107 protein-coding genes, 2 tRNA genes and 2 riboswitches (1 of these 111 only partly in view) are annotated in these 111690 nt (G+C 72.2%); of the genes, 60 read left to right on the top strand and 49 right to left on the bottom strand.

The genetic code is table 11. The features are described 5' to 3' along the window. Positions 1–414, top strand: the 3' end of a protein-coding gene (locus B0I33_RS03810) for a serine/threonine-protein kinase (protein WP_106177129.1). It extends 1332 nt beyond the left edge of the window; the window shows 414 of its 1746 coding nt (coding positions 1333–1746); its start codon lies off the left edge, out of view; the stop codon is at positions 412–414. Between the two features lie 68 nt (positions 415–482). Here B0I33_RS03810 and B0I33_RS03805 read toward each other — a convergent pair whose 3' ends face one another. Continuing rightward, complete coding sequence (locus B0I33_RS03805; protein ID WP_106177128.1) at positions 483–2057, bottom strand: dolichyl-phosphate-mannose--protein mannosyltransferase; 1575 nt, start codon at positions 2055–2057, stop codon at positions 483–485. Between the two features lie 62 nt (positions 2058–2119). On the opposite strand from B0I33_RS03805, the gene rsmI reads away from it, so the two are divergent. Both rsmI and B0I33_RS03795 read left to right on the top strand, forming a co-directional pair. Continuing rightward, the gene (rsmI, locus tag B0I33_RS03800; protein ID WP_106177127.1) at positions 2120–2959 is read left to right on the top strand and encodes a 16S rRNA (cytidine(1402)-2'-O)-methyltransferase; all 840 of its coding nucleotides are present in this window, start codon (positions 2120–2122) and stop codon (positions 2957–2959) included. 123 nt (positions 2960–3082) lie between these two features. Then, the gene (locus B0I33_RS03795; protein WP_106177126.1) at positions 3083–3601 is read left to right on the top strand and encodes a hypothetical protein; all 519 of its coding nucleotides are present in this window, start codon (positions 3083–3085) and stop codon (positions 3599–3601) included. Between the two features lie 4 nt (positions 3602–3605). On the opposite strand, the gene B0I33_RS03790 is transcribed toward B0I33_RS03795, so the two are convergent. After that, a complete protein-coding gene (locus B0I33_RS03790; RefSeq protein ID WP_342750048.1) occupies positions 3606–4154 on the bottom strand; it encodes a QsdR family transcriptional regulator in 549 nt (182 codons plus the stop codon). Positions 4155–4206: 52 nt separating this feature from the next. Between B0I33_RS03790 and B0I33_RS03785 the strand changes: the two genes are divergently transcribed. After that, positions 4207–5163 (top strand): quinone oxidoreductase family protein, encoded by a 957-nt coding sequence (locus B0I33_RS03785; protein ID WP_106177125.1) that lies wholly within the window; start codon positions 4207–4209, stop codon positions 5161–5163. Between the two features lie 4 nt (positions 5164–5167). Here the strand turns inward: B0I33_RS03785 and B0I33_RS03780 are convergent, their stop codons facing one another. Continuing rightward, positions 5168–6460, bottom strand: a complete 1293-nt coding sequence (locus B0I33_RS03780; protein WP_106177642.1) for an aminodeoxychorismate synthase component I — start codon at positions 6458–6460, stop codon at positions 5168–5170. 114 nt (positions 6461–6574) lie between these two features. On the opposite strand from B0I33_RS03780, the gene B0I33_RS03775 reads away from it, so the two are divergent. Then, positions 6575–7561 (top strand): glycoside hydrolase family 183 protein, encoded by a 987-nt coding sequence (locus tag B0I33_RS03775; protein WP_106177124.1) that lies wholly within the window; start codon positions 6575–6577, stop codon positions 7559–7561. Position 7562: 1 nt separating this feature from the next. Here the strand turns inward: B0I33_RS03775 and B0I33_RS03770 are convergent, their stop codons facing one another. The 4 genes from B0I33_RS03770 to B0I33_RS03755 all read right to left on the bottom strand — a co-directional run bounded on the left by B0I33_RS03770 (position 7563) and on the right by B0I33_RS03755 (position 10673). Further along, a complete protein-coding gene (locus tag B0I33_RS03770; RefSeq protein ID WP_106177123.1) occupies positions 7563–8153 on the bottom strand; it encodes a GH25 family lysozyme in 591 nt (196 codons plus the stop codon). 89 nt (positions 8154–8242) lie between these two features. Next, positions 8243–9010, bottom strand: a complete 768-nt coding sequence (locus tag B0I33_RS03765; RefSeq protein ID WP_106177122.1) for an ABC transporter permease — start codon at positions 9008–9010, stop codon at positions 8243–8245. Beyond that, complete coding sequence (locus B0I33_RS03760; RefSeq protein WP_106177121.1) at positions 9000–9980, bottom strand: ATP-binding cassette domain-containing protein; 981 nt, start codon at positions 9978–9980, stop codon at positions 9000–9002. The genes B0I33_RS03765 and B0I33_RS03760 overlap by 11 nt, the downstream gene beginning before the upstream one ends. Before the next feature lie 78 nt (positions 9981–10058). Then, positions 10059–10673 (bottom strand): PadR family transcriptional regulator, encoded by a 615-nt coding sequence (locus B0I33_RS03755; RefSeq protein WP_106177120.1) that lies wholly within the window; start codon positions 10671–10673, stop codon positions 10059–10061. A 60-nt stretch (positions 10674–10733) separates the two neighbouring features. Here B0I33_RS03755 and metG point away from each other — a divergent pair, with 60 nt between their 5' ends. The 5 genes from metG (at position 10734) to B0I33_RS03730 (ending at position 17462) form a co-directional block, all read left to right on the top strand. Then, complete coding sequence (metG, locus tag B0I33_RS03750) at positions 10734–12524, top strand: methionine--tRNA ligase (protein WP_106177119.1); 1791 nt, start codon at positions 10734–10736, stop codon at positions 12522–12524. A 160-nt stretch (positions 12525–12684) separates the two neighbouring features. Then, positions 12685–13512 carry a TatD family hydrolase gene (locus B0I33_RS03745; RefSeq protein ID WP_106177118.1) on the top strand — a complete coding sequence of 276 codons (828 nt, stop codon included), beginning with the start codon at positions 12685–12687 and terminating at the stop codon, positions 13510–13512. 284 nt (positions 13513–13796) lie between these two features. After that, positions 13797–15251, top strand: coding sequence for a resuscitation-promoting factor (locus B0I33_RS03740; RefSeq protein WP_106177117.1), 1455 nt, complete (start codon positions 13797–13799; stop codon positions 15249–15251). Positions 15252–15279: 28 nt separating this feature from the next. Next, the gene (gene rsmA, locus B0I33_RS03735; RefSeq protein ID WP_106177116.1) at positions 15280–16134 is read left to right on the top strand and encodes a 16S rRNA (adenine(1518)-N(6)/adenine(1519)-N(6))-dimethyltransferase RsmA; all 855 of its coding nucleotides are present in this window, start codon (positions 15280–15282) and stop codon (positions 16132–16134) included. Between the two features lie 52 nt (positions 16135–16186). Further along, positions 16187–16277: riboswitch (SAM riboswitch) on the top strand. A 180-nt stretch (positions 16278–16457) separates the two neighbouring features. Then, on the top strand, positions 16458–17462 hold the full coding sequence (locus tag B0I33_RS03730) for a methionine ABC transporter ATP-binding protein (protein WP_181193165.1): 1005 nt from the start codon (positions 16458–16460) through the stop codon (positions 17460–17462). A 91-nt stretch (positions 17463–17553) separates the two neighbouring features. Here B0I33_RS03730 and B0I33_RS03725 read toward each other — a convergent pair whose 3' ends face one another. Beyond that, on the bottom strand, positions 17554–19008 hold the full coding sequence (locus B0I33_RS03725) for an MFS transporter (RefSeq protein ID WP_106177115.1): 1455 nt from the start codon (positions 19006–19008) through the stop codon (positions 17554–17556). 153 nt (positions 19009–19161) lie between these two features. On the opposite strand from B0I33_RS03725, the gene B0I33_RS03720 reads away from it, so the two are divergent. Genes B0I33_RS03720 through B0I33_RS03705 form a run of 4 tightly spaced genes read left to right on the top strand, consistent with a single transcriptional unit; the run spans position 19162 to position 24223 of the window. After that, positions 19162–19719 carry a TetR/AcrR family transcriptional regulator gene (locus B0I33_RS03720; protein ID WP_106177114.1) on the top strand — a complete coding sequence of 186 codons (558 nt, stop codon included), beginning with the start codon at positions 19162–19164 and terminating at the stop codon, positions 19717–19719. Positions 19720–19743: 24 nt separating this feature from the next. Next, positions 19744–20712 (top strand): 4-(cytidine 5'-diphospho)-2-C-methyl-D-erythritol kinase, encoded by a 969-nt coding sequence (locus B0I33_RS03715; RefSeq protein WP_106177113.1) that lies wholly within the window; start codon positions 19744–19746, stop codon positions 20710–20712. Between the two features lie 20 nt (positions 20713–20732). After that, a complete protein-coding gene (locus B0I33_RS03710; RefSeq protein ID WP_106177112.1) occupies positions 20733–22505 on the top strand; it encodes an ABC-F family ATP-binding cassette domain-containing protein in 1773 nt (590 codons plus the stop codon). 35 nt (positions 22506–22540) lie between these two features. Next, positions 22541–24223: a fatty acyl-AMP ligase gene (locus B0I33_RS03705; RefSeq protein WP_106177111.1), complete on the top strand. Its 1683-nt coding sequence runs from the start codon at positions 22541–22543 to the stop codon at positions 24221–24223. Positions 24224–24292: 69 nt separating this feature from the next. Here B0I33_RS03705 and B0I33_RS03700 read toward each other — a convergent pair whose 3' ends face one another. From B0I33_RS03700 to B0I33_RS03665, 8 genes are all read right to left on the bottom strand, one after another. Continuing rightward, positions 24293–24667 carry a DivIVA domain-containing protein gene (locus B0I33_RS03700; RefSeq protein ID WP_106177110.1) on the bottom strand — a complete coding sequence of 125 codons (375 nt, stop codon included), beginning with the start codon at positions 24665–24667 and terminating at the stop codon, positions 24293–24295. Between the two features lie 172 nt (positions 24668–24839). Further along, positions 24840–25433: an aminoacyl-tRNA hydrolase gene (gene pth, locus B0I33_RS03695; RefSeq protein ID WP_106177109.1), complete on the bottom strand. Its 594-nt coding sequence runs from the start codon at positions 25431–25433 to the stop codon at positions 24840–24842. Positions 25434–25443: 10 nt separating this feature from the next. After that, positions 25444–26103 (bottom strand): 50S ribosomal protein L25/general stress protein Ctc, encoded by a 660-nt coding sequence (locus B0I33_RS03690; protein ID WP_106177108.1) that lies wholly within the window; start codon positions 26101–26103, stop codon positions 25444–25446. Positions 26104–26299: 196 nt separating this feature from the next. Continuing rightward, positions 26300–27169: a TIGR03621 family F420-dependent LLM class oxidoreductase gene (locus B0I33_RS03685; protein WP_106177107.1), complete on the bottom strand. Its 870-nt coding sequence runs from the start codon at positions 27167–27169 to the stop codon at positions 26300–26302. A gap of 72 nt (positions 27170–27241) precedes the next feature. Continuing rightward, entirely contained in the window at positions 27242–28222 is a 981-nt protein-coding gene (locus B0I33_RS03680; protein ID WP_106177106.1) for a ribose-phosphate diphosphokinase, read from the bottom strand. Further along, on the bottom strand, positions 28219–29691 hold the full coding sequence (gene glmU / locus B0I33_RS03675; RefSeq protein WP_106177105.1) for a bifunctional UDP-N-acetylglucosamine diphosphorylase/glucosamine-1-phosphate N-acetyltransferase GlmU: 1473 nt from the start codon (positions 29689–29691) through the stop codon (positions 28219–28221). Before glmU ends, B0I33_RS03680 begins: the two co-directional genes overlap by 4 nt. Before the next feature lie 40 nt (positions 29692–29731). After that, positions 29732–31441, bottom strand: coding sequence for a GGDEF domain-containing protein (locus B0I33_RS03670; protein ID WP_106177640.1), 1710 nt, complete (start codon positions 31439–31441; stop codon positions 29732–29734). Positions 31442–31532: 91 nt separating this feature from the next. Further along, positions 31533–31604: transfer RNA gene (locus tag B0I33_RS03665), tRNA-Gln, on the bottom strand. A 160-nt stretch (positions 31605–31764) separates the two neighbouring features. On the opposite strand from B0I33_RS03665, the gene B0I33_RS03660 reads away from it, so the two are divergent. After that, positions 31765–32736 (top strand): acyl-CoA desaturase, encoded by a 972-nt coding sequence (locus B0I33_RS03660; RefSeq protein ID WP_106177104.1) that lies wholly within the window; start codon positions 31765–31767, stop codon positions 32734–32736. A 102-nt stretch (positions 32737–32838) separates the two neighbouring features. Then, on the top strand, positions 32839–33438 hold the full coding sequence (locus tag B0I33_RS03655) for a TetR/AcrR family transcriptional regulator (protein WP_106177103.1): 600 nt from the start codon (positions 32839–32841) through the stop codon (positions 33436–33438). A 4-nt stretch (positions 33439–33442) separates the two neighbouring features. Here the strand turns inward: B0I33_RS03655 and B0I33_RS03650 are convergent, their stop codons facing one another. From B0I33_RS03650 to B0I33_RS03640, 3 genes are all read right to left on the bottom strand, one after another. After that, on the bottom strand, positions 33443–34297 hold the full coding sequence (locus tag B0I33_RS03650) for a cytochrome c biogenesis CcdA family protein (RefSeq protein ID WP_106177102.1): 855 nt from the start codon (positions 34295–34297) through the stop codon (positions 33443–33445). A 1-nt stretch (position 34298) separates the two neighbouring features. Further along, the gene (locus B0I33_RS03645; protein ID WP_106177101.1) at positions 34299–34907 is read right to left on the bottom strand and encodes a redoxin domain-containing protein; all 609 of its coding nucleotides are present in this window, start codon (positions 34905–34907) and stop codon (positions 34299–34301) included. 223 nt (positions 34908–35130) lie between these two features. Continuing rightward, positions 35131–36495 carry a flavin monoamine oxidase family protein gene (locus B0I33_RS03640; RefSeq protein WP_245900428.1) on the bottom strand — a complete coding sequence of 455 codons (1365 nt, stop codon included), beginning with the start codon at positions 36493–36495 and terminating at the stop codon, positions 35131–35133. A 103-nt stretch (positions 36496–36598) separates the two neighbouring features. Between B0I33_RS03640 and B0I33_RS03635 the strand changes: the two genes are divergently transcribed. After that, positions 36599–37195 (top strand): TetR/AcrR family transcriptional regulator, encoded by a 597-nt coding sequence (locus B0I33_RS03635; protein ID WP_181193164.1) that lies wholly within the window; start codon positions 36599–36601, stop codon positions 37193–37195. Here the strand turns inward: B0I33_RS03635 and B0I33_RS03630 are convergent. Beyond that, entirely contained in the window at positions 37182–38393 is a 1212-nt protein-coding gene (locus B0I33_RS03630; RefSeq protein ID WP_106177098.1) for a PQQ-dependent sugar dehydrogenase, read from the bottom strand. The genes B0I33_RS03635 and B0I33_RS03630 overlap by 14 nt on opposite strands. 173 nt (positions 38394–38566) lie before the next feature. Here B0I33_RS03630 and mfd point away from each other — a divergent pair, with 173 nt between their 5' ends. Next, positions 38567–42127, top strand: a complete 3561-nt coding sequence (gene mfd / locus B0I33_RS03625; RefSeq protein ID WP_106177639.1) for a transcription-repair coupling factor — start codon at positions 38567–38569, stop codon at positions 42125–42127. Between the two features lie 15 nt (positions 42128–42142). Here mfd and B0I33_RS03620 read toward each other — a convergent pair whose 3' ends face one another. Next, complete coding sequence (locus tag B0I33_RS03620) at positions 42143–43150, bottom strand: hypothetical protein (protein ID WP_106177097.1); 1008 nt, start codon at positions 43148–43150, stop codon at positions 42143–42145. A 182-nt stretch (positions 43151–43332) separates the two neighbouring features. Between B0I33_RS03620 and B0I33_RS03615 the strand changes: the two genes are divergently transcribed. From B0I33_RS03615 to B0I33_RS03605, 3 genes are read left to right on the top strand one after another with little or no spacing between them, the layout of a single operon-like run. Next, on the top strand, positions 43333–44283 hold the full coding sequence (locus B0I33_RS03615) for a SurA N-terminal domain-containing protein (protein ID WP_106177096.1): 951 nt from the start codon (positions 43333–43335) through the stop codon (positions 44281–44283). Next, the gene (locus B0I33_RS03610) at positions 44280–45245 is read left to right on the top strand and encodes a nucleoside triphosphate pyrophosphohydrolase (RefSeq protein WP_106177095.1); all 966 of its coding nucleotides are present in this window, start codon (positions 44280–44282) and stop codon (positions 45243–45245) included. Before B0I33_RS03615 ends, B0I33_RS03610 begins: the two co-directional genes overlap by 4 nt. A 51-nt stretch (positions 45246–45296) precedes the next feature. After that, a complete protein-coding gene (locus B0I33_RS03605) occupies positions 45297–46076 on the top strand; it encodes a lytic transglycosylase domain-containing protein (RefSeq protein ID WP_245900427.1) in 780 nt (259 codons plus the stop codon). Here the strand turns inward: B0I33_RS03605 and B0I33_RS03600 are convergent. Then, positions 46055–46960, bottom strand: coding sequence for an NAD(P)/FAD-dependent oxidoreductase (locus B0I33_RS03600; RefSeq protein WP_106177094.1), 906 nt, complete (start codon positions 46958–46960; stop codon positions 46055–46057). The two genes, B0I33_RS03605 and B0I33_RS03600, sit on opposite strands and share 22 nt — an antisense overlap. Positions 46961–47026: 66 nt before the next feature. Here B0I33_RS03600 and B0I33_RS03595 point away from each other — a divergent pair, with 66 nt between their 5' ends. Then, the gene (locus tag B0I33_RS03595) at positions 47027–47596 is read left to right on the top strand and encodes a helix-turn-helix domain-containing protein (protein WP_106177093.1); all 570 of its coding nucleotides are present in this window, start codon (positions 47027–47029) and stop codon (positions 47594–47596) included. Between the two features lie 9 nt (positions 47597–47605). On the opposite strand, the gene B0I33_RS03590 is transcribed toward B0I33_RS03595, so the two are convergent. After that, positions 47606–48010: a tetratricopeptide repeat protein gene (locus B0I33_RS03590; RefSeq protein ID WP_106177092.1), complete on the bottom strand. Its 405-nt coding sequence runs from the start codon at positions 48008–48010 to the stop codon at positions 47606–47608. Between the two features lie 97 nt (positions 48011–48107). Between B0I33_RS03590 and B0I33_RS03585 the strand changes: the two genes are divergently transcribed. The 8 genes from B0I33_RS03585 to B0I33_RS03550 all read left to right on the top strand — a co-directional run bounded on the left by B0I33_RS03585 (position 48108) and on the right by B0I33_RS03550 (position 56490). Further along, positions 48108–48575 carry a VOC family protein gene (locus B0I33_RS03585; RefSeq protein ID WP_245900426.1) on the top strand — a complete coding sequence of 156 codons (468 nt, stop codon included), beginning with the start codon at positions 48108–48110 and terminating at the stop codon, positions 48573–48575. 91 nt (positions 48576–48666) lie between these two features. After that, complete coding sequence (gene eno, locus B0I33_RS03580) at positions 48667–49953, top strand: phosphopyruvate hydratase (RefSeq protein ID WP_106177091.1); 1287 nt, start codon at positions 48667–48669, stop codon at positions 49951–49953. A 195-nt stretch (positions 49954–50148) separates the two neighbouring features. Then, entirely contained in the window at positions 50149–50511 is a 363-nt protein-coding gene (locus tag B0I33_RS03575) for an FtsB family cell division protein (RefSeq protein ID WP_181193163.1), read from the top strand. Positions 50512–50557: 46 nt separating this feature from the next. After that, positions 50558–51070 carry a DUF501 domain-containing protein gene (locus B0I33_RS03570; RefSeq protein ID WP_106177089.1) on the top strand — a complete coding sequence of 171 codons (513 nt, stop codon included), beginning with the start codon at positions 50558–50560 and terminating at the stop codon, positions 51068–51070. Between the two features lie 181 nt (positions 51071–51251). Beyond that, positions 51252–52556 carry a lytic transglycosylase domain-containing protein gene (locus B0I33_RS03565; RefSeq protein WP_245900425.1) on the top strand — a complete coding sequence of 435 codons (1305 nt, stop codon included), beginning with the start codon at positions 51252–51254 and terminating at the stop codon, positions 52554–52556. 16 nt (positions 52557–52572) lie between these two features. After that, on the top strand, positions 52573–53526 hold the full coding sequence (locus B0I33_RS03560) for a Ppx/GppA phosphatase family protein (RefSeq protein ID WP_106177087.1): 954 nt from the start codon (positions 52573–52575) through the stop codon (positions 53524–53526). 81 nt (positions 53527–53607) lie between these two features. Then, on the top strand, positions 53608–55344 hold the full coding sequence (locus tag B0I33_RS03555) for a S8 family serine peptidase (RefSeq protein ID WP_106177086.1): 1737 nt from the start codon (positions 53608–53610) through the stop codon (positions 55342–55344). A 195-nt stretch (positions 55345–55539) separates the two neighbouring features. Continuing rightward, the gene (locus B0I33_RS03550) at positions 55540–56490 is read left to right on the top strand and encodes a hypothetical protein (RefSeq protein ID WP_219927125.1); all 951 of its coding nucleotides are present in this window, start codon (positions 55540–55542) and stop codon (positions 56488–56490) included. Here the strand turns inward: B0I33_RS03550 and B0I33_RS03545 are convergent, their stop codons facing one another. Further along, the gene (locus B0I33_RS03545; RefSeq protein WP_106177085.1) at positions 56491–57984 is read right to left on the bottom strand and encodes a S10 family peptidase; all 1494 of its coding nucleotides are present in this window, start codon (positions 57982–57984) and stop codon (positions 56491–56493) included. 32 nt (positions 57985–58016) lie between these two features. Here B0I33_RS03545 and B0I33_RS03540 point away from each other — a divergent pair, with 32 nt between their 5' ends. The 3 genes from B0I33_RS03540 (at position 58017) to B0I33_RS03530 (ending at position 60232) form a co-directional block, all read left to right on the top strand. Beyond that, positions 58017–58724, top strand: coding sequence for a uracil-DNA glycosylase (locus tag B0I33_RS03540; RefSeq protein WP_106177084.1), 708 nt, complete (start codon positions 58017–58019; stop codon positions 58722–58724). A gap of 84 nt (positions 58725–58808) precedes the next feature. Next, positions 58809–60131 carry an NAD(P)/FAD-dependent oxidoreductase gene (locus B0I33_RS03535; RefSeq protein WP_106177083.1) on the top strand — a complete coding sequence of 441 codons (1323 nt, stop codon included), beginning with the start codon at positions 58809–58811 and terminating at the stop codon, positions 60129–60131. A gap of 27 nt (positions 60132–60158) precedes the next feature. After that, positions 60159–60232, top strand: a tRNA-Leu gene (locus B0I33_RS03530). A 37-nt stretch (positions 60233–60269) separates the two neighbouring features. On the opposite strand, the gene B0I33_RS03525 is transcribed toward B0I33_RS03530, so the two are convergent. The 8 genes from B0I33_RS03525 to B0I33_RS03490 form a co-directional block, all read right to left on the bottom strand. Then, a complete protein-coding gene (locus tag B0I33_RS03525; RefSeq protein ID WP_245900424.1) occupies positions 60270–60620 on the bottom strand; it encodes a dihydrofolate reductase family protein in 351 nt (116 codons plus the stop codon). A gap of 89 nt (positions 60621–60709) precedes the next feature. After that, complete coding sequence (locus B0I33_RS03520) at positions 60710–60973, bottom strand: helix-turn-helix domain-containing protein (protein ID WP_106177082.1); 264 nt, start codon at positions 60971–60973, stop codon at positions 60710–60712. Next, entirely contained in the window at positions 60973–61470 is a 498-nt protein-coding gene (locus tag B0I33_RS03515; protein WP_106177081.1) for a DUF2975 domain-containing protein, read from the bottom strand. Before B0I33_RS03515 ends, B0I33_RS03520 begins: the two co-directional genes overlap by 1 nt. A gap of 149 nt (positions 61471–61619) precedes the next feature. Further along, positions 61620–62342 (bottom strand): DUF2382 domain-containing protein, encoded by a 723-nt coding sequence (locus tag B0I33_RS03510; RefSeq protein WP_106177080.1) that lies wholly within the window; start codon positions 62340–62342, stop codon positions 61620–61622. A gap of 140 nt (positions 62343–62482) precedes the next feature. After that, positions 62483–63247 (bottom strand): ABC transporter ATP-binding protein, encoded by a 765-nt coding sequence (locus B0I33_RS03505; RefSeq protein ID WP_106177079.1) that lies wholly within the window; start codon positions 63245–63247, stop codon positions 62483–62485. Next, on the bottom strand, positions 63244–64287 hold the full coding sequence (locus tag B0I33_RS03500) for a FecCD family ABC transporter permease (RefSeq protein WP_245900423.1): 1044 nt from the start codon (positions 64285–64287) through the stop codon (positions 63244–63246). Before B0I33_RS03500 ends, B0I33_RS03505 begins: the two co-directional genes overlap by 4 nt. Next, entirely contained in the window at positions 64284–65309 is a 1026-nt protein-coding gene (locus B0I33_RS03495) for an ABC transporter substrate-binding protein (RefSeq protein ID WP_245900422.1), read from the bottom strand. The genes B0I33_RS03500 and B0I33_RS03495 overlap by 4 nt, the downstream gene beginning before the upstream one ends. Positions 65310–65380: 71 nt before the next feature. After that, positions 65381–65549, bottom strand: a riboswitch (cobalamin riboswitch). Positions 65550–65585: 36 nt separating this feature from the next. Then, positions 65586–66284, bottom strand: a complete 699-nt coding sequence (locus B0I33_RS03490; RefSeq protein WP_106177078.1) for a TetR/AcrR family transcriptional regulator — start codon at positions 66282–66284, stop codon at positions 65586–65588. A 112-nt stretch (positions 66285–66396) separates the two neighbouring features. On the opposite strand from B0I33_RS03490, the gene B0I33_RS03485 reads away from it, so the two are divergent. From B0I33_RS03485 to B0I33_RS03475, 3 genes are all read left to right on the top strand, one after another. After that, positions 66397–67305 (top strand): AurF N-oxygenase family protein, encoded by a 909-nt coding sequence (locus tag B0I33_RS03485; RefSeq protein ID WP_106177077.1) that lies wholly within the window; start codon positions 66397–66399, stop codon positions 67303–67305. A 10-nt stretch (positions 67306–67315) separates the two neighbouring features. After that, complete coding sequence (locus tag B0I33_RS03480; protein WP_106177076.1) at positions 67316–68917, top strand: 4Fe-4S binding protein; 1602 nt, start codon at positions 67316–67318, stop codon at positions 68915–68917. 110 nt (positions 68918–69027) lie between these two features. Then, positions 69028–70197 (top strand): hypothetical protein, encoded by a 1170-nt coding sequence (locus B0I33_RS03475; RefSeq protein WP_106177075.1) that lies wholly within the window; start codon positions 69028–69030, stop codon positions 70195–70197. Between the two features lie 32 nt (positions 70198–70229). Here the strand turns inward: B0I33_RS03475 and B0I33_RS03470 are convergent, their stop codons facing one another. Next, on the bottom strand, positions 70230–70589 hold the full coding sequence (locus B0I33_RS03470) for an STAS domain-containing protein (RefSeq protein ID WP_106177074.1): 360 nt from the start codon (positions 70587–70589) through the stop codon (positions 70230–70232). A 168-nt stretch (positions 70590–70757) separates the two neighbouring features. Here B0I33_RS03470 and B0I33_RS03465 point away from each other — a divergent pair, with 168 nt between their 5' ends. Genes B0I33_RS03465 through B0I33_RS03445 form a run of 5 tightly spaced genes read left to right on the top strand, consistent with a single transcriptional unit; the run spans position 70758 to position 74795 of the window. Continuing rightward, entirely contained in the window at positions 70758–71612 is an 855-nt protein-coding gene (locus B0I33_RS03465) for an STAS domain-containing protein (RefSeq protein ID WP_106177073.1), read from the top strand. A gap of 12 nt (positions 71613–71624) precedes the next feature. Beyond that, positions 71625–71999, top strand: a complete 375-nt coding sequence (locus tag B0I33_RS03460) for an STAS domain-containing protein (RefSeq protein ID WP_106177072.1) — start codon at positions 71625–71627, stop codon at positions 71997–71999. Beyond that, on the top strand, positions 71996–72421 hold the full coding sequence (locus tag B0I33_RS03455) for an anti-sigma regulatory factor (protein ID WP_106177071.1): 426 nt from the start codon (positions 71996–71998) through the stop codon (positions 72419–72421). The genes B0I33_RS03460 and B0I33_RS03455 overlap by 4 nt, the downstream gene beginning before the upstream one ends. Further along, positions 72418–73416 carry an ATP-binding protein gene (locus B0I33_RS03450; protein WP_106177070.1) on the top strand — a complete coding sequence of 333 codons (999 nt, stop codon included), beginning with the start codon at positions 72418–72420 and terminating at the stop codon, positions 73414–73416. The genes B0I33_RS03455 and B0I33_RS03450 overlap by 4 nt, the downstream gene beginning before the upstream one ends. Then, a complete protein-coding gene (locus B0I33_RS03445; RefSeq protein ID WP_106177069.1) occupies positions 73413–74795 on the top strand; it encodes a PP2C family protein-serine/threonine phosphatase in 1383 nt (460 codons plus the stop codon). Before B0I33_RS03450 ends, B0I33_RS03445 begins: the two co-directional genes overlap by 4 nt. 20 nt (positions 74796–74815) lie before the next feature. Here the strand turns inward: B0I33_RS03445 and B0I33_RS03440 are convergent, their stop codons facing one another. Together B0I33_RS03440 and B0I33_RS03435 are read right to left on the bottom strand one after the other, a co-directional pair. Next, positions 74816–75274: a MarR family winged helix-turn-helix transcriptional regulator gene (locus tag B0I33_RS03440; protein WP_106177068.1), complete on the bottom strand. Its 459-nt coding sequence runs from the start codon at positions 75272–75274 to the stop codon at positions 74816–74818. 49 nt (positions 75275–75323) lie between these two features. After that, complete coding sequence (locus tag B0I33_RS03435; RefSeq protein WP_106177067.1) at positions 75324–75791, bottom strand: MarR family transcriptional regulator; 468 nt, start codon at positions 75789–75791, stop codon at positions 75324–75326. Between the two features lie 81 nt (positions 75792–75872). Between B0I33_RS03435 and B0I33_RS03430 the strand changes: the two genes are divergently transcribed. Continuing rightward, entirely contained in the window at positions 75873–77192 is a 1320-nt protein-coding gene (locus B0I33_RS03430) for an amidase family protein (RefSeq protein WP_106177066.1), read from the top strand. Between the two features lie 29 nt (positions 77193–77221). Here B0I33_RS03430 and B0I33_RS03425 read toward each other — a convergent pair whose 3' ends face one another. The 4 genes from B0I33_RS03425 to B0I33_RS03410 form a co-directional block, all read right to left on the bottom strand. After that, positions 77222–78130: a coiled-coil domain-containing protein gene (locus tag B0I33_RS03425; protein ID WP_106177065.1), complete on the bottom strand. Its 909-nt coding sequence runs from the start codon at positions 78128–78130 to the stop codon at positions 77222–77224. A gap of 61 nt (positions 78131–78191) precedes the next feature. After that, on the bottom strand, positions 78192–80186 hold the full coding sequence (locus B0I33_RS03420) for an SDR family oxidoreductase (protein ID WP_106177064.1): 1995 nt from the start codon (positions 80184–80186) through the stop codon (positions 78192–78194). A 69-nt stretch (positions 80187–80255) separates the two neighbouring features. Next, positions 80256–81038 carry a class F sortase gene (locus B0I33_RS03415; protein ID WP_106177063.1) on the bottom strand — a complete coding sequence of 261 codons (783 nt, stop codon included), beginning with the start codon at positions 81036–81038 and terminating at the stop codon, positions 80256–80258. Further along, entirely contained in the window at positions 81038–82447 is a 1410-nt protein-coding gene (locus B0I33_RS03410) for an MSCRAMM family protein (RefSeq protein WP_106177062.1), read from the bottom strand. The genes B0I33_RS03415 and B0I33_RS03410 overlap by 1 nt, the downstream gene beginning before the upstream one ends. A 331-nt stretch (positions 82448–82778) precedes the next feature. Between B0I33_RS03410 and B0I33_RS03405 the strand changes: the two genes are divergently transcribed. Continuing rightward, positions 82779–83597, top strand: a complete 819-nt coding sequence (locus B0I33_RS03405; protein WP_106177061.1) for a Bax inhibitor-1/YccA family protein — start codon at positions 82779–82781, stop codon at positions 83595–83597. Positions 83598–83749: 152 nt separating this feature from the next. Beyond that, positions 83750–84505, top strand: coding sequence for an LppU/SCO3897 family protein (locus tag B0I33_RS03400; protein WP_245900421.1), 756 nt, complete (start codon positions 83750–83752; stop codon positions 84503–84505). Positions 84506–84590: 85 nt separating this feature from the next. On the opposite strand, the gene B0I33_RS03395 is transcribed toward B0I33_RS03400, so the two are convergent. Beyond that, positions 84591–85811 carry an acetyl-CoA C-acetyltransferase gene (locus B0I33_RS03395; RefSeq protein WP_106177060.1) on the bottom strand — a complete coding sequence of 407 codons (1221 nt, stop codon included), beginning with the start codon at positions 85809–85811 and terminating at the stop codon, positions 84591–84593. Positions 85812–85985: 174 nt separating this feature from the next. Beyond that, positions 85986–87809: a bifunctional metallophosphatase/5'-nucleotidase gene (locus B0I33_RS03390; protein WP_425440442.1), complete on the bottom strand. Its 1824-nt coding sequence runs from the start codon at positions 87807–87809 to the stop codon at positions 85986–85988. Between the two features lie 172 nt (positions 87810–87981). Here B0I33_RS03390 and B0I33_RS03385 point away from each other — a divergent pair, with 172 nt between their 5' ends. From B0I33_RS03385 to B0I33_RS03365, 5 genes are all read left to right on the top strand, one after another. Continuing rightward, positions 87982–89352 carry a cystathionine beta-synthase gene (locus tag B0I33_RS03385; RefSeq protein WP_106177059.1) on the top strand — a complete coding sequence of 457 codons (1371 nt, stop codon included), beginning with the start codon at positions 87982–87984 and terminating at the stop codon, positions 89350–89352. Between the two features lie 143 nt (positions 89353–89495). Beyond that, entirely contained in the window at positions 89496–91022 is a 1527-nt protein-coding gene (locus B0I33_RS03380) for a hypothetical protein (protein WP_106177058.1), read from the top strand. Between the two features lie 92 nt (positions 91023–91114). Next, positions 91115–91579 (top strand): hypothetical protein, encoded by a 465-nt coding sequence (locus B0I33_RS03375; protein ID WP_106177057.1) that lies wholly within the window; start codon positions 91115–91117, stop codon positions 91577–91579. A 10-nt stretch (positions 91580–91589) separates the two neighbouring features. Continuing rightward, positions 91590–92210, top strand: coding sequence for a hypothetical protein (locus B0I33_RS03370; RefSeq protein ID WP_106177056.1), 621 nt, complete (start codon positions 91590–91592; stop codon positions 92208–92210). 17 nt (positions 92211–92227) lie between these two features. Further along, a complete protein-coding gene (locus tag B0I33_RS03365; protein ID WP_106177055.1) occupies positions 92228–93385 on the top strand; it encodes a cystathionine gamma-synthase in 1158 nt (385 codons plus the stop codon). 3 nt (positions 93386–93388) lie between these two features. Here the strand turns inward: B0I33_RS03365 and B0I33_RS03360 are convergent, their stop codons facing one another. After that, complete coding sequence (locus B0I33_RS03360) at positions 93389–93658, bottom strand: hypothetical protein (protein ID WP_106177054.1); 270 nt, start codon at positions 93656–93658, stop codon at positions 93389–93391. 99 nt (positions 93659–93757) lie between these two features. Here B0I33_RS03360 and ilvA point away from each other — a divergent pair, with 99 nt between their 5' ends. Further along, positions 93758–94963: a threonine ammonia-lyase gene (gene ilvA, locus B0I33_RS03355; protein ID WP_106177053.1), complete on the top strand. Its 1206-nt coding sequence runs from the start codon at positions 93758–93760 to the stop codon at positions 94961–94963. Between the two features lie 7 nt (positions 94964–94970). Here the strand turns inward: ilvA and hppD are convergent, their stop codons facing one another. Next, complete coding sequence (hppD, locus tag B0I33_RS03350; protein WP_106177052.1) at positions 94971–96158, bottom strand: 4-hydroxyphenylpyruvate dioxygenase; 1188 nt, start codon at positions 96156–96158, stop codon at positions 94971–94973. A gap of 121 nt (positions 96159–96279) precedes the next feature. Between hppD and B0I33_RS03345 the strand changes: the two genes are divergently transcribed. Further along, positions 96280–96756, top strand: a complete 477-nt coding sequence (locus B0I33_RS03345) for an Lrp/AsnC family transcriptional regulator (protein ID WP_106177051.1) — start codon at positions 96280–96282, stop codon at positions 96754–96756. A gap of 92 nt (positions 96757–96848) precedes the next feature. Here the strand turns inward: B0I33_RS03345 and greA are convergent, their stop codons facing one another. Both greA and B0I33_RS03335 read right to left on the bottom strand, forming a co-directional pair. Continuing rightward, positions 96849–97346, bottom strand: coding sequence for a transcription elongation factor GreA (gene greA, locus B0I33_RS03340; RefSeq protein ID WP_106177050.1), 498 nt, complete (start codon positions 97344–97346; stop codon positions 96849–96851). Positions 97347–97516: 170 nt separating this feature from the next. Then, on the bottom strand, positions 97517–97981 hold the full coding sequence (locus B0I33_RS03335; protein WP_425440437.1) for a DUF4307 domain-containing protein: 465 nt from the start codon (positions 97979–97981) through the stop codon (positions 97517–97519). 133 nt (positions 97982–98114) lie between these two features. Here B0I33_RS03335 and mca point away from each other — a divergent pair, with 133 nt between their 5' ends. Both mca and B0I33_RS03325 read left to right on the top strand, forming a co-directional pair. Continuing rightward, positions 98115–99029 (top strand): mycothiol conjugate amidase Mca, encoded by a 915-nt coding sequence (gene mca, locus B0I33_RS03330; RefSeq protein ID WP_106177048.1) that lies wholly within the window; start codon positions 98115–98117, stop codon positions 99027–99029. Continuing rightward, positions 99026–99313: a hypothetical protein gene (locus B0I33_RS03325; protein WP_106177047.1), complete on the top strand. Its 288-nt coding sequence runs from the start codon at positions 99026–99028 to the stop codon at positions 99311–99313. Before mca ends, B0I33_RS03325 begins: the two co-directional genes overlap by 4 nt. Before the next feature lie 42 nt (positions 99314–99355). On the opposite strand, the gene B0I33_RS03320 is transcribed toward B0I33_RS03325, so the two are convergent. Then, on the bottom strand, positions 99356–100174 hold the full coding sequence (locus tag B0I33_RS03320) for an ABC transporter permease (RefSeq protein ID WP_245900420.1): 819 nt from the start codon (positions 100172–100174) through the stop codon (positions 99356–99358). Beyond that, positions 100171–101136: an ATP-binding cassette domain-containing protein gene (locus B0I33_RS03315; RefSeq protein ID WP_106177046.1), complete on the bottom strand. Its 966-nt coding sequence runs from the start codon at positions 101134–101136 to the stop codon at positions 100171–100173. Before B0I33_RS03315 ends, B0I33_RS03320 begins: the two co-directional genes overlap by 4 nt. Before the next feature lie 91 nt (positions 101137–101227). On the opposite strand from B0I33_RS03315, the gene B0I33_RS03310 reads away from it, so the two are divergent. The 5 genes from B0I33_RS03310 to B0I33_RS03290 all read left to right on the top strand — a co-directional run bounded on the left by B0I33_RS03310 (position 101228) and on the right by B0I33_RS03290 (position 108196). Further along, a complete protein-coding gene (locus tag B0I33_RS03310) occupies positions 101228–102001 on the top strand; it encodes a TetR/AcrR family transcriptional regulator (RefSeq protein WP_106177045.1) in 774 nt (257 codons plus the stop codon). A gap of 27 nt (positions 102002–102028) precedes the next feature. Further along, a complete protein-coding gene (locus B0I33_RS03305) occupies positions 102029–104035 on the top strand; it encodes a thioredoxin domain-containing protein (protein WP_106177044.1) in 2007 nt (668 codons plus the stop codon). A 92-nt stretch (positions 104036–104127) separates the two neighbouring features. Then, on the top strand, positions 104128–104685 hold the full coding sequence (locus tag B0I33_RS03300; protein WP_106177043.1) for a hypothetical protein: 558 nt from the start codon (positions 104128–104130) through the stop codon (positions 104683–104685). A gap of 79 nt (positions 104686–104764) precedes the next feature. Next, a complete protein-coding gene (locus B0I33_RS03295; protein ID WP_106177042.1) occupies positions 104765–106687 on the top strand; it encodes an acyl-CoA dehydrogenase family protein in 1923 nt (640 codons plus the stop codon). Positions 106688–106813: 126 nt separating this feature from the next. Next, positions 106814–108196: a 3-hydroxybutyrate oligomer hydrolase family protein gene (locus B0I33_RS03290; protein WP_106177041.1), complete on the top strand. Its 1383-nt coding sequence runs from the start codon at positions 106814–106816 to the stop codon at positions 108194–108196. Here the strand turns inward: B0I33_RS03290 and B0I33_RS03285 are convergent. Continuing rightward, positions 108174–109541 carry a cytochrome P450 gene (locus B0I33_RS03285; protein WP_106177040.1) on the bottom strand — a complete coding sequence of 456 codons (1368 nt, stop codon included), beginning with the start codon at positions 109539–109541 and terminating at the stop codon, positions 108174–108176. The two genes, B0I33_RS03290 and B0I33_RS03285, sit on opposite strands and share 23 nt — an antisense overlap. 72 nt (positions 109542–109613) lie before the next feature. Between B0I33_RS03285 and B0I33_RS03280 the strand changes: the two genes are divergently transcribed. Next, complete coding sequence (locus B0I33_RS03280; protein ID WP_106177039.1) at positions 109614–110231, top strand: TetR/AcrR family transcriptional regulator; 618 nt, start codon at positions 109614–109616, stop codon at positions 110229–110231. Between the two features lie 3 nt (positions 110232–110234). On the opposite strand, the gene B0I33_RS03275 is transcribed toward B0I33_RS03280, so the two are convergent. After that, entirely contained in the window at positions 110235–110765 is a 531-nt protein-coding gene (locus tag B0I33_RS03275) for a peroxiredoxin-like family protein (RefSeq protein ID WP_106177038.1), read from the bottom strand. Positions 110766–110836: 71 nt separating this feature from the next. Between B0I33_RS03275 and B0I33_RS03270 the strand changes: the two genes are divergently transcribed. Continuing rightward, on the top strand, positions 110837–111445 hold the full coding sequence (locus B0I33_RS03270; RefSeq protein ID WP_106177037.1) for a TetR/AcrR family transcriptional regulator: 609 nt from the start codon (positions 110837–110839) through the stop codon (positions 111443–111445). The last annotated feature ends 245 nt before the right edge of the window (positions 111446–111690 follow it).

Raw genomic sequence — 111690 nt, 5'->3', positions numbered from 1 at the left:
CTCATCGACTTCGGCATCGCCCGCAGCAAGGGCGACTCGACCCTGACCGCCACCGGCATGATGATCGGCACGCCCGACTTCGTGGCGCCGGAAACGGCCGGGGGAGCCCCCGCCAGCCCCGCGTCCGACGCGTGGCAGCTCGCGGCGACCGTGAGCTACGCGCTGTCGGGCTACCCGCCCCGGGGCACGCGGGAGACGCCGATGGCGGCGCTGATGGCCGCCGCGCGAGCGGAGCCGCCGTCGCGGCTGCCCCGGCAGAGCGTGCACGCCAGGCTGCTCATCGCCTCGCTCGACCCGGAGCCCCGCAACCGGCCGACCCTGCGCGCCGTGAGCAAGGAGGTCGAGGGCTGGCTCTCGCGGGCGGGCAAGTCGGTGGACGGCCCCGTCACCCGCGTCGTGCCCCGGGTGCGCTGAGGGAACCAACCGCCGGGGCTCGTGAGTGAAGAACGTGGTTAGAACGACGTTTTTCACTCACGAGCCGGTCAGCGCCAGGACGGCAGCCAGAGCTCGGCCTGCCAGCGTTCGTTGGTGATCGAGTCGCCGTTGAGGATCGGCCACAGCCACACGAAGTTGGCCACCACCAGACCGGTGTACAGGGCCACGACCAGCAGCCCGGTGCCGCGTCGTTCGAACCCGGCCCGCGCGCTGCCCAGGACCTGCCCGAGCACCAGCGTCAGCCCCAGCACCAGGAACGGCGCCATCGGGGTGGCGTAGAAGAAGTACATCTGCCGGTCGAGCATCGCGAACCAGGGCAGCAACCCCGCCCCGTAGCCGGCCAGCACGGCCGCGTAGCGCCAGTCCGCCCGGAACACCGACCGCCAGAGCCCCCAGCCGATGACCGGCAGCGCGAGCCACCACATCGCCGGCGTGCCGACGAGCATCGTCGCGCTCACGCAGTCGGTCTCGCCGCAGCCGGCCGCCTCCTGACCCGACTCGTAGTAGTAGAGCATCGGCCGCAGCCCCATCGGCCACGTCCACGGCTTCGACTCCCACGGGTGCGGGTCGTCCTCCGGCGTCGTCAGGCCCTCGTGGAAGTCGAGCACGTTGGTCGTGTAGAGGAACAGCGACCGCAGCGCGTCGGGCACGAAGCCGAACGGGCCCGCGCCGACGTTCTGGATCTCCACGTAGTGCCGGTCGGTGGCCGTCTCGCTGGCGAACCACGCCCACCAGCTGCTGAGGTACCCGACCACGGCGATGAAACCGATGCTCCACGCCGCGGGGAGCACGTCCCGCCGCAGCACGCCGAGCCAGGGCCGTTCCACCCCGGCGGCGCGCCGGGCCGCGACGTCGAACGCGAGCGTCAGCAGCACGAACGCGACCACGTAGTAGGCGCCGGACCACTTGACCGCGGTGGCCAGGCCCAGCATCACCCCGCCGGTGAAGCGCCACCACCGGAAACCGAGCCGCGGCCCGTACGGCGTCTCGCCTGCCCATCCCTCGCGCACGGCGACCGCCAGCCGTTCCCGCACCTGCTCCCGGTCGAGCAGCACGCAGCCGAACGCCGCCAGCACGAACAACGTGATGAAGATGTCCAGCATCCCCATCCGCGACTGCAGGTGCAGCACGCCGTCGCAGATCACCAGGATCCCGGCGATCGCGCCGAGCAGGGTCGAGCGCGTGAGCCGCCGCGCGATGCGGATGGTCAGCAGGATGATCACCGTGCCGGCGATGGCGGCGCTGAACCGCCACCCCCAGCCGTTGTAGCCGAACAGCCACTCGCCGACCGCGATCAGCTGCTTCGCCAGCGGCGGGTGGACGATCAGCTCGTAGCCGTAGTTGTCCTCGTACCCCCCGTTGCGCAGCATCTGGAACGCCTGCGGCACGTAGTGCTTCTCGTCGAAGACGGGGGTGCCCTTGTCGGTGGGGAAGCCGAGGTTCTGCAGCCGCACGAAGGCACCGATCGCCGTCAGCACGACGGTGACGACGAGGGCGCGCATCCGGTCGCCGGGCATCGGCCTGCCGAGCAGCGTGGCCTCGCGGTCGCTCGGCGGCCGGGTGGCCGGCTCGGGATCCGGGCCCGCACCGTCCCCCGGCGAACGAGTGAGGAGTGCGGTCACGGAGGTCGATCCTAGGGGCGGCGGCGTGAGCTGCGTGTCGACGGCCCCGCTAGCCTCGGATCATGTCTCAGCCCGGCCGTCTGGTACTGGCCGCGACGCCGCTCGGTGACTCGCGGGACGCCTCGCCTCGCCTGGCCCAGGCGCTTGCGGAGGCCGACGTGGTGGCCGCCGAGGACACCCGGCGGCTGCGGTCGCTCGCCACCGCGCTCGGCGTCACCCCGCGCGGCCGGGTGGTCAGCTTCTACGAGGACGTCGAGCCGGCCCGCCTGCCCGGGCTGCTCGACGCGCTGCGCCGGGACGAGACCGTGCTGCTGGTCACCGACGCGGGGATGCCCAGCGTGTCCGACCCCGGCTATCGCCTGGTCGCGGCGTGCGTGGCCGAGGATCTGCCGGTGACGTGCCTGCCGGGGCCTTCGGCGGTCACCACGGCGCTGGCGGTCTCCGGGCTGCCGTCCGACCGGTTCTGCTTCGAGGGCTTCGCGCCCCGCAAGGGTGGCGAGCGGGCGAGGTGGTTCCGCGACCTGGCCGCCGAGCGGCGCACGACCGTGTTCTTCGAGTCGCCGCACCGGCTGGCCGCCACGCTGCGGGACGCCGCGGAGGCGCTCGGCCCGGACCGCAGGGCCGCCGTGTGCCGGGAGCTGACCAAGACCTACGAGGAGGTCCGGCGCGGTTCCCTCGCCGAGCTCGCCGCGTGGGCCGGGGGCGGGGTGCGCGGTGAGGTCACCGTGGTGCTCGCCGGGGCGGCGCCCCGCGAGGTGAGCGTGGCGGACCTGGTCGAGGAGGTCACCGACCGGGTGGCCGCGGGCGAGCGGCTCAAGGCCGCGGCCGCCGAGGTCGCCGGGGCCGCCGGGGTGTCCAAGAAGGAGCTTTACGACGCCGTGCTCGCCGCCCGCCGAAGGTAGGGCCGCCTCCCGACTTTGGTAGGGAGCAGGCGGGAAGCGACGAGCGCGCTGTGCATTCCTCGCTAGGTTCAGCGCGCACCGGACATCCGTCCGCTGCGTGATGTTCACAGACAGGAACACCTCATGCGAATCCGTCAGCTCGGCAGCGTGGTGGCGCTGGCCTTGTCGGTCACCGTGGCTCCCGCGGCCCTCGGGGCCGGTGCCCAGGCCGTCGCGGCCTGTCCGGAGGTCGGCAACGTGTACTACAGCATCTCCAACTCCTCCCGCAGCTGGATCAAGACCAACCTGCGCAGCGACTACCTCAGGGGCCCGGGCACGATCACCTACAACAAGACGACCACCTCGACGGTCAACGCCTCGGTGTCCGGAACCACCAGCGCCGAGGCCGGGGTGGTGTTCGCCAAGGCCAGCGTGTCCCTCAGCGTCACGGTGGGCGCGAGCTACTCGAAGTCGGACTCCTGGTCGTACTCGGCCACCGTGCCGTCCGGCAAGACCAAGCGGCTGCAGCAGTACAAGGAGGGCCGCAAGTTCACGGCGACCAAGACGAGGATCGTGGCGCCGTGCGACGTCCGCACGGTGTGGAAGCGGACGTTCAACGCGCCGGTGAAGAACGCCGTCTACAAGTGGCAGCTGGACAGCTGACGGGTCAGCACCCGCGCAGCAACGCGGCGACCGCCTGGCGCGCCTTGGCCGCGTCAGGCTGCTCGCCGATGATGATGTCGGTGTAGAGGAACGACTCCGCGATCCGCACGATGAGGTAGGCGAGGTCGGGTACGGGCAGCGGTGGATTCAGCGCGCCGGACGCGACCTCGGCCTCCAGCACCTCGGCGAGCTTCGCGATCGTGCGCCGCTGCACCACGCTGGCCTTGGTGGTGAGCACCCGCAGTGCGCGCTCCGGCTCGGTGCGCAGGAAGGTGCGGAAGGCCTCGTCGGCGTCGACGACCTCGACGAACTCACCGACCGTCCGCGCCACCAGCGCGGCGCCGGAGTCACGCCGCGCGCGGTACCGCCGCTCGAACACCGGCTCGGCCAGCGACCAGAGGATCTCGCCGAGCAGCCGGTCCCGGTTGCCGACCTTGCGGAACAGCGTCGCCCTGCTCATCCCGGTCTCGGCCGCGAGCTCCCGCATGTCGAGCCGCTTGCCGCGGAGGAACCAGCGGCGCGCGACCTCGAAGGCGCGGTCGTCCACGGTCACCTGTGGAACCTATCACCCTGAGCGCCTTGTGAGACGAATGTACGATCGTCTCATGCGAGCCGTACACGTCACCGAGTTCGGTGGTCCGGAAGTCCTCCAGCACGTCGAGCTGCCCGACCCCGAGCCGGGCCCGGACCAGGTGCTCGTCGAGGTCGAGCACGCCGGCGTGAACTACGCCGACACCCACCAGGCCGAGAACAGCTACCTGGCACCGAGCTCGCTGCCCCTGGTGCCGGGCGGCGAGGTGGCAGGCCGCACGCCGGACGGCAGGCGCGTCGTCGCCCTGCTGGACGGCGGTGGCTACGCGCAGCGGGCCGTCGCGGCGCCGGGCCGCGTCTTCGACGTACCGGACGGCGTGGACAACGTGACCGCGCTGGCGATGCTGGTGCAGGGCACCACGGCGTGGGTGCTGCTGCGCAGGAACGCGCACCTGGAGCCGGGCGAGTCCGTCGTCGTGCACGCGGCGGCGGGCGGCGTCGGCAGCATCGCCGTCCAGCTGGCCAAGGCGTGGGGCGCCGGCCGCGTCATCGCGACCGCGAGCAGCGAGGAGAAGCGCGAGCTGGCGCTCGGCCTCGGCGCGGACGTCGCCGTGGACTCCAGGGCCGAGGACATGACCACCGCGCTGCGCGAGGCCAACGGCGGCAGCCGGGTGGACGTCGTCCTCGACATGACCGGTGGCCGGATCACCGACGAGAGCGTCGCGGCACTCGCCCCGTTCGGGCGGCTGGCGTTCTTCGGCATGGCCAGCAGGCGGCCGCCGCAGCCGGTGCAGCTGCCCAGCCTGCTCAAGCACTCCACCTCGGTGTCGGGCATGTGGCTGCCCCACGTGTTCCGGCTGCCGGGCAACGTCTTCGGCACCGCGCTCGCGGAGCTGTTCGACCTCGTCCGGGACGGCAGGATCCGCGCCGTCCCCGGTGGCGAGTACGGCCTGACCGAGGCGCGCGAGGCCCACGAGGCGCTGCGTGCCCGCGGGACGGTCGGCAAGCTGGTGCTCGACACGAGCCGGTAGCGGCTCACCGGCCGGGCGGCTCGGCCAGCAGCCGTTCCAGGGGCGCCGCCTTGTGCAGGCACTCCTGCCACTCGGCCTCGGCGTCGGAGTCCGCGGTGATCCCGCCGCCGACGCCGAGGTCCACCCGGTCGCCGTGCAGCTCGAACGTGCGGATCGCGACCCCCAGCTCCATCCCCGCCAGCGGCGAGGCCAGGCCCAGCGCGCCGGTGTACACCCCGCGGGGCACCGGTTCCAGCTCGGCGATCAGCTCCAGCGCGCGGATCTTCGGCGCGCCCGTGACCGACCCCGGTGGGAACGCCGCGCGCAGCAGGTCCGCGTCGGTCCTGCCCGCGGGCAGCGTGCCCGTCACCGTCGAGTCCAGGTGCCACACCCCGGGCGCCGGGCGCACCGCCAGCAGCTCGGGCACGGTGACGCTGCCGACCGCGCACACCCGGCCGAGGTCGTTGCGCACCAGGTCGGTGATCATCACGTTCTCGGCGACGTCCTTCGTGGACTCGCGCAGCCTGGCGGCGAGCGCGTCGTCGGCCGGGCCGCGCCGGGGCAGGGTGCCCTTGATCGGGGTGGACCGCACGCGGTCGCCGTGCCGGGCGAGGAACAGCTCCGGTGACAGCGACACGACGGCACCCCAGCCACCCGCGAGGTAGCCACCCCGGCGGGGGCCCAGCCTGCGTACGCCTTCGGCGAAGAGCGCGCTCGGTTCGCCGGTGAACCGGCCGGTGAAGCGTGTGCAGATGTTGGCCTGGAACAGCTCGCCCGCCTCGATCGCGTGGACGCAGGCCTTCACCGCCGAGTGATGTTCCGCGGGCAGCGGCCGGTCGACCGTGGCCGGGCGCCACGACGGCGCGGGCGGCGGCCTGTCGAGCAGCTCCGCCAGTTCGCCGGCGAGCGCGTCCGGATCGGGGGCGCCATCGGCCACCAGCGCCTCGAACCACCAGCGGCCGTCGCCGTCCAGCCGCAGCACGTGGTCGGCCCAGCCCCACACCGCGCGGGGCAGCGCGGCGCGCCGCGCGGACGGGTCGGTCAGGTCGTAGGACAGGTAACCGAACCAGCCGCCGCCGACGGCGCCCGGTGCTCCATCGCGGACGGCGGGCTGCCGCGCGGGGACGGCGAAGGCGGCGTCCGGATCCGCGTACCCGGCGGTGCCGACGGACGGGGCGAGGACGGCCCGCGAGCCGAACCAGTCACCGCACAACGCGGCCGGTGCGGGCAGGCCGAGCGCGCGGGAGCGCCGGTCGAGCAGCAGCAACGCCCGGTCCGGGGGCGTGCTCGACCGCAGCGGCCTGCGCACCAATCGCATGCGGCCATTGTCGCCGACCGTGTCCGCGGGTTGTGCACGTGTGCCCGCGTCGCACGGCGCGATCACGCGTGCACAGAGCGCGGACACGGCGTCGCCGGCGTAACGTCGGTCGGCATGGTGCGTGTGGTCGAGACGACCCGGATCGGGCGGGTGACCGGACCCGGCTCGGCGAGCCGGACCCCCGAGCGGTTCGGCATCCACGGCACCGACCTCGGGATCCTGTGGGACGGCGGGGACGGCCGCGTGCGTGTGCTGTTCGGCGACACCTACGGCGAGGGCTGGCACGGCCACGGCGCCGGGCCGGCCGACGCGGACTGGCGGCGCAACGTGCTCACGTTCTCCGCCAACCGCGACCTGGAGCACGGCCTCGTGCTGGACGACGCGGTGTGCCGCGAAGACGGCGTGGCCCGCCAGGTCATCCCCTCCGGCCGCCGGGAGGTCACGGTGATCCCGAACGGCGGCATCGCCGTCGACGGCAGGCACTACGTCCACTACATGTCCGTGCGCCGGTGGGGACCGCCCGGCCGCTGGCGGACCGGGCACGCCGGGATCGCCGTGTCCGCCGACGGCGGCCGGACCTTCACCAAACCGCCGGCCGCGCGCTGGCCCAACCGCTGGCGCGGCGGCAACCGGTTCCAGATCGGCGCGTTCGCCCGCTCCGGCGAGCACGTCTACCTGTTCGGCACCACCAACGGCCGCTACGGCGACGCCTACCTGGCCCGCGCGCGGCCGGAGGACCTGCTCGACACCCGCGGCTACCGGTACTGGACCGGTTCCGGCTGGTCCCGTCGGCAGCGGGCGGCCGCGGCCGTGTTCGCCGGGCCGGTCGGGGAGATGTCGGTCGGCTACAGCTCCTACCTCGGCCGCTGGCTGCTGTTGCATCTCGACGAGCCGCGCAAGGGCATCGTCCTGCGCAGCGCCGAGCGGCTCACCGGGCCGTGGAGCTGGGGCGAGGTCGTGGTGTCCGGGCGGGAGTACCCGGCGGTGTACGGCGGGTTCCTGCACCCGTGGTCGCTCGACGGGCCCGACCTGTACTACCTGGTGTCCCAGTGGGGCCCGTACAACGTCTTCCTGCAGCGCACCCGGGTCGCCGCCGCGTGAGTCAGAGCAGCACGTCCGCCAGCGTGAACGGGTACACGAGCGCGTCGAGGCCGTACTCCCCGCCGCCGTGCTGGTGCAGCCCGAGGCGCGAGTGGAACCACCCCGGCCGTCCCGGGATCCCGTTGTGCCGCACCAGCCACAGCACCACCTCGCGGTCGGCCCACTTGTCCGGCCGGAACCGGTGCAGCCAGTCCTCGTAGGACGCGTACACCAGCACCCGCCGCACGCCGGAGGCCGCCCGCACCGCCTTGATCCAGGACTTGATGAACCGGTCGTCGACCCCGGTGGCCGACACGTCCAGCGCGGGGGCCAGTGCGCCGGGGGCGAACGCGCCGAGCAGCCTGCCCGTGCGCACGACGTGGCCCGCCTGGTCCTGCGGCGCCCCGGGACGGGCGTAGTGCCGGATGCCCGCGTGCACGCCCGCGTCCTGCGCGACGGCCAGCTGGCGGGCGGCGTCCGCGTCCGTCCAGTTCACGCTCTCGGTGATCGTGATCGAGGCGAACTGGATCGAACGCGCCCGCGCCGCCCGCCAGTCGGGCACGGACTGGTGCAGGGTCAGGTTGACCCCCAGCTGGGCACCTTGTTCCGTCACCGTCCGCCTCTCCGGGCCTTGACATTCGCGACGAACGTCACCCTACGACGCATCGCCGCAGGTGGCAGCGCATCGCGGCGCAGGGCGTGTCAGGCGTTCTCGCGACGGAAGGTGCGGGTCCCCCAGAACACGGCGAGTGCCGCCAGCGCGAGCAGCACCACGCTGCCGGTGAACAACGCGTCCATCGTGAACTCGCCCCGGAAGCTGGCGCGTTCGGCCTCCACCACGTGCGTGAACGGGTTGATGCGCGAGATCGTGTACAGCCACGAGGGCGCGAGCCCGGTGGTGATCGGCAGCAGGATCCCGGACAGCAGCAGCACCGGCAGCAGCACGGCGTTGAGCAGTGCCGGGAACGCCTCCTCGCTCTTCAGCGTCAGCGCGAGCGCGTACGAGGCCGACGCCATCGTCACCGAGAGCAGGGCCACGATCACCAGCCCCAGCACCACGCCGCCGACCGGCGCGCGCAGGTCGAAGGCCAGTACCGCGAGCGTGATCAGCAGGATCGCCTGGACCAGCGCCTGCAGCGCGTTGAGCAGCACCTTGCCGAGCAGCAGCGCCACCCGGCTCACCGGTGTCACCCGCAGCCGCTCGATCACGCCGTTGCGGTAGTCGGCCAGCAGCCCGAAACCGACGAACGAGCTGCCGAACAGGGCGATCATCACGATCAGCGCGGGCGTGAAGATCTGCCACACGTCGCCGGGCGGGAAGCCCGGCGTGTTCGCCACCATCTTCTCCATCAGCGGCCCGAACAGCACGAGGTACAGCAGCGGCTGCATGATCTGGATGAAGATCCAGGCCGGGTTCCGCAGCGACAGCACCAGGTCGCGGCGGAAGATCAGCCAGACGTCACGCGGCATCGGTGGCCACCTCCCCGCCTTCCTCGGCGTCGCGCAGCGTGCGGCCCGTCAAGGTGAGGAACACGTCGTCGAGCGTGGGCCGGTGCACCTGCATGGAGAGCATCGGGATGTCCTTCGCGTCGAGCGCCCGCAGCAGCTCGGGCATCGCCGTGTCGCCGCGCGGCACGCGGAACCGCACGGTTCCGTCCACAACGGACACGTCGTGCGCACCGTCCAGCGCGGTGACGACCTCCGCCGCGGCCGTCACCGAGTCCGGTTCCAGGCCGATCTCGACGCCGTCGCCCGACACCCGTGCCTTCAGCGCGTCCGGACTGCCCTCGGCGACGATGCGCCCGCTGTCGATCACGAGGATCCGATCGCACAGCGCGTCGGCCTCGTCCAGGTAGTGCGTGGTGAGGAACAGCGTCACCCCGTGCTCCGCGCGCAGCCTGCGGATGTGCTCCCACAGGTTCGCCCTGCTCTGCGGGTCGAGGCCGGTGGTGGGCTCGTCGAAGAACACCAGCTTCGGGTCGTGGATCAGCCCGAGCGCGATGTCCAGCCTGCGCCGCTGGCCGCCGGAGAGGGTCTTGGTCAGTCGCTGGCCGAGCCCGGCCAGGTCGAGCTGTTCGGCGAGTTCGGCGCCCCGGCGGTGGGCCTCGGCCTTGCTCAGGCCGTAGAGCCTGCCCTGCAGTTCCATCTCCTCGCCGACCTTGCACTCCGGCGCCGTGCCGCCGCCCTGCGCGACGTAGCCGATCCGCTGGCGCACGCCGAGCGGGTCGGCGAGCAGGTCGCAGCCCCCGACGGTGGCCTCGCCCGCGGTGGGCCGGAGCAGCGTGGTCAGCATGCGCAGGGTGGTCGTCTTGCCCGCGCCGTTCGGGCCAAGGAAGCCGACGAGCTCGCCCTCGGCGACATCGATGTCGACGCCCTTGACGGCCTCGACGGTGCGGCCGCGGGCGGAGAACCGCCGCGCGAGACCGCGTGCCTTGATCATCGGTACCCCCTGGTAATCAATCTTGACTAGTGGAGCGACGCAACTCTGCCCCATACCGGTGTTGCTAGTCAAACTTGATTACGCCGGTGACGGCGCCGCGGTGTCCGGCGGGTCGCCGAACGAGCGGTCCGGGTCGTCGCCCATGACGTACTCGCCCGCGCGCAGGCGCTCGATGAGATCCTTCGTCCACTCGATGTCCGCGGCGACGTGCAGCCGCCAGAGCTCGTACAGCGCGTTGACGTGCTCCGGCTGCCCCCACCCCGAGCCGTGTTCCAGCAGTGACGCCGCGTTGGCGTACTGGCCCTCCAGCTGCGTCAACCGGTGGCCGAGCAGGCTGATGGCCCGTTCCCGGCTCAGCGTGGGCAGAAACGTCACCGCGGCCGTGAACTCGTAGCCGTCGCCGCCCTCGTTGACCTCGGCCAGCATCCGTTGCAGCCGCAGGTTGAAGTCGGCGTGGCCCTGCTCGGTGAGCCGGTAGGCCACCCGATCGGGCCCCTTGGCGGCCCCGGCCACCTCGACCTGCTCCAGCAGTCCCTCGTCCGCCATCTTCTTCAGCGCGTGGTAGATCGAGCCGGGCTGGACCTTGGCCCACCTGTCCGCCGACCACGACAGCAACTCGCGGCGCACCTGGTAGCCGTGTGCCGTGCCGTGCATGCGCACGACGCCGAGCACGAGCAGCCGAGTCGCGGACACGGGACCAGCCTCCACTCCCAGCCGAACGGTGACGAGACGTCATCCGTAGGCTAATCGGGCATGAGCACCCCTGTGTTGACAGCGGTGGCCTGGCCCTACGCCAACGGCCCCCGCCACATCGGCCACGTGTCCGGGTTCGGCGTCCCCTCCGACGTGTTCTCCCGCTACCAGCGAATGGCCGGCAACCGCGTGCTCATGGTCTCGGGCACCGACGAACACGGCACCCCGATCCTGGTTCAGGCGGACAAGGAGGGGCTCTCCCCGCAGGAGACGGCCGACAAGTACACCCGCCAGATCGGCGAGGACCTGCGCGGCCTCGGCCTCTCCTACGACCTGTTCACCCGCACCACCACCGGCAACCACGCGCACGTGGTGCAGGAGATCTTCCTCGCGCTGCACCGCAACGGCTACATCGTGCCGAAAACCACGACCGGCGCGGTCAGCCCGTCCACCGGCCGCACGCTGCCCGACCGCTACATCGAGGGCACCTGCCCGATCTGCGGCTACGACGGCGCCCGCGGCGACCAGTGCGACAACTGCGGCAACCAGCTCGACCCCGCCGAGCTCATCAAGCCCCGTTCGCGCATCAACGGTGAGGTGCCGAAGTTCGTCGAGACCGAGCACCTGTTCCTCGACCTGCCCGCGTTCACCGAGTCGCTCGGCAAGTGGCTGTCCACCAAGACCGACTGGCGCTCCAACGTCCTCAACTTCACCAAGAACCTGGTCGACGACATGCGGCCGCGGCCCATCACCCGTGACCTCGACTGGGGGGTGAAGATTCCGCTCGACCGGTGGCGCGACGAGCCGCTGAAGCGGTTCTACGTCTGGTTCGACGCGGTGATCGGCTACTTCTCGGCCAGCGTCGAGTGGGCGCGCCGCTCCGGCGACCCGGACGCCTGGCGGCAGTGGTGGACCGACCCGGACGCGCAGTCGTACTACTTCATGGGCAAGGACAACATCACCTTCCACGCCCAGATCTGGCCCGCGCTGCTGCTCGGGCACAACGGCCAGGGCGACCACGGCGGCGAGCCCGGCCCGTACGGCAGGCTGCACCTGCCCGGCGAGATCGTGTCCAGCGAGTTCCTCACGATGAGCGGGTCGAAGTTCTCCACCTCGCGCGGCACGGTCATCTACGTGAACGACTTCCTGCGCGACTTCGGTCCCGACACGCTGCGGTACTTCATCAGCGTGGCCGGTCCCGAGACCAACGACACCGACTTCACCTGGGAGGAGTTCGTCCGGCGGACGAACTTCGAACTGGCCAACGAGTGGGGCAACCTGGTCAACCGGTCCATCTCGATGGCCCACAAGAACAACGGCGGGGTGCCTCGCCCGCAGGCCCCGCTGCGGGCCGACGAGGAGCTCAAGGCGCTGGCGCGGGGCGCTTTCGACACGGTGGGCGCGCACCTGCGGCGGTCGCGGTTCAAGCAGGCCGCGGGCGAGGCGATGCGGGTCGTCTCCGCGGCGAACAAGTACCTGTCCGACCAGCAGCCGTGGAAGCTCAAGGACGACCCGGACCGCAGGGACACCGTGCTGCACACGGCCCTGCAGGTGGTCTCCGACGCCAACACGCTGCTGACGCCGTTCCTGCCGCACGCGGCGCAGCAGGTGCACGAGGCGCTCGGCGGCACCGGTGTGTGGGCGGCGCAGCCGGAACTGCAGGAGGTCGAGGACCTCGACGTGCCCGGCCGGACCAACCCCGTCCTCACCGGCCGGTACTCGCAGGAGCAGGCGCGCTGGGAGTCCGTGCCGATCGAGGTCGGCAGGCCGCTCGCCAAGCCGACGCCACTGTTCGCGAAGCTCGACCCGAAGCTGGGGGAGACCGGACCGGAATGGGCGCCGATCCAGTGACCACCGCGGCCTCCCGCGAGTCCCCCGCCCAGCACCGCGAGTTCTGCGTTCGGGACCGTGAGCGCCGCGCTCGCGGTGACCGGAACGGGGATTTCACGGGCCTGAGTGCGGCACTCGCGGTCCCCGGCGGGGGACTCGCGTTCGGGAAGGGGGAACTCGCGTGAGCCGGGAACGGCCGCCGGTGCCGGAACCGCTCCCGGCGCCGGTGATCGACGCGCACACGCACCTCGACGCGGTCGGCGCGACGGCGCCCGCGGACCTCGCGGCGGTGCTGGACCGTGCCGAGGCGGCGGGCATCGTGCGCGTGGTGACGGTCGCCGACGACCTCGCCTCGGCGCGGTGGGTCGCCGGGGTGTCCACGTCGGACCCTCGGGTGTTCGGCGCCATCGCGCTGCATCCCACGCGGACCAAGGACTTCGGTGCCGAGCAGCGTTCCGAAGTGGAGCGTCTGGCCCGGGGTGAGCGCGTGGTCGCGGTCGGGGAGACCGGTTTGGACTACTACTGGGACTACGCACCGCACGACGCGCAGCAGGAGGCGTTCCGCTGGCACATCGACCTCGCCAAGCGGCTCGGCAAGCCGCTGATGATCCACGATCGCGAGGCGCACGAGGACGTGCTGCGGATCCTCCGCGAGGAGGGCGCTCCGGAGACGGTGGTGTTCCACTGCTTCTCCGGGGACGCGGACATCGCGCGCCGGTGCGTGGACGCGGGCTACGTGCTGTCCTTCGCCGGCACCGTGACCTTCCGCAACGCGCGGAACCTGCACGAGGCGGCCCGGCTCGTCCCGGACGACCAGTACCTGGTGGAGACGGACGCGCCGTTCCTGACGCCGCACCCGTACCGGGGCAGGCCGAACGAGCCGTACTGCGCTGCCTATACCGTGCACGGCCTCGCTGAGCTGCGCGAACAGTCGGTCGAAGAGGTCGCGAACGCCGTCCGGGTCAACGCCGAGCGGGTGTTCCGGCTGCCGAGTGTGATGTCGGCGTGAACGGATTGCGACATTCGTGCAAGGTCAATACATCCTTCGATGGAGTGACGAACGTCACGACAATCCAGGGGGTGTTTGCGCAACCCCCGAGGCTTCGTTACTGTCCCGTGATCGTGCTGGTCTGGTAGCAACCAACCGGTGCGCCCACAGTCACGTCGGTGTACGTCGGGGAAGCGGCCAACGGTCGCGAGGGACGGCGCTGACTGCGGGAGTCGGACGAAAACGGCGGGCCACCCCCGCCTACGTACGAGGCCGTACGGCCTTATGCGAAAGGGATCGACCCTGTGACTGGTAGTTCGAGGCACACCGGCGCGCGCGCCGGGGCACCCGCGAGATCCACCGGCGGCTCCACCGCCCTCCTGGATTGGCCGGGCGAGGACTGGGACTTCTCACCGGAACCGCAGGTCACCCCGCACGACGTGCGGATGGCGCTCGGCCCGCAGGTCGATGACCTGCTTTCCGATGCCGACATCGACGTCGACGAGCTCATCCGGCTGATCAACGCCGAGACCACCATGCTTCCGCCGATCACGGTCCCGGACGAGGCCGCCGGAGACCGGGTCGGCAAGACCGCGCCCGCGCTCGAGGAGCCCGACCAGGGCCTCGCCGGTGCGGTCCGCACGTGGAAGAAGCGCTTCCTCAAGGGCGCCGCGATGGCGGTGCTCATCACGCTCTCCGGCGGCGGCGCCGCGGCGCTGGCCATGAACAAGAGCGTGACCGTCGAGGTCGACGGTCAGGAGCGCACCGTCCGCAGCTTCGGCGACACGGTCGGCGAGGTGCTCGACGACGCGGGCATCAACGTCGGCGTGCACGACGCGCTCTCCCCGTCCCCGCAGGCCCCTGTCGGTGACGGTGGGGTCATCACGCTCGAGCGGGGCCGCAAGCTCAACCTCATCGTCGACGGCGCCCAGCGCGAGTCCTGGGTCAGGGCCACCACCGTGGGCGAGGCGCTCGGCCAGCTCGGGCTCTCCGAGCTGGACAGGCCCGGCACCTGGTTCTCGGTGCCGACCACCGGCGAGGTGCCGCTCGACGGCATGACGCTGGAGATCAAGACCCTCAAGCACATCACGCTCTTCGACGGCGGCAACAAGCCGCGCGAGGTGACCACCACCGCCGTCACCGCCGAGGAGTTCCTCCGCGAGCTCAACCTCAGCCTCGGCCCGGATGACGAGGTGGTCAACGGGCTCGACTTCAAGCTCGTGGACGGCGCCGAGGTGCGCATCAGCCGCACCGGCGTGTCCGTCATCAACGAGAACGAGGTCATCGAGCCGCCGGTGAAGGAGGTCGAGGACCCCGAGCTCCTGCAGGGCGAGGAGGTCGTCGAGGACGAGGGCACCCCCGGCGAGAAGGTCGTCACCTACCGCGTGACGAAGAAGAACGACCAGGAAGTCGCCAGGGAGAAGCTCTCCGAGAAGGTCATCAAGAAGGCCGAGCCGAAGGTGGTCCGGGTCGGCACCAAGGAGCCGCCGCAGCCGCAGATCTCCGACGCGGAGGTCTGGGACGCGCTGGCGCAGTGCGAGTCGAGCGGCAACTGGTCGATCAACACCGGCAACGGCTACTACGGCGGACTGCAGTTCAACAAGCAGACGTGGGATGCCTACGGCGGCGAGCAGTACGCGGCCTACCCGCACCAGGCGACGCGCGAGCAGCAGATCGCCATCGCCACGAAGCTGCGCGACGCGCGTGGCGGGTACGGTGCCTGGCCACACTGCTCCAGCCAGCTCGGGCTGCCCCAGTAACGGATCCCCGGCCGCCTAAGCTGGTCCGGTGACCGAAACCCCGGGCCTGCTCGGTCCCGCCGAGATCCGCGCGCTGGCGAGCGAGCTCGGCGTCCGGCCGACGAAGAAGCTCGGCCAGAACTTCGTGCATGACGCCAACACGGTGCGCCGCATCGTGGAGCTGGCCCGGGTCGGTCCGGGGGACGTCGTCCTCGAGGTGGGGCCCGGGCTCGGCTCGCTCACCCTCGGCTTGCTCGCGGCGGGCGCGCGGGTGATCGCCGTCGAGATCGACCCCGTGCTTGCCGCGAGGTTGCCCGGGACCGTGCGGCGGCACACGAGCGCGGCCGACCGGCTCACCGTGCTGACGGCGGACGCCCTGCGCGTGCGCGCCGGTGACCTGCCGGAGCCGCCGACGGCGCTGGTGGCCAACCTGCCGTACAACGTGGCGGTGCCCGTCGTACTGCACCTGCTGGCGGAGCTGCCGTCGCTGGCTCGCGGCCTGGTGATGGTTCAGACCGAGGTGGCCGACCGGATGGCCGCGGCTCCCGGCAGCCGCGTGTACGGCGTGCCGAGCGTGAAGACCGCCTGGTACGGCCGGGCCCGCAAGGTCGCCGCCGTCCCGAGGTCGGTGTTCTGGCCGGTGCCGAACGTCGACTCGGCGCTGGTGGAGTTCATCCGGCACGAGCCGCCTCCGGGGGCCGACCGGGACGCCGTCTTCGCCCTCGTCGACGCCGCGTTCGCGCAGCGCCGCAAGACGTTGCGGGCGGCGCTGGCCTCGTGGGCGGGTTCCGCCGACCGGGCCGGGGTCCTGCTCACGGCGGCGGGCGTCGACCCGCGCACCCGCGGCGAGCAGCTGGACGTCACCGACTTCGCGCGCGTCGCCTCCGCTGCGACGAAGGTGTGATCTCCGTCGGCCGGCTTGCGTTCCGGCCGCGGAGTCCGGTGTACTCGTAGGGCATCCATCCCGAGCGACCGAGAGACCTGGCTCGCCGAAGTCGCAGCAACCGCCCGAACGGGGGCAGGTGCTAACGCCAGGACCGATGGAGGGTTCATGTATCGCTCCCGACTGCTGACGAGGCGCCGAGTAGTCGACGAGGGCCGCCGCACGGTTTCCGCGTGTCGCCGTTCCCTGGTTTCCTCCCCCCTCGCCTGACCCGTCCGTCGCCACTTCTTTCCTTCCGCGCCACCGCCCGCAGGCGGTGTCGTCGAGCTGCTCTGGAGCCATACGTGATCACCGTCGAGAACGTGAGCAAGTCATTCCCCGGAAACGGCACGCCCGTCACGGCGCTGCGCGACGTCAGCCTCGCGGTCGACGCCGGCGCGCTGTACGGGGTCGTCGGCCCGGCCGGTGCGGGTAAGTCGACCCTGGCGCGCTGCGTCGCGCTGCAGGAGCGGCCCGATCGCGGCGTCGTCCGCTATGACGGTCTCAACACCACGCGGCTGGACGGCCGGAAGCTGCGGGACACGCGGCGGCAGGTGGCCGTGGTCGACACCCGGCTGCGGGACGAGCGGACCGTGGCCGGCAACGTCGCGCTGCCGCTGGAGCTCGGTGGTGTGGACGGTCCGCAGCGGCGGAACCGCGTGGGCACGCTGCTCGATCTGATCGGCCTGACCCAGCGGGCCGGGGACCGGCCGGAGAGCCTGACGCCCGGCCAGCGGCGCCGGGTGGCCGTGGCGCGGGCGCTCGCCGCCGCGCCGTCGGTGCTGCTCGCCGACGACCCCACCCGGGGGGTGGACGCCGAGGAGTCGGGGGCGCTGCTGACGGTGCTCGACCGGGCGCGGGCCGAGCTGGGCACGACCGTGGTGCTGACCACGCCGGACGCGAGCGTGGCCCGGCGGGTGTGCGACGACGTCGCGCTGCTGGAGCGGGGCACCGTCGTGGAGAGCGGCAAGCTGCTGGACCTGCTCGTGAAGCCGGGCAGCCGCGTCGCGGCGGACCTGCTGCCCGCCGTCGAGACCTCCCGTGCGCAGACGGCGCGGTACGACCTCGCGGTGGACGTCGTGCTGGTCGGCTTCGCCGCCGTCGGGGCCCTGCTGCCCGAGGCGGCGTACCGGTTCGACGTCGAGCTGGCGACGATCGGCGGCGGCCTGACCCGGATCGGCGACACGCCGGTCGCCCGGTTCCGCCTCGGCGTGCGGGGCCAGCGGGCAGACGCGGCGCTGGCGTGGATCGCCGAGCGCGGCGGCCACGTCACCCACACCCTCTACGGCCTGCGCCACGTCGCCGCCTGACCCGCTCACCACTCGCCCGCCGCCGGGGGAGCGAGGGAGCTTTGCTCCCGTCAAACGAGAGTAAAGCTCCCTCGCTCCCCCTTGGGTGGGGTTAGTGGGGCGCCGGGGACACCTGTGGGGGACGGCGGTAGAGGGCGACCACCGCGACCGCACCGGCGGCCAGCACGGCGGCGCCCCATCCGCTCGCCGTGGCGAAGCCGTGCACCGTCGCCGCAGCCGGGTCGCCCGTGCCGGACGGATCGGCGAGCATGGACGTGGTCGCCGCGGTCGCGATGGTGTTCAGCGTCGCCGTTCCGAGCGAGGCGCCCACCTGCTGCGAGGTCGTCACGAACGCCGACGCCGCCCCCGCCGCACGCGGCGCCACCCCGGCGGTGGCCAGGTTGATCACGGTCGGCATCGTCAGCCCCGCACCGAGGCCGAGCACCACCTCGGCGGGCAGGATCAGCCCGGCGTAGGAACTCTCCGCCGTGAGCCAGGTCAGCGTGAACAGGCCCGCCGCGAGCAGCAGCAGCCCGCCGCCGAGCAGCGGACGCGGCCCGTAGCGCGCGGACAGCCGCCCCGTCAGCTGCGTCGCGGCCAGCACGTTCGCGCCGATCAGGGGCAGGAACGCCAGCCCCGACCGGAGCGGCCCGTACCCCATGATCGTCTGCAGCTGGAACGTCAGGAACAGGAACATCCCGAACATCCCGAACGCCGCGACGCCGACGGCGAGGAACCCGGCCGCCCTGGACCGGTCCGTCAGGATGGCAGGCGGCAGCAGCGGACCGGTGGTGCGAGCCTGCCGGACCGCGAACGCCGCGACCAGCACCGCGGCCACCGCGAGCGACCCGAGCACCAGGCCGGAACCGAACCCGCGCTCGGCCGCCTCCGCGAGGCCGTAGACCAGCGACACGATCGCGCCGCCGCCGAGCACCGCGCTGAGCCAGTCGAGCCGCGCGTCCCGGTGGGCCTCCGCGTGCGGCAGCACGAACCAGCCCGCGACGGCCGCGACCACGGCGATCGGCAGGTTGACGTAGAGGCACCAGCGCCAGCCGAGGTACTCGGCCAGCGCGCCACCGGCGAGCAGCCCGATCGCCGCCCCGGACATCATGATCGCCCCGAAGACCCCGAACACCCGTGCCCGCTCGCGGGGTTCGCTGAAGGTGATCGTCAGCAGCGAGAGCGTGGACGGTGCCAGCAGGGCGGCGAACACCCCTTGCAGCGCGCGGGCCGCGAGCAGCATCTCCGTGCTGCCCGCCGCGCCGCCGAGCGCGGAGGCGAGCGCGAACCCGACCACGCCGGCGAGCAGCGTGTTGCGGCGGCCCAGCCGGTCGGCCAGCCGCCCGCCGAGCAGCAGCAGGCCGCCGAAGGCCACCGTGTACGCCGTGATCGCCCACTGCCGGGCGGTGTCCGACATCCCGAGGTCCTGCTGGGCCGAGGGCAGCGCGATCGTCATGATCGTCATGTCGATGATGACCAGCAGTTGGGCGAGGCTGATCACGCCGAGCGCCCACCATCTGCGCCGGCCGGTGCCCCCACCCACGGGAGCGGGTGCCGTCGTCGTCATGGTTCCCCCTTGCGAGACTGATCGGTGACCGGTGGCGGGTATCCTCGGAGCGAGGGCTTACTTGCCGACCGGTTAGTTAGCGACGACCGAACGGTATTCCGTTACTAGTCGGCCGTCAAGTAAGTTTGTGGCGAGGTTTCGAAGGGACAGCGAATGGTGGGGCGGCGCAGCGACACCCGGGAGCGGATCCAGCGCGTCGCGCTCGAGCTGTTCGCGGAGCAGGGCTACGAGAAGACCTCGCTCCGCGAGATCGCCGAGCGGCTCGACCTGACCAAGGCCGCGCTGTACTACCACTTCAAGACCAAAGAGGACATCGTCCACAGCTTCATGTCCGACCTGGCGAGCGCGCTCGACGACCTGCTGGAGTGGGGCCGCAGCCACCGGGACTCCGCACACGCTAGGGAGGAGGTCCTGCGCCGGTTCTCGGCCGTCGTCGCCGGTGAGTACGCCCCGGTCCTGCGGTTCATGCAGCAGAACATGCCCGCGATGCGGGAACTCGGCGTCAAGCACGCGTTCGCGGCCAAGATCCAGGAGCTGTTCCGGCTCGTCTGCGCAGGTGAGGACGATCCCGCGACCCAGCTGCGGTCGCGGCTCGCCGTGGTCGCGCTCATGCTGCAGGCCAACCCGATGTTCGCGGCCGACCCCGAGACGCTGCCGCCGGCCGACGTCGCCCTCCGGGTCGCGTTGGAGCTGGCAGCACCACGCGACTGACCCCGGCAACGTAGGCTGGGAGCCGTGCTTGCCGTCGTACCACCTCCCGTGACCGTGCGGGTGCCCGCCAAGGTCAACCTGCACCTTTCCGTCGGGGACGCGCGCGAGGACGGCTACCACGAGCTCACCACGATCTTCCAGGCGCTCTCCCTGACCGACGAGGTCACCGTCGCCGTCTCCGAGGAGCCGGGTGTCGAGGTGCACGGTGAGGGTGAGAAGTCGGTGCCGACCGGGCCGGAGAACCTCGCGTGGCGGGCGGTGTGCGCGCTCGCCGAGTACGCGGAACGGCCCGCGGACGCCGACGGCATCCGGGTGGTGCTGCGCAAGGGCATCCCCGTCGCCGGTGGGATGGCGGGCGGCAGCGCCGACGCGGCGGCCACGCTCCTCGGGCTCAGCACGTTGTGGCGACTCGACCTCGCCCGCGACGAGCTCGCCGGGATCGCCGCCACGCTGGGCAGCGACGTGCCGTTCGCGCTCTACGGCGGCACCGCACTGGGCACGGGCCGGGGCGAGCAGCTCGTGCCGGTGCTGTCCCGGCACACGTTCCACTGGGTGCTCGCGTTCGACCAGCGCGGGCTGTCGACCCCGAAGGTCTTCGGCGAGCTGGACCGGCTGCGGGAGGCGGGGGACCCGCCGCGCGTGGGTTCCCACGCGCCCGTGGTCGAGGCACTGGCCTCCGGCGATCCGCGCCAGCTCGCCCTGCTGCTCGGCAACGATCTGCAGGCCGCCGCCGTCTCCCTGCGGCCCGGCCTGCGCCGGACGCTGAGAGCCGGCGTCAACGCGGGCGCGCTGGCCGGCACGGTGTCCGGATCGGGACCGACCTGCGCGTTCCTGTGCACCGGCGCCGAGTCGGCCCTCGAGGTCGCCGCCGAGCTGTCCGGCGCGGGCGTGTGCCGCACCGTCCGGGTCGCGCACGGGCCGGTGCCCGGCGCGCGGCTCGTCGGGGGCGACGACACCCCCCGGCCGACCTCGCCGCCGCAAGTGCACGCGTGAACGAGAGGAACAGCAGGCGGATGGCCAACCTGGTCAACCTGGAATCGGTCAGCAAGTCCTACGGTGTGCGGCCGCTGCTCGACGGCGTCTCGCTCGGCGTGGCCGAGGGCGACCGGATCGGCGTCGTCGGCCTCAACGGGGGCGGCAAGACCACGCTGCTGGAGGTGCTCGCCGGGATCAGCCCGCCGGACTCCGGCCGCGTCAGCCGCGCCAGGGACCTGCGGATGGCCGTGGTCACGCAGCGCACCGAGCTGCCCGAGGGCAGCACCGTGCGCGAGATCGTGCTGCCCGGTTACGCCGCGGAGCACGAGTGGGCCGCGGACCCGCGTATCCGGTCCATCGTGGACGGTCTCGGTATCTCGGCGATCGGCCTGGAGACCCCCACGAGCGGTCTGTCCGGTGGGGAGCGCCGCAGGCTGGCACTCGCCGCCGCGCTGGTCGCGGAACTCGATCTCGTCGTGCTCGACGAGCCCACCAACCACCTCGACATCGAGGGTGTGCGCTGGCTCGCGGACCACCTGCTGGCGCGCAGGATCGCGCTCGTCGTGGTCACCCACGACCGCTGGTTCCTCGACACGGTGTGCGGCCGGACCTGGGAGGTCGCCGACGGTCGTGTCGAGCAGTACGAGGGCGGCTACGCGGACTGGGTGTACGCGCGCGCCGAGCGTGCCCGGCTGGCGGCCGCGGCCGAGGAGAAGCGGCGCAACCTCGCCCGCAAGGAGCTCGCGTGGCTCCAGCGTGGCGCGAAGGCCCGCACGTCCAAACCGCGGTACCGGGTGGAGGCGGCCGAGGCGCTCATCTCCGACGTGCCCGAGCCGCGCAACACCCCCGAGCTGCTCGCGTTCGCCAAGCGGCGCCTCGGCAAGACCGTGCTGGAGCTGGAGGACGCGTCGCTGCAGGCTGGCGACCGCACGCTGCTCGACCACGTCACCTGGCGCGTCGGGCCCGGCGACCGGATCGGTGTCGTCGGTGTGAACGGCTCGGGCAAGACGACGCTGCTGCGGTTGCTGGCCGGTGAGGCCGAGCCGATCACCGGGCGGCGGGTCGAGGGCAAGACCGTCCGGCTCGCGCACCTGAAGCAGGAACTCGAGGACCTTCCGGGGAACCTGCGCGTGCTGCAGGCCGTGGAGGCGGTCGCCGGGCGGGTGACCTTCGGCAAGCAGGAGCTGACCGCCTCGCAGCTGGCGGAGAAGCTCGGCTTCCCGGCCTCGCGCCAGTGGACGCCGGTCGACGACCTCTCCGGCGGCGAGCGGCGCCGCCTGCAGCTGGTCCGGTTGCTGATGTCCGAACCGAACGTGCTGCTGCTCGACGAGCCGACGAACGACCTGGACATCGACACCCTGCAGCAGCTGGAGGACCTGCTCGACTCGTGGGCCGGCACGCTCGTGGTCGTCTCGCACGACCGCTACCTCGTGGAGCGCGTGTGCGACCACGTCGTCGCGCTGTTCGGCGACGGCAAGGTCACCCACCTGCCCGGCGGCATCGAGGAGTACCTGCGGCGCCGCGCCAGCCTGCTGGAACTGCCCGCCCGGCCCACGCCCGAGCAGCGGCCGAAGGAGCAGCAGCCGGGGATGAGCGCCGCCGAGCACCGGGCGATCACCAAGGAGCTGTCCCGGCTGGAGCGCAAGCTCGACACGCTGCACGAGCGGGAGGCGAAGCTGCACGGCGAGCTCGCCGAGGCGGCGACCGACCCCGACCGGTTGATGGAGCTCAACACCGAGCTGAAGGCACTGCTCACCGAGAAGGAAGAACTCGAGCAGCGCTGGCTGGAGGCCTCCGAAGCGGTGGAGTGAGAAACCGTGTTCGTTCGCGAGGTTAAGGTCTACCCATGAGTCGGTTCGTGGACACGATGGTCGCCACCGCGCACGCCGGTGGCCGGCAGCAGGGGATGGTCACCGGGGAGCCGGGGGAGCCGGTACGTCGCACGTGGTTCGAGGTGCACGAGCGGGCTCGCCGTGTGGCGGGCGGTCTCGTGTCGGGCGGGCTGCGCCCGGGGAGCGCGGTCGCGGTGCTCGCCGCCGCCCCGGAGCTCATCGCGCCGACGGTGCAGGGCGTCTGGCTCGCCGGCGGCAGTGTCACCATGCTGCACCAGCCCACCCCGCGCACCGATCTCGCGCAGTGGGCGGAGGACACGATCCGCGTGCTCGGCATGATCGGTTCCGAGCTGGTGGTCCTCGGGGAGCCGTTCGACCAGCTCGCGCCGGTGCTCACCGAGCACGGCATCGGCTTCCGGATGATCACCGACCTGCTTGCCGCCGACCCCCTCGGCCGGCCCGTGCCGAGCGGCGAGGACGACCTCGCGCTGCTGCAGCTCACGAGCGGCTCGACCGCGGAGCCCAAGGCCGTGCGCATCACCCACGGCAACCTCTACTCCAATGTCAAGGCGATGGTCGACCGGGCCGAGTTCGTGTTCGACCGCGACGTGATGGTGTCGTGGCTGCCGACGTTCCACGACATGGGCATGGTCGGGTTTCTCACCGTGCCGATGACGTTCGGCGTCGAGCTGATCAAGATCACCCCTGTCGAGTTCCTCAGTGGACCGTTGATCTGGCCGGAACTGATCAGCAGGTATCGCGGCACCACCACGGCCGCCCCCAACTTCGCGTACGCGATCGTGGGCAGGCGCATGGCGAGGATCGAGGACGACGACGCCTACGATCTGTCCACTCTGCGCATCGCCCTCAACGGCGCCGAGCCCATCGACCCGTCCGCCGTCAAGACGTTCACCGACGCCGGTGCGCGCTTCAAGATGCCCCCGGAGTGCGTGTTCCCCGCCTATGGTCTCGCGGAGGCCACGCTCGCCGTGTCGTTCGCGCCGCTGTTCACGGGACTCACGGTCGACGTCATCGAGGCGCACGCGCTGGAGGCGGAGAACCGGGCGGTGCCCGTTCCGGAGGGCGACCCGCGCCGGGGCACCGACGAGGTGCGCTCGTTCGCCGTGCTCGGCCCGCCGCTGGACGGGCTCGAGGCACAGGTGGTCGACACCGAGGGCAACGTCCTCGGGGACCGGGAGGTCGGTGAGATCCGGCTGCGCGGCGAGGCCGTCACGCCCGGGTACCTCACCGTGGACGGTCCCGTCGAGACCCAGGACGCGGAGGGCTGGTTCGCCACCGGCGACCTCGGCTACCTCACCGGCGGGCAGATCGTGATCTGCGGCCGCAGCAAGGACGTCATCATCATGGGCGGCCGCAACATCTACCCCACCGACATCGAACGCGCCGCGAGCTCGGTGGAGGGCGTGCGGGCGGGCAACGCCGTGGCCGTGCGCATCGACGCCGGCACCCGGCGGGAGCGGTTCGCCGTCGTGCTGGAGTCCACACTGGCCGGTGACGCCGAGCAGGAACGCGTGCTGGCCAAGAACGTCGCCGCCCGGGTGCGGGACGCCGTGGACGCACGGCCCTACTCGGTGGTGGTGCTGCCGCCGGGCAGCCTGCCCAAGACGCCGTCCGGCAAGGTCAAGCGTGCGGCCACGGAAGTGCAGTACCGGGACCGGATCGAGCAGCTCGCCTGATGCCCCCGGTGTCGTGAGTGAGAAACGTGGTTAGAACAACGTTTCTCACTCACGACCCCGGGCGGCTGGTCACGAGGGGCGTTCGGTGACCCACTCGGTCGCGGGCGCGGCGTCCTGGCGGGCGCGTTCGGACGTGGCCTGGGACTCCTCCCTGGCGGAGGGCACCTGGTGCGCGTCGCGGCGGGCGCCGGTGCCGTGCAGCAGCTGCTCCTCGATGGCGTCGAGGAACTCGTCGACCTCGCGCTCGTCGTACCCGCGCTTGCCGATCAGCGGCCTGCCGAACGCGACGTGGTGCACCTCGGCGGCGGTGAGATCGTCCTGGCCGGAGAGCGTCTTCGCGATGCGCTCCATGAACTCGTCGACCTCGTGCTTGGCGTAGCCCCGGCGGCCGATCGGAGCGTTGCCGAACTCGATGTTGCGCACGTCCGCAGCGGTGAAAGACATGAAACTCGCTCTCCTGGCTAGGGCTCGGTCGGGTGGGTCCCGCATTCCGTCCTAGCCCCAGGTCGCGGCGGCGGAAACCCCTTCGCGGGGCGCTCGACTCGAACAGGTGCCGTGGACAACGCCATCGAGTGAGGCGCTGGACACGTTCCGCGACGGATTGTCCGTGGCCGCGTCAGGTCGCGTGGAAGGCGTTCTGCGCCGCCGTGAGACCGGCGGAGACCAGCTCCTCCACGGCGTCGGCGCACCGGTCGACGTTCAGCGGCAGCTCGCGCCGCTCGACGGCGGAGAAGTCCTTCAGCACGAAATCGGCCGGATCCATCCGGCCGGGCGGGCGGCCGACGCCGAACCGCACGCGGTAGTAGTCCCGGGTGCCGAGCGACTTCGTGATCGAGCGCAGCCCGTTGTGCCCGTTGTCGCCGCCACCGAACTTGAGCCGCACGGCACCGTAGGGCACGTCCAGCTCGTCGTGGACCACGACGACGCCGTCGGGGCCCACCTTGAAGAACCGGGCGGCACCGGCGACCGGACCACCCGAGAGGTTCATGAACGACCTCGGCTTGGCGAGCACGACCCGGCGGCCGCCGAGGCGCCCCTCGAGCACCTCGGCTCCGCTCTTGTGGGCCTTGAACTTCCCGCCGAGCCGCGCGGCCAGCTCGTCGACCACCAGGAACCCGGCGTTGTGCCGGTTGCCCGCGTAGCTCGGCCCCGGGTTGCCGAGGCCGACGAGCAGCACGAGCTCGCCGGCACCCGGCAGGTCGTTCGCCACCGGAGGTTCCTTACTCGGCGGACGCGTTCTCGCCGCCCTCGGTCTCCGGCTTGTCCTCGACCACGCCGGCGCCCTCGGTGTCGACCTCGGCCTCCATGGCCGCCTCGCTCGGCGCCTCGTAGATGGAGACGACGAGGTGCTCGGGGTCGGTGGCCAGGGTCGCGCCCGCGGTCAGCTGGACCTGCGAGGCGAGAATCTGGGTGCCGATCTCGGCGCCGGAGATCGACACCTCGAACTGTTCGGGGATGTTCAGCGCGTCGACCTCGACCTGCAGGGCGTCGAGGTCCTGGTTCACCAGGCCGCCGGGCGCCGGGTCGCCGGTGAGCACCAGGGGGACGTCGACGGTGACCTTCTCGCCGCGGTGCACCACCAGCAGGTCGACGTGCTCGATGTAGTTCTTCAGCGGGTGCACGGTGATGGTCTTGGTGAGGGCCAGCTCGGTGGCCTTCTCGGCCTTCTTCTCCGCGCCGGCGACGTCGAGCGTCAGGACGGCGTTCTGGCCGTTGTCGCGGATCACCCTGGCGAACTCGACCGCGGGCAGCGACAGGTGCCGCGGGTCGGCGCCGTGGCCGTACAGGACCGCTGGAATCTTGCCGGCACGGCGGGCTCGGCGGGCCGCGCCCTTGCCGAACTCCGTGCGCTGTTCGACTGTCAGACGTACCTCGGACACGGGTATGCACTCCTCGCGGTGGGATCGGGGCCTAGCGTTGTGTGGCTGTTCGGCGGCGAGCTCCACCGGCGTGCGCGCACGCGTGGCTGCTCGAGCCGCCGCGTCGATCACGTCGGGCACCGGCCGTGCGGTGCCCGCCTCGCCGAGACAACCTGCACAGTCTAATCCAGCGGTTTCGCCGTCGATCGCCGGGGCGTCAGCGACCCGCCAGTTCCCGGACCACCGGAGCGAACGTCTCCATCGCGGGCTCGAACACGGTGACGTAGCTGACGCCGTAGCGCTCGCGCAGCGCCCGAACCCTGGCGACCAGTTCGTCCGGCTCGCCGAGGAGCAGCTGGGGCGCTTCCAGCAGCTCGGCGTCCCCGAGGTCGAGATCCGGCGCCGCCGCCCGCCAGCGTGCCAGCTCCCGTTCCGGGTCGTTCGTGACGACGACGTCCTGGACCAGCAGGTTGAACTCCAGGTCCGCCGCCCGGGTGCCCGCCCGGTCGTGCACGTAGGCCACCCGTTCGTCGAGTTCGCGGGCGCTCGTGAGCGTCAAGGTGTCGGGCGCCGCGCCCCGCACCTGGCGCAGCCCGGCGAGACCGACGCAGTCGGCGTGGCGGGCGGCCAGCGCCAGCACACCGTCGCTGTTGCCCGCGATCAGCACCGGGGGCAGCGCCTCGCCGAGGCGCTCGCGCAGCTCGCCCAGCACGCGCTCGAGGTAGGCGATGCGCTCGCCCGCCCGCCACCAGGGCAGCCCGGCGTCGTCGAACTCGGCCTTGCTGTGCCCGGCGCCGAGCCCGAGGTCGAGCCTGCCGTCCGTGAGGCCGCTCGTGGTGGCGACCTCGCGGGCCAGCAGCGCCGCGTGGTAGAAGGGGACGTTGAGCACGAACGGGACGACCCGGGGACGCTCGGTGACGGCCGCTGCCACGGCGAGTGCCGTGAGCGGTGACGCCCGCCCAGGGCCGAGGTGGTCGGCGACGGCGATGACGTCGTAACCGAGCTCCTCGGCCCTGCGGCACTTGGCGATCCACTCGTCGCGCCGCCCGACCTGACGGAGGCTGATCCCGAACCGGAACGGTCTCATGTGGCGCACGCTACGAGCTCCGGCGCGCGCCGTCCCCCTTTTCGCCCAGGGCCGAACGGCGGGGCGGCGCGCTCAGGCGCTGCCGTCGAAGAGGCTCGTCACGGAGCCGTCCTCGAAGACCTCCTGGATCGCCCGCGCCAGCAGCGGCGCGATCGACAGGACGGTGAGGTTGCCGAACCGCTTCTCCTCGGGGATCGGCAGCGTGTTGGTGACGATGACCTCGCGGGCGTTGCAGCGGGAGAGCCGCTCCGTGGCCGGGTCGGAGAGGATGCCGTGCGTCGAGGCGATGACGACGTCCGCGGCGCCCTCGGCCAGCAGCGCGTCGGCGGCCTTCGTGATCGTGCCACCGGTGTCGATCATGTCGTCGATGAGCACGCACAGCCTGCCCCGGACGTGCCCGACCACGCGGTTGGCCACCGCCTGGTTCGGCTTGTCCGGGTCGCGCGTCTTGTGGATGAACGCGATCGGCCGGTCGCCGAGCTGCTGCGCCCACTTCTCGGCCAGCCGCACCCGGCCGGAGTCGGGGGAGACGACCGTGATGTCCGCGTCCCCGTAGGTCTCGTTGATGTGGTCGGCGAGCACGGTCTGCGCGAGCAGGTGGTCGACGGGGCCGTCGAAGAAACCCTGGATCTGGGCGGTGTGCAGGTCGACGGTCAGGATCCGGTCGGCGCCCGCGGTCTTGAACAGGTCGGCGATGAGCCGCGCGGAGATCGGCTCGCGCCCCTTGTGCTTCTTGTCCTGCCGCGAGTACGGGTAGAACGGCATGATCACGGTGATGCGCTTGGCGCTGCCGCGCTTGAGCGCGTCCACCATGATGAGCTGCTCCATGATCCACTCGTTGATCGGATTGGGGTAGCTCTGGATGACGAACGCGTCCGTGCCGCGCACCGACTCCTGATACCGCACGTACACCTCGCCGTTGGCGAAGGTGTGCAGGGTCTGCGGGGTGATCGTCACGTTGAGGTGCTTGGCCACCTCTTCGGCGAGTTCCACGTGTGAACGGCCGGAGAAGAGCATGAGGTTCTTCTTCGGCGTGCCGGACTTCGGGCTCATTCTGGCGACTCCCCGTCGGTATCGGTTTCCTGCTGCGCGGCGAGCGCTTGTTCGGCGGCCTCCGCCGCGGGGGTACCCGGCCTGCGCCGGAGCACCCAGCCTTCGATGTTCCGCTGTGGCGTCCCCGAGACCGCCAGCGCGCCGGGTGGCACGTCGCGGCGGATCACCGTTCCGGCGCCGCTGTAGGCGCCGTCCCCCACGGTGACCGGTGCGATGAACATCGTGTCCGAGCCGGTCCTTACGTACGAGCCGACCGTGGTGTGGTGCTTGCGCACCCCGTCGTAGTTGACGAACACGCTCGACGCGCCGATGTTGCTGTGCTCGCCGATCGTGGCGTCGCCGACGTAGGTCAGGTGCGGCACCTTCGACCCCGTGCCGATGTCGGCGTTCTTCGTCTCGACGAACGTGCCGATCTTGCCCTTCGCGCCGAGCCGCGAGCCCGGCCGAAGGTAGGCGAACGGGCCGACGGAGGCGCCGTCGCCGATCTCGGACTCGCTGCCGTGGGTGCGCACCACGGTCGCGCCCGCGCCGACCCGTACGTCCGTCAGCGTCGTGTCCGGGCCGATCCGCGCTCCCTCACCGACCGTGGTGCCGCCGTGCAGCTGCACGTTGGGCGCGATGACCACGTCGCGGGCGAGCGTCACGTCCGCGTCGAGCCACGTCGACTCCGGGTCCACCACCGTCACGCCCTCGCGCTGCCAGCGGCGCACGATCCTGCGGTTCAGCTCGGCGCCGAGCGTGGCGAGCTGGACCCGGTCGTTCACGCCCTCGGTGAGCCACGGGTCGTCCACCACGAGCGCCCCGACCCGCTTGCCGTCGCCGCGCGCCATGCCGAGCACGTCGGTGAGGTACAGCTCGCCCTGCGCGTTGTCGGTGGACAGCCGGTTCAGCCCCTCGGCGAGGGTCGCGGCGTCGAAGGCGTAGACGCCGGAGTTGATCTCGTTGATCTCCAACTGGTCCGGGCCCGCGTCCTTGTGCTCCATGATGCCGAGCACGGCGCCGTCCGGGTCGCGCAGGATCCGGCCGTAGCCCGTCGGATCGTCCACAACGGACGTGAGCACGGTGACGGCGTTCCGGTTCTCGCTGTGCTCGGCGAGGAGCGCGGCGAGCGCCGTGGTGTCGAGCAGCGGAACGTCGCCGTACGTCACGAGCACCGTTCCGGACAATCCGGGAGGAAGGGTCCCAAGTGCACACGAAACGGCGTGCCCGGTACCCTGCTGTCGTTCCTGGACCGCGGTCGTCACGGACCTGCCGAGGACCTTGCCGACGTGCTCCAGGTGCTCGGAGACGGCCTCCCGCCCGTGTCCGACGACGACCACGAGTTGTTCCGGGTCGAGGCCGGCGGCCGCGCGGACGGCGTGTTCCACCAGGGGGCGCCCCGCGATCGGGTGCAGCACCTTGGGGATGCGGGAACGCATCCGGGTTCCCTCACCGGCGGCGAGAATGACTGTGCTCAGCGGGCCGGTCACGGCACTCCTCGATGTCGGGCGGATGAACGCGGCCCCGATCCTACGTGTGCTCTCCGAGACCGAACGGGGGGTCACTCGCGTCGGGACCGTCCTGGTCGTCGGGCTGCTCCCCGCCGGGGGTCGGCGAGGAGGAGATCTGGTTGCCGCCGCGCCGTTTCGCCTGGTACATCGCCGCGTCCGCACGGGAGAGCACTTCCTCCGCACGCTCCTGCGGACGCAGGGAGACCAGCCCCACGGACAGGGTCACCCCGTGCGAGAGGTGTTTGGGCAGGTTCGCGACGGCGTTCACCGAACGGCTCAGCGCCTGGGTGGCGGCGGACACGGGCGCACCGGGCAGCAGGACGATGAACTCGTCCCCGCCATAGCGGGCCACGATGTCGTCACCGCGCAGCGCGTCACGCAGCGTGCTCGCCACCACCCGCAGCACATCGTCGCCCTCGGCGTGGGAGTGCTTGTCGTTGACGTCCTTGAACCCGTCCAGGTCGACCAGCGCCACCGAGAGCGGCTGCGCCGCCGCCGAGGAAGCCAGGGTGCGCAACCGCTCGTCCAGTGCCCTCCGGTTGGGCAGCCCGGTGAGCGGGTCCTGCATGGCCTGCTGCGTGATGGCGCCGTGCTCGGCGGAGAGGCGCTCGTGCTCGCGCCGGGTGTTCAGGGTGGCTATCTGCGACTCGCGCAGCGACCACAGCTCCGCCTCCAGCGCCGAGGCGTACTCGGCGAGCAGACCGGTGGGCTTGGCGTCGGGTTCGAGGGAGTCCGTACCGTCTCCCGGTGCGCCCAGCCGGGCCAGTTCCCGGACGAGGTTGAGCCGCATCGACGGCTGGGAGTTGTCCTCCGCCTGGGTGTGCCGGGCCGCGCGCAGCACGTCGATCGCCTCGTCGCCGCGGCCGTCGGCCTCGAGGCAGCGGGCGAGCGCGATCGTGACGATGACGTGCTCGTGCGGGTAGCCGTGCTCGGCGTGCAGCCGGTACAGCCGCTCGATGTGCGCGGGGTTCGGCGCCGCCAGGGCGAGCGAGGCCGCCAGGACGCCGACCTGTTCCACGGCGGGCACGCCGGAGCGTCGCGGGAACAGCGACTCGGCGAACGGCGCCTCGACCGCGATCGCCATCGACGCGGCGGTGCGGAACTTCTCACCCGCCTCGTCGTAGCGCCCGACGCGCTCCAGCCGCAGGCCCCAGCCGAGCAGCATCTTGACGCGGTTCATCAGCTGCAGGGTGATCTCGTGCGGTCCCGCGCTGTCCCGGATCGCCTGGTGGGCGCGGGCGATGACCTCTTCGGCGGCCTCGTACACCCCCAGCTGGTTGAGCACGATCCAGCAGTCGATCAGGGCGGAGGAGAGCAGCCGGTCCCACGCGCGCCTGCCGAGCTGGCCGTCGGTGCCGGACGCGTCGTCGAGGATGGCGAGCGCCCTCGCGATCTCGGTGAGGGCGGCGTCCTCCTGCTCGGCCAGCACGAGCAACCTGCCCCGCAGCGCGTGGGCGTTGGCCCGCAGCAGCGCGAGGCCGTGCCTGCGGGTGTGGGCCAGCATCTCGTCGAGCAGGGCCTCGGCCTCGGCCGCGAGCCCCCGGGTGACGAGCCGCGCCAGCGCGGTGGCCCGCAGCATCTGGGCGACCAGGATCGGTTCTCCCCGGCGCTGCGTCTCCTCCAGCAGCTCGTCGAGGGTGCCGATCACCCGCAGCTGCTCGGCCCGCTCGCTGCGCTGCACCGCGGCAATGAGTTCCCGGGCGCGGCCGACCAGCCAGGCGTCGGACATGTCGCCCAAGGCCGGGCGCCTGAGATCCTCTCCGTCGGGAACCTCGCCGTGCAGCGGCCACACACCCCCTTCGGGCACCTCGGGTGGGCTGCTCCGCCGTCAGGACTCGAACCTGAACTGTCAGAACCAAAATCTGAAGTGCTGCCAATTACACTACGGCGGATCGCGCCTGGTCAGGATAGCCGCTGCGAGATTGGGTACTCGCCGGAGGGGTTTCGCCGGACGTTCTCGGCCTGTTCAGGGCGTCCTACCTCCTGTACCGTAACTTACGGAAGCGTAGGTAAGGGGACCCTTAGGTCCCTGTTCGGAAAGAAGTGACGTGCATGACGGCTACCCTCGAAGGTTCCGCGGCCTCCGGAGACAACACAGCCAACACAGCCAAAGGTCCCAAACCGATCCTTGACGGCCAGCGCCCGCTCGGGGTGCATCTCGCCGTGTACTTCGGGGTGATCGCACCCCTCGTCGCGCTCGTCGCGGCCGTGCCCTTCGCCTGGGGCTGGGGTCTCACGTGGGTCGACGTCGGGCTGTTCGTGTTCTTCTACGCCGTGAGCGGGCTCGGCATCACGGTCGCCTTCCACCGCCACTTCACCCACGGTTCCTTCAAGGCGAAGCAGTGGCTGCGGGTCACCATGGCGATCGCGGGCAGCCTCGCCGTGCAGGGCCCGCTGATCACCTGGGTCGCCGACCACCGCAGGCACCACGCCTTCTCCGACCGGGAGGGCGACCCGCACTCGCCCTGGCTGTACGGCACATCGCCGTGGGCGATCACCAAGGGTTTCTGGCACGCCCACATGGGCTGGCTGTTCGAGCGCGACCGCAGCAACGCGGAGCGGTTCGCCCCCGACCTGCTCAAGGACCCGGCGCTGAAGCGGGTCGACCAGCTGTTCTGGCTGTGGACCCTGCTGTCGCTGGTGCTGCCCGGGATCATCGGCGGGCTCGTCACCTGGTCGCTGTGGGGCGGGGTCACGGCCTTCTTCTGGGCCGGTCTCGTGCGGGTCTGCTTCCTGCACCACGTGACCTGGTCGGTGAACTCGATCTGCCACATGATCGGCGAGCGCCCGTTCACCGCGCGCGACCGCTCGGCCAACTTCTGGCCGCTGGCGATCTTCTCCTTCGGCGAGTCCTGGCACAACCTGCACCACGCCGACCCGACCTCGGCACGGCACGGCGTGCGGCCGGGGCAAATCGACATCTCGGCCCGGCTCATCTGGCTGTTCGAGAAGTTCGGCTGGGCGTACAACGTCAGGTGGCCCACGCAGACGCGGCTGGCCAGGCTGGCCGCCGAGTCCCGGTAGCACCCGCCGCCGCGTAGTCTGCGGACGATGGCGGCGAGAAGGCGGGCAAGACGAGAAGCGGCCACCGGGGTACGGCCGGGTGCCCCGGTGGCCCGGGTACGGATGACCGGCACCGAGCGCAGGCAGCAGCTGCTCAACGTGGCGCGGGAGCTCTTCGCCGAGAAGGGGTTCGACGGTGCCTCGATCGAGGAGATCGCGCACCGGGCGAACGTGTCGAAACCGGTTGTGTACGAGCATTTCGGCGGCAAGGAGGGGATCTACGCGGTCGTCGTGGACCGCGAGACCCAGCTCCTGCTCGACCGGATGGTGTCGACGCTCAGCGGCGGGCACCCGCGCGCGATGCTGGAGCAGGCGGCGACCGCGCTGCTGAGCTACGTCGAGGAGTCCCACGACGGGTTCCGGATCCTGGTCAGGGACTCGCCGGTGGCCAGCGCGACCGGGACGTTCTCGACGCTGCTCAACGACATCGCGAGCCAGGTCGAGCACATCCTCGGCCAGCAGTTCTCCGCGCGGGGATACGACGACAAGCTCGCGGCGCTCTACGCGCAGGCGCTCGTCGGCATGGTCGCGCTGACCGGTCAGTGGTGGCTCGACGCGCGCAAGCCCAAGCGCGACGAGGTGGCCGCCCACCTGGTGAACCTGGCCTGGAACGGGTTGTCCCACCTGGAGCACAAGCCGAAGCTGCGGCTCACCGACTCGTGAGGGTTCACTCGCGAGGCGTGCGCACCCGGCTGGTGACCGCCGCCGCGAGGACCACCAGCACGGCGAGCGCGGCCACCAGCGGTACCGGGCCGATCGCGTCCACCCACGCGGCGAGCGTCGACTGCACGCCCCGTGCCGCGTCCACCACCGGGTCTTCGGCCGAGCCGCCCGCGTGGAACAGCCGCAGCTCGTACACCCCGTAGTAGCCGATGTAGAGGCCGGCGAGCACCAGCAGGGCGCCCCCGGCGCGGTGCACGTGGGGCAGCAGGCGCCGGACGTGGGCGGCCACGGCCGAGCTGGCCAGCGCCACCGCCACCGCGAGCACTCCCACGACGAGCGTCATGCCGAGACCGTAGGCGAGGTAGGCGGCGACTCCGGTGCCGATCGACCCGCTCCGGAACGTCGTCGCGGTCACCGCGAGGAACGGCGCGATCGTGCAGGACAGCGACGCCACGGCGTAGGCGAACCCGTAGCCGAGCATCGACCCGAGGCGGGCCGTCGGCGCGCCCTTCGCGGGTCTGGGCAGCAGCAGCGTCAGCTCCCGCCCGGTGAGCAACCACGCCCCGAACGCCACCATCAGCACCCCGACCACGACCGTGACCACGGGCAGGTACTGCTGCACGGAGGCCGCCAGTGGGGCGATCACCAGCCCGAAGAGACCGAACACCGTGAGGAAGCCGACGGCCATCGCCGCCGTCGCCACGAGCGCCCTTCCGGTCGCGGCGAGCCTGCCGTGCCGCTCGGCGCCCTCCCCGGCGACGACGAGCGCCAGGTAGGCGGGCAGCATCGCGAAGCCGCACGGGTTGACGGTGGCGACCATGCCCGCCGCGAGCGCGAAGCCGAGCGCGTCCAGTTCCATCTCAGCCGGCCAGGCCGCCGACCCGGTCGGCCAGCTCGTCCGCGGACAGCTGCTGCTTGACGACCTCCACCGTGCCGTCCGGGCTGACGAAGGCGTAGGCGGGCTGGTAGGTCACGCCGAACCGCTGCCAGAGCGCCCCGCCGCTGTCGTCGAGGTGACGGAAACCGCCGACGCCGTAGTCGCGGACGAACTCCCGCATCTCCGCCCGGCCCGCCTGCGACGCGACCCCGACGAAAGTCACCTCGCCCTTGCTCGCCCCGGCCGTGCGGGCCAGCGATGGCGCCTCGGCGCGGCAGTTCGGGCACCACGGGGCCCAGAACCACAGCACGGCGGCCTTGCCCGCGAGGCTGCTTCCGGAGAACGGCTCGCCGTCCAGCGTCGTGGCGGTGAACCGGAGTTGCTCGGGGACCTCGGCCGCGGGTGGTGTCGATGCCGGGTTCCCGGCGGTCGAACCGGCCGATGTGGACGGTGTGGACGGTGTGGAGGAGGCGGGCGAGGACGATCCCGCCGCGGGCTCCTGCGCCACCGGCTCCGCGCCGCAGCCCGCCAGCATCGCCGCGGTGGCGACCGCGCACAGCGCCGCACCGAACGTCCTGGCGCGAAGGGACATGAGTGACCTCCCGGTGTCGACGGCTCGCCGATCATCCTGGGCCACGAACCCGCCGAGAGGTACGGAGGGCCGGATTACGGACCTGTGACGTCTCACCACCCGCCTGCCGGCGTTTCCCCAATGTGGCATTCGGTGCGGTGAACGCACCGAATGCCACATTGGGGGCGTTGACCGCACCCAAAGTGGCATTGGGGAGCTTCGTGCGGTCGGTTCGGGGCCGGGTTCAGGTGGCGAGCACCTCGTCCGCGGCCCGCTCCCCGGCGGTCAGTGCCCCGTCGAGGTAGCCGTTCCACTCGGTCGCCGTCTCGGTGCCGGCCCAGTGGATCCGGCCGACCGGTTCCCGCAGCGCCCTGCCGTGCCCGGTCCACCCGCCCGGTGGCAGGTAGCCGCCGTAGCAGCCCCGCGTCCACTCCTCCTCGGCCCACGCCCGTTCCAGGTACCGCTCCGGATCCGCCGCCTCCGGCCCGAAGAACCGCGTGAAGCAGCCGAGCACCTGTTCGCGCCGCCGCTCCACGGGTAACCGGCCGAGCGCCCGCGCCTGGTTGCCCTCGAGGAAGCCGAGCAGCACCCCCGGCGCGGAGCCCGGCGGCGAGTTGTCGAAGCACACCTTCACCGGACCGGTCGCGCTGGTGACCTGTCCCGACAACCCGTCGGCGCGCCAGAACGGCTCCGGGTACACGGCCATCGTCTTGATCACCGAGCCCTGCGCGTAGCGCTGGCAGAGCTGGTCGCGCAGTCCCGGCAGCGGCGGGTCGTACGCGATCCGCACGCTCAGCGCCGGTGGCACCGCGACGATCACCTGGGACGCCCTGACCTCGGTGCCGTCGGTGGAGACGGTCACGCCGTCGCGCTCCTGCCTGATCCGGCGCACCGGGGCGCCCAGCCGCACGGCGTCTCCCAGGCGCGCGGCGAGGTGGTGGGCGATCCGCTGCGTGCCGCCCTCGACCCGCCACTTCTGCGCGCCGTCCTCGGTGGAGATGAGCCGGCCGAGCCCGCCGCCCGAGCGCACGTAGAACAGGAAGTGCAGCAGGGAGACGTCGGAGGGCGCCACCGCCCACACGCCCTCGCACACGATCGTGCAGAACGCGCGACCGCCCTCGGTGCGCACGTTGCGCCGCATCCACGAGGAGAACGTCTCGCCGTCCCACCGCTCGGCACGCGGGGCCGCCCACGGCCGGTCGAGGGGCACCTCCCGCGCCATCCGGTCCAGCCGCAGCTGTGCCTGGGCGATGTCGGCGATGACCAGCGGGTTCAACCGGGGCACCGAGCCCCGGTAGCGGTGCAGCCTGCCGCGGAACTCGAAGAGCTTGTCGCCGTCGTCGAACGTGGGGTAGGTGCGCAGTCCCAGCTCGGTGAGCAGGGCGAGCACGCGCTCCTGCGTCGGCCCCACCCACTGGCCGCCGAGCTCGACCACCTTGCCCTCGCCGACCGGCTCGTTGAGCGTGCGGCCGCCGACGCGATCCCTCGCTTCCAGGACGGTTACCGAACGGCCCCGCGCGGCAACTCTCGTGGCGGCGGCCAGCCCGGACAGGCCCGCTCCGACGACAACGACATCGCAGACAGCGTGGATATCGGATCCGTGCCGCACGCCGCACCCCCGAGGCGCCGAGTTGGTCATTTGACTAAGTCATTCGACCGTAATCTCCGGGTCGGATATGGTCAACCGACCACGACCGGTACCCGGAGGGCAGATGGCACGGCTTTCCTCGGCCGAGCGGCGCCGTCAGCTCGTCCGGGCCGCGCTCGACGTGCTGAGCGCCGAGGGGCTCGCGGCGGCGACCACCCGCCGGATCGCGGAGCGCGCGGGGGTGCAGCTCGCGACCGTGCACTACGTCTTCGCCGACAAGCAGGAACTGCTGCGCGCGGTGCTCGAGCAGGTCACCGAGGACATCGCCGCGACGCTGGAGCGCTCGATCGAGCCAGGGGGCGGGCTCGCCAAGGCGATCGAGGACAGCGTGCACGGCTTCTGGCGCGTCGTGGAAGCGGATCCCGGCCTGCAGCTCATGCAGTACGAGCTCACCACCCATGCCTTGCGCCAGCCGGGACTGGCCGGGCTCGCCGAGTGGCAGTACACCCGCTACTGCGAGGTCGTCGAGGCGGCGCTGCGCGAGGCCGGGCGGGACGCCGACCGGCCGCCGGTGCCGCTGCCGCAGCTCGCCAGGCTCCTCGTCGCCGGTGTCGACGGCGTGATCCTGCAGTTCGTCGTCCACCGCGACGTCGGCAGGGCGCGGCAGGACGTCCGGAACCTGCTCGCCGCGCTCCGCGCGACCGCCCTCACTCCGGGGTGACGCGCAGCAGCTGGTCGTTCTCGCCCGAGGACGTGGTGACGTAGAGCGCCCCGTCCGGGCCGCCGCGCACCGCGCGCAACCTGCCGAACTCGTCGTCGAACTCGGGCGGGATCAGCACCTCGGTGACGTTCTCGCCCGCGTCGTCGATGCGGAACAGCAGCAGCTTCTGCCCGCGCAACGCGCACACCGCGAGCATCCCGTCGAGGTCGCCCCACTGGTCGCCGCGCACGAACGCGGCTCCGCTCGGCGCCTCGGTCAGCTCACCGGTGGTCCACAGTGGAGGAACAGCGTCCGGGAACCGTTCGAGGTCGGTCATCGGCACGTCCTCGTCGTAGAAGTCGACGGTGCCGCCCTGCGAAGGGTCCCAGCCGTAGTTCCCGCCCGCACGCAGCCGGTTCACCTCGTCGAACCCGGTGGGCCCGTGCTCGGAGGTGAACATCTGGCCGGTGCCCGGCCGCAACGCGACGCCCTGCACGTTGCGGTGGCCGTAGGTGTACACGCGCCGTTCGTTCGCGTTGTCCGACGACGCGAACGGGTTGTCCGGCAGGCCCTCGCCGGTCTCCAGGTCGATCCGGAGCACCTTCCCGCCGAGGCTCGTGCGGTCCTGCGGGATGGTCGGGTCGTCGGCGATGTCGCCGGTGCCCACGAACAGTGCGCCGTCCGGGCCCAGCGTGGGGCGGCAGCCGGAGTGCCTGCCGCTCGGGTTGATCGGCAGCCCGGTCAGCAGGTCACGCAGCCGGGTGGCGCTCCGCCCGTCCTCCGACAGCCGCCACGTCACCAGCCGCACGTCGACCGGCTGCCCGCCCTCCTGGTGCGTCTGGCAGGTGGTGAACTCGCGCGACGAGGAGAAGTCCGGGTGCACGACCATGCCCATCAGCCCGCCCTCGCCCTGCACGTAGACGCTGGACAGGTCCGCGTCCACGGTCGTCGAGGTCGCGCCGGGCCCGGTGCCGGACACGAGCGTCAGCCGGGCGGGCCGCTCGGTGACCAGGACCCGGCCGTCCGGCAGGAAGCCGATGTCCCAGCCGTGCTCGAGTCCCGCCACCACCTCCTCGACCCGCAGCCCGGTGGCGGGCTCGGTGGTCGGGGCCGTGGTGGGCACGGCCGCGGGCGGCTGGTTCTCCGCGCCGGGCGAGCAGGCGGTGACCAGCGCCACGATCAGGACGAACCCGGCGATCGCGATACTTCGTACGCGCATGTGCGCCAGTGTGCCTCACTGTCGCCGGCCTGTGTGCCGTGTCGTACGGTCGCCGTACCCTGGAGTTCGAGAGCCTGGATCGCCGCCGCCCGCCTCGTCCCGGGCAGCGGTGTGTCCTCATGTGAGGGGAATCGTTGGTGGCCAAGTCCAGCGCCGAGCCGCGCACTGCCCAGCTGTCCGGACTGCTGTCCGCGGTCCTGCCCGATCCCGCCCTGCGCGGCGTCGTCGAACGGGCGGGCGCACCGCTGCTCGACCTGGAGGGCGCGGCGGCCACCCGGCAGCTGGTGATCGCCGCGCTCGCCGCCGAGCGGGGGGCGAACCGGCCCGTCCTCGCGGTCACGGCGACCGGCCGGGAGGCCGACGAACTCACCGCCGCGCTCGGCAGCCTGCTGGGCACCGACGTCGTGGCGCACTTCCCCTCGTGGGAGACGCTGCCGCACGAGCGGCTCTCCCCCAGGGCGGACACCGTCGGCAGGCGGCTCGCGGTGCTGCACCGGCTCGCCCAGCCGGGGCACGGCGGGCTGCGCGTCGTGGTCGCGACCGTGCGCAGCCTGATCCAGCCGATGGCGCCCGGACTGGGCGGCCTGGAGCCGGTCGAACTCCGTGTCGGCGTGGAGAACGAGTTCGAGCGGGTGCTCGAACGTCTCGTCGAGCTGGCCTACACCCGCGTGGACATGGTCGAGAAGCGCGGCGAGTTCGCGGTACGCGGCGGCATCCTGGACGTGTTCGGGCCCACCGACGAGCATCCGCACCGCATCGAGTTCTGGGGCGACGAGGTCAGCGAGATCCGCGCCTTCGCGGTGTCCGACCAGCGCTCGCTCGAGGGCGAGGTCACCGAGATCGTCGCCCCGCCGTGCCGCGAGCTGCTGCTCACCGAGGACGTCAAGGCGCGCGCCGCCAAGCTCGCCGAGGTGCACGCCGCCGACGCGCAGCTCGCGGAGATGCTCACCAAGCTCGCCGACGGCATCCCGTGTGAGGGGATGGAGTCGCTCATCCCGGTGCTCTGCGAGGGCGAGCTGGACCTGCTCACCGACGCGATGCCCGAGGGCACGCACGTCCTGCTCGCCGACCCGGAGAAGATCCGCGCCCGCGCGCGGGACCTCGTGCGCACCGGGCAGGAGTTCCTCGAGGCCTCGTGGACCACCGCCGCGGACGGTGGCCGCGCGCCGATCGACCTCGGGGCTTCGGCGTACCGCGACCTCGCCGAGGTGCGCTCGCACGCGCGGGACACCGGCAGGGCGTGGTGGACGCTGTCCCAGCTGACCAGCGAGGAGGACGTCTACCGGGTCGGCATCGACAGCTCGCCCGCCTACCGGGGCGAGCTGGAGAAGGCGAGTGCCGACCTGCGCGCGCACGCGGCCTCGGGCGGCGCCGCCGTGGTGGTGGTGCCCGGCGCGGGCACGGCCGCCCGTGCGGTGGAGCAGCTCTCCGCCGCCGAGGTCCCCGCCACGCTCGCCGCGGACGGACTGGCCGCGCCGCCCGCCACCGGTGTCGTCACCGTGACCTGCGGTGGGCTCGCCGACGGCTTCGTGGCGCCGGGATCGGCGCTCGTGGTGCTCAGTGAGTCCGACATCACCGGCCGGGGCGCCACGGCGGGGCGCTCGACGCGGGACCTCAACACCAAGATGCCGTCCCGGCGGCGCAACGCCGTCGACCCCATCGCGCTGAAGTCCGGCGACTACGTCGTGCACGACCAGCACGGCATCGGCCGGTTCGTGGAGATGGTGCAGCGCACGGTGGGCGGTGCGACGAGGGAGTACCTCGTCCTGGAGTACGCGCCGTCGAAGCGCGGGCACCCCGGCGACCGGCTGTTCGTACCGACCGACCAGCTGGACGAGGTGTCCCGCTACGTCGGCGGGGAGCTGCCGACGCTGAACAAGCTCGGCGGCTCCGACTGGAAGAACACGAAGGCCAAGGCGCGCAAGGCCGTCAAGGAGATCGCCGCCGAACTGGTGCAGCTCTACGCGGCCCGCCAGGCCGCGCCGGGGCACGCGTTCGGCGCGGACACGCCGTGGCAGCGTGAGCTGGAGGACGCGTTCCCGTTCGTCGAGACCGTCGACCAGCTCGCGGCGATCGACGAGGTCAAGGTCGACATGCAGAGCGGCGTGCCGATGGACCGGGTCATCTGCGGCGACGTGGGCTACGGCAAGACCGAGATCGCGGTGCGGGCCGCGTTCAAGGCCGTGCAGGACGGCAAGCAGGTCGTGGTGCTCGTGCCGACCACGCTGCTCGCCCAGCAGCACCTGAACACCTTCGCCGAGCGGATGTCCGCGTTCCCGGTGACGATCAGGGGTCTCTCCCGCTTCACCGACCCGAACGAGGCGGAGCAGACCATCGCCGGGCTCGCCGACGGTGAGGTCGACATCGTCATCGGCACGCACCGGCTGCTGCAGGCCGGGATCCGGTACAAGGACCTCGGGCTCGTGATCGTCGACGAGGAGCAGCGCTTCGGCGTCGAGCACAAGGAGCACATCAAGGCGCTGCGGACCCACGTGGACGTGCTGACGATGTCCGCGACGCCGATTCCGCGCACGCTGGAGATGAGCCTCGCGGGCATCCGCGAGATGTCCACGATCCTCACGCCGCCGGAGGACCGGCACCCGATCCTCACCTACGTCGGCGCGTACGACGACAAGCAGGTGGGCGCCGCGATCCGCCGCGAGCTGCTGCGTGACGGTCAGGTGTTCTACGTGCACAATCGCGTCTCGTCGATCGAGAAGGCGGCCCGCAGGCTGCGCGAGCTGGTCCCGGAGGCGCGGATCGTCACCGCGCACGGGCAGATGAACGAGCACCGGCTCGAGCAGATCATCCAGGGGTTCTGGGAACGCGAGTACGACGTCCTCGTGTGCACCACGATCGTCGAGACAGGCCTGGACATCTCCAATGCCAACACGCTGATCGTCGAGCGCGCCGACATGCTCGGCCTGGCCCAGCTGCACCAGCTGCGCGGCCGGGTGGGCCGGGGCCGTGAGCGCGGGTACGCGTACTTCCTGTACCCGCCGGAGCAGCCGCTGACCGAGACCGCGCACGACCGGCTGGCGACGATCGCGCAGAACACCGAGCTCGGTGCGGGCATGGCCGTGGCGATGAAGGACCTGGAGATCCGCGGTGCGGGCAACATCCTCGGCGCCGAGCAGTCCGGGCACATCGCGGGAGTCGGCTTCGACCTCTACGTCCGGCTGGTCGGCGAGGCCGTCGACGCGTTCCGGGCGCACGCGGGCGCCGAGCCCTCGGATGCGGAGCAGCCGACCGAGGTCAGGGTGGACCTGCCCGTCGACGCGCACATCCCGCACGACTACGTGCCGGGCGAGCGGCTGCGGCTGGAGGCGTACCGCAAGATCGCGGCCGCGCCCGACCGGGCGGGGCTCGACGCGGTGCTCGACGAGCTCGTCGACCGGTACGGGCAGTCCCCGGCCCCGGTGCGCAGGCTGCTCGCGGTGGCCGCCTTCCGCCAGTCGTGCCGTGCGGCGGGGGTCACCGAGGTGACCCTGCAGGGCAACTCGATCCGGTTCGCGCCGCTGCCGCTGGCCGACTCGCAGCTGGTGCGGCTCAAGCGGCTGTACCCGAAGGCCGTGTACAAGGCGGTGACCAACACGGTCTCGGTGCCGCGCCCGACCGAGGGGCCCGCGGGCGGCCGCATCGGCGCGCCACCGCTGCGCGACGAGGCCCTGCTCGACTGGTGCACCGAGCTGCTGACCGCCATGACAAGGCAACCGGCCGCCGTCGGCTCGTGAGTGAGGAACGTTGTTCTAACCACGTTTCTCACTCACGAGGCCTGAGCAGCGGCAACGGGATTCGGTCGGCTCCCAGCCGTGCCGGTGCAGCACCGCCCGCACCTCGGCGGCCACCGCGCAGGGAGCGGTGTGCACGTCGTGCCAGCCGTAGACGAGCCGGGAGCGCGCCGCCAGCTCGGCGGCGTTGTCTCGCCGCCGGTCCCGGAACGCCACGCGGGCGGTGGCGTGATGCCTCCTCCCGTCGAGGCGCACGGTCAGCGGCACGCCGAGCGGGTCGTAGGTGACGTCCTCCCACAACACCTTGCCGTCCACTTCCACCGGTGTCTGGCGGCGACCGGGCGGGATGCCGTGCGCACGTTCGACCCGCTCGGAGTACTCGACTTCGAGCGCGGACATGAACCCGCCCGCGACCAAGTCGAGTGCGTGGGTGATCGCGGCACGGTAGCGCCTCGGTGGCCGGTTCTGGACGCAGCCACGCATGTCGGCCACCGGGACCGCCGCCGAACTCACCAGGTCGACCACCAGGTAGGTCGCCTGTTGCGCGGAGTCCTGGGCCACCGCGAGATCGACGATGGTGTCGGTGCGTTTCGTGCGGCGGGGCGCGGTCTCGACGACCGAGTGCCGCAACGCCCGCGATCGGTGTACCCGCACCACGGGAGGCTGCGAGACCGCGGAGCACGTGTAGGGGACCGTGATCTCCACCGGACGGTCGGCGATCGGGAGCATCCCCCACTCCTCGGCCGCGGTGTGGTGGGAGAGCGCGGCGAGGCCGCCCCCGTAGAGCAGAGCCGCGTGCAACCGCGCCGGACGGGGCAGCTCCCCGGTGAACGTGGCGAGCACCCGGGGCAGCACTCGCCGCCATCGGCCGGCCTTGAGGTTGGCGACGACATCGGCCTCGGAATGGCCGTGCGTGTACAGCTGCGCCAGCGAGACCACCCCGGCCTGATCGTCGAGCAGGCACTGCCAGCTGGTGCGCCGGTCGGGAGGGACGGCCTCGGTGGACCATCGTCGATGCAGAGGCATGCCCCGACGGTCCGGCAGCCCACGCCACCGGTGGGCCCGACCGCGAAATCTGTGGACAACCGACCGAGGTGTGGACAACCAGCCGCCGCGGGGTCGTGAGTGAATAACGTTGTTCTAACCACGTTCTTCACTCACGACCGGTGGTTGTGGTTCCGCCGGAGCGATATGAGAAGGTACGGCCTGTGACCCGGATCATCCGCCGCCCCGCCACGCTGGTCCTCGCGCTGATCGCCTCGCTCGTGCTCGCCGGCTGCGGCTCCGGCCCGAGCCAGGTCACGTCGGCCGCGATCATCGGCGACCACGCGATTCCGCTCGACGACGTGCAGCGCGAGATCCAGTGGGTGCTCGACAACGTGCCCGAGGCGAAGCAGGCCCAGCAGCAGGGCAACTTCGCCCAGCAGTCCAGGGAGATCGTGCGCAGCCGGATCATCCACCATCTCGTGACGGTGGCCGCCCAGCGCGAGGGGCTGCGGGCCGATCCCGCCCAGATCGAGGAACTGATCAACAGCAGCGGCGGGACCGAGTCGATCGCCCGCTCCATCGGCATCGCGCCCGAACGGGTGCGGGACGCCGCCGCCGACCAGGTGCTCCTGCAGCAGCTCGCGCGGCGCTACGCCGACCGCGTGTCCGTGCGGCTCGTCGGCACCACGATCCGCGAGGAGAGCGCGGAGTCCACGGCCGAGGAGAAGGCGCTCGCGCTGGGCCGCCGGATCGCCGCCGACCCCGGTGCGGCGGAGCGGATCATCCGCGACGGTGGTTACCAGGTGCTCGACCAGGAGCTGGCGCTCGCCGACGCGCTGCAGAACCAGCCGGAGATCGCGATCAGCTCCGTGTTCGGTGCCGGGGAGGGTTCGGTGATCGTGATCCAGCCCAGCCGGGAGCAGACCGGGTGGCTGGTCGGGCTGATCAGGGACCGGAAGGTCACCGCGGGCGGCTCGCAGCAGTCCGTGCAGCAGGCGAGCGGCCAGGTGCTGTACTGGGCCGGCGTGCGGATGCTCCAGCCGATCGCCGACGAGCTGGGCGTGCGGGTCAACCCGCGCTACGGCGTGTGGGACGCGACGGAGATGGCTCCGGCCGCGAGCGAGGACGAGGTGACCGGCTACCAGCTGAGCCCCCGTACCGTGCAGCCATGACCTCTCCCTTCGCTTCGGTGGTGCTCGTTTCTCCCGCACTGCCGGCGATGCTCCCTGCCGCGGCGTGGCCGGTGCTGCGGTCGGCGGAGGCCGTCTACGCCGCCGCCGATCTGCCCGAGGACACCCGGAGCGCGCTGGACGCCAAGGCCGCGCCCGACCCGGCCACGCTGCGTACCCAGCGTGGCGTGGTGCTGGTCGCCGCGAGCACGCGGGACCCGGGCGCCGCCGCGCTGGTCGAGGCCGGCGCCACCGTCATCGGCGGGCCGGTGCCGGCGCTGGTGCGGGCGGCCGAGGTGATGGACCGCCTGCGTTCGCCCGGCGGCTGCCCGTGGGACGCGGTGCAGACCCACGAGTCCCTGCGCCAGTACCTGGTCGAGGAGACCTACGAGCTGCTCGACGCGATCGAGCACGGCGACCGGGAGGCGCTGCGCGAGGAACTCGGCGACGTGCTGCTGCAGGTGCTCTTCCACGCCAGGGTCGCCACCGAGCACGAGGGCGACCCGTTCGGCATCGACGACGTCGCCGAGGCGCTCGTCGCGAAGCTGGTCGGCAGGCACCCGCACGTGTTCACCGACGCCGAGAAGGTGCGCACGGCCGAGCACCAGCAGGTGCGCTGGGAGGAGCTCAAGCAGGCGGAGAAGCGTCGCGAGTCCATTGTGGACGGTATCGCGTTCGGTCAGCCCGCCGCCGCGCTCGCGGGCAAGCTCGGCCAGCGCACCGGCAGGGCCGGGCTGCCGTTCGACCTCTTCCCCCCGGGCGACGACGAGGGTTCGAAGCTGTTCCGCCTCGCGGCCGCGGCCCGCAGGGCCGGCCTCGATCCCGAGGACGCGCTGCGGGTGGTGGCGAAGGCGTTCGCGGCCGACGTGCGGGCCGCCGAGCGCGCGGCCCGCGACGCGGGGCTCGACCCGGCGACCCTCGATGCCGAGGGGTGGCGCCGGTGCTGGCCCCTTCCGCGGCGGTGAACGGCCCCGGACCGCGCCCGGCGGCGGCCCTCCGGCACGTAGCCTGATCGGGTGGTCGACTCGACTCCGCCGCCCCGTGTCCTCGGCCGGCTGCTGCTCGTGCTGCTGCTGGTGGGGACGGGGCTGACGCTGATCCTCACCGTCGGGATCACCAAGGACGAGCCGGACTCGACGTTCACGGTTCCCGAGCGGCGGCCGCAGCCGCACGCGGCCGTCCCGCGCGCCGCCGTGCGCGCGCCCGTCGACCGGCCCAACGCCTCCGATCAGGTAGAGCTGGACGCCTGGGCGGAGCGGGTCTCCGCCACCACCGAGGTGCCCGCGCGGGTGGTCGCCGCGTACGGTAGGGCGGAGATGTGGCTGCGCGGCGAGCGGCCGTCCTGCGGGCTGTCGTGGGGCACGCTCGCCGGGATCGGCCGCATGGAGTCCCGGCACGGTCAGCTCGACGGCAACCGCATCGGGCAGGACGGCAGGCCGGACCGGCCGATCGTCGGCGTGCCGCTCGACGGCTCACCCGGCGTGCGGGCCATCCGCGACACCGACGGCGGGCGGCTCGACGGCGACCGTGCCTGGGACCGCGCGGTGGGGCCGATGCAGTTCCTGCCGGAGACGTGGCGGCGCTGGGGCGTCCGTGCCACCCGCGACGGTGCCCGGCCCGACCCGCAGGACATCGACGACGCCGCCCTCACCGCCGCCCGCTTCCTCTGCGCCGACGGCCGCGACCTGCGCGATCCCCGGGACTGGTGGGACGCCGTGCTGGCGTACAACGCGTCGGTGTCCTACGCGCAGGACGTGCTCAGCGGCGCCGAGGCCTACGCGGCATCCGCCTCCTGATCCGGTTCGAGGACCAGGTCGAGGTTGATGTCCGCCGCCGCGCGGGCGCCGTCGCTCGCCGCCGTGATCAGCTGCGCCGCCGGGTCCACCACGTTGCCCGCGGCCCACAGCCAGGGCACGCTCGTGCGTCCCGTGCCGTCGACCGCGACGAACCCCGACTCCGCCCTGGCGCAGCCCGCGGCCGCCAGCACCCCGTCCTTGGGTACGAACCGGGGCCCCACGAAGACCGCCTCGCGGGCGACCTCGGTGCCGTCGGCGAGCCGCACCGCCCGTACCCGGTCCCCCTCGACGACGACCTCGTCGACCTTGCCCGGCACGATCCGGATGCCGCGTGCCCGCATCCGCTCGGCGTCCTCGCGGGCCGGCTCCGCGGTGTGCGGGAAGTAGACCAGGTCGGCGCTCCACTGCCGCACCAGCAGCGCCTGGTGTGGCGACCTCGGCGACGTGCCGAGCACCGCGAGCGGACGGTCGCGCACCTCCCATCCGTGGCAGTACGGGCAGTGCAGGACGTCGTGTCCCCACCGTTCCCGGACGCCGGGGATCTCGGGCAGCTCGTCCGTCAGCCCGGTCGCGACGAGCACGCGCCGGGCGGCGAGCACCCGGCCGCTCGCCAGCTCCACCAGGCGGTCGGGTCGCAGGGTGCTCACCACGTCGTCGACGAGGTCGCCGCCGTAGCCCGCGACCTCCTCCCGCCCCGCGCGCAGCAGCTCCGCGGGCGGCAGCCCGTCCCTGGAGAGGAAGCCGTGCAGGTGCCCGGCGGGGGCGTTGCGTGGGCTGCCGCCGTCCACCACGGCCACGCTCCGGCGTGCCCTCGCCAGTACCAGCGCCGCGTTGAGCCCCGCGGCTCCACCACCCACGATCACCACGTCGTATCTGTCCGTCATGCGCCCAGCGTGCGCCGCCGGCCGTCCTGGTGGCAAACTTCGTTGCCGAAGTGGCAAAGTGGGGGCATGACCGACATCGACGGGGTGCTCGCCCAGGTGGGCTCGCGGCTGCGCAGGCTGCGCCGCGAGCGCCGGATCACGCTGACGGCGGCCGCGGACGCCACCGGAATCTCGGTGAGCACGCTCTCCCGGCTCGAGTCGGGCAGCCGCAGGGCCACCCTCGAACTGCTCCTGCCGCTGGCCCGGCTCTACCAGGTCCCGCTGGACGACCTCGTCGGTGCGCCGCCGGTGGGGGACCCGCGCGTGTGTGCGGAGCCGAAGACGATGAACGGGATGACGGCGATCCCGCTGACCCGGCAGCCGGGCCAGCCGCAGGCGTTCAAGCTGGTGGTGCCGCCCCGGCCGGAGGGGCCCGATCCCCGCGTGCACGAGGGGTACGAGTGGATGTACGTGCTCAGCGGACGGCTGCGGCTCGTCCTCGCCGACCACGACATCGTGCTCGGACCGGGCGAGGCGGCCGAGTTCGACACCCGCCACCCGCACTGGTTCGCGGCGGCGGGGGACCAGCCCGCGGAGATCCTCTCCCTGTTCGGCAAGCAGGGTGAGCGGGCGCACCTGCGCGCCCGTGCGAAGTGACGGCTGCCGTCAGGTGTTCCCGAGGGTGATCCGGGCACGCACCTCGCCGATCGCCTCCTGGTACTCCGGGACCGGGTTCATCGCCGAAGCCATGCGCAGCTGGGCGAGCGCCTCGGCGAGCCTGCCGAGCCGCTGCAGGGTCCGGCCGAGGACGAACCGGGCGTAGTGGTCGGACGGGTCCATCTCGACCACCCGGGTCAACGCGTCCTCGGCTCGGTTGAGCTGCGCGGAGTGGAAGTAGGCACGGCCGGCGAGCAGCTGCACGCTCGGTTTGTCGGAATCGGCGTCCAGCACCGGTTCCAGCACTTTCAGCGCCTCGAGCGGCTTGCGCCGCTGGACCAGCGCTTCGGCCCGGCGGAAGGCCTGGAACCGGGATTCGGCCGCACGCTCCGGAACTGGCTCCTGGTCACCCATGGTCCTCTCGACGTTACCCGGCGACGGGGCGATTCTCGACCCCCGCGGCCGGGGTGACCGCCCGGCCGGTGAGCGCGGTGTGATGGACTTTGCCGTCATGAGCGACGAAGAACCGAGGTACCTCGGCCTCGCGCCGTACCTCTACTACACCGATGCGACCGAGGCGGTGGAGTGGCTGACCCGTGTCTTCGGGTTCCAGGAGAAGGTTCGCTACGTCGACGCCGCCGGTGACGTGTTCCAGGCCACCGTGCTGGTGGGCGACTCCGAGATCCACCTCACGGCGGTGGGTTCGGAGTACTGGGAGGCCAAGGGTGTCGACGGGCCGGTCGGGCAGCTCAACGTCGTGTACGTCGACGACGTGGACGGCCAGTTCGACCGGGTCTGTGCCGCCGTCGGGGACACCGTCGAGGTGTCGCGACCCCAGGACCAGCCGTACGGCGCCCGGCTGTTCACCGTGCAGGACATCGGGGGCAACAGCTGGACCTTCTGGCAGCAGGTCTCCGACGCCGTGGACCTGCCCACCGGCTGGCAGGAGATCCGCGCCGGGGACCGAGCGGCACCGTGACGTAACCCGCCTGCGTGCCTCCGCCGGGGCATCCGGGTGGGCGGCTACGCTGGGTGCCGTCGTGGCTGGCACAACCGGGTGAGGAGTAAGCGTGGCGGTGATCGAGCAGGTAGGCGCCCGCGAGATTCTGGATTCTCGCGGCAACCCGACGGTCGAAGTCGAGGTGGCCCTCGACGACGGCACGATGGCGCGGGCCGCCGTCCCTTCGGGAGCGTCCACCGGGGAGCACGAGGCCGTCGAGCTGCGTGACGGTGACTCCAACCGCTACGGCGGCAAGGGCGTCGAGCGGGCCGTCGCCGCCGTGCTCGACGAGATCGGTCCGGACCTGACCGGGGTGGACGCCGTCGACCAGCGCATCGTCGACCAGAAGCTGGTCGACCTCGACGGCACGCCGGACAAGTCGCGGCTCGGCGCGAACGCCATCCTGGGCGTCTCGCTCGCCGTCGCGAAGGCGGCGGCCGACTCGTCGGAGCTGGAGCTGTTCCGCTACCTCGGCGGGCCCAACGCGCACGTGCTGCCGGTGCCGATGATGAACATCCTGAACGGCGGTGCGCACGCCGACACCGATGTCGACATCCAGGAGTTCATGATCGCGCCGATCGGCGCCGAGTCGTTCCGCGAGGCGCTGCGGTGGGGCACCGAGACCTACCACGCGCTGAAGGCGGTGCTGAAGAGCCGCGGCCTGTCCACGGGTCTCGGCGACGAGGGCGGCTTCGCGCCGAGCCTGGCGAACAACCGCGAGGCGCTCGACATCATCCTCACCGCGATCGAGAAGGCGGGCTACCAGCCGGGCCGGGACATCGCGCTCGCGCTGGACGTCGCCGCGACCGAGTTCTTCGACGACGGCGCCTACACCTTCGAGGGCACCAAGCGCAGCGCCGAGCAGCTCGCCGGGTACTACACCGAGCTGGTCGACGCCTACCCGCTCGTGTCGATCGAGGACCCGCTGAGCGAGGACGACTGGGACGGCTGGGTGCGCCTCACCGCCGAGCTGGGCGAGCAGGTGCAGCTGGTGGGCGACGACCTGTTCGTCACCAACCCCGACCGGCTGGAGGAGGGCATCGCCCGCCGCGCCGCGAACGCGCTGCTGGTGAAGGTCAACCAGATCGGCACGCTGTCGGAGACGCTGGACGCCGTGGCGCTGGCCACGTCGTACGGTTACAAGTCGATGATGAGCCACCGCTCCGGCGAGACCGAGGACACCACGATCGCCGACCTCGCCGTGGCCACCGGCGTGGGCCAGATCAAGACCGGTGCCCCGGCGCGCAGCGAGCGGGTCGCCAAGTACAACCAGCTGCTGCGGATCGAGGAGACCCTCGGCGACGCGGCGCGGTACGCGGGCGATCTGGCCTTCCCGAGATTCACGCCGGAGGACTGATCCGCGGTGGCCGCCGAACGGGGCAGGCCGCGGGGCCGGCGGGCCGGGGGACGGGTGCAGCGCTCGTCCCCCCGCCGGCCCGAGCGGTCCCGGCGGGACACGCGCGGCAGCCGCACCGCACGGGAGGGCCGCAGGGCCCGGCTGCGCCGGGGGCTGAGCGCCACACGCGCCTCGAGCGCGGCCAAGGTGCTCGGGATGTCCACGACCAGGCGCGCGGCCGTGATGGCGATCGTCGTGTGCGCCCTGGCGTTCACGATCGCCGTGCCGCTGCGCACGTACCTGTCGCAGAAGGCGGAGGTGGCCGAGCAGGAGCGGCGCCAGGAGCAGCTGCGCGAGCAGCTGGACGACCTGCGGGACCGCAGGGCCGAGCTGAACGACCCCGCGCAGGTCGAGGCCGAGGCCCGGCGCAGGCTGCGGTTCGTGATGCCGGGCGAGACGCCGTACATCGTGCAGCTGCCCGAGGACGAGGCCGCGGCGGAGCGGCGCAGGCCGGACGAGCGGCAGCGGCCGCAGGGCGCCTGGTACGAGCGGCTGTGGGAGAGCGCGTCCGGCCCGTGAGGCGGGGTCGGCAGGCGGCCGGGTGCGGCTGGCTACCCTGCTGCTTGTGAACCAGACCCAGTTCGAGCCGGTGACCGACGCCGACCGCGAGGTCATCGCCGAGCAGCTCGGCAGGCCGCCCCGCGCGCTGCGGGCGGTGGCCGCCCGCTGTCCCGGCGGCCACCCCGCGGTGGTGCAGACCAGCCCCCGGCTCGAGGACGGCACGCCGTTCCCGACGCTCTACTACCTCACGTGCCCCCGGCTGGCCTCGCTCGTCGGCAAGCTGGAGGCGCAGGGCGTCATGCGGGAGATGACGGAACGCCTCGGCTCCGACCCGGGCCTCGCGGCGGCCTACCAGCGGGCACACGAGTCCTACCTGGCACAACGGGACGCGATCGAGCCACTCGGGCACCAGGTGACCGCGGGCGGAATGCCCGGCAGGGTCAAGTGCCTGCACGTGCACCTGGCGCACACGCTGGCCTGCGGACCCGGGGTCAACCCGATCGGCGACGAGACCCTCGAGCTCGTCCGCGCGGAAGGCTGGCCCTCCGGCGACTGCGCCGCCGACTTTCCACAGTAGACACATTGTCCGCCGTCGTGGCCACCCACGGGCGGGTCGCGTTACTGCAACCGGACTAATCCTGCCGCGAATTCGCCTCGGGGGGATGAAACACAGGCGGCCGGTGGGGCACGCTGGCATCGCCAGGTACAGACGGTGGGGGACCAGGGGTCGCCACAGCCAGGTCGTGGGAGGCTCGAGCGTGCGTGCGAACCGGATTCCGGCCGCTCTCGGTGGGTCGGTACGCAGGTTCGGGCTGCGGCACAAGACGGCGGCCGCGTTCCTCGGCGGCTCGCTGGCGGTGCTGCCCACGGTCGCGGTCACCACCACCGCCGCGGACTGGGTGAACGTCGCCGGCGCCACCGACCTCCCCGGCTACTCGGACGAACTGGCGGTCAGCGAGGAGATGCCGCTGGAGGGCGGGTACTCGCCGGAGCCGACCACCCTCTCGGTCGACGGCAGCCTGCCCGATTCGCCCGATCCCGCCGACCTGGCGGTGTACCAGCCGCCCGAACCGGGCCCGCACGGCATCCCCAGCACGGCGCTCAAGGCGTACCGTGCCGCGGCGCGGATCGTGGGCCGGGAGTACCCCGGATGCAACATCGACTGGGCCCTCATCGCCAGCATCGGGCGGATCGAGTCCAACCACGCCCGCGGCGGCTACGTGGACGCCAAGGGCGACACCGTCGAGCCGATCCTCGGCCCGGTGCTCAACGGGGTGGGGCCGGTGGCCGCCATCGCGGACACCGACGACGGCCGCTTCGACGGCGACCGGGTGTGGGACCGCGCGGTCGGCCCGACCCAGTTCATCCCGGGAACGTGGGCGCGGTACGGCGCCGACGGCAACGGTGACGGCGTGCGGAACCCGAACAACATCTACGACGCGACCGTCGCCACCGCGCGGTACCTGTGCTCGGGCGGTCTGGACCTCGCCAAGGAGGACCAGCTGCGCGCCGCGCTCTACCGCTACAACAACTCCGACACCTACGTCGACACCGTCATCCGCTGGGCCGAGGCCTACCGCGGCGGCGTGCGCAGCCTGCCCGACAGCGACGTGCCGCTCGCCGTGCCGACCCGGGGTACCACCGAGGCGCCGTCGCCGGTGGACCCGCGGCCGCCGTCCGGGCAGGCCACCACCTCCTCGGCGGAGAAGAAGCCTGCGGCCCCGCGCGGTGAGCTGCCCGCGGACACGACCTCGCCGAGCAGCGACCCGGAGCTGCCGCCGAGCGTGAACGAGCCGAGCAGCCCGTCGCCCTCGTCGCCGAGCTCCCCGGACGAGACACCGGACACCACGGTGCCTCCGGAGAGCACGGAGCCCAGCGACTCGACCGAGACCTGCGAGCCGACGGCGGACGAGTCGCCGGATTCGTCCGAGTCTTCGGGGTCTTCGGGGTCTTCCGAGCAGACCGACTCGACCGACCCGACCACACCGCCCTGCTCCGACCCCGAGGACGAGCCCACCGAGCCGCGGAGCACGACACAGTCCACGCCGGCGCCGACGAGCTGACGGCTAGGGTGGCGGCATGCCCCGTGTTGCCGCGATCGACTGTGGAACCAACTCCATCCGGCTGCTCGTCGCCGAGCTGACCTACCGCCACGACGGCAGCGTCGACCTGCGCGACCTGCACCGGGAGATGCGGATCGTGCGCCTCGGCCAGGGTGTCGACGCCACCGGCAGGCTCGCGCCCGAGGCGCTGGAGCGCACCCGCGCCGCGCTCGTGGACTACCAGAGCGCGGCCCGCCGCAAGGGCGTGGAGCGGCTGCGGATGGTCGCCACCTCGGCGACGCGGGACGCGAGCAACCGCGACGACTTCTTCGCCATGACGCGCGAGGTGCTCGGCGTCGAGGCCGAGGTCATCACCGGCGACGAGGAGGCCACGCTGTCATTCGTCGGCGCGGTGGGGGAGCAGGACCCCGACGACGGGCCGTTCCTTGTCGTCGACGTCGGCGGCGGCTCGACCGAACTGGTGCTCGGCACGTGGGACGGCCGGTCGGCGGAGGTGCTCGCCGCCCGTTCCGTGGACATCGGCTGCGTGCGCATCACCGAGCGCACCCTGCGCACGGACCCGCCCGCGGAGGCCGACGTCGCCGCCGCGCGTGAGCTGGCCGCCGACGTGCTCACCGAGGCCTTCGACGTCGTCGACGTGGCCAAGGCGAACACGTGGATCGGGGTCGCGGGCACCGTCACCACCCTCTCGGCCATCGCCCAGGAACTGCCCGAGTATGACTCCGAGCGCACCCACCTGTCCCGGCTGACCAGGGCCGACCTCGACCGAACGGCCCGGCGGCTGCTCACCGTGGACCACGAGACCCGCGCGGCGAACCCGGTCATCCACCCCGGACGGGTCGACGTCATCGGTGGCGGGGCGCTGATCGTGCAGGTGCTCGCCGGACAGCTGGCCGAGCGGGGCGGGCCCACCGAACTCGTGGTCAGCGAGCACGACATCCTCGACGGCATCGCGCTCTCCCTCGCCTGAGGCGACTTTCGTAGGAATTTCCCGCACTCCGGCGGGATCGGTAGGTACGTTCTCCTCACGTTTGTCCCGAGGAGGAATTGCGTGAGGAAACCCAGGTTTCTCGCGGTGGCACTCGCCGTGCCACTGATCGGCGGTCTCGTCGGCGCCACCGCGCCCGCCACCGCCCAGCCGCGGCTCGCTGGGCCCGCCACCGAGTTCACGGTGCTCGCCGAGCGGGGCCAGTCGCTCGCGGCGGTCGAGCGGGCCGTCCGGGACGCCGGTGGCACGGTGCTGCGGGCCAACTCCGCGATCGGGCTGGTGACCGCCGAGGCCCCGGCACAGGGCTTCGCCGAGCGCGTGTCCGCCGGGCGGGCCGTGTTCGGCGCCGCGAAGGCCAGGCCGATCGGCCACGCGCCGGAGGAGGGCAACGGCCCCGCCCCGGACAAGGTCGAGAAGGAGCACCAGCGGTTCGGCGCCAGGTCGGCGCCCGGCGAGCGCACGCGGGCGGCGAAGCCGGTCGGGCTGGACCCGCTCGACGAGAAGCTGTGGGGACTGCGGTCCGTGCGCGCCGACCTGGCGCGGGACGTGCAGGCCGGGGACCGGCGCGTGCTCGTCGGCGTGATCGACACCGGCGTCGACGGCGACCACCCCGACATCGCGCCGAACTTCGCCAGGGGCCTGTCCCGCAACTTCGTGCGCGACCTGCCCGCCGACGAGAACGGCAACGAGGTGGACGGGCCGTGCGAGTACCGCGGCTGCGTCGACCCGGCCGACGTCGACGGGCACGGGCACGGCACCCACGTCGCGGGCACGATCGCGGCCGCGGCCAACGGCGCGGGCATCTCCGGGGTCGCGCCGAACGTGCGCCTGGCCAACCTGCGCGCCGGCCACGACTCGGGCTACTTCTTCCTGCAGTCGGCCGTCGACGCCATCACCTACGCCGGTGACGCCGGGTTCGACGTGGTGAACATGTCCTTCTACGTCGACCCGTGGCTCTACAACTGCGCGGCCAACCCGGCCGACTCGCCCGAGCAGCAGCTCGAGCAGCGCACGGTCGTCGAGGCGATGAACCGCGCCCTGACGTACGCGCACCGCAAGGGCGTCACCCAGGTGGTCTCGCTGGGCAACTCGCACAGCGACCTCGGCGCGCCGCAGCCGGACTCGAGCAGCCCGGACTTCCCGCAGGACTCCAGCTACGAGCGGCAGATCGACAACGCGACCTGCTTCTCGATGCCGGTGGAGGGCGCGCACACGATCGCGGTGTCCGCGTTCGGCCCCTCCGGCGTGAAGGCGGACTACTCGAACTACGGCACCGAGCAGATCTCCGTGTCCGCGCCGGGCGGCTACTACCGGGACTACTTCGGCACGGACTGGTTCCGCACCAACGAGAACCTGATCCTGTCGGCCTACCCGCAGGACATCGCCGTGGCGGAGGGAACGGTCGACGCCGAGGGCAACGTGACGCCGCTGGGTGAGGAGCTCGGCGTGCAGAAGGCCACGTTCCGCAACGGCAAGGTGGGCTACTACCAGTACCTGCAGGGCACGTCGATGGCGGCGCCGCACGCGGCGGGCGTCGCGGCGCTGATCGTGTCCGAGTACGGTCACCCCCGCCGGGGCGGATTCGGGCTCGCCCCGGACACCACGCAGCGGGTGCTGGAGGGCACGGCGGCGGAGACCCCGTGCCCGGTGCCGAACACGGTCGACTACCTCGACGAGGGCCGGGACGAGTCGTACACGGCCACCTGCACGGGAACGGCGGAGTTCAACGGCTTCTACGGCCACGGCATGGTGGACGCCAACGCCGCCGTTCGCCACGGAGCCGCCCACCTGCGCGGCTGACCGACCCCGCGCACGTCACGTCCCCAATGTGGCATTCGGTGCGTCGGATGCACCGAATGCCACATTGGGTGCTCCCAACGCAACCAACGCCACATTGGGGAGCTTTGGTCCGAACGGGTGGACGTTGTGGCGAGGGTTCCGTTCGCGCGGGCCGGGGTCGCTTTTCGTCGGTGGGTGCCCGGAAGCTCCGGGCTCGTGAGACGAGGAGACTGGTCCCGGCACCCGCTGGTGCTGGGAGACAAGAACACCAGCAGGGTCGTGCGGGTCGCCGTGCTGGAGAGCCTCGGTATGCCGCGGCCGACGGTGTACCGGCGATGCCTACCCGGCGGGCCGTGGCGAAGACTGCTGCCCGGCATCGTCAAGCTGGACAGGGCCGAGCCCAGCCAGCGGCAACGGCTCGAAGCGGCGCTGTTGCGCGGAGGACCGGACTCGATGATCACCGGCCACTGGGCGTTACGGTCGTACGGGTTGCGGCGCGGACCCGAGCCGGACGACGTCCACCTGCTGGTACCCGCGACACGCGAAGTCACGAGTGCCGGGTTCGTGCTCGTGGAGCGCACCACGCGGTTGCCCGAACCGGTTCGCCGACGCGGGTTGCCCCTCGCGCCCGTCCACCGCGCCGTACTGGACGCGGCACGGCGAGTCGAGGATTTCGACACGGTGCGGGCGATGCTGGCCGAAGCCGTGCAGCGCGGCCGGTGCAGGCCGGACGTGTTGCGGCGCGAGCTCGAGGACGGCAGCCAGCGCGGTTCCGCCCTGCCCCGGCGCGCGCTCGCCGAGCTCGTGTCGGGTCCGCGCTCGGTGGCGGAAGGCGACGCGCTTCGGCTCTGGCGGCGAGCAGGTCTGCCCGAATGCGCGTGGAACGTCGCTGTGTACGAGGTGTCTGGTGGCTACGTGGCCACTCCGGACGCCTGGTGCGACGACGTCGCGTTCGCCTGGGAGATCGACTCCAAGGAGTTCTACTTCGAGCTCGACGGCTACGCGGGCACCCTCGCCCGGAACGCCAGGTACGCGGCGGCGGGAATCGTGCTGCTCGCGACCTTGCCGGCCCGGCTGAGGAAGGAGCCGGGAGCCGTGGTCCGGGAACTCCGGGCCGCCTACGAGGCGGCCGCAGCCCGGCCACGGCCCCCGGTGCGCATGAGATGACTACCTGTTCGAGGCCGAGCGGACGAAGTCGCCGAGGTCCTTCGCCTGTCGCACCCGCGACGGTTCGTGCACGTACATCATGTGCCCGGCCGGGTAGTACGCGGTCTCCACATTGGAGCGAAGCTCCTCGGGAATGCGCAGCCTGGCGAGTACGTGTTCCGCCGCGTAGTACGGTGTGGCGCCGTCGTAGTGGCCGAGGGCCACGTGGACCTTGAGATGCGGGTTGGCACGCATCGCGGCGCTGAGGTCCTCGACGACGGAGACCGGACGGCCCTCGAAGTCCGAATAGGACCATTCGCGGTTCACGTCCATCGAGAGGATCTCGTAAGGCAGGTCGTTCGAGTAGCCCAGCTCGGCACGGACATAGTGGTTGAACCCGGCCGAGTAGGCGCCGATGATCCGGGAGATCGACGCGTCGTCGCTCATGTGCTCCCGGCCGCCGTCCGGCTCCCACGTGGTGAACCGGCCGTCCATCCGCCCTGTGGTCAGCCCGCGGTCGCGCAGCAGCTCGGTGAAGAAGCGGACGTGCTCGATCCGCAGGTTCACCCTGTCCACATAGGACTCGGAAAGGCCGGTCAGCCCGGCCAGCCGGGAGACGACGTCGGCGCGTTCGGACTCGCCGAGCCGGGCGCCGCGCTCGAGCGCCCACGGCAGATCCCGGGACGCGAACTCCTCCGCCTCGGCCAGTACGTCGGCCAACGGCCGGTCCCCGTGCTTGCCGTGGTAGTGCGCGATCGCCGCGTACGTCGGCACGTACAGCGAGTAGGGCAGGTCGTTGCCTTCGTGGAACACGATCGTGCCCATGTCCAGGACCGACGAGATGAGCAGCAGGCCGTTGAGGAACAGCCCCCTGCGTTCCTGGAGGTGCGCGGCCAGCGCCGCCGCGCGCAGCGTGCCGTAGGACTCGCCGGCGACGAACTTCGGGGACAGCCAGCGCTCGTTGCGCGACGTCCACAGCCGGATCACCTCGCCGACGGACTCGATGTCCGGGGTGAAGCCGTGGTAGTTCTTGGGCTTCTGCCCCTTCGCCGCCCGCGAGTAGCCCGTGGACACCGGGTCGATGAACACGAGGTCGCTGTGCGCGAGCAGGGTCTCCGCGTTGTCCGCCAGCCCGTACGGCGGCGGCTCCGGCGCGCCGACGTCACCGGAGAGGACGCGCCGCGGACCGAGCACGCCGAGGTGCAGCCAGATGCTCGACGAGCCGGGGCCGCCGTTGAACGCGAACGTCACCGGCCGCTTGGCCGGGTCGGCGCCGTCGAGCGTGTAGGAGGTGAGGAACACCTCCGCCCTCGCCTGGTGCCCGTCGAACTTGCCGTCGGTGATCACTTCCTTGCGCAGCACGACCCGCCCGGTCTGGGCGGTGTAGGCGAGCTTGCGCCGCTTGACCGTGATCGTGTGCTGGGTGGTGACCAGGTCGTCGACCGGTTCGCTCGGCCGCTCCTCGGTCTTCGCCGCCGGTTCGGCGTTGTTGTCCTCGTGGGTGGTGTCCGCCATGTCGCCAACCTAGTTGAAGGCACAATCGTGGTGTGACGATTGCCGAAGGTTCGCTCGCCGAGCTCGACGCGGCGGTGACCGAGTGCCGCGCCTGCCCCCGCCTCGTGGCGTGGCGGGAACACGTGGCGGCCACCAAACGCGCCGCGTACGCGGGAGAGACGTACTGGGGCAGGCCCATCCCCGGGTTCGGGCCCGCCGACGCCGCGCTCGGCATCGTGGGCCTCGCGCCCGCCGCGCACGGCGCCAACCGCACCGGCCGCATGTTCACCGGCGACCGCTCCGGCGACGTCCTGTACCAGGCGCTCTACGACGTGGGGCTGGCGACGCAGCCGACCGCGACCCATCGCGACGACGGGCTACGCCTGCGCGGCACGCGCATCACGGCGCCGGTGCACTGCGCCCCGCCCGCCAACAAGCCGACGCCGGCCGAGCGGGACAACTGCAGGCCGTGGCTGGCGCGGGAGCTGGAACTGCTGCGCCCCAGCCTGCGCGCGGTGGTGGTGCTGGGCGGGTTCGGCTGGCAGGCGCTGCTGCCCGTGCTCAGCGACGCCGGCTGGCGGGTCCCGCGACCCCGGCCGAGGTTCGGGCACGGGGCGCACGTCGTGCTCGAAGGGCCCGGCGAGCTGCACCTGCTGGGCTGCTACCACGTGTCGCAGCAGAACACGTTCACGGGCAGGTTGACGCCCGCCATGCTGCGTGCGGTGCTCGCCGAAGCGGCCTCACTCGCGGGCCTGAACTGAATCGTTTGGGTAACCGCGGCGACGCTGGTCACAGCGGGGCAGGGCCCTCGCGCGATTGTCGCAGAGCAGTGCCACTATGGAGGCATGGCAGCGAAGTCGGAACCGACGCGGATCCTGATCCTCGGTGGCGGATACGTCGGGTTGTACACGGCCCTGGGGCTCCAGAAGATGCTCCGCGCCAACGAGGCGTCCGTGACCGTCGTCGATCCACAGCCGCACATGACCTACCAGCCGTTCCTGCCGGAGGCTGCGGCCGGGGCGATCGAGCCCCGGCACGTCGTGGTGCCGCTGCGGAGGGTGCTCCGCCGCTGCCACGTGCTCACCGCGCGCGTGACCAAGATCGAGCACGAGCGCAAGGCGGTGACCGTCGAGGCCGCGGACGGCCACATCGAGCAGCTGTCCTACGACGTGCTCGTGGTGGCGCTCGGCTCGGTGGCGCGCATCCTCCCGATCCCCGGCCTGGCCGAGCAGGGCATCGCCTTCAAGACCATCGGTGAGGCGATCTACCTGCGCAACCACGTGCTGACCAAGCTCGACGAGGCCTCCAGCACGCTCGACCCCGAGCTGCGCAAGCGTTTGCTCACGTTCACCGTGGTCGGCGGTGGCTTCGCCGGCATCGAGGCGCTGGCGGAACTGGAGGACATGACCCGGTTCGCCACCCGGTACTACGAGAACATCGAGCCCGAGGACATCCGCTGGGTGCTCGTCGAGGCGGCCGGGCGGATCCTGCCCGAGGTGCGCGAGACGCTGGGCGTGTGGACCGCGGAGCAGCTGGAGAAGCGCGGCATCGAGGTGTACCTGTCCACGGCGGCGAAGTCGTTCGAGAACGGCCACGTGGTGCTCTCCGACGGCACCGAGTTCGACAGCGACACGATCATCTGGACCGCGGGTGTGAAGGCCAACCCGGTGCTCGCCAACTCCGACCTGCCGCTGGACAAGCGCGGGCGGCTGCAGGCCACGGCGGGCCTCCAGGTCGTCGGTCACCCGGACGTGTGGACGGCGGGCGACATCGCCGCTGTGCCGGACCTCTCGCGCACCGAGGAGGACCCGACGGCCACCTGCCCGCCGAACGCGCAGCACGCGGTCCGGCAGGCACGGCACCTGGCGAAGAACATCATCCGCGTGATCCGCGGCGGCCAGCCGAAGGACTACGTGCACGAGAACCTGGGCGCGGTCGCCAGCCTCGGCCTGCACAAGGGCGTCGCCGACGCGCTGCGGATGAAGATCAAGGGCTTCCCGGCCTGGTTGTTCCACCGCGCGTACCACGTCAAGGCGATGCCGACGTTCAACCGCAAGGTGCGGATCCTGCTGGACTGGACGCTCGGCGGTCTGTTCCGTCGCGAGGTCGTCGCTCTCGGTCAGATCAACAACCCGAAGGAAGAATTCGCCAGGGCTTCCCAGTCGTAGCAGGTCCGGGGGCTTAAGCTGCACAGTGCCCCCGTAGCCCAACCGGCAGAGGCAGTCGACTTAAAATCGATCGAGTGCGGGTTCGAGTCCCGTCGGGGGCACCGTTCCCGGAGGTCGCTGCTGGGGCACCGCGCGGGCTCACGACAGCACGCGACAGGGCACGTGCGTGACCGAGTTCGCCGCCCGCGACTCCGTCTGCTGGAGATTCAGCGGCGGGACACTGTCGAACAGCCGCGTGCCCGCGCCGAGTGTCAGCGGCGCGATGTGCAGCCGCAGTTCGTCGACCAGGCCCGCGGCGAGGTACTGGTTGATCGTGGTCGCACCGCCGGCGATCGCCACGTCGCCGCCTCCGGTCGCCTCACGTGCCTGTCGCAGTGCGGGCTCGATTCCGTCCGTGACGAGGCGAAATGTGGTGCCGCCGTCCATCGGCTGCGGGTCACGCGGGTAGTGGGTGAGCACGAAGACCCTGGTCGCACGGACAGACCGCACGGCGGGCCGGAACTCATCGCTTCCCGCACTCGCGGCCCGGCCTGCACCGGACCTGGTGATCTCCGCCCGCGCTCGGGCGTGCCGGTACCTCATGAATCGAGCTGGTCGCGGACGAGCGGCCGGCCGCCGTCGCCGCCGGCCGAGGTCGTCTCGGGTTCCCAGCGCAGCAGGTCCCCGGGCTGGCAGTCCAGCACCTCGCACAGTGCGGCCAGCGTCGTGAAGCGGACCGCCTTCGCCCGGCCGTTCTTGAGCACCGCGAGATTGGCCGGCGTGATCCCGACGCGGTCCGCCAGCGTGCCCACGGACATCTTGCGCCTGGCGAGCATCACGTCGATGTCGACGATGATCGGCATCAGATCACCTCGTCGAGCTCGGCGCGCAGGTGATGCGCCTCGACGTCACGGGCGACCGCCTTGGCGAGCAGCATCCGCTGCACGAGCACGATCAGCGCGATCCCGGCGATCAGCACGGACAGCCCGCAGATCAGCAGGACCACACCCGGGGCGACGGCCTCACCGGGGGCGAGGGTGACGGCGAGCCCGAACGTGAGCACCGAGGCCGCGGCGATCGCGCCGATCACGATGTCCACGTACCGGAACGAGGCGTGCGAGAACACCGTGCCCCGCCGCACCATCGTCAGCAGCCGCCACACGCTCACCGCGGTGACCTGGACGGTCACCAGCCCCAGCACGGTGATGACGACGAACGGGACACGCACCCTGGCGAGATCCGGCCCGGCCTCCCGCAGGTCGGTGGCCAGCAGCGGCACCATCACCACCTGAACGAACAGCGTGCCCGCGAGCACCATCGCGAGCACGATGCGCAGCGCGAGGACGGTCCATCTTCCCATCGAGTCTTCTCCAATCGATCTTCGATGGGAATATATCGAAAGTCGATAGGTGTCGGCAAGCGGGGCCACGACCTCGGTGGGTCACCAGAGCGGGGGCGCGGCACGGGCGTGCGCCCCACGGAGGCTCCGCGGGGCGCTGGGGCGGGACCTCACCGGTCGCGCCGTCCGCTGTCGTCGTCGACCTCGAACTCCTCCCTGCGCACCTGGTCGGACACCGGCCGGTCCTCCGTCACGGTCTCCTTGCCGAGCCGTGCCTTCTCCACCGGCACGCGCTCCTTCTCGACCCTCGGCTCCTCCGCGTAGAGGGTGACCTCCTGCTCGGACTCGCCCATCTCCGCGGGCTCACGGCGCTCGGTCTCGTCGACCGGCTCGCGCTCGATCCGCACCTCCTCGTGCGACACCGGCACGTTCACCTGCTGTTCCTCGGTGACCACGTGCTTGCGGAGGCGGACCCGCCCGGCCTCGACCGGCTCGGTGCCGACGCGCAGCCGCTCCTCGGAACGCACCATCGACCGGTCGTCCGCGTCGCCGGCCGCCTCCCGGCGGTCGCTTTCCCGCGGCATCGGCAGGTTGTAGTGGTGGTACAGGCGGGCGCTCTGCTCACCGGACAGGTAGTCGTCCCCGTCGGCGCTGGGCGCGTCGGACACCTGGTCCTTCGACACCTGTACGTGCAGGCCGTCGGCGCCCTCCCAGGCGCCCTCCAGGGGGACGAACGTCTCCTTCTGGCCGAGCATGCCCGTCTTCACGGTGACCCACTCGGGCCGCGCGGTGGTCTCACCGATGTAGACGGTGCCCACCTTCCCGATCTTGTCGCCGTTGCGGTCCAGCACTGGATCGTCAGCCAGCTGTTCGGGGCGCATCGTGGTAGCCATGATCGATCCTCCTTGTCCTGTCGACTCACGGCGGCGACCGTACGGTGCCGTTCCGGCCGCTGATCGGAACGTTGCCGTCGTCGCCGGCGCGGGAAACAGCCGTGCCGTGGTGCCCACCCGATCGGGTCACAAGTGGACCGTCACCGGGGCAGGAACCGGATGTGCGGGCGCTCTCCGGGGCCGTTGCGGACGAGCTCGCACCGCACGTCGTACACCTGCCGGATCAGCTCCTCCGTGAGGACGTCGCCGGTCGGCCCGGCGGCCACGGCGCGGCCACCGGAGAGCACCAGCACCGTGTCGCAGAACGTGGCGGCCAGGTTGAGGTCGTGCAGGGCGATCACGCTGGTGACCGGCAACCGCCGGACGAGCCCGAGCAGGTCGAGCTGGTGGGCGATGTCGAGGTGGTTGGTCGGCTCGTCCAGCAGCAGCTCCGCAGGCTCCTGCGCGAGAGCCCTGGCGATCTGCGCCCGCTGGCGCTCCCCGCCGGACAGGCTGTGCCAGCGTCGCCGGGCCAGGTGCGTCAGCCCGGTCCTCGCCAGCGCATCGTCCACAGCGGACTCGTCAGCGGCGCGCATTCCGCCCCATGTGCCGCGGTGCGGGGTGCGGCCGAGCGCCACCACCTCGGCCACCGTCAGGTCCACCTCGGTACCGACCTGCTGTTCCACCACCGCGACCCGCCGGGCCACGGTCCGCCTGCCCAGCCCGGCCAGCTCCCGGCCGTCCAGGTACACCGCACCCGCCGACGGCCTGCGCAGGCCCGCCAGCAGCCGCAACAGCGTCGACTTGCCGGAGCCGTTCGGGCCGAGCACGCCGAGCGTAGAGCCCGGCTCCACGTGCATGCTGACCCGGTCCACGACCACGGTCCCCGCCGCGGTCCACGAGACCTCACGGGCGCGCAGGCTCACGAACTCCACCTCCCCCGAGCCAGCAGCACGGCGAACGCGGGCACGCCGACCAGCGCGGTCACCACCCCCACCGGCACCTCCAGCGGCGCGGCGACCGTGCGCGCGAGCGTGTCCACCCACACCAGCAGCAACGCCCCGAGCAACGCGGTCACCGGCAGGACCAGCCGGTGACCGGGACCCACGAGTAGCCGCGCGGCATGCGGCAGCACCAATCCGACGAAGCCGATCGCGCCTGCCGCCGCCACGAGCACGGCCGTGAGCAGCGCCGTGAGGGTGAGCAGCACCGTGCGCAGCGTGCGCACCGAGACGCCGAGCGTGGACGCGGCGTCCACCCCGAACGCGAACGCGTCCAGCTCGCCCGCCCTGGCCAGGCACACCACCAGCACCGCGGCGCAGACCGCCGCGGTGAGAGCGACGTCGGGCCAGCGCCCGCGGGACAGCGAGCCCAGCAACCAGAACAGCACTCCCCGCGTCTGCTCGGCGTCCGCCGACGTGATGACCACATAGGACGTGATCGCGGAGAACAACTGGGTGCCCGCGACCCCGGCGAGCACGACCCTGGCCGTGCCACCACCCGCGACCGTCGCCAGCGCGACCACCAGTCCGAACGCCACGAGCGCGCCGGCGAACGCTCCCGTGGTCAGCCCGACCGCACCGGATCCCGCGCCCAGCACCACCACCGCGACCGCCCCCGTGGAGGCGCCAGCCGAGATGCCGAGGAGGAACGGGTCCGCCAGCGGGTTGCGCAGCAACGACTGCAGCACCGCGCCGCACACGCTCAGCCCGGCGCCGCACACCGCGGCGAGCAGGATCCGCGGCAGGCGTAGATCCCACACGATGCCCTGCCCGATCCGGGACACCTCGGTGGTGCCGAACCCGAGCCGGGTTCCCACCACGCTGAGCACGTCACCGACCGAGAGGCTCGCGGGCCCGATGGTGGTGGCGACCGCGATCGACAGCAGCAGCGCGGGCACGCCCGTGGCGATCAGTGTGCCCGCACGGAGCCCGCGCCGCCCCGCGACCGTCGCGGGCGTGCTCACGGCCCGCCGTACAGCTCGACGAGCTTGTCGGCGAGCTTCTCCAGTCCGTCGACGGTGCTGATCGTCAGGTTCAGCTCCGTCCCTCGCATCGGCAGCCAGCGCCCGGCCCGCACGGCGTCGAGCCGCGCGACGGCCGGATCGCCGGTGAGAAACTCCTTTTTGGACTCAAGGCTCTGGCCAGGGCCCTCCCGGGTCAGGTCGGCGAGGACGAGCAGGTCCGGGTTCCTGCGCAGCACGTCCTCCCAGCCGACCTGGGGCCACATCGAGCGCACGTCGTCGTAGGCGTTGCGAATGCCCAGAGCCCTGGTCATGATCGCCGGTGAACCGGTGGAACCGGCCAGGTACGGCGATTCCGTCTGTCCGAACCAGAACAGCACCGAGAAGTCGTCGGGCAACCGCAGGGCCGCGACCTTCCGCCGTGCCTCGGTCACCCGCTGCTTCAGCCGGGAGACCAGCTCCTGGCCGCGTTCCGGCACGCCGAAGATCCGGGCGACCTCGGTGACCTCGCGGTAGATGTCGGCCAGCCGCACCGGTTCGTCGAGCACGGCCGCCTCCGGACGGCAGCTGGTGGGCGACAGGTAGGTGGGCACGCCGAACTCGGCGAACCGCTCCCGGGACGCGACCCGCTCGTCGGTGAAGATCGCGTGGTAGAGGCCGATCACGAAATCCGGCTCGGCGGCCAGCACGCTCTCGAACGACGGGGTGCCCTCGGCCAGCCGCGGCACCGTGCGCTCGGCCTCGGCGAGGTCCGCCCGGACCGGTTCGGTCCAGGTGGCGCTGCCGACCACGCGGTCGGCGAGGCCGAGCGCCAGCAGCAACTCGGTGGTGCCCTGGTTGAGGCTGACCGCCCGCCGCGGTGGCGCCTCGACGGTGACCTCCCGATCGCAGTTGCGCAGGGTGACCCGGTGCGGTCCGGTGCCGTCCCCGGCGGGTCCCGGCGCGGCGCAACCACCGGCGACGAGAGCCGCCACCAGGGCGGCGGACAGCAGGGCAGGGCGGAGGCGTGCGGAATGACGTGGCATCGGTGTCCTTCGCTCGGGGCTCGTACGCGAAGCCCGGTGGGCGTCCGGCGGCACACGTCGGGTGGCGCCGGGAGCCAGCAGGTCTTCGGGCTCGGGCTCGGCCGGGCGAGGATGCCTTCCCGGACCCGGAGGTCCAGTGGTCACGGCCCTGGTGGCCGTCCCCGCCCTTCGCCCCTACCGCTGCGCGTCAGCTCCGGCTTCGGACCGGATTCCCTGACCCTGCACGGGTACGACTGGCTCGGTCGGGCAGCCTACCGGGTTCCGAACGACGCCTGGTCAGCCACGGGTGGCCAGTGGCTCGCCCGGAACGGGCAGCGGAAGGTCGGGGTCCAGCTCGACACCCTGGGCGCGGAGGGCGGCGTCCAGCAGCCGCCACACCCAGGTCGCCAGCAGGTCGGCGAGCTCGTGGCGGCCGAGATCGCCCGGGTTCTCCAGCCAGCGCGCCGTGCTGGACTCGACGAGACCGACCACGCCGAAGGCGACCGGCTCCGCGAGCCGGGTGCTCGCGCCGAACAGTTCGAGGTTCCGCTCGAACAGCACGGTGAGGTTCCGGGCGATCGCCGTCTTCACGTCGGTGACCGCGTCCCGGCCGTGGGCGGACAGCGAGTGCATGGTCAGGTACCGGTAGAGGTTGCCGTGCTCGGCGAGCCAGCGGGTGTGCGCGTCGATGGCGGTCCTGATCATCCGCATCGGCGTGCCGCCTGCGTTCAGCGCCGGGGCGAGCTCCGCCGTGATCAGCTCCGTCACCCGGTCGGCGATCCCGCCCTGCAGGTCGGCCGCGTCGGCGAAGTACTTGTACAGCCGGGTCCTGCCCAGGCCCGCTTCCTCGGCGATCTGCTCCGTGGAGACCTCCGGCCCGTGGCTCGCGATCGCGCGCAGGGCGGCGTCGACGAACTCGCGCCTGCGGCGCTCGCGCTGGCCCGCCCAGCGTGCGGCGCGGCCGTCGGTCGGGCGAGTCGCCGGGGAGGAGGTCATCGACGCGATCCTATCGGGCGACGGCGTACCGGCTGTACCTCCCGCCAAATAGCGGGTACAGTATGTTCCTGTTACCGGGAGTCCGGCTTAACTGCCCGAGGAGGTGCGGAACATGACCAGTGCGACCGCGAGGAGCCTGCACGCGACCGCGGAACCGGACGTCTCCCGCCGGTTGCTGGAGTCCTCGGCGACGCTGTCCTACGACCCGGCCACGGAGATCGACTGGGCCGCCCCGCTCCCCGAGGGCCAGTACGGCCTGAACCCGGAGTGGAGCACGCTCTACGGCACGCCGCTGTGGGACGAGATGACGGAGGAGCAGCGCGTCACGCTCACCAGGCACGAGGTGTGCTCGATCATGAGCACCGGCATCTGGTTCGAGATGATCCTGCAGCAGATGATCCTCCGCGACCAGTACGTCAAGGACCCGGCGAACCCCGAGTTCCAGTTCGCGCTCACCGAGATCGCCGACGAGTGCAGGCACTCGATCATGTTCGCGCGCATCTGCGAGAAGATGGGAGTGCCCGCGTACTTCCCGCACCGGTTCATCGTCGAGGCCGCGCGCCTGTTCAAGTCGGTCGCGGGCGGCGAGGTCGCCTACGGCGGCACGCTGGTCGCCGAAGAGGTGCTCGACGTCATGCAGCGCGACTGGATGCGGGGCGAGAACGTCCTCGACATCGTGCGCACCAGCTCGAGGATCCACGTGGTCGAGGAGTCGCGGCACATGAAGTTCGCCCGGCAGGAGATCCGCGAGCACATGGCGGGCGTCAGCACCCTCCGCAGGCGCCACAGCGCAGCCCTGATCGCCGCGGCCGCGTCCGTCATCGTGCGCAGCCTGGTCAACCACGGTGTCTACCGGGCGGCGGGCCTCGACACCGAGCGCGCCGTCGCCGCGGCCGCGAACAACGAGCACCGCAAGTCCATGATGCGCAACGCCTGCGCGGGGCTGATGGAGTTCCTGTCCGAGGCCGGTCTGCTGACCCGGTCCGCGACGGCGATCTACCAGCGCGTGGACATGATCTGACGGAACGAGCATGCCCTACGCCATCACGCAGACCTGCTGCACCGACGCCTCGTGTGTCGCGGTGTGCCCGGTCAACTGCATCCACCCGACACCGGACGAACCCGAGTTCGCCACGACGGACATGCTCTACATCGACCCGCGGACGTGCATCGACTGCGGGGCGTGCGCGGACGCCTGCCCGGTCGACGCGGTGTTCCCCGCCGACCGGCTCACCGGGCCCGACGCCGTCTACGTGGAGCTCAACCGGCGGCACTTCGGGGACGAGCCGGCGGACGACACCTGGGGCGCGCCCGAGTTCCCCCGCTCGCTGCCCGCCGGGGCAGGCCCGCTGCGGGTGGCCGTGGTCGGCACCGGCCCCGCCGCGGGGTACACGATCCAGTCGCTGCTGCGGTCGACGAGTGCCGAGGTCACGGTGCTGGACCGGCTGCCCGTGCCGGGCGGGCTCGTGCGGTTCGGGGTCGCGCCGGACCACCCTTCGACGAAGAACATCGGGCGCCGGTTCGCCACCAACTACCGGCACCCGAGGGTGCGGATGCACCTCAACGTCGAGGTGGGCCGCGACATCACGCACGCCGACCTCGCGGCACACCACCACGCGGTGGTCTACGCCGTGGGTGCGGCCGGTGACCGCACGCTGGGGATCCCGGGGGAGGACCTGCCCGGCAGCATCCCGGCGACCCGGTTCGTCGGCTGGTGCAACGCGGCCCCGGACGTGCCGGGGGACGCCGTGGACCTGTCCGCCGAGCGCGCCGTCGTCGTCGGCACCGGCAACGTGGCCCTCGACGTCGCCCGCATCCTGCTCAGCGACCCGGACGAACTGGCCAGGACCGACATCGCCGACCACGCCCTCGCGGCACTGCGCGCGAGCAAGGTCCGCGAGGTCGTCCTGCTCGGGCGCAGGGGGCCCGAGCAGGCCGCGTTCACGCGGCCGGAGTTCCTCGCGATGCGCGACCGGCTCGGCGCCGAGATCGTGGTGGACGACCACGGCGGCGTGGCCGGTGACCTCGCGGCCGCGGCCCCTTCGGCGACGGCCGGACTGCTGCGTGACCTGCCCGCCGAGCCCGTCGACCTGGCCCTGCCCCCGCCCGAGGGCAGGCGGCTGGTCCTGCGCTTCCGGTCGGCACCCACCCGGGTGCTCGGCGACCACCAGGTGCGCGGCCTCCGGGTCACCGGCACCGGCGGCGAGCGCGACATCGCGGCGGGCCTGGTGGTGCGGTCGATCGGCTGCCGGGGTGTGCCGCTGCCCGGGCTGCCGTTCGACGAGGACACCGGTGTCATCCCCCACGACCGCGGGCGCGTCGGCACCGGCACCTACGTCGTCGGGTGGGCCAAACGTGGCGCCACCGGCGGCATCGGGGCCAACCGGGCGTGTGCGGCGGAAACCGTCGACGCCCTGCTGGACGACGCGGCGGCCGGGCGCCTCACCGCCCCGGGCGCCGACGCGGCCGCGTTCGCGCGCTTGGTGCGGCAGCGCAGGCCCGACGCCATCGGCCTGCGGGAGGCCGAGTCGATCGACCGCGCCGAGCGGCGGCGCGGGGAGCGTGCGGGACGGCCGCGGGTCAAGTTCGCCACCGTGCCCGAGCTGCTCGCCGCCGGCCGATCCCGGCGCTGATTGTCCCGCCGCGAAGAGCCCGTTTCCGCCCGCCTCAGGTCCACTCGATCGTGGCGGTGCCGTCCCCTAGGATGGCGCGGTCCGAGACTGGGGTGGGAAAGCGAGGCATCGTGACCGCGACGAAGCGGGTTTTCTTCCATGTCGGCGCACCGAAGACCGGAACGACCTATCTCCAGCTCGTCCTGCTCCGCAACCGTGAGGCGCTGGCGAGGAACGGCGTGCTCTACCCGTATGAGCGACACGACGAGTCGTTCCGCTCGACCATCGACTTCCGCGGCATCGGCTGGGCCGGCATGCCGCCCGGCGAGCACGCGGGCGCCTGGGACCGCGTCGCGGCGCGGTGCCGGGACTGGCCGGGTGACACCGTCATCGTCTCCAACGAGCTGCTCGGTGGCGCGACCCGCGAGCGGATCGAGCACGGGCTCGGCACGGTCCGGCCCGCCGACGTGCACGTCGTCTTCACGGCGAGGGACTTCGCGCGCCAGCTCGTCTCGGACTGGCAGGAACACATCAAGCACCGGCACCAGGTGCCGCTGGAGACGTTCGTCGACGACCTCGTCGAGAAGGGCATCGACGCGCCCGAGCCGTTCGGGGAGATGTTCTGGGGACTGCACGACGCCGCGCGGGTGCTCGGCACCTGGGCTGAGGTCGTGCCGCCGGAGAACATCCACCTCGTCACCGTGCCGCACGCCGGCGGGCCGCGCGACGTGCTGTGGCGCCGGTTCTGCGCCGTCACCGGGCTCGACCCGGACGCCTACGACCCGGAGGGCGGGCGCTCGAACTCGTCGATGGGCGTGGTGGAGACCGAGTTGGTGCGGCGGATCAACGCCGAGGTCATGGACCTGCCCAACGACAGCTACGACCACCTCGTGCGCATCCAGCTCGCCGAGCACATCCTCGGCAAGCACTCGCCGGGCCTCAGCCTGCCGCCACAGCACCGGGAGTGGGCACGCAAGCGCTCGCGGGAGCTGATCGACGAACTGAGCGTCGCGGGCTACCGCGTGGAGGGCGACCTCGAGGAGCTCATGCCCGCCGACCAGCCGGGCGGGGAGTACGTGTCGCCGACCGAGCTGACCGAGGCCGACCTGGCCCCGGCCGCCATCCGCGCGGCGACCGGCCTGCTCCGGCACAGCAGCGACCAGCGCGGGCGCATCGGCCACCTGCGGGGCCGTCTGGACGCCGCCACGGCGCCGCGTTCCTCCCGCGACCTCGCGATGGAGCTGTATCGCAGGGCACGCGGCCGGGCGGGCCGGGCGCTGCGCCGCGTCCGGTCCCGCTGACCGGGCCGCGGCCGGAGGCCGAGCGGCGGGTCTCAGTTCTCGCCCTGCTCCTCGGCGGGGACGATCTCGAACAGCGGGAGCAGCCCGGCGATCTGGAGCACGCGGTGCGCGAACCGGTCGACGTTGACGATCGTCACCGTGCCGCCGCGTTCGCTGACGGTGGCGTGGGCCCGCACGAGCGCGCTGATGCACGCCGAGTCGAAGAAGGACAGCTTCGCGAAGTCGACGACCAGCCGTTCGGCGCCCGACGAGAGCAACCGCTCCAGCGCGGCGTCCAGCTCGGGCGCCACCCCGTGGTCGATCTCGCCGGTCAGGGTGATCCGTCCCTCACTGCTGACCAGCTCCGCGCGCACGGTCGAGGCCGGAGCCGGCTGCCGGTTGCCGTCAGACATGTCCTGCGTTCTCCTGATGCCGGTTGCTGGTACTCGTCGACGCCGTCGTCGTGGTCGGCGGGCGGCACCCCGGATGCCGCCGCACGGTGCCGTGCCTTAAGTTTGCCAGCAGGCAAAGATTTCGCGACCGTGGACCCGAGACGCCCATTCCGACCGGGAGCCTTCAGCATGACCGTCACCGCCCAGGACGTACGCGACGAGCTTGCCGAGTTCCTCCGGGAACGCAGGCCGGACATTCTCCGGGCGTGGTCGGAGGCGAACGTGCTGAGCCACGTGGACCCCGCCGACACCGAGCAGGAGAGCGCCGAGCTGCTCGCCGGGGTGGTGCAGGCCATCCGGGACGGCGCCGAGGGCGACTCGGGGCACGAGGGTTTCTCCGCGGCCAGGTCCGTGCTCGGCACCGTGGTGTCCGGTTCGCGTGACGGTGCCCGGCCCGACCTCGCGGCGCTCAAGCCGCCGTTGCTGCGGCTGTGGACCGAGCACCGGCGGTCCGCCGGGCCGGACGGGCTCACCGAGCACGCCGTCGACGGTGCCGTCGCGCTGTCCACGGCGGTGGACACGCTGCGGGCCGTCCTGCTCGAACTCGAGGTGGACGCGGGCCTGGAGACCATCCGCGCGCAGCGGGAGCAGCTCACCGAGCTGTCGACCCCGGTCATCAAGCTGTGGGACGGGGTGCTCGCGATCCCGCTCATCGGCACCCTCGACAGCATGCGCAGCCAGGCCGCGACGGAGAACCTGCTGGAGCAGATCGTCGCCCAGCAGGCCCGGGTGGCCATTCTCGACATCACGGGCGTGCCCGCGGTGGACACCATGGTCGCCCAGCACCTCCTCAAGACCGCCATGGCGGCGCGGCTCATGGGGGCGGAGTGCATCATCAGCGGGATCCGGCCGCAGATCGCGCAGACGATGGTGCAGCTCGGCATAGACCTCGGTGAGGTGGCGACCCGGGCCACCCTCGCCGACGCCCTCGGCTACGCGTTGCGTACTACCGGGATGGCCGTCGTCTCCGACCAGCATTCCTAGGGTGATTTCCCCATGAGCGCGACCGCAGTGATCGAGCTGGACGGCGTCCTGCTCGTCACCATCCAGGGCGAGCTGACCGACCAGGACGCCATCGCGCTGCAACACGACCTCACGACGCAGGTCGCCAGCGTCGGTGCGCGGGGCGTGCTCATCGACATCTCCGCGCTGGAGATCGTCGACTCGTTCCTCGCCAGGACCCTCCACGACATCGCGGGTTCCACCTCGCTGCTCGCCGCCGAGACGGTGGTGGTCGGCATGCGGCCGGAGGTGGCGATCACCCTCGTCGAACTCGGACTGACCTTGCCGGGGCTGCGGACGGCCCTCTCCGTGGCTGATGGGCTCGCCCTGTTCGGGGGCTCGATAGCCGCACCTTCGGAGGGGGCATGACCATCGTTCCCACCGTGCGCGAGGTGCCGATCCGGACCGACATGGACATCGTCGGAGTGCGTCAGGCCGTGCGTGAGGTCGCCGTCTCGGTGGGATTCTCCCTCGTCGACCAGACCAAGGTCGTCACAGCGGCGAGCGAGCTGGCTCGCAACACGCTCAAACACGGCGGCGGGGGCACGGCCGAGATCGAGCTGGAGGAGCGGGCCGACTCCACGGCGCTGCGGCTCGTCTTCCGCGACGAGGGCCCCGGCATCGGGGACGTCGAGCTGGCGCTGCGGGACGGGTACAGCAGCTCCGGCGGCCTCGGGCTGGGTCTCAGCGGCGCGCGCAGGCTGGCCGACGAGTTCGACCTGCGCACCGCGGAAGGGGAAGGGACCACCGTGACGGTGGCCTTCGTTAACCGCGACCCGGCGGCACGATGACCGGTGCCGCCGTCGCCGTGACGCAGCAGGTGCACGTCAACCAGGCGCGCAACCTCGCGACGTCCCGGGCGCGCGCCGCCGGACTGCCGAGAAGCTCGGTGGACCGGGTGGCGCTCGCCGCGTCGGAACTGGCGACCAACCTGGTGAAGTACGCCGTCGACGGCCTGTTCGCGGTGGCGGCGACGCCCGGCGGGTTCGACCTGCTCGCGGCGGACCGGGGACCGGGTATCCGGCGGGTCGACGAGTGCCTGCGTGACGGCTACTCCACCACGGGGACGCTGGGTACGGGCCTGGGTGCCGTCCGTCGTCTCGCCGACCGGTTCGACGTCTTCTCGCGGGTGCCGCAGGGTACGGCCGTGCTGGCCCGCTGGCACCTCACCGGTGCGGACTCCGCCCTCGGCGTCCGGCTCGGCGCCGCCGAGTACACCACGCCCGGGGAGACCGTGAGCGGCGACGCGTGGGCGGTCGCGACGGGCCGCGGCGTGACGACGCTGGCCGTGAGCGACGGGCTCGGCCACGGTCCGGGAGCCGCCGAAGCCAGCGCGGCCGCGCTGGCGCACGTGTCGGCGGCCGGTATGCCGGACGAGGTGCTCGGCGTGATGAACGACGCGCTGGCGCGCACGCGCGGCGCGACGGTCGCGGTCGCCCAGATCGACCACCGGCGGCACGTCCTGCGGTACAGCGGCGTGGGCAACATCGCCGCCCGCCTCTACGCGGGCGGGGACACGGCGGGCGAGACGCTGGTCTCCCATCCGGGCATCGTCGGCAAGCGGCCCCGGACGTCGCGATCGCACCGGCCCGCCGAGCGGACCTGGAGTTCCGAGTGCAGGCTCGTCCTGCACACCGACGGGGTGTCGCAGCGGTGGAGCGCGGGCGACTGGCCCGGACTGTTGCGCCACGAGCCGGCCACCGTGGCAGGCTGGCTACTTGGCCAGCACTGCCGCCGTCGAGATGATGCGTGTGTGGTGGTCATCGCCGGAGGTGACGCGTCATGACCCGGGGCGACCGGGACCGGTCCGGGGAGCAGCCGTCCCTGCCCGCTGAGCTGGAACACGCGTTCCGCGGCAGGCGCCTGCCCGCGAGGGTGCGCCGGGTCATCGTGGACGAGCTGGGTCCCGGCGCGTCGTCGTCCGACCTGGCGGAGGCGGTCCGGGCGCTCGTGGAGGTGACCCGCGAGCAGGACCGCGAGCTGCGCTGGCACCAGTCGGAGCTGGAACAGACCAACGCGGGGCTGCTCGCCCTGCACGCCGAGATCGACCGGCAGCGGCAGCGCAACGCCTTTCTGGACGCGGTCAGCAGGGCGTCGGCGACCTCGCTCGACGGGGTGGAGATGCTCGACGTGGTCGCCACGCTGCTGAGCAGCCGCGAGTTCGCCGAGCGCATCCAGGTGTGGAAGGCGACCGACACGGGTCTGCTGTGCCTCGCCGATCCGGCTTCGCAACCGGACGCCACGACGCAGGAGGCGCTGCGCACGCGGGAACCGGCGCAGGAGGGCGCCCACCGGCTGAGCGTGCCGCTGACCGCGGGACCGCACGTGCTGGGGGTGCTCGACCTGCACCGCGCGGACCGGGAGTTCGGCTCCGACGACGTCTCCCTCGCGCGGGGCATCGCCGACCGCGCCGCGGTGGGCCTGCGCAACGCGATCGTCTACGAGCGGGAGCACGAGCTCGCCGAGCGCCTGCAGCACGCGATGCTGCCGTCGCTGACCCCCCAGGCCGAGCTCGACCTGGCCGCGCGGTACCGCTCGGCGACCAGGGGCGTCCACGTCGGCGGGGACTGGTACGACGTCGTGTCTCGCCCGGACGGGACCGTGGTGCTGACCGTCGGCGATGTGACCGGCCACGGGCTGGACGCCGCCGTCGTGATGGGGAAGCTGCAGAATGCCCTGCACGCGTACGCACTGGAGGGGCACGGTCCGGCCACCTCACTGCGGCTGGTGCACCAGCTGCTCCGCGGGTGGACGTCCTCGCTGTTCGCGACGGCGGTGGTGGTGGAGGTGGAGAAGGCCACCGGCGTCATGCGCTGGGCCAGCGCCGGACACCCGCCGCCGCTGCTGGAGAGCGGCGATGGGCACGCCACCTACCTCGACGCCGAGCACGCGCCGATGCTGGGCATCAACTTCCGGCGCGAGATCCCCGAGCACAAGCGCCAGCTCACCCCCGGCTCGTCGATCGTGCTCTACACCGACGGGCTCGTCGAGCGGCGGACGAGCGACATCGACACGGGTCTCGACCGGCTCGCCAGGGCGTTCACCGGGGCCGGCACCGACGACCTCGACCAGCGCGCCGAGCGGGTGCTGCATTCGATGCTCGGGGCCGACGACCACGACGACGACGTCTGCCTGCTGCTCTGCCGGTGGACGCGCTCGGCCTGAGCGCTTCCCCGGGAACCCGCTCAGTCCTCCGGCGGCGGCGCGAGCTGCGCGAACCGGCGCAGGCCGGCCAGCAGCTCCGCGCGTTCCGCGGGGGTCATTCCCGCCAGGATCCGGGAGAAGTGGGCCTGGCGGGCCTGCCGGACCTGTTCGAGCACCGCACGGCCGCGGGCGGTCAGCGTGATCGTCACCTCGCGCCGGTCGGTGGCGCCCGCCTCGCGGGTGACGAGACCGTTCACCTCGAGCCGGTCGCACAGGCGGCTGGTCGACGACGGCAGCGCGCCGAGGCGGTCGGAAAGCCGGACCAGGTTCACCGGGCCGTGGTGATCGATCGCCAGCAGTGCCTTGAGCTGGGGCGCGGACACCGTCGCGGGTGCCGACTCGGCGGCGCGCGTCCAGGCGAGCACGACGGCCTCCGCGGCGACGCCGATCTCCCTGGCCATGCGGTCCCGCGCGGCCTCGTCCCCAGGGCGCGCCTGCATCGGTCCTCCAGGTACTGCCCAGCCTGCCGCCCGGCCGTTTCCGCTGACGCTACGCCGGTTTCTCTCCGCCGGCACCGGAGGGCGCGACCGCCGCGGCCGAGAACGCCAGCAGGCCACGCAGCAGCGCGTGCTGCCGGTCGTCGTCCATCCGGTCGAGCACCCGCCGCAGATCGCGGTGCCGCTTCTCGCGGATCCGGTGCAGCAGCAGCCTGCCCTCAGCGGTGACACCCACGAACACGGTACGCCGGTCGGCCGGGCCGCCGGTCCGGGTGAGCAGGCCCGCGGCCTGGAGCCGGTCGCACCTGCGGCTGGTGGCCGACGGGCTCGCGCCGAGCCGCCTGCCGAGGGTGCCGAGCGTGATGGGTTCCTCCGCCAGAACGGTGAGCAGGACGTGCAGCTGCCGCGGCGAGATCCGGGGCAGCACGGTCGCCGCGCTCGCGGTGCACAACTCGATCAGTGGCTCACTCAGTCGCGCGAGTGCCGCCGCCGGTGCGCTGTCGCTGTTCGAAATCGTCATCGCGCGGATCCGTCCGGAGCTCACCTGCGTTCGGGCGAACGATATCGGACCCGGCGCCCCCGGCAGCTAGAGTCCGGGGTGATGACACGCACAGCGACGGAGATCGCCGGGGCCGTCCGGCGCGGTGAGATCGACCCGGCCGAGCCCACCGAGGAGGCGCTCACCCGGATCGAGGCGGCGGACGGGATCGTCGGAGCGTTCCGCAGGGTCCGGTCCCGGGAGGCACTGTCCGAGGCGGAACGCCTGCGCGACCGGCCCGACCTCGCGCGGTTGCCACTCGCGGGCGTGCCCGTCGCGGTGAAGGACGTCGTGGAGGTCGAGGGCGAACGGGTCGCATGGGGCTCACGCGGCTCCGATCCGCGGCCCGCCACGGCGGACCACGACGTCGTCCGGCGGTTGCGTGCGGCAGGCGCCGTGATCGTCGGGATCACCCACGTGCCGGAGCTGTGCGTGTGGCCGATGACCGACGTGCCCGGTGTGGTGACCCGCAACCCGAGGCAGCCGTCGTACGTCGCGGGCGGCTCGTCGGGCGGCAGCGCGGCGGCTGTGGCCGCGGGGCTGGTGCCGCTGGCGCACGGCACCGACGGGCTCGGGTCCGTCCGCCTGCCCGCCGCGATGTGCGGGCTGGTGGGGATCAAACCGGGCCGCGGCGTGGTGACCGACCCGGCGGAGCGGCACTGGTACGGGATGTCGGCCCACGGCGCCTTCGGCACGACGGCCGGGGACACCGCGCTGCTGCTCGCGGTGCTCGCCGAACGGCCCGAGCTGGCGGACGTGCGCGAACCGGCCTCGCTGCGGGTCGCGGTGTCGACCCAGGTCCCGCTGACCAGGGCACCGGTGCCCAGGAGGCTCAAGGCAGCCGCCGAACGGGCCGCGGAGCTGCTCGGCGGAGCCGGGCACCGGGTCGGTCCGGCGACGCCGGACTACGGCACCATGCCGCTCGCGCTGCTGGCCCGGTGGGTCGCCGGTCCGGCCGAGCAGGCCGAGGCCGACGGGTTCGACCGGACGAAGCTGCAGCGGCGGACCCGGACGCACCTGCGGCTCGGTGCGGCGGTCCGCAGGCGGGGCCTGGTGCGGGAGAGCACCGCCGAGGAGTGGACACGCCGGGCGGAGAGCTTCTTCGCCACCCACGACGTGCTGGTGACACCCACACTGGCCACCCGCCCGCCGAAGGCCCGCAGCTGGCACGAGTCGCCGTGGGCGGCCAACGCGGCCCCGTCGGTCAGCCTTGCCGGATTCGCCGGAATGTGGAACCTCGCCGGATTCCCGGCGATCTCCGTGCCGTTCGGACGCTTCCCGGACGGCCTGCCGATCGGCGTGCAGCTCGTCGCCCCGCCGGGGGGCGAGCCGACGCTGCTCGGGCTGGCCGCCACCCTGGAGCGGCTCACCGCCGGTGAGTGAGGAACGTCGTTCGCACCACGTTCCTCAACTCATGACGCCGGGACGTCCGCCAGCTCCGCGTCCTCGTCCTCGACCGGCACGAGTGCGGACTCGCCCTGCTTGAGCACCGCGTCGGCCTCCTTGAGCCGCGCCCTGGCCTCCTCGCGGATGCGGGTCAGGCGCTGGACGGTCTCGTTGGCCTCGGTGGTGCGCCGCTCGGCGTCCGCGCGGGCCTCCTCGATGATCCGGCGCGCCGTGGCGTTGGCCTCGTCGACGAGCCGCTTCGCCTCGGTGGTGGCCTCCGCGATGCGCCGTTCCGCCTGGTTCTTGCTCGCCGTCTTCTGGTCGGCGATGTACTTGTCCAGCGCGTTGCGCTCGGCGGTCATCCTGGCTTCGAACTCGCGCTCGATCTGCCGCCTGCGGTGCTCCGCCTCCGCGTCGAGCCGCTCCCGCCTGCGCACGGCGTCGGTGGTCATCTTCTCCACCTCGGCCTTGGTCGCCGCCAGCGCGTCCTCGTGCTCGCGCTGCAGCGCGTCGGCGTGGCCGTCCAGCGTCTCGAGCAGCTTCATGTACCGCTCGTGCAGCTTGTCGGACACCGTGCTGCTCTCCGCCCAGTGCTTCTCGGCGGCCTCCTGCGCCCTGGCGACGATCTCCTCGGCCCTGGCGTTGGCGAGCTGGACGGTGCGCTGCATCCGCTCGTCGAGGTCCTCGATGCGCTCGGGCGGCTTCTTCAGCTCCTCGACGCGGTTGTTCAGCCGCCCGATCTCCCGCCTGGCGTTCTCCAGTTCCCGCGCGAGCGTGTTCGCGTGTGCCGTCGCGGAGTCCCGATCGGACATGAGCCGCCGCAGCTGGGCCTCGACGTGATCCAGGTACTGCAGCACCTGGTTGCGGTCGAACCCGTGCCAGGCCTGGCTGAACTCCGTGCGCAGCGGCAGCAGTGCGTCGTCTCCCGAAGCCATGCTCCGACCGTACCCGCGCACCGTCCGTCATCGCCGCCAGGTCACCCGGTTCCGGCGGTTCTCACCAGTGGAAGCCCCTGGTCAGTTTCACCAGCGCGGCCGCGGCCTTTGACAGGTGCCGGTCGCCCTTGCCGATCCGCAGCTCGCCGGTGCCACCCGCCGCCGTGGAGTCGGGGAAGACCCGGTAGCCCTGGTACGCGATCGCGTCGACGAGGTCGGGCGCCAGCGCGTACGCGGCCTGGATGAGATAGCCCTCGGGGGTCCCGATGTGCTTCGGCTTCTTCTTCAGCGCGCGCACCACCATGTCCGCCGCCTGTTCGGGCGACTTCGTCGGGAACGCGTCGTAGATCTTGGTCGGGCGGATCATGGGGGTCCGGACCAGTGGCATGTGGATGGTGGTGAACGAGATGCCGTGGCCGTGGGTCTCCGTCGCCACGATCTTGCTGAAGTAGTCCAGCGCGGCCTTCGACGCGACGTACGCGGAGAACCGGGGCGCGATGCCCTGCACGCCGATCGACGAGACGTTGACGATGTGCCCGTACTTGCGCTCGATCATGTGCGGCAACAGCGCGAGGATCAGCCGCACCGCGCCGAAGTAGTTGATGGCCATCGCCCGCTCGAAGTCGTGGAAGCGGTCGTAGGACAGCGTGACCGAGCGGCGGATCGACCGGCCCGCGTTGTTCACGAGCATGTCGACGCGGCCGTGGTCGGCGAGCATCGCGTCGACGACCTTGCGCACCGACTCCTCGTCGGTGAGGTCGGCCGGGTAGACCGAGGCCTGCCCGCCCGCGGCGACGATCTCGTCGCGCACCTCCTCCAGCTCGTGCCTGCGCCGGGCGACCAGCAGCGGCACCGCACCCTCGGCGGCCACCCGCAGCGCGGTGGCCCTGCCGATGCCCGACGAGGCGCCGGTGATCACCACCCGGCGGCCGTCCAGCTCGCCCCTCGGCCCGGGCTCGCGGGCCCGGAACGGATCGAGGTGCTCGCGCCAGTACCGCCACAGCACGGGGGCGTAGCGCTCCAGCGGCGGGACGTCCACCCCGGACCCGGCCAGCTCCCGCCGGGTGTCCGCGGACGCGAAGACCGCGGGGAAGGTCAGCGTCTCCAGCAGCACGGGTGGGATGCCGAGCCGTTCGAGCACCGCGTCCCTGGCGATGGTCACGCCGGGCAGGTGCTCGCTCAGCCGCGCGAGGCGCACGAGGTTCTTCGAGATGCCCTCGCCGAACTCGAGGTCGACGGTCGGTGCCCCGGCGGCCTTCGCGAAGGCGTTGTAGACGGCGGCCACCGGCTGCGGCTCCGGGTTGACCAGGTGGAACGCGCGGCCGTCGAGACCGTCCTTGGTGACGAGCTCCAGCAGCGCCTTCGCCACGTAGTCCACCGGGACGATGTTGGTGTCCCCGATGTCCGGTCCGGCGAGCGGCACGTTCGGCACACCGGTGAGCCTGCTGATGGCGTTGAACAGGTAGTAGGGCCCGTCGATCTTGTCCATCTCGCCGGTCTCGGAGTGTCCGACGACGACGGCGGGCCGGTACACCCGCCACGGCACGTCCTGCTGTTCCCGCACCAGCCGCTCGGCCTCGAACTTGGTGCGGTGGTACGGGGTCACCAGCCGCTGGCCCGCGTCGAACATGTCCTCGGTGAACACGCCCGCGTAGTCACCGGCCACCGCGACCGAGGACACGTGGTGCAGGCACCGCGCACCGAGCTGGGCGGCGAGCTCGATGACGTGCCGGGTCCCCTCGACGTTCGCCCGGAAGCTGGCCTCGTCGTCGGCGGTCAGGTCGTACAGCGCGGCGAGGTGCACGACGTGCTCGGCGTGCCCGCGCAGGCCGTCGCGGGTGGTCGTGTCGAGGCCCGCGTGCTCCTCGGCCAGGTCGCCGGACACCAGCGTGACCTTCTCCGGATGCGGCCAGTCCTGCACCAGCGTGGCGAGCCGGTCGCGGGACCGCTCGCGGACGAGCAGGGTGACGCGCTCCGTGTCCTCGCGGGCGAGCAACAGCCGGGTGAAGTGGCGTCCGATCAGTCCGGTCGCGCCGGTCACGAGGTAGCTGGGCATGGGGATGATTCTGCCTTGCCTCGTGAGTGAGAAACATGGTTAGAACCACGTTTCTCACTCACGAGCGGGTCACATCGGCTCCGCGATGACCACCCGGTTCTCCGCGTATCCCGTGGTGCCGCCGAGCCAGCGGCCACCGCACGTCACCAGCACGATCCGGTGCGGTCCCGCCTGGCCGAACAGCTCGTCGGCGCGGGCAGGCAGCTCGTTCTTGCCGAGCGTGACGATGCGGGACACGGCGTAGTGCCACGCCCTGCCCGCGTCGTCCCGCACCGTCACCCGTTCGCCGATCTCGATCCGCCACAGTTCCGCGAACGGCCCGGTCCGCCCGTTCCAGTCGACGTGCCCGGCGAACACGCTGGCTCCGCTCGGCGCACCGAGTCCCGCGCCCCACCAGGTCGCCTCCCCGAGGTTCTCCGGCACCGGCAGCACGGCGTCCGCACCGACCTCCTCGCGCACGAGTCCGGCGGTGCCCCCGCCGGGCAGCCGGATGGTGCCGGGCCGCTGCCCCGCGGGCGCGGTGTCCCCGGTGTCCCCGGTGTCCCTGTCGTTTCCGGTGTCCCCGGTGTCGCGGGTCGGGTCCGGGGCGCGGGACGGCTCCGGCGCGGCCTTTCCCGGGGCGTCGGCGGGGCGATCGGCCGGTGGCCGGGTGGCCGTGGGTGAGGCGGAGGGAGCGGCCGGTGCCGGACCGGAGTCCGCGGCGGCGGGCGCGGGTGCGGCACTGCCCGCGACCGCGACCGTGGGCGGCAGCAGCAGGATCCCGGCCACCACCGCCTCGACGGCGAGCAGCCCGCCCGCGCCCAGCAGATAGGCCCGCACGTCACCGCGCGGGCCGCGGCCCGTCTTCGTCATCACCGCCGTCCGAGCCGCCTGCGCGCGGTCCAGCCGACCAGCAGCGACACCGTCAGCGCGAGCACGCCCATACCGGCCAGCGCGCCGACCGGCGCGGTCCACGTCGTGGCTCCCTTGGCGACCGCCGTCTGCTCGCCCGCGGGGATGGTCCTCGGCACGGCGTTCGGCGCGTTCGCCAGTTCCAGCGCGAGGGTCTCGCCGGGTTCGAGGTCGCCGCACACCGACGGCGGGTCGCGGGGATCGAAGCCGTCGTCGTAGCCGCTCGGCGGGCTGACCTCGACGAGGCAGACCCGTTGCGGGGTGGCCAGGTCCTCGACCAGCACCGTGCCGTCGGCTCCCTCGGTGGTGACGACCACCGGCTTGCCGTCCGCACCGACGAGCGGCTCCCCGTCCTGACCGGTGGCGGGCGACTCCCCGTCCTCCGCCGTCAGCCGCAGCGGAACGCCCGCGATACCGGCACCGGTCTTCGCGTCCACTTTCGCCACTCGCACGGCGCCCGGTGGGGTGCGCGCGGGGACACTGCCCTCGGCGGTCAGCTCGGTCTCGCCGCCGGTCGACACCACCCGCTGGGTGCCGGTCTCCACCGGGTAACGGACGTACGGCCGCTCGGCGGGCGCCGCCAGCGTGCCGGTGACCGCTGGCCGTTCACCGGTCGGGACGACCCGCAGCGTCGCCGTCCCGTCCTCACCTGTGGTGACGGTCTCGGGCTGGTCCCCGGCGAGCTCAGCGTCGCTGAGGGACATCGTGACGGGCACGCCGGGGACTCCGTCGCCCTTCGCGTTGCGCACGGTGAAGGTCCAGTCGGCGGCGGTGCCGATCGTCTGCTCCGCCTCGGGCGGGGTGACCTCCGCCGTCCACGGGCCGCGGTTGGCCGCGGCCTCGGCCCGCAGCCGCTGCACCGCCTCGCGGGCGCCCGCGGGCAGCTTCTCGAGGTGGCCCCGCACGTCGTAGCCGATCTCGGTGTACGGCTTCGCGGGGTCGAGGTCGGCGGGGGTGCGGGGAGCCGCCGTCCACGAGTGCAGCAGGTGGGCGAGTGCGGCGGCCTCGTCCGGGTTTTTCGTGCCGCCGTAGCGCAACAGCAGGTAGGAGATGTCGGCGGCGACGTCGGCGGGCAGCTTGCCACCCCACTTGGTCAGCAGCTCGTCGCCCGGTTCGTACCGCTCGTCGGTATCCGGCGCCTTGAGCGCGAAGGAGACGCAGAAGACGTGCTCGCCGCGCACGACGTAGGTGCCCAGCCAGTCGTAGGCCCGCGAGCGGTTGCCCCAGGACTGTCCCGGCTCGGTCCGGTGACCGATGCCCTCCCGTTCCTCGGCGCCCGCCGCCGGGGCGAGCGCGACCAGCGACAGCGCGCCGAGCAGGCCCACCGTCAGCAGGCGCACCGCCATGACCAGCCGTGTCGTCCACCCCATTGGTGCTGTCCCCTTCTGTGGATCATCCGCGCAGCCCGGGCTGCACTCGATCGATGAGATCCCCGACACGCGTTCGGTCACGACGCGGACACGCGAGGTGAGAATGTCTCGAAAGGAGTGATCAGGGCAATAGGCCACCGGGTGGATCCGGCCCCTACCCGCTGTGAGCAGCGACGGTGTCCCGCCCCGGGTGGACGTCGCCGTACCATCGGTGCGGCGGCCGTGCGCTCACGTGGATCAATGTGAGTAAAGTTGCCTTTACCGACGGGAACCGGCCGGCACGGGCGGTCGTTGTACCCACAGCAAGTGCCAGGAGATCCAGGAGGATCAGGTGCGAACCTCTAGCAACCCCGCGTTCCGCAATCTGCCGCGGACGGCCGTGGCCGGCGGCGGCTACGCAGGCTTCAACCAGCCGCAGGGCGGTGTACCCGGCTACGGTCCGCCGCAGGCCCCCGCTGGTGCTGCCGACCGGCCGATGACCGTGGACGACGTCGTCGTCAAGACCGGCGCGAGCCTGGGCGTCACCCTGCTCGTCGGCATCGTCACCGCGATCTGGGCTCAGGGGCAGGTCGCCGCCGACAGCATGGGCGCGGTCATGGGCGCCATGATCGGCGGCATGCTGGTCGGCCTCGTGCTGGCCCTGATCATCGCCTTCAAGCAGCTCGCGAGCGCTCCGATGACGCTGGCCTACGCGGCGGCGGAGGGCGTGTTCCTCGGCGCGATCACCGGCGTCTTCGAGATGCTGTACCCGGGTATCGCCCTGCAGGCGATCCTCGGCACCGCGGGCGTGTTCGTCGTGATGCTGGTCGTGTACAAGACCGGCGCGGTGAAGGTGACGCCGAAGTTCCGGAAGTGGATGATCGGCGCGCTGGGCGGCGTGCTCGTGCTGATGCTCGCCAACCTGGTGCTGAGCCTGTTCGGCGTCAACATGGGCCTGCGGGACGGTGGCACGCTCGCGATCATCTTCAGCCTCGTCGTGATCGGCGTCGCCGCGTTCAGCTTCCTGCTGGACTTCGACATGGCCGACCAGGCGATCCGGGCGGGCGTGCCCGCGAAGTTCGCGTGGTACGTCGCGTTCGGCCTGATGGTCACCCTGGTGTGGCTGTACCTGGAGATCCTGCGTCTGCTGTCGTACTTCCAGAGCGAGTAGCGGCTCCTACCTCCGGCGAAGGGCGCCCGGCTGGCCGGCCGGGCGCCCTTCGCTGTTCGCGATCACCCGAAGGGGCGCTGTCCGGCGGGCCGTGCGCACCGTGTTAGATGGCGGCTGTCGTCCGGAGGTCCGCAAAGCGAGAGAGGTTCCCGGTGTCGCTTCCGCCCCCGCCCGGTCCTGGCCAGCAGCCACCGTACGGGCCGCCGCCGGGGCAGCAACCCTACGGGGCGCCGCCACCGGGGCCACCGGGGCCACCGGGGCCACAGCCTTACGGGCCGCCGCCGGGGCAGCCGCCGCAGCCGGGGCAGGTTCCCCCGGGCGCCGTACCGCCCTACGGCGGGCCACCGCTGGACTTCGGCCCGCCGCCCGGCGGGCACCCGCCACGCCGGAAGCGCCGGCTCTGGCTCAAGATCGGACTGCCGGTCGTGCTGCTGCTCGTGGTCGGCTTCGCCGCCCTCGTCGGCGTGCAGCTGTACCGGACCTCGGCGTTCAGCGCCGACGTCGGCGACTGCCTGCACGTGCCGGAGTTCTCCCAGAACCCGGACGAGCAACCGAGCAAGGTGGACTGCGCCGAGGACGACGCCACGGTCAAGGTGGCGGTCAAGGTGGACGGTGCGAACGGGATCTGCCCCGAGGGCGACTACGACGAGATCACGCTGTCCGGCGGGGACACGCTGTGCCTCATGATCAACGCCAGGCAGGGCGACTGTTTCGCCGACGTCACGTCCAGCACCGCGGGGTACAAGCGGGTGGCGTGCACCGACCCCGCCGCGGAGATCGAGTTCCTGAAGATCTCCGCGAGCGCCGACAGCCCCGAGGAGGTCTGCTCGGGCACCGAGGCCACGTTCCCGGTCGTCTACTCGCAGCCGCCGACGGTCATGTGCGCGCGGGAGGCGAACGTCGCCTGACCGGCGCTCGGGGGAGCGAGGGAGCTTTACTACCGCCAGACGGTAGTAAAGGCTCCCTCGCTCCCCTCCGGCCACGCGGGGCGGGTCAGCTGAGGCGCTCGAGCACCATTGCCATGCCCTGCCCGCCACCGACGCACATGGTCTCCAGACCGAACTGCTTGTCGTGGTGCTGCAGGGAGTTGATCAGCGTCGAGGTGATCCGCGCGCCGGTCATGCCGAACGGGTGGCCGACCGCGATCGCACCGCCGTTGACGTTGAGCCGCTCGATGTCGATGCCCAGGTCGCGGTACGACGGGATGACCTGCGCCGCGAACGCCTCGTTGATCTCGACCAGGTCGATGTCCCCGATGGACATCCCGGCCCGCTCCAGCGCGCGCTTCGACGCCTCGACGGGGCCGTAACCCATGATCTCCGGCGAGAGGCCGGACACGCCCGTGGACACGACCCGCGCCAGCGGCGTGATCCCCAGCTCCTTCGCCTTCGTGTCGCTCATGATCACCAGGGCGGCCGCGCCGTCGTTGAGCGGGCACGCGTTCGCCGCCGTCACCCTGCCGTCGGGGCGGAACACCGGCTTGAGCGCGGACACGCCCTCCATCGTCACGCCCGGCCGGGGACCGTCGTCCTTGGCGACCGTGGTGCCGTCGGGCAGGGTCACCGGCGTGATGTCCTTGGCCCAGAACCCGTTGGCGATGGCCTTCTCGGCGAGGTTCTGCGAGCGCACGCCGAACTCGTCCATCTCCTCGCGGGAGATGCCCTTCAGCCGGGCGAGGTTCTCCGCGGTCTGGCCCATCGCGATGTAGACGTCCGGCAGCTGGCCGTTCTCGCGCGGGTCGGTCCAGGTGTCGCCGCCCTGCTCGGCGCGTTCGGCGGTCCGCCGCTCGGCCTCGGCGAACAGCGGGTTGTGGGTGTCCGGCCACGAGTCGGAGCTGCCCTTGGTGAACCGGGAGACGGTCTCCACGCCCGCCGAGACGAACACGTCACCCTCGCCTGCCTTGATCGCGTGCAGGGCCATGCGGGTGGTCTGCAGGCTCGACGAGCAGTAGCGGGTGATCGTGCACCCGGGCAGGTGGTCGTAGCCGAGCTGGACGGCGACCACGCGGCCCATGTTGAATCCGGACTCACCGCCCGGCAGGCCGCAGCCGAGCATGAGATCGTCGATGTCCCGGGGATCGAGCTGCGGGACCTTGTCGAGCGCGGCCCGGACCATCTGCGTCGCCAGGTCGTCGGGGCGCATGTCCACCAGCGATCCCTTGCCCGCCCGTCCGATGGGCGACCGGGCGGCGGACACGATGACTGCTTCGGGCATGGCGGACACTCCTTCGGGTCACTAAGCGGTTGCTTATGTGCCATCGTAGCCGCCGTTCCCCAAGGCCACCTTGGTTGTGGTTGATGGTCACAGTGCCGCGGAGCGTCTCCGTTGGGGTGGCGGTGGGAGACGGGTGGGCACAACCAAGGTGGCCTTGGGGGCTGACCACGCTGCCTACAGTGCCGTGATCCGGCCGGTTCCGCCTTCCGGGTAGCGGTCGGCGGGCACCGTGCCGGAAAGGCCTTCCACCAGGTACCGCTGCAGCGCCTGCTGGTAGGTGGTGCCGACCGAGGTGAACGGCAGGTCGCCGAACGGGTAGCCGTCGCCACCGCGCGCCGAGAAGTCGTTCGTCGCCACCGAGACCGGCGGGCCCGCGACGACCTCGCCGTCGGCCACGAGCACGGTGCCGTCGTCGAGCACCACGTCGCGCACCCGTTCGCCGGGCGTCACGATCGTGCTGGTGCCCTCCGCGACGACCTGCGCCGTGCGGCTGGTGTCGTAGGTGAACCGCAGGCCCGACACCTGCATGAACGCGCCCGCCGCGCTCGGGGCCGCCGCGACACCGCGTTCCAGCAGCTGCCGCAGCACGTCCCTCGGCACCTCGGGCACCACGGCCACGAAGTTGGCGAACGGCGCGATCTCGTAGGTGTTCAGCGCGGTGATGTCACCGGCGGGAAGCAGCGAGTCGTTGCGGATGCCGCCGCCGTTCTGGATGCCCACCCGCGGCGGGGTCACGCCGTACTCGGCGGCCTGCCGCTGCCCGGCCCAGCGGAGGCTGTCCGCGACCAGGCTGCCGAGGTTGGTCTCCCTGCTGCGGACGTCGGCCCGGACGCCGTTGAGCGGAACCTCGCTGGTCGCCACCACCGTCTCGGCCAGCCCCGCCAGGTGCTCGGCGACCGGCTTCTCCACCTCGGCCCGCACCGTGGGGTCCCCGGTGACCGCGTCCGGCCCCACGCCGGACACCCGCACCGGACCGGTCCGCGCCTCGTCGATGCTCACCACCTCGCCGCGCCGGTCGAAGTTCAGCACCAGCCTGCCGATGTACTTGTAGTCCCCGGTCGTGGTGACCACGGGCACGCGGTCACCGTCGGAGTCCTCGGCCCACAGCGGGAACCCCCGCTCGGCGGTGTCGCCGGGAATCAGCCGGTCGCCGGGGTCGGCGAGGATCTCGCCGCCGCCCGCGCCGACCACCGCGTCCACACCGGACAGGTGCGGCACGAGCGCCAGTTCGTTGTCGATGTCCTGCAGGTGGCTGACGAGCACCACCTTGTCGATGCCGCGCCGCGCGAAGTCGCGGGCGAGCCCGTTGCTGATCGCCGCCAGCTCACCGCTGACCGCCACACCGCGCGGGCTGGAGATGGCGGGGAGCTCCGGCGTGGTCAGCCCGATGACGCCGATCCGCTGCCCGGTCGCGCGGAGCACCTTGCCGGTGACGATCGTGCCGTCCCTGGTGTACGCGTCGAGGACGGGCTCACCCGAGAAGTCGAGGTTCGAGCTGACGAACGGCAGCGAGCCGCCGAAGCTCTCGATGAAGTCGGCGAAGGTGTCGGGACCGAAGTCGAACTCGTGATTGCCGACCGCGCTGACGTCGTAGCCGATCTCCCGCACCGCGAGGGCGTCGTAGAACGGGACACCCCGGTCGAGGCTGGCGGAGAACTCGGGCCCGGCGAGGAAGTTGTCCCCGCCGGAGACGGTGATCTCGCCGCGCCACGCCGCCTGGCCGCGGCGCGGTTTGCCGGTGGTCGCCTCCGCGCGGAGGTCGTCCATCAGCGTCTTGACGCGGGAGGGACTGCCGTACGGGTTGGCCCCGCCGTCGAGGATCGGGCCCTCGTCGCCGCCGCTGCCGGGCACACCGAGCAGGGCCGACTCCATGTCGTTGGTGAACAGGACGCTCAGCGTGAAGAAGGGGCGGTCGCCCCCGCGTCCGGCCGAGGCGGGAACGCCGCTCGTGGTGGCGACCAGCGCGCACGTGAGCCCGGCGACGACCGCGGTGCGCAGCCGGTTTCTGGGGAGGGATCTCAAGCGGACTCCTCTGGTGATCCGGAGAGCCGACAGATGGTCCCGGGAGCTAAGCACAGCGGGGAGGGGCCGACAATCCTCCAGGAGTCCCACCCGCCGGGTATTGCCGGTGTCGCCGCCGTCCCGTCGCCGAGTGTTTACGCTGGGCGTCGTGGACTACGCCGAACATGTCATCGACCTCGTGGGCAACACCCCGCTGGTCAAGCTGAACGCCCTGACCGAGGGCCTGGAACCGCTCGTGCTCGCGAAGGTCGAGTACTTCAACCCCGGCGGCAGCGTGAAGGACCGCATCGCGCTGCGGATGGTGGAGGCCGCCGAGGCCTCGGGCGCGCTCAGGCCGGGCGGCACGATCGTCGAGCCGACGTCCGGCAACACCGGTGTCGGGCTGGCGATGGTGGCGCAGCGCAAGGGCTACCGCTGCGTCTTCGTCTGCCCGGACAAGGTGAGCGAGGACAAGCGCAACGTGCTCAAGGCGTACGGCGCGGAGGTCGTGGTGTGCCCGACGGCCGTGCCGCCGGACCACCCCGAGTCGTACTACCGGGTGTCCGACCGGCTCGTCGAGGAGATCGAGGACGCCTGGAAGCCCAACCAGTACGCGAACCAGGAGAACCCGGCCAGCCACTACCACTCGACCGGCCCGGAGCTGTGGCGGCAGACCGAGGGCCGGATCACCCACTTCGTCGCGGGCGTCGGCACGGGCGGGACGATCTCCGGCACCGGCCGCTACCTCAAGGACGTCTCCGAGGGGCGGGTGCGGATCGTCGGCGCCGACCCGGAGGGCTCGGTGTACTCGGGCGGCACCGGCAGGCCGTATCTCGTCGAGGGCGTCGGTGAGGACTTCTGGCCGGATACCTACGACCGCGAGGTGGCCGACGAGATCATCCCGATCTCCGACGCCGACTCGTTCACCCTGACCCGCAGGCTCGCCATGGAGGAAGGGCTGCTCGTCGGGGGCTCCTGCGGCATGGCGGTGGGCGCCGCGCTGGAACTGGCCCAACGCTGCGGGCCCGAGGACGTGATCGTGGTGCTGCTGCCCGACGGCGGGCGCGGCTATCTCGGCAAGGTGTTCAACGACAACTGGATGTCGTCCTACGGCTTTCTCTCGCCGGACTCGAGCGGCGCCACGGTCGGCGACGTGTTGCGGCGCAAGGACGGTTCGCTGCCCGAGCTGGTGCACACGCATCCGACCGAGACCGTCGCCGAGGCGGTGGCCATCCTGCGCGAGTTCGGGGTGAGCCAGATGCCCGTGGTCAGCGCCGAGCCGCCGGTGATGGCGGCGGAGGTCGTGGGCGCGGTCAACGAGCGGGACCTGCTGGACGCGCTGTTCACGGGAAGGGCGCAGCTGGCCGACCGGCTCGACCGGCACATGTCGCCGCCGCTGCCGACGATCGGGGCCGGGGAGGCCGTCGGATCCGCGATGAAGGCACTGACCTCGGCGGACGGCGCCCTGGTGCTGATCGGGGGCAAGCCGGCGGGCGTGGTGACCCGGCAGGACCTCCTCGCCTTCGTCTCGGGACACTGAGGCACCGACACACGAGGGAATCGGGGAGAGCTCCGTACATCGCGATCGCGGGCCGGGGCGTTACGAGCGTTCACCCTGCTCATCCGCTAGCGTGTGCGCGAGCCGTTTGATTCAGGTCCTCGTCAAGGGGGTTCAAGACCCACATGAGTGCTCCACAGCCACCGAACCAGCCCTGGGGTGGTGAGCAGCCGCCGCAGGGCTCGCCGGGTGGCCCACAGCCCGAGCAGCAGGACAGCGCGTTCGACTCGCCGGAGCCGACGCAGGTCGTGCAGCCGCAGCAGTCGCAGCAGGGGGAACAGCAGTTCGGCGACAGCCCGGAGCCCACGCAGGTGGTGCAGCCGGGTGCCGGGCAGGGCACGAGCGGCCAGGGCGAGGGCGGTCCCGGCGCCGAGTCCACCCAGCTGGTGCCGCCGGGTTCGCAGCCCGCGTCCGGTATTCCGTACGCCCCGCCGCCGAGCGCCGCGGACAACCCCGCGGCGGTGAACCCCCAGGGCGGCTTCGGGCAGCCGGGCGGGTTCGACCCGCAGCAGGGTGGCTTCGGCCAGCAGCAGGGCGGTTTCGGCCAGCCGGGCTTCGGTGGGCCCCCACCGGGTCAGCCGGGCCAGCCGGGTCAGCCGGGCCAGCCCGGCGCCTTCGGGGGCCAGCCAGGCGGCTTCGACCCGCAGCAGCAGGGTGGCTTCGGCCAGCCCGGTTTCGGTGCACCGCCGCAGCAGCCCGGGTTCGGGCCGGGGCCCTACGGCGCTCCGCCGCCCGGGTTCCCGCCGCAGCAGGGGCCATCGGGCGGGGGCGGCAACCCGCTGTTCGGCTGGATCGCCGCCGGTGTGGTGAGCGTGCTCGGCCTGGTGGCGGTGATCTTCTCGCTCATCGACGTCACCGACGTCACCGGGGACATCACCGGCGGCGCGGGGGTCTCCGAGGAGCAGATCGAGCAGGCCTTCGAGCAGCTCGGCTTCGCCTCGATCGGCACGCTGCGCTTCTACTTCATCATGGTGCTGGTCGGCTCCCTGCTGGCGCTCGCGGGCGGGGTGTTCATCGCGCTGGCGGGCAAGCTCGGGCCGGTGTTCAAGAAGATCGCGCCGATCGTCATCGCCGCGGGCGGTGTGCTGATGGCGCTGTTCGCGGTGCTCATCATGGCGGGCACCACGGTGTCCGACGAGGCCAGGAACCGGTTCGGCGACGCGGTCGACGACCTGGGCGGCCCCGGCACCGTGTGGCTCTACCTCGTCTTCGGGATCATCTTCGTCGCGGTCGGCGTGCTCGGCCTCATCCCGGCCACCGCGCACTACGTGGGTCTCGGCGGCGGCCAGGGCGGTCCCGGCGGACCGGGCGGCTTCACCGGCCCGCCGAGCGGGGGTTTCCCGCCGCCGCAGCCCGGCTTCGGCCAGCCGGGCCAGCCGGGCGGTTACGGCCAGCCCGGTGGGTTCGGCCAGCCGGGGCAACCGGGTCAGCCCGGCCAGCCGGGCGGTCCGAACCCGTCCAGCGGCGGTTTCCCGCAGCCCGGGCAGCCGGGTGGGTACGGCGCTCCGCCCCCCGGCCAGCCGGGCGGGTTCGGGCAGCCGGGCCAGCCGCCGCAGCAGCCCGGCGGCTACGGCCCGCCGAGCCATCCGGGTGGGTTCGGCCAGCCGGGCCAGCCGCCGCAGCAGCCCGGCCAGCCGCCGCAGCAGTGGTGACGACCTGAGTCGCGGGATGGCCCCCGGCACGCGCCGGGGGCCATCCCGTTGTTCGGTACCCGGGGTGGCGGCCGCGCACTAAGGTAGCCGCCGTGTCCAGATCCGACGGCGAACCGGCACGACGCTGGCCGGGCGCGGTCACCGCGGTGCTCGCCACCCTCGCCGGGCTGGCCCTCGCCGTGCTGATCGGCTACGTGCCGGTCACCACGTTCATCGACGTGGGGATCGACCGGCTGACCGTCCCGGCGCTCGCGCTGTTCTCGGGTTACGCCGCCGCGGCGGTGTTCCTGCTGTCCGGCGCGCTGCTCACGATGCTCCGGATCGTGGCTGGACTGGTCCTGCTGATCGTCGGCGCCGTGCTCGCCGCGGGGGCGGTGGCACTCGAACCGGCGATGGTCATCCACGGCGAGTACCGGTACTACTTCGAGGAGATCGCCGAACTGGAGGGGATGCACGCCATCTCGCGTGCCGCGGGCCTCGTGCTCGGGCCGCTCACGCTCGTGCTGGCCGCGCTGCCCCCGACGTTCCGGCACACCAGAAGCCGTATGGCCTACTAGGGGGACTCGAATGGGACATCCGCACCACTTCCCGGGCCCGCCCCGGCCCGCCGGTATGGGCACCGCACTGACCGCAGGCATCATCGCGATGCTCACCGGGGCCTTCTACCTGATCGGCTTCTTCGACCAGGTCGCCGACCTGGGTCCGCTCATGAAAGTGGCGTACGGTGCGGTCGGTTTCTTCGTCACGCTGCTCTGCGCGGGCGGACTCGGCGCGGGCGGGATCATGCTGCTCACCCGCAAACGGGCAGGGCAGACGTTCCTGGCGGCCGCGGCGGGGCTGGCCACGGTGGGGCCGCTCGCGCTGCTCGTGTGGGGTGCGGCGCAGTACTCGGTCGGCGGGCTCGACGGGCGGATGCCGTGGGGGCTGATGCTGGTGCCCGGCGCCCTGGTACTGGTGCTGACCCTGCTGCCGGCGACCCGCCGGTGGCTGGCCGAGGGGCAGCGGCCACCGGCACCGCCCTGGCCGGGGCAGCCGTTCCAGCAGCAGGGCTGGCCGGGCCAGCCAGGGCCGCCGGTGCCGCCGGGCCAGCCGTGGCAGCAGCCCCAGCCACCGTACGGGCAGGCTCCTGGCCAGCCACCGGGGCAGCCGTGGCAGGGTCCGCCACCGCCCGGGCAGCCGTGGCGGTAGCGCCGTACGCTGAGGACATGGTTGACGACCCCACCAGCTTCGGCTTCGAGACCCGTGCGATCCACGCAGGTCAGCAGCCCGACCCCCGGACCGGCGCGGTCATCGTGCCGATCTACCAGACCTCCACCTACGCGCAGGACGGCGTCGGCGGCACGCGCGAGGGGGACTACGAGTACTCGCGCACCGCGAACCCCACCCGGACGGCGCTGGAGCAGGCGCTCGCCGCGCTGGAGGGCGGCAGTCACGCGCTGGCGTTCGCCTCCGGCATGGCCGCGAGCGACGCGGTGCTCCGCACGGCGCTGCGTCCCGGTGACCACCTGGTGCTCGGCAACGATGTGTACGGCGGCACGTTCCGCCTCATCGACAAGGTGCTCACCCACTGGGGCGTGGACTACACGGTCGCGCACCTGTCCGACCTGGACGAGGTGCGGGCCGCCATCAGGCCGGAGACCCGGCTCGTGTGGTGCGAGACGCCGACCAACCCGCTGCTCGGCATCGCCGACATCGCCGCGCTCGCCGACGTGGCCCACGAGGGCGGGGCGCGGCTGGTCGTGGACAACACGTTCGCCACGCCGTACCTGCAGACGCCGCTCGAACTCGGCGCGGACATCGTCGTGCACTCCACCACGAAGTACCTCGGCGGTCACTCCGACGTCGTCGGAGGCGCGGTCGTCACCGACTCCGCGGAGCTGCGCGAGCAGCTGTTCTTCCTCCGCAACGCCTCGGGCGCGGTCCCCGGCGCGTTCGACGCCTGGCTGACCCTGCGCGGGCTGAAGACGCTCGCCGTGCGGATGGAGCGCCACTGCGACAACGCCGAGCGGATCGCCGAGGCGCTCGCGAACCACCCGAAGGTGCGCCGCGTCCACTACCCGGGCCTGCCGGACCACCCCGAGCACGACCTGGCGGCGAAGCAGATGCGGCGGTTCGGCGGCATGGTGTCGTTCGAGCACGCCGACGGGGAGCAGGCCGCGCTCGACACCGCGGCGCGGACCGAGCTGTTCATCCTCGCCGAGTCGCTCGGCGGCATCGAGTCACTGATCGAGCATCCCGGGCGGATGACGCACGCCAGTGTCGCGGGATCGCTGCTGCAGGTGCCCGCCGAGCTGGTGCGGTTGTCCGTCGGTATCGAGGACGTGAGCGACCTGCTGGCCGACCTGAACCGCGCGCTGGGCTGAGCGCTACGGACGGAGGTTGTGGCGCACGGCGGCGCCGTTCTGCTCCGGGCTCCGGTTGCCGGTGGTGGTCTCGGGGAGGTCGGCGCCGTCGAAACAGCCACCGATGAGCTCGACGTGGTTGTCGTGCCGGACGTACTGGCCGGGGTCGGTGCACGTCGCCTGCTCGACGGTGAACACCGCCGCACCGGTGAGCGCCAGCGCCGACGCCACACCGGCGACGAGCGGTACGACGCCGGCGGGTCGTGCGGCGCTCGACGTCTTCGCCCGTGCCATGGTTGCCGTCTCCCTGTTCGTTACCGATACGCGACCAAGACTACCCGGTCGGGACGGTTCCGAACGTGCGGATCGCCCGGGGTGCGATGATCTGGGCTCATGGAACTCGTCAGCGTGGACCGGATACGCGCCGCCCGCAGTCTACTGGAAGCGGTGGTGCGCCGGACCCCGCTCGAACACGCCCGCGACCTCGAACGCGAACACGGCGGGCCGGTGCACCTCAAGTGCGAGAACCTGCAGCGCACCGGTTCGTTCAAGATCAGGGGCGCCTACACCCGCATCCACGGGCTGGCCGACGCCGAGCGGTCCCGCGGTGTCGTCGCGGCCAGCGCGGGCAACCACGCGCAGGGCGTGGCACTGGCCGCCGCGCTGCTCGGCACGAGGGCCACCGTGTTCATGCCCGAGCGGGCTCCGCTGCCGAAGCTGGCCGCGACCAGGGGCTACGGCGCGCAGGTCCACCTGCACGGGGCGGTGCTGGAGGAGACGCTGGCGGAGGCGACCGCGTTCGCCGAGCGCACCGGAGCGGTGTTCATCCACCCGTTCGACCACGAGGACATCATCGCCGGCCAGGGCACGGTGGGGCTGGAGATCCTGGAGCAGGTGCCCGAGGCCGCGACGATCCTCGTGCCGACCGGCGGTGGCGGGCTCGTCGCGGGGATCGCGTCCGCCGTGCGGGGGCTACGGCCGGACGTGCGGATCGTCGGGGTGCAGGCCGAGTCCGCGGCGGCGTGGCCATCGTCGCTGGCCGCGGGGCATCCGGTGCGCCGGGCGAGCATGCAGACGATGGCCGACGGCATCGCGGTCGGCCAGCCGGGACCCGTCACCTACGCGCATGTCTCGACGCTGGTCGACGACGTGCGGACGGTGAGCGAGGAGTCGCTTTCCCGGGCGGTGCTGCTCTGTCTCGAGCGGCGCAAGCTGGTGGTGGAGCCCGCGGGGGCCGCCGCGGTCGCGGCGCTGCTGGAGCATCCCGGGGCGTTCCCGCCGCCGATCGTGGCCGTGCTCTCCGGCGGCAACGTCGACCCGTTGCTGCTGCTGCAGATCATCCAGCACGGTATGACGGCGGGCGGCCGCTACCTCAAGCTGCGCGTGTGCGTGCCCGACCGGCCCGGTTCGCTGGTCGGGGTGCTGTCGAGGGTGAGCGAGCTGGGTGCGAACGTGCTGGACGTCGAGCACTCCCGGATCGCGGGCAGGCTGGCCGTCGGCGAGGTCGAGATCGAGCTGACCCTGGAGACCCGCGGCCCGGAGCACTGCGCCGAGGTGGCCGCCCAGCTGCAGCACGCCGGCTACACCCTGTCCCAGTGACAACCATTCACAGGTTGCCGCGGCGCTCCTGCTCCCGCTCGATGGCCTCGAAGAGCGCCTTGAAGTTGCCCTTGCCGAAGCCGAGTGAGCCGTGCCGCTCGATGAGCTCGTAGAAGACGGTCGGCCGGTCGCCGATCGGCTTGGTGAAGATCTGCAGCAGGTAGCCGTCCTCGTCGCGGTCCACGAGGATCCCGTGCTCCTTCAGCGTCTCGATCGGCACCCGCACCTCGCCGATGCGGGCCCGCAGCTCGGGGTCGTCGTAGTACGAGGCGGGCGTGTTCAGGAACTCCACGCCCGCGGCGCGCATCGCCGACACCGTCGCGATGATGTCGTTCGTCGCCAGCGCGATGTGCTGGCAGCCGGGGCCGCCGTAGAACTCGAGGTACTCGTCGATCTGCGAGCGCTTCCTGGCGACCGCGGGCTCGTTGAGCGGGAACTTGACCCGGTGGTTGCCGTTGGAGACCACCTTGCTCATCAGCGCCGAGTACTCGGTGGCGATGTCGTCGCCGACGAACTCCGCCATGTTCACGAAGCCCATCACGCGGTGGTACCAGTCCACCCAGTAGTCCATCTTGCCGAGCTCGACGTTGCCGACGCAGTGGTCGATCGCCTGGAACAGCCGCTTGGGCGCGCCCTCGGGCCGGCGCACGGTGCTCGTGCGGGCCTCGTACCCGGGCAGGTAGGGACCCGCGTAGCGGGAGCGGTCGATCAGGGAGTGCCGGGTCTCGCCGTAGGTCGCGATCGCGGCGCGGCGCACGGTCCCGTGCTCGTCGGAGACGTCGTGCGGCTCCTCCAGGATCGTGGCGCCCTGCGCCCTCGCGTGCGCCACGCACTTGTCCACGTCGGACACCTCGAGAGCGAGGTCGGTCACGCCGTCGCCGTGCCTGCGGTGGTGGTCCAGCAGCGGCGAGTCGGGTCGCACCCCGCCGTTGATGACGAACCTGGCCGAACCCGACTTGAGCACGAACGACTTGTGGTCGCTGTTGCCCGTCTCCGGGCCCGAGTACGCGACCAGCTCCATGCCGAAGGCGACCTGGTAGAACCACGCCGTCTGGGTCGCGTTGCCCGCGATGAACACGACCGCGTCCATGGCCTTCACCGGGAACGGGTCGGTCGAGGGGTCGTGGTCGACGAGGCCGACGAGCTGCCTGAGCTGGTCGTAGCTGACGTCGTCGAGTGCTGGGTTCGTGGTCATGGTGGCAGAATGCGCCTGGCCGGGCAGTCTGAGCAACAGAGCTCTGAGTCGCTGGACAATCTGCTCAGGGAAAGCCAGAATCCGGTGATCGAATCAGGCAGTTTGCCCAGGGAGGCAGTCCGTGGCCGGGTACTCGCTCGACGCCCTCGACGCGCGCCTGCTGTTGCTCCTCACCGACGTTCCCCGGCTCGGCGTGCTGGAGTGCGCGCGCAGACTCGGCGTCGCCCGCGGGACGGTGCAGGCACGGCTGGACCGGCTGACCGAACGTGGCGTGCTCACCGGCTTCCCGCCGGAGCTCGACCTGGCGGCGATGGGCTACGGGCTCACCGCGTTCGCCGTGCTGGAGATCGCCCAGGGCAGGCGGTCGGAAGTGTCCGCGGCGCTGGCGGCGATCGACGAGGTGTGCGAGGTACACGCCACCACCGGTCAGGGGGACCTGTTCGTGCGCATGGTGGCCCGCTCCAACGACGACCTGCAGCGGGTGATCGACGAGGTGGTCGGGGTGCCGGGGGTGCGGCGCACGTCCACCTCGATCGCGCTGTCCACCCCGGTGCCGCAACGCGTGCGGCCGCTGCTGGAGCGCCTGGCTCGTGAGTGAGCACGCCCGCCCGTCGCCTGACCCCACCCCCTGGTGGAGCCGCTCCGCGGCGCGGCGCTTTCGCACCCACGAGCCGGCGCGTCCGGCAAGTGTCAGGACCCGTAGGGCACGGCCTTGATCAGCGTGACCTTCTGGGTACGGCCGTTGGGCAGCTCGTACTCCCGCGCCTCACCCTCCTTGGCGCCGAGGAGGGCCTTCCCCAGTGGCGAGTCGGGCGAGTAGACCTCCAGCTCGCCCTCCGCACCCTCCTCGCGGGTGGCGAGGAGGAACTTCTCGTCCTCGTCATCGCCTTCGTAGCGCACCGTGAGCACCATGCCAGGCTCGGCGACGCCGTCGTTCTTGGGCGCCTCGCCGACCTTGGCGGTGCGCAGCAGCTCCTGCAGGTGCCGGATCCGGGCTTCCTGCTGACCCTGCTCCTCGCGGGCGGCGTGGTAGCCCCCGTTCTCCTTGAGGTCGCCCTCTTCCCGGCTGTCGTTGATCTTCGCGGCGATGACCGGACGATTCTCGATCAGTTCGTCGAGCTCGCTCTTGAGCCTGTCGTAGGCTTCCTGGGTCAGCCAGGTCACCTTGGTGTCGCTCACGGTCACCATCTCCTCCTAGGGCCTGCCGGGCTTGGGTATACAAGCCGGCCGCCACGTTGGCGTGGCTGTGATAAAGGAAAAACACGGCCCGCCTGGGGCCGTGCCGGTAGATCAGGATAACACGAACGGCAACATCAATGCTGCTCAGTTCACCGCTCAACGGGCATTGAGCGCACTGTTCACCCCGTTGGCCGCTCGGGGGTTGACAAATACTCGGGAACATTGTACGAGCAGCCGTACACGTCGGCCGTCACGGGCCTCGTGGTGCTGCGGACCACCGTCGAGAACCGTTCCCCGCCCGGCGGGACGTAGACCTCCCGGCGCCCGCTCTCGGCGCCGGAGATGTCCCGCACCCGGACGATGCACACCGCCGCCCGCCGCGGGTCGTCCCGCAGCACGTCGATGGTCACCTCCATCGCGTTGCCGGGACGTTCGGCGAAGGCCACCCGCTGCGCCTCGATCGGTGCCTCTCCCAGGTTGCGGTAGCCCACGAAGGCGACGCTGCCCGCGGCGAGCAGTGCCACGGCGAGGAACACCCACAGCCGCCAGCCCCGGAGCGGCCGCTGTGTCGTCCCTGGGGGCCGGACCTTGCCGTAGCGGTCCGCGGGCACCGCGTCGGAGGACGTCGCCTGTCCGGGAAGCAAAGCAGGCCTCCGATCGTTGATGTCGTGGTGGTGAGGACAATGAACGCTGGCCTCGCGTGACGAGTATCCGCGCAGGCGGTGAGCCGCGGACCGGCGGGTCCGCGGAAACTGGGTGAGAAGGGACCAGTCGGGCATGGCGGGATCTGACGGACAGGCGGCGACCAGCGTGGGGGCGGGGCTCCGGCTGATGGCGGTGCACGCCCACCCCGACGACGAGTCGAGCAAGGGCGCCGCCACGATGGCGCGCTACGTGGCCGAGGGGCACGAGGTCATGGTCGTCACCTGCACCGGTGGCGAGGCGGGCAGCGTGCTCAACCCGGCGATGGACCGGCCCGAGGTGCACACGAACATGGCCGAGGTCCGGCGGGAGGAGATGGCGCGGGCGGCGAAGATCCTCGGCGTGCACCACCGCTGGCTCGGTTTCGTCGACTCCGGGCTGCCGGAGGGCGAGCCGCTGCCGCCGCTGCCGGAGGGCTGCTTCGCGCTCGTGCCGCTGGAGGAGTCCACCGAGGCGCTGGTGCGCGTGATGCGCGAGTTCCGTCCGCACGTCGTGGTCACCTACGACGAGAACGGTGGGTATCCCCACCCCGACCACATCCGCTGCCACGAGGTGTCGGTGGCCGCGTTCGACGCCGCGCCGGACCCCGGGCGTTTCCCCGGCGCGGGGGAGCCGTGGCAGCCGCTGAAGCTCTACTACTCGCACGGCTTCTCCCGGGCCAAGATCACCGCCTTCCACGAGAGCCTGGTCGCGCGAGGCCTCGAGTCGCCGTACCAGGAGTGGCTCAACCGCTGGGACCCGGACAAGGCCGACGTCATGGAACGCGTCACCACGCGGGTGCGCTGCGACGACTACTTCGAGGTGCGCGACGAGGCGCTGAAGGCCCACGCCACCCAGATCGACCCGAACAGCCGCTGGTTCGCCGTGCCGCTGGACATGCAGCGCGAGGTGTGGCCCACCGAGGAGTACGAGCTGGTGCGCTCGCTTGTCGACAGCACGCTGCCGGAGGACGATCTGTTCGCGGGTATCCGAGAGCGGGTGAACACATGACTCTTCCGGCCTTCGCCGTGGTGCCGGTCATGGCCGGTGCGGCGGCGCTGACCCAGCAGCAGCCGGGCAACGGCGACGGCGGCGGTCAGGGCGAGGACTTCGGCAAGTCCTCGCCCGTCGGCCTGCTGCTCCTGCTGCTGTTCCTCATCGCGGTCGCGCTGCTCGTGCGGTCGATGACCAAGCACCTCAAGCGCCTGCCCGCGAGCTTCGACGCCCCGGCCGACGAGGGCGCCGACGGCAAGGATGCCGAGGAGCCCGCCGAGGAGCCCACGCCTCGTGAGTGAGGAACGTTGTTCTTACCACGTTCCGCACTCACGAGGCAGGCCTCACCTGCTCAGCAGTCGGTAGCGGCGGACGGACAGCGGCAGGAACACGGCGATGAACAGCGCTGACCAGGCGATCGCCGCGAGCGCCGGGTGCTGCGCCGGCCACGCCGTCCCCTGCCAGCCGGGATTGCCGAACAGCTCCCTGGTCGCGGCCACCGTGGCGGACAGCGGGTTCCACTCGACGACGGTGCCGAGCCAGCCGGGCATGGTTCCGGGTGGCACGAAGGCGTTGGACAGGAAGCCCAGCGGCCACACGAGGATCTGCAGCGCCATCACCGACTCCGGACTCCGCAGCACCAGCCCGAGGTAGATGCCCAGCCACAGCATCGCCAGACGGAGCAGCAACAGCAGGCCGAACGCGGCCAGCGCGGACAGCAGGCCCTCGTGCCAGCGCCAGCCGATCGCCAGACCCGCGGCGACGAGGGCGGCCAGCGTCAGCGCGGCGTTGAGCATGTCCGCCGCGCACCGGCCGACCACCACGGCCGACGGGGCCATCGGCATCGACCGGAACCGGTCGGTGACGCCTCGTGCGATGTCGTTGTTGACCGCGGTGAACGTGCCCTCGACGCCGAAGATCATGGTCATCGCCAGCACTCCGGGCACGAGGAACTCCCGGTAGTCGCCGCCCGGCACGGTCATCGCCCCGCCGAAGAGGTAGGCGAACAGCAGCAGGACCATCACCGAGAACAGCACGTTCGCCACGACCTGTCCCGGCCGGTTGGCCCAGTGCAGGAGGTCGCGGCGGGTGACGGCCCACCCGTCGGCGACCACCCAGCGCAGGCGCTCCAGCGACGAGTGCGAGAGCACGGGTGCGGTCACGCCGCCACCTCCTTGTCCTTGTTCTCACCGGTGAGCCGCAGGAACACCTCGTCGAGAGAAGGGCGGCGCAGGCCCACGTCCACCGCCTCGATGCCCTCGTCGTCGAGCGCCCGGACGAGCGTGGTCAGTGCGGCCATGCCGTCCCGGACCGGGGCGCTGACCCGGCGTCGGTCCCGGTCGGACTCGGCCGCGCCGGAGGCCACGCCGCCGACGAGCCGCGCGACGGCGGGCAGGTCGGCGGCGTGCCGCACCACGACGTCGAGCCGGTCGGTCCCGATGCGCCGCTTGAGCTCGTCGGGGCTGCCTTCCGCGATGACCCGCCCGTGGTCGACCACGGAGATGCGGCCGGCGAGCTGATCGGCCTCGTCGAGGTACTGCGTGGTGAGCAGGATCGTGGTGCCCGCGGCCGCCAGTTGCCGGACGGACTCCCACACCTCGGTGCGCGCCCTCGGGTCGAGGCCGGTGGTCGGCTCGTCGAGGAACAGCACGGCGGGCGACAGGATGAGGCTCGCCGCGAGGTCGAGCCGCCTGCGCATGCCGCCGGAGTACTGACCCGCCGCCCTGCCCGCGGCCTCGGTGAGCCCGAACCGCTCCAGCAGTTCGTCGGCCCGCCGCGCGGCCGCGGCGGCCCCCAGGTGGTACAGCCTGCCGAACAGCACGAGGTTCTGCCTGCCGGTCAGGATCTCGTCGACCGCGGCCTGCTGCCCGACCAGCCCGATTCGCCGGCGGACGCGGATCGGATCCCGGACGGCGTCGAACCCGGCGACCCGCGCCGTGCCCGAGTCCGGCTGGGTGAGGGTCGCCAGCACCCGCACGGCGGTGGTCTTTCCGGCGCCGTTGGGTCCGAGCAGGCCGTGCACGGTGCCCGCGGGCACCTCGAGGTCGAACCCGGCGAGCGCGGCCGTGTCTCCGTAGGTCTTGTGCAGGTCCTCGGCCAGCACGGCCGGATCTGATCGGTTCATCCCCACCTCAAACTTTATACGTTGTAGAGAGAGCTGCGCGATGATATCTCTACGGTGTAGAGAGTGCAAGGGTTGCGGATAGGGTGCCGGTGTGGCGAGCGTGTACAGCGGCAGTGGCGATCCCCGGCGGAGCATCGAGCTGCTCTGGGGAGTCCAGGAGCGTCCGCGCCGGGGCCCGAAGCCGAGGCTCGACGTCGAGGGCATCGTGGCGAAGGCCATCGCCGTCGCCGACGCGGAGGGCCTGGCCGCCGTGTCGATGCGGCGGATCGCGGGCGAACTGGGGGTCACCGCGATGTCGCTGTACGGCTACGTGCCGGGCAAGGCTGAGCTCGTCGACGTCATGGTCGACCGGGTCTACGGCGAGCTGACCGAGCCGGAGACCGAGCCGCCGGGCTGGCGGGCCGCGCTCGAGGCTGTCGCGCGGCGGAGCTGGGACCTCTATCTCCGCCATCCCTGGCTGCTGCAGGTGGCGGCGAGCAGGCCGCTGCTCGGGCCGAACTTCATCGCGAAGTACGACCAGGAGCTGCGTGCCGTCGCGGGCACCGGGCTGTCTCCCATCGAGATGGAGCTGGTGGTCACGCTCGTCGGCAACTACGTCCACGGCGCCGTGCGCGGCGCGATCGAGGCCGCGGAGGCCGAGCAGCGGACCGGACTGACCGACGACGCGTGGTGGGAACGGTACGCGCCGCTGCTGGAGAAGGTGTTCGACGCTGACCGGTATCCGACGGCGGCGGTCGTCGGCCCGGTCGCGGGGGAGGAGATGGGCGCGGGCGATCCCGCAAGGGCCTTCGAGTTCGGGCTGGAGCGGTTGCTCGACGGGGTCGAGGTGCTCGTACGGCGGCGGCAGGACGGGGAGACGGCGTAGCCCGTACCCGTGTGAGACGCTGGAACCGTGAACCGCCTAGCCAGCGCCACATCGCCGTACCTGTTGCAGCACGCCGGAAACCCGGTGGACTGGTGGCCGTGGAGCCCTGAGGCACTCGCGGAGGCGAAACGGCGCGACGTGCCGATCCTGCTGTCGATCGGGTACGCGGCGTGCCACTGGTGTCACGTGATGGCGCACGAGTCGTTCGAGGACCCGGAGACCGCGGCCCTGATGAACGAGCACTTCGTCAACATCAAGGTCGACCGCGAGGAGCGGCCCGACATCGACGCCGTGTACATGACGGCCACCCAGGCGATGACCGGCCAGGGCGGCTGGCCGATGACCTGCTTCCTGACGCCGGAGGGGGAGCCGTTCCACTGCGGCACCTACTATCCGCCCGCGCCGCGGCACGGGATGCCGTCGTTCAAACAGCTCCTCGTCGCGGTGGCGCAGGCGTGGGCCGAGCGGCCGGGCGAGCTCCGCGAGGGTGCCGGCAAGATCGTGAGCCACCTCGCCGAGCAGACCGGTCCGCTGCGGGAGTCCACAGTGGATGACGAGACGCTCGCCCGGGCGGTCACCAAGCTCGCCGGTGAGGCCGACCGCGAGCACGGCGGTTTCGGTGGCGCACCGAAGTTCCCGCCGTCGATGGTGCTCGAGTTCCTGCTGCGGCACTACGAGCGCACGGGATCGCGTGAGGCGCTGTCTCTTGTGGAGTCGACCGCTGAGGCGATGGCGCGCGGCGGGATCTACGACCAGCTCGCGGGCGGCTTCGCCCGGTACTCGGTGGACGAGGCATGGGTCGTGCCGCACTTCGAGAAGATGCTCTACGACAACGCCCTGCTGCTGCGGGTGTACGCGCACCTGTCCCGCCGGACGGACTCCGCGCTCGCCAGGCGGGTCGCCGGGGAGACCGCCGAGTTCCTGCTGCGGGACCTGCGCACCGCCGAGGGCGGCTTCGCGGCGTCGCTGGACGCCGACACCGAGGGCGTCGAGGGGCTGACGTACGTGTGGACGCCCGCGCAGCTGGCCGAGGTGCTCGGCCCGGACGACGGCGCCTGGGCCGCCGAGCTGTTCGGCGTGACCCCGGAGGGCACGTTCGAGTACGGGGCGTCGACGCTGCGCCTGCCCGAGGACCCGGCCGACCCGGCCCGCTGGCTGCGCGTGCAGGCCAGGCTGCTCGACGCGCGCTCGCGGCGCCCGCAGCCCGCGCGGGACGACAAGGTGATCGCGGCGTGGAACGGGCTGGCGATCACGGCGCTCGCCGAGGCGGGGGTCGCGCTGGAACGGCCGGAGTGGGTCGACGCCGCGGCGGCCGCGGCGGGCCTGGTGCTCGACCGGCACCTCGTGGACGGCAGGTTGCGCCGCAGCTCGCGGGACGGTGCCGTGGGCGATGCCGCCGGGGTGCTCGAGGACTACGGCTGCCTCGCGGAGGGCCTGCTCGCGCTGCACCAGGCGACCGGGGAGCCGGTGTGGCTGACCCGGGCCACGGGCCTGCTCGACACGGCACTGGCCCGGTTCGCGGGCGAGGAGCCCGGCGTCTTCTACGACACCGCCGACGACGCGGAGGCGCTGGTGCAGCGGCCCGCGGACCCCACCGACAACGCCAGCCCGTCCGGGGCCTCCGCGCTCGCGGGCGCACTGCTCACCGCCTCGGCGCTCGCCGGCCCGGAACAGACGAGCCGGTACCGGGACGCCTGCGAGCGGGCGATCAGCCGGGCGGGCATGCTCGCCGCCAGGGTGCCCCGCTTCGCCGGGCACTGGCTCACCGCGGCGGAGGCGCTGCGGTCCGGCCCGGTGCAGGTGGCGGTGGTCGGCCCGGACGCGGCCACGCGGTCGGACCTGCACGTCGAGGCCGCCCGTGCCGTGCCGGGAGGCGCCGTGGTGCTGGCCGGTTCACCCGAGGCCACGGGTGTGCCGCTGCTCGCGGACCGCCCGCTCGTGGACGGCGGGCCCGCGGCGTACGTGTGCCGCGGTTACGTGTGCGAGCGGCCCGTCACCACGGCGGGCGAACTGGTGGCCGCGCTCGCGAGCTGACGCGTCCGCCCTCGGAGAACACCGTGTCCACACTCCGCGATTCGGCGTAAGTTCGGCAGCGATGTAATCATGTAATCATCGCGGAGGCGATCATGGGACGTGGCTGGAAGGTGCGGGGCGGCTGGCAGCAGGGCGAGGTGCCCAGCGCGGCCGACGCGGCGGCGTGGTTCAGCGGCAGGCTGCCCGACGACTGGTTCACCGGCGACCCGGAGATCACCGTCGACCGGGAGGAGATCCTGGTGGTCGGCGAGCTGCCGCCGCTGCCGGGCGAGTACGCCGACGACGCCGAGCGGGCGGCGGCGGAGTCCGGCCGGATCAGCCGGTTCCGCGAGGAGACCCGGGACGCGCGGATCGAGATCGCGAGGCAGGCGGAGCACCGCTACCGCAGGAAGGTCTCGTGGGGCGCCCGCGTCGGCGGCACGCGGGAACTGTTCACCACCCTGTCGGCGCCGGTGATGACGCGGCTGCGGCAGCCGGAGCGCCGCGTGCTGGACACGCTCGTGGACGCGGGAGTGGCCCGCTCGCGCTCGGAGGCGCTGGCCTGGGCCGTCCGGCTGGTGGGCCAGCACGCCGAGTCGTGGCTGGCCGAGCTGCGGGAGGCGATGGCGAAGGTCGACGACCTGCGCGCCCAGGGCCCGGACGCCTCGTGAGCGCACAACGTCGTTCTCACCACGTTCCGCACTCACGAGCCGCGCTGCGGAAGGCCGCCGGTTCGGGCAGCCTGGAGCCATGACGTCCTCGCTGCCGACCGCGACCGAAGTGGACCCCGCCGCGCTGACGGAGCTGCTCGACGGGCGCTGGGCGAAGATCCGCAGGGAGATCCGCGAGCAGGTCGCCGACACGAAGTTCCGCGAGCCGTACGGGCTGGACGTGGAGACCCACCGCGCGCAGGTCCTCGACCAGCTGCGGGAGCTGGCCGCCACGGGACGGCCCCGGCTGGGCTTCCCCCGGGAGTACGGCGGTGGCGAGGACATCGGCGGCTCGATCACCTCGTTCGAGATGCTGGCGTTCGGCGACCTCTCGCTGATGGTGAAGGCCGGTGTGCAGTGGGGGCTGTTCGGCGGCGCCGTGCAGTTGCTCGGCACCCGCAGGCACCACGAGGAGTACCTGCGCCGGATCATGGAGCTGGACCTGCTCGGCTGCTTCGCGATGACCGAGACCGGACACGGCTCGGACGTCCAGAACCTGCGCACCACCGCCACGTACGACGCCGGAACGCGGGAGTTCGTCGTCCACACGCCCGACGAGTCGGCGCGCAAGGACTACATCGGCAACGCCGCGCGCGACGGCAGGCTCGCGGTGGTCTTCGCGCAGCTGGTCACCGGCGGGGAGAGCCGCGGCGTGCACGCGCTGCTCGTGCCGATCCGCGACGACGAGGGCAGGCCCGTGCCGGGCGTGCGCATCGAGGACTGTGGCCCGAAGGCGGGGCTGAACGGCGTCGACAACGGGCGGCTCTACTTCGACCACGTACGCGTCCCGAGGACCGCGTTGCTCAACCGCTACGGCGACGTGGCCGAGGACGGCACGTACGGCAGCCCGATCGAGAGCGACAACCGGCGGTTCTTCACGATGCTCGGCACGCTCGTGCGCGGCCGCATCAGCGTGGCGGGCAGCGCGGGCAGCGCGGCCAAGCGCGCCCTCACGATCGCCACCCGGTACGCCGAGCGGCGGCGGCAGTTCTTCCGGCCCGACACCGGTGAGGAGATCGCCGTCCTCGACTACCTCGCGCACCAGCGGAAGCTGCTGCCCGCGATCGCCAGGACGTACGCGCTGCACTTCGCGCAGGAGGAGCTCGTGGCCAGCCTGCACGAGATCCAGAGTGCGAGTGGCGAGGTCGACGAGCGCAGGCAGCGGGAACTGGAGTCGCGCGCCGCCGGGCTCAAGGCACTGTCCACCTGGCACACCACGCGGACGATCCAGACCGCCCGCGAGGCGTGCGGCGGCGCCGGCTACCTCGCCGAGAACATCCTGCCCTCGCTCAAGGCCGACACCGACGTGTTCACGACGTTCGAGGGCGACAACACGGTCCTGCTGCAGCTCGTCGCGCGCGGGCTGCTGACGCAGTACCGGGACGACTTCTCCGACATGAGCCCGCTGGCGACGCTGCGGTTCCTCGCCGAGCAGTTCGTGGACTCCGTCATCGAGCGGACCTCGGCCCGCAAGGTGGTGGACCGGATCCTGGAGGCGGGCCCCGGCCGCGACGACGACAGCGTGCTGTTCGACCGGGCCTGGCAGTGCCGGGTCTTCGAGGACCGCGAGGAGCACGTGCTGAGCGGGGTGGCGCGCAGGCTCCGGCGGGCGACGGCGGAGAACGCGTTCGACCTGTTCAACGACGCGCAGGACCACGTGCTGCTCGCCGGAAGGGTGCACGTGGAACGGCTGGTCCTGGAGGCGTTCGTCGCGGCGATCGACCGGTGCGCCGATCCGGCGGCGAAGCGGCTGCTGGAGCGGCTGTGCGATCTGTACGTGCTGTCCGAGATCGAGGCCGACCGGGCGTGGTTCGCCGAGCACGGAAGGCTGACCAGCACCCGGTCGAAGGCGGTGGCGGCCGCCGTGAACCAGTTGTGCCAGGAGCTCCGCCCGCACGCCCGCACACTCGTCGACGCGTTCGCGGTCCCGGAGCAGTTCCTGGAAGCTCCGATGCTGCGGTGACGGTGCGGGCCGTGTAGGTCACGGCCACCTCCGGCGCCCGGTTCATGGGGTGCGTGCCCATTTCGCGCCGCCGCGCCGCTTTCTACTGTTCTCGCGACCGGACCGACGACGATCTGGGAGGTCGCGATGCGCAGGCTGGTGACGGTGCTGCCGGCACTGCTGGCCGGGCTGCTGGTGGCGGTGACGGCTCCGGCCGTGGCGGCCGAGCGCCCGGCGGGATGCCGGGTGGCGCGCTGGGTGCACGTGCCGGGGGCCGAACACCAGCAGGTGGCCTGCCTTCCCGACCTGACGACGGCGGGCACGGCACGCACCGGCCACACCGACCCGGCGGACTGGGCGGGGCTGACGCAGGCCGCGCTGCCGGTGCCGGGACCGGTGCCCGGGGTACAGATCGACGGCTACTTCCCGGACGACTCGACGAGCAACACCAACCACGGGTGGGGGCACGACGCCCAGTTCGTCATCCGCCTGCCCGAGCGGTGGAACGGCGGCCTCGTGGTGAGCGGGACACCCGGCAACCGCGAGCAGTACGCGAACGACCGGGCGATCGCGGACTGGGTGCTCGCGCGCGGCTACGCGTTCGCCGCGACCGACAAGGGCAACACCGGCCTGCGGTTCCACGCCGACGGCGACCGCCCCGGCGACGCCATCGCCGAGTGGAACCACCGGGTCACCCAGCTGACGAGGGCGGCGAAGGCGGTAGTGGCGCAGCGCTACCACCGCCCTCCGGCACGCACCATCGCGACCGGGCTGTCCAACGGCGGTTACCTCGTGCGCTGGCAGCTGGAGAACCATCCCGAGCTCTACGACGGCGGCGTCGACTGGGAGGGCACGCTCTGGTCGGAACGCGGCCCGAACCTGGTGGACTTCCTGCCTGCCGCGCTGTCGGCCTACCCCCGGTACGCCGACGGCGGTCCGGATGCCGCCGGGGCCCGCGCCGAGTTGCTCGCCGCGGGCTTCGCGGAGGGCTCGGAGTTCCTGTGGCCGTTCCACTACGACTACTACTGGGATGTGACCCAGCGGGTCTACCGGGAGGAGATCGACCCCGGCTTCGACGGCGAGACCGAGGCCGGTACGCCCTTCTGCGAGCCCGGCACGCCCGCCTGCGACGCGGACTACGACTACGCGTCCCGGCCGAGTGAGGTGCACGAGGCGGTGGCGCGGATCGGGCTCACCGGCCGCATCGGCAAGCCACTGCTGACCGTGCACGGCACGCTCGACGCCCTGCTGCCGATCGCCGCCGGCTCCGACGTCTACGCGGAGATGGTGCGCGAGCGGGGGCGGTCGGCGCTGCACCGGTACTACCGGATCGAGGACGGCACCCACGTCGACTCGCTGGTCGACGCCCATCCCGAGCGGCTGCGGGCGCTCGCGCCGTGCCACCGCAGCGCGTTCACCGCGCTGGAGCGGCTGCTGACCAGGGGTACGCCGCCACCGCCGTCGGCGACCGTGCCCCGGCCCGCCGGCGCCGGCCCGGCCGACCTCGTCACGCGGTGCGCGCTGACCTGAGACGCAGGTCGACGGGCTGGCCGTCCTTCGGGAACGGCAGCGACGTGAAGTCCAGCGGGGTCCGGTAGTCCGGCGGGACGCTCCAGGCGAACCGCAGCAGCAGGTGGTGCAGCACGAGCTTGATCTCGACGCCGGAGAAGTGCATGCCCAGGCACTTGTGGACACCGCCGCCGAACGGTTCCCACGCGTAGCGGTGCACCTTGTCCTCGCGGCGGTCGGGCGCGAACCGGCCGGGGTCGAACCGCTCCGGATCCGGCCAGTAGCCGGGCAGGTGGTGGCTGAAGTGCGGGGTGACCGCCACCATCGTGCCCGCGGGCAGGAAGTAGCCCAGCACCTCGGTGTCCTTGACCGTCGTCCTGGCCATCGTGGGCACCGGTGAGACGAGCCGCATCGACTCCTTCATCACCAGGTCCAGCGATTCGAGCGTGGCGAGTTCGGCGAGGCCGGGCACCGGGGTGCCGATCGCGAGGGACTCGGTGCGGCAGCGTTCCTGCCATTCGGAATGCTGGCCGAGGTAGCCCATCATCGTGGAGATCGTGATGGTCGAGGTGTCGTGGGCGGCCATCAGCAGGAAGATCATGTGGTTGAGCACGTCCTCGTCGCTGAACCGGGTGCCGTCCTCGTCCTCGATCCGGCACAGCACGGAGAACAGGTCGTCGCCGTCGCCCGCCCGCCGCGCGGGCAGGTACTCGCGCAGGAAGCGCTCCAGGCGCCTCCGGCCGACGAGTCCGCGCCGCCACCGGCCGCCGGGAACGGGGAACCGCACGAGCGCGGTGGCGGCCTGCACGCAGTCGATGAACGCCCGGTTGATCCGGTCCATCTCCGCGGGCGGCGTGTGCTCGGCGCCGCCCATGAAGATGCTCGTCGCGAGGTCCAGGGTGAGCTTCTTGGCCGCCGGGTAGGCGCGGAAGCGGGGACCGGGCCGCCACCGGTCGAGACCGGCGTCGATGGCGGGGTTGAGCGCGGCGGCGTAGCGGGCGAGCCGCTCGTTGGTGAACGCCTGCTGCATCAGCCGCCGGTGCGCGAGGTGTTCGTCGAAGTCGAGCAGCATCAGGCCGCGGTCGAAGAACGGCCCGATGAGCGCGCGCCAGCCGTCGCCGTTGGCGAAGGCCTTGTCCCGGTTGGTGAGTGCCACCTCGCACGCGTCCGGGCCGAGCAGGGACACGCAGGGCGAGCCGAAGGCGCCGAACCAGGAGACGGGTCCGTAGCGCTCGTAGCGCTCCCACCACAGGCGGAGCGGATCGCGGATGTAGCGGTGCCCGTAGCCGATCAGCGGCAGTCCGGGGTCGCCGGGGATCGCGCGCAGGGTACTGCGGTCCGGAGCGGGTGCCAGGACCTTGCCCATCGGTGCCTCCTCGAACTGACAGGACGTCCTGTCAACTCTTGGACAGGAAGGGCTGTCTGTCAAGATGGGCCGATGTCGTCACCGATCCGCCCGTACCGGGGCGTCAGCGCGGAGGACCGCAAGGCCGAGCGCAGGGCGAAGCTGCTCGAGGCCGGTCTCGACCTGCTCGGCACGGTGGGCTACGAGCGGACGACGATGACGGCGGTGTGCGCGCACGCCAAGCTGACCGAGCGGTACTTCTACGAGAGCTTCCGGAGCCGCGACGAGCTGCTGCTGGCCGTGGTGGACCGGGTGGCGGAGGAGATCGGCGAGCGGGCACTGGCCGCGCTGCGGGACACCGAGGGCGACGCGGGTGCGAAGGCGCGGGCGGCGCTCACGGCGTTCGTCGACATGCTCACCGAGGACCCGCGCAAGGGGCGCGCGGCGATGGTCGAGTCGTCGGCCTCGGCGTCGTTGCGGGGGCGCAGGCACGAGCTGCTGCGGACGTTCGCCCGGCTGGTGGTGACGCAGGCGGCCGCGTTGTACGGTGCCGCGGCGCTGCCGTCGCCGCGGGACGAGATCAACGCGCTGCTGTTCGTCGGTGGCCTCGCCGAGCTGCTGATCGCCTGGCTCGGCGGGGAGATCGAGGCGACCCCGGCCGACATCGTCGACGCGGCCACCCATCAGTTCGCGACGAGCATGCACGTCTAGCGGTCACCGGCTCGTCCCGGCTCTCGCGTGGGACAGCAGCTCGTCGACCGACCACTGGTCGTAGGCGTGCTCGCCACGCTTCGCGGCGAGGATCCGGCCGCTCGGGTCGATCAGGAAGTCGGCAGGCAGGCCGAGCCGTCCGCCCTCCTGCCGGGTGGCCGGCGGCCGGAAGGCGCCCAGCAGGGTCAGTCCCGAGCCGCGCAGGATCGCTCCCCAGGTCCGTGGGTGCAGCAGGGCGCGGCGGCTCGACTCCACCCCGAACTCCCGGTAGTAGCGCTTGCCCGGGTCGGCGACGACCGCGAAGGGCAGGTCGTGGTCGCGTAACTCGGCGGCGGGCGAGTGGAAGAAGACGACCTCCACGATGCCCGCGGCGGTGATCTCCTCGTGCCTGCGTACCACCGACCGCAGGTGGACGTTGCAGATCGGGCACCCGGCGAACCGCCGGAACTGCAGGTGTACCAGGCGGTCCGGGTGCGGTACCCGGACCCGCTCCCCGGTGACGGTGACCAGTTCCCGCTCGACGACCTGTTCCATGGGCGCCCCTTCGTAGGCGTAAGGTGTACGCTTACGAAGCTATGCGCGTAGGTTGTACGCTGTCAAATCTCATGCCACGCCCCCGATCCCTGACGCTCACCCAGATCGCCGCCGCGGCGCTGGCCGTCGTCGACCGTGACGGGCTCGCCGCCGTGTCGATGCGCACGGTCGCCGGGGAGCTGGGCATGGGCACGATGTCGCTGTACCGCTACGTTTCCGACCGGAGCCAGCTCGAGGAGCTGGTGGTCGACCTGGTCCTGCGGGCGGTCGACCTGCACGTGCCGAGGGGCGGGCCGGCGAAGCGCCTTGGCGTCCTCGCCGACCGGGTCCGGGTAGCCGTGTCCGGCCACCCGGGTGTGGTCCCGCTGCTGCTGACCCACCGGCACCGGTCGCCCAGCTCCCGCCGCTGGGGCGAGACGGTGCTGGCCGTGCTCACGGACGCGGGTCTGACGGGCGAGCAGCGGGTGATCGCGTTCCGGACGATCCTGGGGTACGTGTTCGGCGCGCTGCAGGTGGCGCATTTCGGGCCGCTGTCCGGGCCGGGCACCGCGGCGCTGGCCGCGTTGCCGCCGGAGGAGTTCCCGATCCTGGCGGAGACCGCGGCGGACGCCGCGACGATCCCGCCGGAGGAGGAGTTCCGCCGGGGGTTCGCCATCGTGCTGCGCGGCCTCGGCCTCTGAGGCGGGGACGTCGTTGCGGCCTCGATCCGGCGCGCGTGCGCGGCCTCCTGCCGCACCGGGTCGGGCGGCGTCGGCATGGACGGCGGTACCGACCGGCGCCGCGGCACGCCCGCCCACCCGGCGGCTGGTTGCCGGTCAGGCGGCGAGTGCGGCCGGGTGTCTGGTGTGGAGGGTGTTGCGGCGGGGTCTTCGGCGGGGGTCGACGTGGGGTGGTGGGACGAACCAGGGGATGCCGCCGACGAGTC

The organism is Prauserella shujinwangii, assembly GCF_003001955.1.
Classification (GTDB): domain Bacteria; phylum Actinomycetota; class Actinomycetes; order Mycobacteriales; family Pseudonocardiaceae; genus Qaidamihabitans; species Qaidamihabitans shujinwangii.
This window is presented reverse-complemented; position numbering and strand designations above follow the sequence as displayed.

Excerpts from the sequence above, each read along its gene's own strand:
- rsmI (WP_106177127.1), top strand. The coding sequence starts at position 2,120 with ATGTCTCAGCCCGGCCGTCTGGTACTGGCCGCGACGCCGCTCGGTGAC.
- B0I33_RS03795 (WP_106177126.1), top strand. The coding sequence starts at position 3,083 with ATGCGAATCCGTCAGCTCGGCAGCGTGGTGGCGCTGGCCTTGTCGGTC.
- B0I33_RS03785 (WP_106177125.1), top strand. The coding sequence starts at position 4,207 with ATGCGAGCCGTACACGTCACCGAGTTCGGTGGTCCGGAAGTCCTCCAG.
- B0I33_RS03780 (WP_106177642.1), bottom strand. The coding sequence starts at position 6,460 with ATGCGATTGGTGCGCAGGCCGCTGCGGTCGAGCACGCCCCCGGACCGG.
- B0I33_RS03775 (WP_106177124.1), top strand. The coding sequence starts at position 6,575 with ATGGTGCGTGTGGTCGAGACGACCCGGATCGGGCGGGTGACCGGACCC.
- B0I33_RS03765 (WP_106177122.1), bottom strand. The coding sequence starts at position 9,010 with ATGCCGCGTGACGTCTGGCTGATCTTCCGCCGCGACCTGGTGCTGTCG.
- B0I33_RS03760 (WP_106177121.1), bottom strand. The coding sequence starts at position 9,980 with ATGATCAAGGCACGCGGTCTCGCGCGGCGGTTCTCCGCCCGCGGCCGC.
- metG (WP_106177119.1), top strand. The coding sequence starts at position 10,734 with ATGAGCACCCCTGTGTTGACAGCGGTGGCCTGGCCCTACGCCAACGGC.
- B0I33_RS03725 (WP_106177115.1), bottom strand. The coding sequence starts at position 19,008 with ATGACGACGACGGCACCCGCTCCCGTGGGTGGGGGCACCGGCCGGCGC.
- B0I33_RS03720 (WP_106177114.1), top strand. The coding sequence starts at position 19,162 with ATGGTGGGGCGGCGCAGCGACACCCGGGAGCGGATCCAGCGCGTCGCG.
- B0I33_RS03710 (WP_106177112.1), top strand. The coding sequence starts at position 20,733 with ATGGCCAACCTGGTCAACCTGGAATCGGTCAGCAAGTCCTACGGTGTG.
- B0I33_RS03705 (WP_106177111.1), top strand. The coding sequence starts at position 22,541 with ATGAGTCGGTTCGTGGACACGATGGTCGCCACCGCGCACGCCGGTGGC.
- B0I33_RS03700 (WP_106177110.1), bottom strand. The coding sequence starts at position 24,667 with ATGTCTTTCACCGCTGCGGACGTGCGCAACATCGAGTTCGGCAACGCT.
- B0I33_RS03685 (WP_106177107.1), bottom strand. The coding sequence starts at position 27,169 with ATGAGACCGTTCCGGTTCGGGATCAGCCTCCGTCAGGTCGGGCGGCGC.
- B0I33_RS03680 (WP_106177106.1), bottom strand. The coding sequence starts at position 28,222 with ATGAGCCCGAAGTCCGGCACGCCGAAGAAGAACCTCATGCTCTTCTCC.
- B0I33_RS03670 (WP_106177640.1), bottom strand. The coding sequence starts at position 31,441 with ATGTCCGACGCCTGGCTGGTCGGCCGCGCCCGGGAACTCATTGCCGCG.
- B0I33_RS03660 (WP_106177104.1), top strand. The coding sequence starts at position 31,765 with ATGACGGCTACCCTCGAAGGTTCCGCGGCCTCCGGAGACAACACAGCC.
- B0I33_RS03655 (WP_106177103.1), top strand. The coding sequence starts at position 32,839 with ATGACCGGCACCGAGCGCAGGCAGCAGCTGCTCAACGTGGCGCGGGAG.
- B0I33_RS03650 (WP_106177102.1), bottom strand. The coding sequence starts at position 34,297 with ATGGAACTGGACGCGCTCGGCTTCGCGCTCGCGGCGGGCATGGTCGCC.
- B0I33_RS03645 (WP_106177101.1), bottom strand. The coding sequence starts at position 34,907 with ATGTCCCTTCGCGCCAGGACGTTCGGTGCGGCGCTGTGCGCGGTCGCC.
- B0I33_RS03635 (WP_181193164.1), top strand. The coding sequence starts at position 36,599 with ATGGCACGGCTTTCCTCGGCCGAGCGGCGCCGTCAGCTCGTCCGGGCC.
- B0I33_RS03630 (WP_106177098.1), bottom strand. The coding sequence starts at position 38,393 with ATGCGCGTACGAAGTATCGCGATCGCCGGGTTCGTCCTGATCGTGGCG.
- B0I33_RS03620 (WP_106177097.1), bottom strand. The coding sequence starts at position 43,150 with ATGCCTCTGCATCGACGATGGTCCACCGAGGCCGTCCCTCCCGACCGG.
- B0I33_RS03610 (WP_106177095.1), top strand. The coding sequence starts at position 44,280 with ATGACCTCTCCCTTCGCTTCGGTGGTGCTCGTTTCTCCCGCACTGCCG.
- B0I33_RS03600 (WP_106177094.1), bottom strand. The coding sequence starts at position 46,960 with ATGACGGACAGATACGACGTGGTGATCGTGGGTGGTGGAGCCGCGGGG.
- B0I33_RS03595 (WP_106177093.1), top strand. The coding sequence starts at position 47,027 with ATGACCGACATCGACGGGGTGCTCGCCCAGGTGGGCTCGCGGCTGCGC.
- B0I33_RS03590 (WP_106177092.1), bottom strand. The coding sequence starts at position 48,010 with ATGGGTGACCAGGAGCCAGTTCCGGAGCGTGCGGCCGAATCCCGGTTC.
- B0I33_RS03585 (WP_245900426.1), top strand. The coding sequence starts at position 48,108 with ATGAGCGACGAAGAACCGAGGTACCTCGGCCTCGCGCCGTACCTCTAC.
- B0I33_RS03575 (WP_181193163.1), top strand. The coding sequence starts at position 50,149 with ATGTCCACGACCAGGCGCGCGGCCGTGATGGCGATCGTCGTGTGCGCC.
- B0I33_RS03560 (WP_106177087.1), top strand. The coding sequence starts at position 52,573 with ATGCCCCGTGTTGCCGCGATCGACTGTGGAACCAACTCCATCCGGCTG.
- B0I33_RS03545 (WP_106177085.1), bottom strand. The coding sequence starts at position 57,984 with ATGGCGGACACCACCCACGAGGACAACAACGCCGAACCGGCGGCGAAG.
- B0I33_RS03535 (WP_106177083.1), top strand. The coding sequence starts at position 58,809 with ATGGCAGCGAAGTCGGAACCGACGCGGATCCTGATCCTCGGTGGCGGA.
- B0I33_RS03520 (WP_106177082.1), bottom strand. The coding sequence starts at position 60,973 with ATGCCGATCATCGTCGACATCGACGTGATGCTCGCCAGGCGCAAGATG.
- B0I33_RS03515 (WP_106177081.1), bottom strand. The coding sequence starts at position 61,470 with ATGGGAAGATGGACCGTCCTCGCGCTGCGCATCGTGCTCGCGATGGTG.
- B0I33_RS03510 (WP_106177080.1), bottom strand. The coding sequence starts at position 62,342 with ATGGCTACCACGATGCGCCCCGAACAGCTGGCTGACGATCCAGTGCTG.
- B0I33_RS03495 (WP_245900422.1), bottom strand. The coding sequence starts at position 65,309 with ATGCCACGTCATTCCGCACGCCTCCGCCCTGCCCTGCTGTCCGCCGCC.
- B0I33_RS03490 (WP_106177078.1), bottom strand. The coding sequence starts at position 66,284 with ATGACCTCCTCCCCGGCGACTCGCCCGACCGACGGCCGCGCCGCACGC.
- B0I33_RS03485 (WP_106177077.1), top strand. The coding sequence starts at position 66,397 with ATGACCAGTGCGACCGCGAGGAGCCTGCACGCGACCGCGGAACCGGAC.
- B0I33_RS03480 (WP_106177076.1), top strand. The coding sequence starts at position 67,316 with ATGCCCTACGCCATCACGCAGACCTGCTGCACCGACGCCTCGTGTGTC.
- B0I33_RS03470 (WP_106177074.1), bottom strand. The coding sequence starts at position 70,589 with ATGTCTGACGGCAACCGGCAGCCGGCTCCGGCCTCGACCGTGCGCGCG.
- B0I33_RS03465 (WP_106177073.1), top strand. The coding sequence starts at position 70,758 with ATGACCGTCACCGCCCAGGACGTACGCGACGAGCTTGCCGAGTTCCTC.
- B0I33_RS03460 (WP_106177072.1), top strand. The coding sequence starts at position 71,625 with ATGAGCGCGACCGCAGTGATCGAGCTGGACGGCGTCCTGCTCGTCACC.
- B0I33_RS03455 (WP_106177071.1), top strand. The coding sequence starts at position 71,996 with ATGACCATCGTTCCCACCGTGCGCGAGGTGCCGATCCGGACCGACATG.
- B0I33_RS03450 (WP_106177070.1), top strand. The coding sequence starts at position 72,418 with ATGACCGGTGCCGCCGTCGCCGTGACGCAGCAGGTGCACGTCAACCAG.
- B0I33_RS03445 (WP_106177069.1), top strand. The coding sequence starts at position 73,413 with ATGACCCGGGGCGACCGGGACCGGTCCGGGGAGCAGCCGTCCCTGCCC.
- B0I33_RS03440 (WP_106177068.1), bottom strand. The coding sequence starts at position 75,274 with ATGCAGGCGCGCCCTGGGGACGAGGCCGCGCGGGACCGCATGGCCAGG.
- B0I33_RS03435 (WP_106177067.1), bottom strand. The coding sequence starts at position 75,791 with ATGACGATTTCGAACAGCGACAGCGCACCGGCGGCGGCACTCGCGCGA.
- B0I33_RS03430 (WP_106177066.1), top strand. The coding sequence starts at position 75,873 with ATGACACGCACAGCGACGGAGATCGCCGGGGCCGTCCGGCGCGGTGAG.
- B0I33_RS03425 (WP_106177065.1), bottom strand. The coding sequence starts at position 78,130 with ATGGCTTCGGGAGACGACGCACTGCTGCCGCTGCGCACGGAGTTCAGC.
- B0I33_RS03420 (WP_106177064.1), bottom strand. The coding sequence starts at position 80,186 with ATGCCCAGCTACCTCGTGACCGGCGCGACCGGACTGATCGGACGCCAC.
- B0I33_RS03415 (WP_106177063.1), bottom strand. The coding sequence starts at position 81,038 with ATGACGAAGACGGGCCGCGGCCCGCGCGGTGACGTGCGGGCCTATCTG.
- B0I33_RS03410 (WP_106177062.1), bottom strand. The coding sequence starts at position 82,447 with ATGGGGTGGACGACACGGCTGGTCATGGCGGTGCGCCTGCTGACGGTG.
- B0I33_RS03395 (WP_106177060.1), bottom strand. The coding sequence starts at position 85,811 with ATGCCCGAAGCAGTCATCGTGTCCGCCGCCCGGTCGCCCATCGGACGG.
- B0I33_RS03380 (WP_106177058.1), top strand. The coding sequence starts at position 89,496 with ATGAGTGCTCCACAGCCACCGAACCAGCCCTGGGGTGGTGAGCAGCCG.
- B0I33_RS03370 (WP_106177056.1), top strand. The coding sequence starts at position 91,590 with ATGGGACATCCGCACCACTTCCCGGGCCCGCCCCGGCCCGCCGGTATG.
- B0I33_RS03365 (WP_106177055.1), top strand. The coding sequence starts at position 92,228 with ATGGTTGACGACCCCACCAGCTTCGGCTTCGAGACCCGTGCGATCCAC.
- B0I33_RS03360 (WP_106177054.1), bottom strand. The coding sequence starts at position 93,658 with ATGGCACGGGCGAAGACGTCGAGCGCCGCACGACCCGCCGGCGTCGTA.
- ilvA (WP_106177053.1), top strand. The coding sequence starts at position 93,758 with ATGGAACTCGTCAGCGTGGACCGGATACGCGCCGCCCGCAGTCTACTG.
- hppD (WP_106177052.1), bottom strand. The coding sequence starts at position 96,158 with ATGACCACGAACCCAGCACTCGACGACGTCAGCTACGACCAGCTCAGG.
- greA (WP_106177050.1), bottom strand. The coding sequence starts at position 97,346 with ATGGTGACCGTGAGCGACACCAAGGTGACCTGGCTGACCCAGGAAGCC.
- mca (WP_106177048.1), top strand. The coding sequence starts at position 98,115 with ATGGCGGGATCTGACGGACAGGCGGCGACCAGCGTGGGGGCGGGGCTC.
- B0I33_RS03325 (WP_106177047.1), top strand. The coding sequence starts at position 99,026 with ATGACTCTTCCGGCCTTCGCCGTGGTGCCGGTCATGGCCGGTGCGGCG.
- B0I33_RS03315 (WP_106177046.1), bottom strand. The coding sequence starts at position 101,136 with ATGAACCGATCAGATCCGGCCGTGCTGGCCGAGGACCTGCACAAGACC.
- B0I33_RS03300 (WP_106177043.1), top strand. The coding sequence starts at position 104,128 with ATGGGACGTGGCTGGAAGGTGCGGGGCGGCTGGCAGCAGGGCGAGGTG.
- B0I33_RS03295 (WP_106177042.1), top strand. The coding sequence starts at position 104,765 with ATGACGTCCTCGCTGCCGACCGCGACCGAAGTGGACCCCGCCGCGCTG.
- B0I33_RS03290 (WP_106177041.1), top strand. The coding sequence starts at position 106,814 with ATGCGCAGGCTGGTGACGGTGCTGCCGGCACTGCTGGCCGGGCTGCTG.
- B0I33_RS03285 (WP_106177040.1), bottom strand. The coding sequence starts at position 109,541 with ATGGGCAAGGTCCTGGCACCCGCTCCGGACCGCAGTACCCTGCGCGCG.
- B0I33_RS03280 (WP_106177039.1), top strand. The coding sequence starts at position 109,614 with ATGTCGTCACCGATCCGCCCGTACCGGGGCGTCAGCGCGGAGGACCGC.
- B0I33_RS03275 (WP_106177038.1), bottom strand. The coding sequence starts at position 110,765 with ATGGAACAGGTCGTCGAGCGGGAACTGGTCACCGTCACCGGGGAGCGG.
- B0I33_RS03270 (WP_106177037.1), top strand. The coding sequence starts at position 110,837 with ATGCCACGCCCCCGATCCCTGACGCTCACCCAGATCGCCGCCGCGGCG.